Genomic DNA, 115,343 nt, shown 5'->3' with positions numbered 1-115,343 from the left:
ACCTCGCATGCGTCAGCACACACTGGGCCAGGGCGCGCTCGAACTCCGCGGCCGTCTGGAAGCGGAGCGCGGGGTCTCTGTCCAGAGCTCGCACCACGGCGGCATCCAGGTCCGCGGGCACGTCCGGATTCAGCCGGGCCGGAGGCGGAATGGTGCTCTGCTGCACCGCGCGCAGCACCGCCACCTCGGAGTCCCCGTCGAACAGGCGGCCTCCGGTGAGCATCTCCCACAGCACCACGCCCAACGCGAAGATGTCCGTGCGTGCATCCACTGCCTCGCCCCGGGCCTGCTCGGGCGACATGTAAGCGAACTTGCCCTTCAGCACGCCCGGCTGCGTCAGCTTGTTGCCCGCCTTGGCGATGCCAAAGTCCGTCAGCTTCACCGCGCCATCGAAGGACAGCAGCACGTTGTGCGGCGTGACGTCCCGGTGCACCAGGTCCAGCGGCTGGCCATTCACGCGGACGCGGTGCGCATAGTGCAGGCCCCGGGCGACCTCCGCGCCGATGTGCGCCACCAGCATGGGCGGCACCGGCTCCATCAGCTCCTTGCCGCGCTTGCGCAGCTCCCACAACGAGCAGCCGCGCACGTACTCCATGGCCAGGTAGTACGTGTCCTCATGCTTGTCGAAGTCGAATATCTGCACCACGTTCGCGTGGTTCAGCCGCGAGGCCAGCCGGGCCTCGGCGATGAACATCCCCACGAACTCCGGGTCGCTGGCGAGGAAGGCGCGCACCCGCTTGATGACGACTTCCTTCTCGAAGCCCTCCGCGCCGCGCGCCGTGCACAGGTAGATTTCCGCCATGCCGCCCTCGGCGAGCTTGCGGCGGACGACGTACTTGCCGATGTGAGTGCCGGCTTCGAGCGTCACGGGAGCATCCAAGGCATGTGCTATTCGAACTTCACGCTCACGACGTTGAGGTCGATGGGCTTCACCTCGATACGTCGACTGAGCGTCTTCTTGAGGTCGGGGTTGACGAAGCGGCAGTCATAGCTGCCCACGCGCAGCTCCACGGCCTCGAAGGGCGTTTCGCCCAGCCGCTTGCCACCGCACGTCACCTCCGCCCAAGGGTGCACGACGAAGCGCACCCGGGCCAGTCGCACCTCCTGCCGGGGCTCGGGCCGGGGCGGACGCTCGCGTACCACCGCCGCCACGGGAGCAGCAGCCACCGCGCGGGGCTCGGGCTCCAGCGTGAAGCGCGCCACCTGCTCCGCGTCCTCACCCACCGTCACCGTGCGCGTCTGCGCCTGGTGCCGGTCAGCCTCCACCCGCACGGCGACCTGCTGGCCTACCGCCGTTTCGAGCATCACCGGCCGCTCATCGTGGCGTTGACCATCCACCAGCACCACCGCGTCCGCGGGCTGCGTCTCGATGCGCAGCCGCACCGGAGCCGGCGCGGGCTCCACGGGAGGCTGGGGCACCACGGGCGGGGGCCGCAGCTCCGTCGGAGCCTGGACCGGCGCCTCGGCCTGCATGGGCACGGGCGCGGGCACCGCGGCCTCCGGGTCCAACGACACCGGCATGGGCTCCGGCGACCGCATCGACCAGAGCACCACGCCCACCGCCACGACGACCAGCAATACCAGCCCCACGTACAGCCACGTCTTGCTGCCCGCGGCAGCCACGGGGCGCTTCGCCGCGCGCGCCATGCCCAGCGACAGCGTGGGGGCGTCCTCCTCGAGCGACTCGCCGTCCCGCAGCGGAATCACCACCCGCGCGGGCCGGCCCGTCTCCATCATGGCGATGGTGGGCGCGTCCTCCTCCACGACGTACCCACCCCGCGCCTGCGAGCGCGCGCCAGCGCGGGCATCCACCGTGGGGGCGTCCTCGTCATCCACGGGGAGGACCGGCGCCCCCAGGTCGAAGCGGCCCGTGCCGCCGAAAGGCCGCGAAGCGCCGCGAGGCTCCGTCGGCGCGGCAGCAGCGGCCCCGCCCAGCTTCACGTCCGTCCGGGTCACCGACGCGGGCGCACGCGCATCCACCGTGGGCGCGTCCTCTTCCACGGGCGGCGGCAACGGAGGCGTCATGTTCATGCCAGAGCGAGAGGGCCGCTCGGGCTCCACCGCCCGGCGCTGTCCCGTCAGCCGCGGCGCGGGCTTCTCCGGCTCCAGTTCGAAGCGGCCCGTGCGGGACGCCGGTCGCGGACGCAGCGCCGCCGTCGCGTCGTCCTCCGGAGACATCGACGGTGGACGCGGCGGCAACGCGGGCCGCAGGCCCGTGCGGCGCGGCGGAGCCTCCTGCCTCGACGTCCCCGAATCCGAGTCCTCGCCCAGCACGTCGCCCGCCCGGGCCTCCTCGGCCAGCCGCTCCGCGAAGACCTCCTTCATGAAGGCGGACAGGTGCGCGGACGTGGCGGGCGCCTGGTGCGCGCGCAGCCACTCCTCCAGCGCGTGCTGGAGGTGCGCCGCTTCCTGGTACCGGTCCGGCAGCTCCTTCGCGAGCGCCTTGAGGACGATGGCGTCCAGATCCGCCGGCACGCGCGACGTCACGTGCGAGGGCGGCAACACCCGGCACTCCGACACCGCCGTCAGCGTCTGGATGTCGTTGGGGCGCTTGAACAGGCGCGTGCTGGTGAGCAGCTCGTACAGGACGATGCCCAGCGCGAAGATGTCCGCGCGGCAGTCCACCCGCATGCCCGCCGCCTGCTCCGGGGACATGTACGAATACTTCCCCTTCAGCACGCCGGAGCGGGTCACCGTGGCCTGGTCCGCCGCCTTGGCGATACCGAAGTCCACCACCTTCACCCCGCCCTCGAACGTCACCAGGATGTTCTGGGGGGACACGTCCCGGTGGACGATGCCCAGCGGACGGCCCGTCGTCGGGTCCGTGCGCTTGTGCGCGTAGTCCAGGCCGGCGCAGGCCTCGATGAGGATGCGGCACACCAGCGGCACCGGCAGCGGCTGGCCCATCAGCTCCGACTGCCGCCACAGCCGGCGCAGGTCGTCGCCGTGGATGTACTCCATGGCGATGAAGAAGGAGTCGTCCTGGGCGCCCAGGTCGAAAATCTGCACCACGTTGGGGTGGTTCAGCCGGGCGGCGATGCGCGCCTCGTCCAGGAACATCTTGACGAAGTCTTCGTTCTCCGCGAGGTGCGGAAGGATCCGCTTGACCACCACCCGCTTGTCAGGCTCCGCGCCCTGAGGCCGCGCAAGATAGATCTGCGCCATCCCGCCCGTGGCGAGACGACTCAGGAGCTGATACCTGCCATAGGTTTCGATGGACACGGCGACCTGACCGGCCCCTGGACAACCACCCTTGGAGTGGCCCCGAGTTCCGGGCGCGGGATGGCCCCGAGCGTAAGCGCACCGGGAAGGAGGGTCAAACCCCCAACTGCTCCGGAAACGGCCTTTGTGGCTACCTCCGGGCGGCCCTCACCTCGCGAGTCTCTCGCATCAGGGCCTCCAGCTCGTCCAGGTGCCGCTTCAGCACCGGCATCAGCACCGGCGCCACGTCCACCCGGTCGAACAGGTCCAGGACCCGGTCCACCTTCCGCTCAATCTCCCCCGCCCGCGCCGGGCTGATTCGCCGCAGCAGCAGGTCCGCCCCGGCCTCCATCAGCACCCGGGCCACGGCGTCCCGGGAGGCGAGCGGCTCCTCCCTCCGCTGCCCTTCTCCCTTGATGACGCGCAGTCCTGGAGCCCGTCCAGAGGGGCGGGCCGCGCTCGTCATCGTTCCTTCAAAGTCCTGGGAGTTCACCGGGTGCCTCCTCGGCAGCTGCAGGTACGACCTCAGGGTACACACCGCGAGGTGACCTCCAATTTTCTGGTCATCCGCACAGGCGGAAGCAGACCTGTAGCACCGGGGACTGACACCACTGTGGAGGGCCGGATGTCCGGCCCTCCGGGTGCGTTACATCGCGTCGCACGAACGGCGGTAGTTGATGGAGATGCGAGTGCCCGCCGGCGGCACGACGTCGAACACCACGCTGTTGGTGGCCGCGTCGTAGGTCCAGCCAGACGTGGACGGCGTGCCATTCACCGTCACCGTCACGGTGCCGGGCTCCGGCATGTCGCTCAGCGGGAAGCGCTCCTGCGCGGAGAAGGCCTTGTCACCCACCGCCTGCAACAGCGGCCGGTAGTCTTCCGCGCAGACGCTCACCACCTCGCCTCCTGTGCGGGAGGTGGCCTGCGCGTAGCGGGTACCGGCGCCGCCGGCCGTCGCGCAGCCTTCAGCCGGCGGAGCGATGGCGTAGAAGGTCGCGCGCTGAGGCTGGTTCTGCCCCTTGAGCTGCTGGGCCCAGTCCACGTAGGTGTCCACCGCGTCGGGCGAGTGGTCGTCCTCGTCGCTGACGAACAGCACCACCAGCGCGGCCTCCTCGCGCAGGAAGCCCACGTTGCCGTCGTTGGGCAGCGGCGTGCGCGGGTCATCCGCGCTGTTCACCAGCGGCCGGGACAGCGCGCGGCGCATCGCCTCGAAGCCCTGCTCCACCTCCGCGCACCGGCCCACCTGCACGCTCTGCTGGAGCTGCTGGGCCAGGTTCGGCGTCGCGCTCGTGAGGATGCGCGGCAGCGAGTGGTCCACCGGGAAGAAGCGGCCCGCCTCGCCCCCTCCGCGCCGCCCGGGCACGCGTTGGCCGGGTCCGTAGGCGTCACCGGATGGATGCCCGTCGTCGTCACCGCCACGTTGAGGCTCACGCCCCGGTCCAGCGCCGTCTGCACGAAGGTCGGAATGGCCTCCACCAGTCGCGGATGCTCCACCGCCATGGAGGCGGTGTTGTCCACCACCAGCAGCACGTCCACCTTGCTGACGTCCTGCTGGATGAAGTTGTCCGTCTTCTCCACTCGCATCGACGACTCGCCCACCAGCGGAACCATCAGCGGCGCCGGCAAGTCACTGGAGCCCACGTACAGCGGCGACAGGTTCATGCCCGACACCAGGCCGAAGTACTCCACGCCCACCGTGAAGGCTTCGTTGGGTGGCAGCACGAAGGGGATGGAGGCCGGCACCGCCGAAAACCCGAACTCCGAATCCGTGGTGCCCGGCCCAATCCACACGTCGTTCACCGTCACCGGCGCGGCGCAGGCATTGAGGAAGTTCACCTCCATGGGCTCTGCGGGGCAGTCCGGCCGGGCCACGCCCCAGTCCATGTAGCGGCGCGAGGCCACCAGGCACACCGCCTGCGTGTTGGCCACCAGCGGCACCAGCAGCACCGGGTTGGCCGGCTGCATCTGTTCAATCTGCACGGTGCCGGTGAAGTGGCCGCCCGCCACGGGCGCCATGAAGGCCACCTGGAAGCTAAACCAGTCGCCGGGGTACATGATGCCGCCGTAGATGTCGCCGCCCGGCAGCGTGAAGACGCCGCCGCCGTCATCTCGCAGGCGGAGGTTCTTCACCGGGCACAAGTCGGTGCCACGATTCTCCAGCTTGAGTCCCAGCACCGCGCCCTGCCCGGGCGGAATGGTGCCGAAATCCAGGGCCTGCGGCGTGAGCGTGAGCTCGCAGGGCGCGTGCGCCTCCGGGTTGCCGCGGAAGTCCATCTGGACCATGGCCGCGGAGAAGGCGTTGGTCGTCATCACCAGCGAGCCCTCCGCCGCGCGCAGCTCGGTGGGCTCGTAGAAGACCTCCAGGTTCACCTCGCCGCCGGGCGGCAGCGTCACCGGCAGCGCCAGCGGCGTGTGGTTGAACTGAGGCGCCCCACCCTGCTGCGGCAGCCAATCCAGCGTGTTGATGGTGAGCCCGCCCTCATTGGACGCGCCGCAGTTCTTCACGTTGATGATGACGCGCACCTTCGCGCCGAGCGGCTGCGTGCCGAAGTCGTAGAACGACGGGGACACACACAGCTCCGGCGCGCCGCCGTAGCCGCGCAGTTGCACGGGCGTCGTCGGATGGCGGCGGCTCTCCACGTGGTACAGCGCGGTGTCTTGCGCCGCGCCCTGGTGGTCCGGGCTGTAGCGGAACGTGAAGGTCCGCACCTCGCCCGGCTGGAGCACGAAGGGGAAGCCAGCGTTGTTCTGGGTGAAGGACGCGTCACGGCCCTCCAGCGTCAACTGCGTCACCGTCACCGGCTCGGTGCTGATGTTGCGGATGCTCGACTCGCGCACCGCGTCCCGGTCCACGGGCACCGCGCCGAAGTCCAGGACCTCCGGCTCGGCCACCACCGCGCGCTCCAGCGCCTCGGCGGCCACCTGCACTGTCACGTCAGCGCAGCCGCGGCAGGGCGACACCGCCAGCGCCACCTGCTTGCGGCCCACCCGCACCGGGTGGAACGTCACCATGAGCTCGCGGCGCTCACCGGGCGCCAGCGTCACCGGCGCCACGCTGAATTCGTCGCGGTCCGCGCCCACCAGCCGCGGCGTCACCTCCACGGATAATTCCGTGGGGTTCTCCAGCATCAGCGGCAGCGTCTTCGTGGCGTCCGCTTCAATGCGGCCGAAGTCCAGCCGACGCGGCGACACGCGAGCCCAGGCGTCCACGCCGGTGCCCGTCAGGGGGATGCGCAGCAGGGGCTCGATGCGCGTATCCGAGCGCACCACCAACACCCCCGGCTGGGAACCTTCGGCGGGCGGCGCGAAGCGCACGCGCAGCGAGCACGCGCTCCCGGGTTGCAAGCGGTGCGGCCCCTCATGGGTGAACTCGGCGCGGTAGGCCCCCTCGGGGCCCTCCACCCAGACCTCGTTCACGTCAACGGGTGCGCGGCCCACGTTGCGCAGCGAAATCTCCGCTTCGCGCGCATCGAAGATGGCCACCCGCGCGAAGTCGACGCCACCCGGCGTCGCCGTCAGCCGTCCGTCCGCCAGCGCCGAGCGCTCGCGATCCGCACAGCCGACCAGCAACCCCACCACCGCGAGGGCGACCCAGCCCAAGCGCCCTGTCATGGCCCACCCCTTCCCCACTACCGTCAACCTTGGCCGCCGCGCGCCCCACATGGAGGACGGCGGAAGGAACGGTGGCGAAGCTAGGCACCCACTTCAGGGTGGGCAACCGGCCATGCGTGGGGAACCCCGCGCCCAGGGGTGGGTGGGTGTCCGGTATCAAATCTTCGGAATGCGCAATGTCTTGCTGATCATCGCGCTTCCGCTGGCCACGTACATCAGCGCCAACGGGTGCAACACCAACGGTCCCAGGCGCCACTCCCCCCCCCACAGCTCCGGACCGATGCGCCCCGCCCACGTCGCCGCGGCCATCACCATCACCAGCGCCAGGCTGGTGGGAATGGGGGTGCCCTCGAAGTACTTCACCTTCCCTGACTCGTCCGACAGGTCCGCCGACGTGACGTTGAAGCGCGCCAGCCGGCTGATGCCACACGCCACGAAGTAGAGGAGCGCCGCCACGTCCAGGGAGCCGCGCATCCCCACCGCGAAGGCCAGCGCCGCCGGCGCCATGCCGAAGGAGATGACGTCCGCCAGTGAGTCCAGGTCCGCGCCCAGAGGCGACTTCTTGAAGCGCCAGCGCGCGATGCGTCCGTCCATGACGTCCATCACCAGCGCCACCGGCATCAGGCCGAAAGCCACCCACAGCCAGCTCACGTCCCCGGAAGCCAGGTACTGCATGGAGGAGAGGATGGCGCCCGCGCCCGCGAAGCCGTTGCCCAGCGTCACGAAGTCAGCGAGCACGAACGTGCGAATCATCGAAAAGTGACGGCGCGGGCGGCGGGCACGGGACGGCTCGGTCGACATATGCGCGATTTCCTACCACACCCCTCCCGCTCGGCCGGAAGCTCGTTCTTGCCACACTGCGTTGTGCCCGGCGGTGTGAGAAATCATTCCAGTTCCAGAAACATTTTGACGGTGTGATCAGCCACTCCCTACGCTCGACGACTGTCATGCACCCCAAACCTCCCTCGCCCCTCCGGCGCGGTGTGCTCCGGCGTACGCGGAGCACCCGCTGGCAGTTCTCCCTTCTCGCAGGCGTGAGCCTGCTGTTCAGCTCCGCCTGTGGTGACGACGACGAAGGCACGCCTCCGGCCCCGACGCCCACCTACGAAGTCACCATCCGCCGCACCGCCCACGGCGTCCCCCACATCACCGGAAAGGACATGGGCAGCGTGGCGTACGGCAATGGCTATGCCTTCGCTCAGGACCACGTCTGTATCCTCGCGGATCAGATCCTCAAGGTGCGCGGTGAGCGCGCCCGCTTCCTGGGCATGGGCCCCGGCAGCACCTACGCGGGCAGCGACTTCGCCTACCGCTCGCTGGGCCTCCACGCGCGCGCCACGGAGCGCATCAGCACGCAGCCCGCCACCCTCCAGGCCATGCTCAAGGGCTACGCGGCCGGCTTCAACCGCTACATCGAGGAGACGCCCAAGGATCAGCTCCCCGCGCCCTGCACCGGCGCCAAGTGGGTGCGCCCCATCTCCGATGTGGACCTGCTGGCCTACGCCTATAGCGTGGCGCTGACGGGCAGCAGCTATCAGGTCGCCCTCGCCCTCGCCGCGGCCACGCCGCCCGACGTGACGGCGACCACCCTGGGCACGCCGGACCGCGACCACGTCAAGGTCCAGCGGCCCGAGCTGCACCAGGTGGGCAGCAACGGCTGGGCCATTGGCCGCGACCGCTCCGCCACCGGCCACGGCATGGTGGTGGCCAACCCGCACTTCCCCTGGGAAGGCGAGCTCAAGCTGTGGGAGAGCCACCTCACCGTCCCCGGTGAGCTGGACATCTACGGCGTGGGCCTGCTGGGCGTGCCCGCGGTCCTCATCGGCTTCAACAACGACGTGGCCTGGACGCACACCTTCTCCTCCGGCCAGCGCATGACGCTGTACGGGCTGCGCCTGGTGCCGGGCAAGCCGACCTCGTACTACTACGACAACGAAGAGCGGGAGATGACCTGGAAGGACATCACCATCCTGGTCCGGCTCGACAACGGCACGCTCGTCAACGTCACCCGCCGCATGTACAGCAGCCACTACGGCCCCATCATCTCCATCCCCGGCACCGCGGAGTGGACCGAGCAGTCCGTGCTCACCTACCGCGACGCCAACCTGGAGAACGACACCCTGCTGGCGCAGTTCCTGGGCATGAACCAGGCCCGCAGCATGGATGAGTTCAAGGCCGTCTACGCGCGCGAGCAGGGCATCCCCTGGGTCAACACCATGGCGGCCGACCGCGCGGGCAACACCTGGTACACGGATGCCACGCCCACGCCGAACCTGTCGCAGGCGGCCCTGGCCACCTGGAACATCGCCCGCCAGGGCGCGGACCTGGCCACCACCGCCATCTGGCAGCAGATGGGCCTGGTGCTGCTCGACGGCAGCAACAGCCAGAACGAGTGGCAGGACGAGCCCGGCGCCCGCAGCCCGGGCCTGGTCCCCTTCAGCAAGGTGCCCAAGCTGGACCGCACCGACTTCGTCTTCAACGCCAATGACAGCTATTGGCTGACCAACCCCGCCGCGCCGCTCAAGGGCTTCTCGCCCCTGCACGGCCTGGAGGACGTGCCCCAGATGCCGCGCACGCGCCTCAACGCCGTCATGCTCACCGAGCAGGGCGAAGGTGGCGCGTCCGGCGCGGACGGCCTCTTCACCCGCACCGAGCTGCAGGACGCCATCCTCAGCAACCGCGGCATGATCGCCGAGCTGCTCATCGACGACGTGGTGGCCCGCTGCACCGGCCACACGACAGTGCCCTACGGCACGGACACCGTGGACATCAGCCAGGCGTGCTCGCTGATTGCCCAGTGGGACCGTCGCTATGACGTGGACAGCGTGGGCGCCATCGTGTGGCGCGAGTTCGCGGGCACGTTCACCATGGGCGAGCTGCAGGCGAGCCCGGCGCTGTACGCCACGCCCTTCGACCCGGCCGACCCCATCGCCACGCCCCACACGCTGGCGCCCGCGCCCGCCCAGGGCACCGACCCCGTCCTGACCAAGCTGGCCCAGGCCGTGACCACGCTGACGCGCGCGGGCCTGGCGCTGGACCTCCCGCTGGGCGAGGCGCAGTTCACCCCCGCGTGAGCGGCGAGCGCATCCCCATCCACGGCGGCGGCAACTACGATGGCGCGGCGAACATCGTCGGCTTCGGCACGCTGAAGTCCACCACGCCCAACGCCGAGGTGGGCAGCGCCACGCGCACCGTCGTCAACGGACGCACGGCCCTGGCCAACGGCGGCTACGTCATCAACAACGGCAGCAGCTTCATCATGGCCATGGAGTTCACGCCCACCGGCGTGCAGGCCAGCGCCCTGCTGACCTACAGCGAGTCCAGCAACCCGGCCTCGCCGTACTACGCGGACCAGACGCGGCTGTTCTCCCAGAAGCAGTGGCGGCCCATCCTCTTCACCGCCGAGGAAATCGCCGCCGCGCCGGCTGAGCAGATCACCCTCACCGGCGACTGACGCCCCCGCCGGCCCCCGATTCGTCGGGGGCCGGACACCTCGCGGCCCGGCGGGGCAACGTCGGGCCGCGGATGTCCGCCCTCCAGTCTGATTCCGTCTGCTTCAGGGACGCGCGCCAATGGGTGCGCAGACCGCCAGGCGCCGCCGTTCGTTCCTGGCGAAGGGGCACCGGGATTTCCCGGTGGAATCACCGCGGCAGCAGCAGGGGGACATCATGGCCACATCCGTCTACAAGACCGCCATCATCGGCAGAGTGTTCTTCCTCCGCTGGGAGGCACCACCCAGTCAGGAAGAAATCCACACCGTCTTCCAGCAGATGAAGGGCGCGCACGAGCAGCTTCAGCACCCGCTCGTCCTCGTCGCCAGCCTTTCACCGAAGTCCTCCGTGCCCAATTCGGAGCAGCGGCGCAACCTGTCCACCTTCCATTCGGACGCGCGCCCGCTCTTCACGGAGATTCACGCCATCGTCGAAGGCAATGACCTGCAATACAACCTGCAGCGGGTCATCATCTCCGGCATCAACCTGGTGACGCGCACCTTCGACGAGGCCTTCCACCGCGTGCACAAGCACGCCGACCTCGTCGCCCCCTACCTGGGCAAGAGCCTGGGCGTGGACGGCGTGAAGGTCATCGAGGAGGCCCGGGCGCGCGGCGTGGTGTGAGCGCGGCCCGTCCTTCCGTCCAGCGACGTCAGCTCGCGGCCGGGGCACCTCCGGCCCGCGACGCCGGGACCACCCGCCTCGCCAGGGCCGACGCGGCGGTGCCCCGGACGAAGCTGTGGTCGAAGAAGTCCACATAGAGGTACTCCGGCCACGACACCATGGACCGGGGGCCCCGCATCACCGCGCGCGTCAACTCCGTCACCATCATCCCCGCGGCGCTCGTCGCGCCCACCACGCAGGTGGGGGCGTGGCCCCGGCCCTGGAAGCACGCGTCCATGTACTCGCGGAGCATGTAGCTTCCCAGGTGGGGGATGATGGCCGGCAGGTCGATGCGCCCATCCGGCAGGATGTAGAGCGCTTCGTACAGCGGCGCGTCCGGCTGGAAGACGTGCAGCGCCGCGCCGAATCCCAACATCAGCCCCGTCATCACCGGCACGCCACGCTGGCGGCAGGCGCGGTGGAGCACCTGCTTCTCATGCGCCCCCGCGATGTCAATGACCTCCACCACGTAATCCACCGGCCCCAGCGCACCGCCCCCGCCCAGCACGTCCTCCACGTTGGCCTCGGTGATGCCCTCCGGCACTTCCCGCAGCCGCAGGGCCGGGTGGATGTCCCGGCACATCCGCCCCACCACCTCCACCTTGGAGCGGCCCAACGTGCTTTCGAAGCAGCCCACCTGCCGGTTCATGTTGTGGCGCTCGTAGACGTCGAAGTCCGCCAGCGTCACGCCGCCGAACCCCAGCCGCGCCAGGTCCACCGCGCACTGGCCACCCGCGCCGCCCACGCCCGCCACCAACACATGCGTGCGTGACAGTTTGTCCAGCGTCTCCGCATCCACCACGCCCAGATTGCGCTGGAACCGCTGCTCGAACATGGGCCGCCTCACGTTGAAGTCTGGCTTCCATGTGCCCCCCACCCAGGAGGGTGGCGAGAGCCCCACGGGCGCGTGTGTTCAGCACCCCTCCCACGTCACCTGGTGCCGTTCGGACCCCGTCAGTCCACCCGTACTGGAGAGCTAATCCGTTCTTGCCCGTTCTGGTCGCCTGTGGTCATTTGCGCGCGCTCGTCACCCACGCCTCTCAATCCCTGCCGGGTTCCTCGTGACGCCCCGGAAGCCGCACCGGTGATGCGCGGGCTTCAGCGATGAAGCACGCGCCGAAGTACCCCACCTGGCAGGGGATGTCAGAGGTTCGATCCACAGTGGCATTCACCCATGAAGTCCCTGTCTGGATAACACTCCAGGAGTTACAGGGGTTTAATGATTGGCGTGAATTCTGCTCGGGGGGGCGACACGTCAGGGGCGTCATGGGCCGGCGTAACTCGACTCCCCCGAACCTCTTCAGCCGATCCGAGGTCTGTATGCGTTCCGTGTTCTTCCTCTGCGTCTCGTTGGCATGTCTGTCGTTGGCTCGAACCGCCGAAGGGGCCCCTTCTGATGACATGCGACACGCTGTCTCACGGGCCGCGACGCTCCAGGGCGTGGCGCTGGCGGAGGGCGCGCCGGCCAGCGCCGCGCTCGCCGGTTCCAGCAATCGGGGAGGCAGTGAGCGGGTGGCGCTGTTCGGCGACGTGGCCCACTACCGCTACCGCCTGCAGGTGGGCCCATCGCAGCAGGACGTCATCACCCTGCACCGGGTGGTGCGGGAGGACGGGGCGTGGCGGCCGGCGCGTGCGACGCGCGCGGTGTTCATGGTGCACGGCGACGGGTGGGGCTTCGAGGCGGCGTTCCTCTCCAGCATCGGCTCCGCGTTCGTGCCGCCGGAGCAGTCCATCGCCGCGTATCTGGCGAAGGAGGGCGTGGACGTGTGGGGCATCGACCTGCGGTGGGCGGGCGTGCCGCAGAACACGCAGGATTTTCGCTTCATGAAGAACTGGACGCTGGAAACGCACGCGGCCGACGTGGGCGTGGCGCTGGGGGTGGCGAAACTGCTGCGGCTGGCGGGCGGCAACTTCATGGGCACCATGCACCTGCTGGGCTGGAGCCGGGGCGCGGTGGTGGGCTACGCGTACCTCAACCGCGAGGCCCGGCTGCCGCGCGCGCTGCGCCAGGTGGACGGCTTCATCCCCATGGACATGGCGGTGCGCTTCTCTCCGCAGGACGCGCAGCAGCAGGCGTGGGCGTGCGAGCGCCATGCGGCGCTGAGCAATGCCCGCCAGGAGGGCCAACTGGAGGGCGGCCTGCTCGGGCCGGCGCCGGGCATCATGCTGCAGGCCATTGGCCAGCTCGCCGCGGTGCAGCCGGCCGCGCCGTCGCCGCTGGTGCAGGACGACATCTTCGGGCCGGGCACGGGCCGGCCCTCGAACCGCAAGCTGGCCCTGGTCGCGGCGGGCGCAACGAGCGTGCTCTTCGCGCCGCTGCAGCCGGTTGTCCCGGCCTACCACCTGATGGGCAGCACGCCGGACACCATGGGCCTGCCGGAGCGGCTGTCCTTCACCCACGAGGGCTACCTCTTCGAGTTCGGCCAGCGCGCCGCCCCGTACCAGAGCATCAACGAGGTGGTGGAGACGGAGGCGTGGGCCTGCGGGAAGCCCGTACCCTACGGCGACCGCCTGCGTGACGTGAAGGTGCCGGTTCTGTACGTGGGCGCCGCGGGCGGCGTGGGCCGCTACGGCGAGCACAGCGTCACGCTGCTGGGCAGCCAAGACGTCACCCTGCTCAACATCAGCACGCTGCCGGAAACCGCGCGCGCCCTGGACTACGGGCACGCGGACCTGTTCCTGGCGGACGACGCGCGCGTGCGCGTCTGGAAGCCCATGCTCCAGTGGATTCGCGCCCACTGAGGCGCAAGGCCTAGCTGTCTCCCTTCCACAAGCCGTGGCGCCGGACCCGCCGGCCCAGCGTCACCGGGTCCATCCCCAGCGCCACGGCCGCGCGCCGCAGCACCCCGCCGTGGCGCTCCAGGGCCTCGCGGATGAACTCCCGCTCTACCCGATCCAGCCGCGCGCGCAGCGAGCCATCCCCACCCGGCTCGTTGCGCAGGGCCAGGGTGGAGCCCAGCACCGGTGGCAGCAGCCGCCGCGACACCACCTCGCCGGGGCGGGAGAGCAGCACCGAGCGCTCCATGACGTTGCGCAGCTCGCGCACGTTGCCCGGCCAGGCGTAGGCCCGCAGCGCGTCCACCGCGTCCGGCGCGATGCCGCTGGCGGAGCGGCGCAAGGTGCGGTTGAACAACTCCAGGAAGTAGAGCGCCAGCTCCGGAACGTCCTCCGGCCTGTCCCGCAGCGGGGGGATGTCCACGGTGAAGCTGTTGAGCCGGTAGAAGAGGTCCGCGCGGAAGCGGCCGGCGCGCACTTCCTCGCCCATGTCCTTGTTGCTGGCGGCCACCACGCGCACGTCCACGTGGCGCACCTGGGTGCCGCCCACCGGACGCACGTCCCCCGTCTCCAGCACGCGGAGGAGCTTGGCCTGGAGGTTGGCGGTGGTGTTCTCGATTTCGTCCAGGAAGATGGTGCCGCCGTTGGCGAGCACGAAGAGCCCGGGGTGGTCCGCCACCGCGCCCGTGAAGGAGCCCTTCACGTGGCCGAAGAGCTCGCTCTCCAGCAGCGTCTCCGACAGCGCGCCGCAGTCCTGCACCACGAGCGGCACGTCCCCCCGGCCACTGAGCCGGTGGAGGATGCGCGCCAGCACCTCCTTGCCCGTGCCCGTCTCGCCCTGGAGCAGCACGGCCACGCGGTGGGGCGCCACCAGGCGCACCAGCTCCATCACCCGCTGCATGGCGGCGCTGCGGAAGCCCACCTCATCTCCGCCGCGCCCACCGGGGCCGGCGGCAGCTTCTGCGACAGGGCGCGCTCGCGCAGCAAGCTGCGCTCCAGTTCCAGCGCCATGCGCCACTGCTCGGTGCGCACGCCGTGCTCGCGCCCCGCTTGAAGCACCGCCTGGTGCAGGGCCTCCCGCGTGGGTGAAGGCCCGAGCGCGCGGAAGATGCGCCCAGCGTTGAAGAGGGCCACCAGCCGCTCCGGCGCGGCCGGCGCGCAGTAGACGATTCGCGATGCCAGGTCACTGGGCGGCCCCGCGCCGGAAGGGTCCGCGTCCGCGCGGCGGGCGGCCAGGGACTCCACCAGGGCCAGGGCCTGCTCCTCGTCCTGGCCGCACACCACCAGGCACGCCGCGTCCCCGCGCGTCACCAGCGCGTGGGCGTCCGACGGGCTGGCGGCGAAGTGGAGCTTGGCCACCCCTTCCAGCGCGGCCGTCACCGCGCGCGCCTCCTGCTCGGTGGCGAAGGCCACCACCACCTGGAGGTGCGACGAGGCGAGATAGCGCGCCAGCTTCACGCCGTCCGCTTCCTCGAAGGCGCGGAAGCTCACGCCCATGGCCGCCACCGCGCCGGATGCGTCGTGACGCCAGCGCACCACGCCGCGCACGCGGATGTGCTCACCGGAGTCCGGAAGGGAGAACGACAGCTCCACGTCCTCGCCCTCACGCGGCCCTTCGGACGGCGTGTGCGGCGTGGCGATGAGCCCGATGCCCGTCTCACTGATGTTGACGGCCCAGCACCCATGGAGCGCGGGCTGCGTCACCACCTTCACGTACAACGGCTTGCGTTCGCTTCGAGGGGCGTAGGCGGACACAGGCCGCGTCATGACCACCACAGTCTACTTGAGGGATGAAGCGACGTTGACAATTTGCGACGCGAGAAGATTCGCCAGTCATCACTCGACCTGGATGTAGGCATAGGTCATGAACGACCGGGCGGCGGAAGGTATCAACAAGCAAACGAGCCCGTCTCGCGGCATGAGACACGTCCTCGCGCTCCCCCTGCGCCGCCGCTGCTGGCATGCTGGAGCCGTCTTCATGGCCATCGCCGCAGGCACCCCCAGCTCCGGCCCGACGCTCCGGATTGCCCAGCGAGTCCCCCGCACGGAAGCGGAGGGCCCCGGTGTGCGCTACGCCCTCTGGGTCCAGGGCTGCCCCCTGCGCTGCCCGGGGTGCTGCAACCCGGAAATGTTCGCGACCGAGCGCGGCACCGTGGAGACGGTGGAGGCGCTGGCCCAGGCAATCCTGGCCACCCCCGGTATCGAGGGACTCACCCTGCTGGGCGGCGAGCCCTTCTCCCAGCCCGGTCCCGCCGCGGCGCTGTGCGAGCGCGTCCGCGCCTCCGGGCTGAGCATCATGGTCTTCACCGGCCACACGCTCGCGGAGCTGCGGGCCCAGGCGCGGGACGACGTGGACCGGCTCCTCGCGACGGTGGACCTGCTGGTGGACGGCCGCTTCGAGAAGGACCAGCCGGAGACGGCGCGGCGGTGGATTGGCTCGCGCAACCAGGTGATGCACTTCCTCACCAGCCGCTACGCTCAGCACGACGCGTGCTTCACCGCCCCGAACACGGCGGAGGTGCACTTCGTCGGCGGCAAGCTCGTCATCAACGGCTGGCCCGCGCTCGCCGACCGGCTCCGTCCATGATTCGCGTCGCTCCGTCCGAGCTCGAGCTGCTCACGCTCGCCCGCGCCATCGTCGGCCTGGGGCAGTACGCCCCCGTGGAGTACCTGCTCCGCAACCGGCACGCCGTCCCAGCGAAGTTCAGTCCCGGCGCGATGGAGGTCCTGCGGGACACGCTCGCCAAGGGCAGTGTGATGGCGCTCGCCCGATGCGGCGGCTGGCGCCAGCAGCTCACGGTGCGCGACGGGCAGGCACGCACCGGCCGGCTCTGGGAGCGGCATGCTCCGCCCACCCTGCGCTTCTCCCCCTCACCTTCCACGTCCTGAAGTGGCTTCTGGAACAGCCCCTGACGAAACACGGGGCCATGCCGCTGGAGGTGGACGGCCCCCACGCTCGCCGACGAGCTCATCCTCTTTCTCTGCTGCCGTCTGGTGGCGGGCACCCCCTGCGCGCCGGCCCTGGGCGCACAGCACCTCTTCCGCCGCTCCGCCCTCTGCTGGCTGGGCTTCCCGGAGCAGTTCGGGACGCACCGTCCGGAGTTCGATGCCACCGCCTTCGCGCCACTGCTGGCGGACGGCGCGTGGCTGCTGGAGGCGCTGCGGCGGGAGCTCGTGCAGCGTTGGCGTGGGTTGGAGGAGTCCAAGCGCCACATCGCGTCACCCGAGGAGGCCCTGGCCCTGGGCACCGCGCAGGAGGCCGTGCTCGCCGCGTTCCTCGACGCGGTGGATGGCGCGGGCCGAAGGGACCTCGCGGGCTTCCTCCTCGAAGCGGCGCGCCCGTTGCTGGAGCAGCCCGCCACGCGCTGGGTGGAGGGGCTGTCTTCCTCTGCGACGTTGTCCTCCCGGGCCGCGGCGGCTCGTGCCGCCGCCGCCTTCCTGCGCGCGCTGGGGCGGCTGTCGCGCTGGGACGCGGAGCACCGCGCGGTGCGCTTCTTCGACGACGACTACGACGCCGCCCAGCACCTGCTGTCTGAATGGAGCGCCTTCGGTGAAGCAGGCTTCCGCCGCGCCGAGGACCACGCCCGGCAGCTGGCCACCGCCCTCACCAGCGCCAGCGGCGCCTCCGCCACACCTCCACCTTCCTCCGCCGGGAGCGCTTCATGAGCCGCGCCTACCGAGTCTCCGTCTCCGAGTCCCTCAACCGCGTGGTCCAGGCCGAGGACGGCCTCTGCTCCAAGCTGGAATTGCTCCCCCTCCTGTCGCGCGAGGAGCTGGCCGGGCTGCTCGCGGCCGAGCTGGCGAACCGGGGCTTCACGCAAGAGGGCGACGTGGCTCTGCGCACCGAGGCGGATGGTGTCCGCATCGCCATCGACGTCACCACCGGTGACGTCAGCGTCACCCTCAGCGGCGAGCAGGAGGTGGAGCTGAAGGCGCGCGGCGAGCTGGCCGTGGAGAGCCCTCACGAGGTGGAGCAGGCAAAGCTGCGGGCCCAGGACCTGGCGCGCGCGCGGCTGGAGGACGCGGCGGACGTCGCCACGGACAAGCTGCGACAGCAGGTCACCCAGAAGCTCGAAGGCCGGCTGAAAGACCTCAAGTCGGAGCTGGACTCCATCTCTAACAAGGTGACGGCGGAGGCGCTCAAGGTGCGCGCCGGGCAGCTCGGCACCATCGAGGAGGTCCACGAGGACGCGGCGACGGGCTCACTCACCATCAAGGTGCGCGTATGAGTCAGCGCATCCCCGAGGAGTCACTGCCCACGGAGCTGTCGCCCTTCGCCGCCGTCGAGGCCGCCTACCCCGCCGAGCTGAACCGCGTCTGCGAGGCGCTGCTGCGCGGGCTGCCCGTCATGGTGGAGGCGGACAAGGAACTGACGCCCTACTTCTACAAGTGCCTGCGAGACAGGCTGAAGAAGGACGGCAAGCAGTTCCTCTACCTGGACGGCCGCACCGCGCAGGAGCCTCCACCGGGCATGCCCGCGCCCAGCATGATGGCCACGCTCATCGCGCAGCTCCGGGACGCGGTGCGTGGCGCGGTGCGCGAGCGCATCGTCGTGCTGCCCCACCTGGACCTGCTCACCACCAGCAGCGGCGGGCTCACCAGCGAGGCACGCGAGGTCATCCCCCTGCTGTACGAGAACCCGGAGATGGTCTGGGTCGGGTTCAAGGACCCATCCTTCGCCGTGCCGCGCGTCATCGAGAACCTCTTCCCCCACAAGGAGAGCATCCTCGGCGTGGGGCGCGACCGGCTGCGCTACCTCATCACCCAGCGCGAGTGCCGCAAGTTCGGAAGGGGCCTGCAGCCCTACGCGCTCTACAAGCACGTCTCCGGCGTCAACGCCGTGCGGCTGCGTCGCCTGCTGGGCGCCATCACCGGTGAGGACTACCCCGCCAACCCGAAGCCCGCGTATGCGCAACTGCGCTCGGCCACGCTCACCGGTTCGCTCAGTGTGCCGGAGCTGGAGCTGCACGCGGACATCGGCGGCTACGCCAAGGTGAAGCAACGGCTCCAGCAGGAGATTCTGGACGTCCTGGCGCACAAGGACACGCTGAGCGACCCGGAGGCGGTGAAGCGCGTGGAGGCGCTGCTGCCGCGCGGAATGATTTTCTGGGGCCCTCCCGGCACCGGCAAGACGCTCTTCGCCAAGGCCATGGCCTCGTCGCTAGGTGCGGCGGTCCAGGTGGTGAGCGGCCCCGAGCTCAAGAGCCGCTGGGTGGGCGAGAGCGAGGAGAACCTCCGGCAGATCTTCGTCCGCGCGCGGCAGGCGGCGCCCAGCATCATCGTCTTCGACGAATTGGACTCCTTCGCGTCAGCGCGTGGCACGTACACGGGCTCGGGCGTGGAGCACTCCATGGTGAACCAGCTCCTCACGGAGATGGACGGCTTCCGCAAGGAGGAGCTGGTCTTCGTGGTGGGCACCACCAACTTCGTGGAGTCCCTGGACCCCGCGCTGCTGCGCCCGGGCCGCTTCGAGTTCCAGCTCTGCATCCCCTATCCCAACAGCTCGGACCGGCGCGCCATCCTGTCCATCTACAACCAGAAGCTGGGCCTGGAGATGACGGAGCGCGCGCTGGACTACGCGGTGAAGCGCACGGGCGACCGCGTGGAAGGCACTGGCACGCGCTTCTCCGGCGACCACATCCAGGCCCTGTGCCGGGCACTCGCACGTCGGCGGTTGCGCGACGGCGCCCAGGGCCCCACCGAGGCGGTGGACGTGGAGCGCGCCCTCACGGAGTTCCTGGACCGGCCGGAGCTCACGCCCATGGAGGAGCGCGTCGTGGCCACACACGAGGCGGGGCACGCGGTGTGCGCGCTCTTCTGTGAGCACGCGCCCGCCATCGACCGCATCAGCATCCGGGGTGACCTGGCGGGCTCGCTGGGGCACGTGCAGTACGCGGACCCGGCGCACCGGTACGTCGTCACGCGAGGCCAGCTGCTGGACAGCATCTGCATGCTCTTCGGCGGCCGGGAGGCGGAGGCGCTGCTCCTGGATGACCTCTCCCTGGGCAGCGCACATGACCTGGAGCGTGCCACGGAGATTGCGCGCGAGCTGGTGGAGGACCTGGGCATGGGCGGAGACCGCGTGCCCGTGCGGCGCTTTGATGCACCGGGACGGCAGGGGGACCGGCATGCCCTGTCCGACGCGACGCGAAGCACGCTGGAGGCCGCGATACAGGAAGTCCTGGCCGTCCAACGGGCCCGGGCCCGCGATATCCTCCAGCGCGAGAAGGAGCGGGTCGTGGCCCTGAGAGATTTGCTCATCGAACGCAAGGTGTTGGACCGCGAGGCCTTCACCCATCTGGTGCCCGCGCCCGTGGCGCCGAAGAAGGAGCCCGCGCTTGGCTAGCCTCATCCTCCGCCTCCAGGTGGACCCGGCGACGGGCCGCAAGGACGTCATCATCCAGTACGAAAGTGACGCGGACGCGCTGCCCATGGAGCACGAGGACGAGCACCGACGGCTCGTGGACTCGCTCATCCAGGGCGGCACGCTGAAAGCCTCCGAACTGGGCCGCGTCATCGTCCAGCGCGACACGCCGTCGGGCAAGGCCGCCGAGCCCACCTCCACCGCCGAGGACGCCTCCGAGAAGGTCCGCCAGAAGGCCTGATGTCCATGCTCGTCTTCACCAGTGAGGAGGCGCTCCACCTGGCGCTGACCTCCGGACTCGTCCCCGCCGAAGTCCAGGCCGCCCCCGCCCGCTATCATCGGACGTCCGACGGCGCGCTTCACGTCCTGCCGGAGGTGATGCCCGCGAAGGAGGTGCTCGCGCACCTCGCGTCCCTCGGCGTGCAGGTGACGCGGAGCCACTCGAAGGAGGCCACGCCGGTCCTCTGCTGGGCAGAGCTGGTGACGGCGCGGCGCGTGCCGCTGGAGAGCGCGCCGACCGGCCCGGTGCTGTTCCTGCCCCCGAGCGCCGATGCACTCCTCCCCTTGGCGGGCGAGATGCTGCGCCTGGGGTGCGACCGGCAGGAGGTGTGCTTCGCCCAAGCCTCGGGAGGAAGCGGACAGCGCGCCTTGCTGCGCGCGATGGCACCGCCCTACTTCACCGTCACCAGCGCGCTGGACGCCGCGGGCCCGCTGCGTGCCTTCGTTCCCGCAGTCCCAGGGCAACACGCCGTCTGGGTCGAGGTGGGCTACACGCATCCGCTCGCGCGCACGCTGCAAGCGCCCGCGGGGACGCTGCTGCTCGTCCGCGGCGAAGGCCCCTGGCTGACCGCGCCGGACGGCCCGTGGACGGACCTGTACCAACACACCGACCTGCGGCTCCCAACCCCGGGCGAGGACTGGATGCCCGCGCCCCCCCGGGCCGGCTGACGGTGCCGCTGCGCCTCACGCGAGCCGCACGTACGGAACACGCGAGCCTGTGGGTGCTGCGCGAGGATGCGCTCGCCCAGGTGGAGTCCCTGGTCCACACGGTGCCGGAGCCGCTGCTCGCGCAGCTTCGCTTCGCTGTCACGGGGCCACCGGAGGCGCCGTGCATCGTGCTCCGTGCCCGAGCGGGCCGGGAGCGCCCCCGGAGTTGGGCCTGTCGGGCATGGCGTACGCGCCGCTGCCTCAGCTCGCGGACCTCTTCCTGCCGTGTGACGGACTGCTGGAGCCCCCGTGCGAAGGGACCGCCTGCGCGCGCTGCTCGTGCCCCAGGCCGACACCGTGACGTGGCTCCACCCCACCGGGGGTGGAGGCTTCCGCGCGGAACGGCTGCCGGAATCCGCGTTCCAGCCGCTCGACACGTGGGTGGACTACGTCGTGGATGCCGACGCCGACGCACTCATGCCGTGGGTCCGGAGCGCCAGCTTCGACTTCGCCGCCTTCGAGGCCGCGGAGGGTGAGTGGCAGAGCGCGGCCCGCACGATGCAACCGGACGAAGACGACGACCGGAGCCCACGAGGCACGCGCCGTAGCCGCCGTGAAGTGCCGGCGCCACCCGTGACGCCCGCGAGCCCACCCCCATCGTCGCGGTCCGCGTCGCCCAACCTGTGCCCACCGGGGTCCGCCTGGCGCCGCTCACGCCCGCGCAATCCAGCGCGGTGGAAGAGGAGCTGAGTTCGCTGGAGAAGTCCTTCCTGGCGCTGGAGGTGCCCGCCGATTCGCCGCAGCGGCAGGAGCACTGGACGCGCATGGCGGAGCTGAACGGGCGGCTGGGCCGCAAGCGCGACGCGAGCCTGTGCTGGACACGCGCGCTGTGGTCCGCGTCCGACACCGAGGCCACCGAGCTTGCACGGCGCTGGTCCGATTCAGAAAACGAAGGAGGCGCCACCCCCGCCGAACGGATGGCGTCCCCCGCGCCCACGGGCGATGACGTGCGCGGCGTCGCCAGCAGCCTGGTGCGCGCGGTGTGCGTCCCAGGTGCGCCCGCGCCTGTCGACGTGGCGGCACTTCAGCGGTGGCTGGACCGGCATGACGCGGAGCTCGACGTCCGGGCGCTCTGGCTCACGCGGACGGCGCTCGACACGCTGGCGGGTGGCGATGCGCTCGGACTCGCGCGAGCGGGCGACCGGCTGCTGGAGATGCTTCAGCGAGGGCTTTCCTCGCGAGAGACGTTCCGCGCTTCCTGCGAGGTGGCACCGATTCGGCCCATGCGCCCCGGGTGCTGGCCCAGCTCGAAGCCCTGCTGGAGCGGTTCGAGCACACGCCCCGCCGCCGCTCGTCCATCGAAGCGGCGCCCGCCCTCACGCTGGCCTATGTCCGCTTTGTCTTCGCCGTGGGACTCGCGCGGCTCGGGCAGGCGGACCGTGCCCGCACCCTGGCGTCCGCGGCGGCGGAGGCGGTCGATGCGAAGGAAGCCATCCACGGCTTCCTTTCCCGAGCGTACGGCGCGCGCGTGGCCCAGGCCCTGGAAGGCCAGCCGCCCGAGACACCGCTGCCGTCCGACATCGCCGCCGAGCTGAATGCCCTGGGGACCTTCCAGCGGTACAAGGTGGATCGGCTGCGGCAGGCGTCGGCGCTGTTGGAGCCCAGCGAGCGGCTCGACCCCGCGAGGGCCTTCGGGCGCGGCGCGAGGGACTTGCGCGGAGAGGAGTTCGCCGCCCTTCGCGACTTGAAGGACCCGGCGCAGGTGGCGGCGCAGGTGGAGGCCCTGACGGGCCGGGCCACCGATGCGACGCTGCCCGCCGAGGAACGGCAGCGGCTCATCGGAGGACTGCTGGACACGCTGCCACGCGTCGCGCCGGCGCGTGCGCTTCCACTCCTGAACCGGCTCGTCTCATCGATGGAGGCGCTTCCCGGTGAAGCCCAGGCCGTGATGCTGGGCGATGCCCTGACGCTGGCGGCCCTCTTCGGCCGCGCGGACCACGCGATGACGTTGGCGGCGCGGCTGCGCAAGGTGCTCACGGCGCTGGCCCCCACGTCGCCTGCCTGGGGTCAGGGCATCCTGGGTGTGAGCCTGCGCGGCCTGCGCCGGGTCGGCCTGTCTCGCGAAGCCGCCGAGCTGGTGGACGCGGCGCAAGAACGCCTGACGGGGCCCAAGACACCGCTGACGGCGCGGCTCGGTGTGGCGGCGGGTCTGGCCATGCAGGGGCGCACGGCCGAGGCCGTCGACGTGTTCGACGCCGCCTTCGAGTCACTGGGCGCGGCGAAGGGCGGACTCCCTGAGCGGCTGGCGCTGATGCGCAGCCTCGCGAGCGCCCTGGCACATGCCCCCGTGGAGCTGGCGCTTCCGGGGCTGGCGCGCATCTCGGAAGGGCTGCCCATCATCACGGACAGCTACAACACCAACAGCCACTTCTGCCTCTCCGTGGTGGAGCTGGCGGACGCGCTGGTGCAGGGCCACGTGGAAGTGGCGCAAGGCACCGGAGCGCGTGCGCGAAGCTGGCTCGACGAAGACGAATTCCTGGTGCGACGGCGCATCCATCGGGAGCTGGAGGAGCGCACATGAGCAGTCTTCCCGCCATCTCCGAGCTGACGTTCGACGCGCTCTCGAGCGAGGCCCACGGCCTGCGCGAGCGCCTCAACCGCTTCCGCCTGGCGCTGGGCCGTCACTTCGTGGGCAAGCAGACGCTGGTGGACCTGATGACGGTGGCGGCGGTGGCGCAGGAGCCGCTGCTGCTGGTGGGCCCACCGGGCACGGCCAAGTCGGACCTCGTCCTCAAGTTCCGGGACGCGCTGCGCATCCCCAACGAGGATTACTTCGAGTACCTCCTGACGCGCTTCACCGAGCCGTCCGAAGTGCTGGGCCCCATCGACATCAACCTGCTGCGCCAGGGCCGCTACATCCGGCGCGAGGGCGGCAAGCTGCCCACGGCCCGGCTCGTCTTCCTCGACGAGGTCTTCAAGGCCAGCTCCGCCATCCTCAACGCGCTGCTCACCGTCATCAACGAGCGCAAGTTCTACCAGGACGGCGCGCCGCAGCCGGTGAAGCTGAAGGTGCTCTTCGCCGCCACCAACGAGTTGCCCGAGCACGCCGAGCTGGGCGCGCTCAAGGACCGCTTCTGTCTCAAGGCCGCGTGCCGTCCGGTCCAGGACCGCTACTTCCTGGAGCTGCTGGACTCCGGCCTGGATTCGCAGACGCACCGGGAGATGAACCAGAAGCCCTGGGCGGAAGGGCACGCCACGCTGGACGACGTGCTCAAGGCCCACCGTTACCTGACGCTGATGATGGGCAAGCGCGAGACGGGCCAGGATGGCCGCGAGCTGCGCGACCGCGACCTGTTCTTCCGCGATGACTTGCTGCGCGAGTTCCGCCGAGTGGTGCAGACGCTGACGCGCGAGGACGGCGTGTTCATCAGCGACCGCAAGCTGGTGAAGCTCTACCGCCTGCTCCGGACGCGGGCGTGGATCTTCCACGGCGGCGCGGTGGAGCGGCAGGACCTCCAGCTCCTCTCGTACCTGGGCGAGACGCGGGAAGAAATCGACCTGCTGGAGGAGAAGGTGCCCCGGCTGCTGGGCCTCTCGTGAGTCGCGGATGAGCACGGAGCTGAGAAGCCCTCAGGACACGGAGCGCTGGCTGTGCGCGGGGCTGTGCCTGATTCGGCACGAGGACCTCACGGCCGACGCGTTGACCTCGGCCGTGCCGTGGCTCCTCGCCACGCTCGCGGAGTCGCCTGCCCTGCCCCCACCCGCGTTCATCGCGGACCTCGGCCGGCTCGTCGCGGGGGTTCCGCTCGCGCCCTCCGCGCCCGTTCCCGATACCCAGCCTCGGCTGCGCGTGGCGGTGCGCGCGTATGACGACCACGTACTGGCACGCCTGGCCGCGGAGCCCCACCTGGAGGCGGTCTCCGCCGCCCTCGCACGGTTGCCCGAGACGCTCCGGCCGCGAGGCGTCGCCTTCCTCGTCGCGCGCGTCCTGACCCGCATGGGCTTCACCGCGGGAAGCCCGGTGAGCCCCGCCCTGGCCCGGCGCGTCCTGGAGCGTCCGCCCACGGAGTTGCTCCAGGCGGGCTACACGGCCCTGCGCGAATCAGGAAGCAGCGCCGCGTTAGACCGGCTCACGGAAGGCTATGAAGCCCTGGCGAGCGCGGCCCGGCGCGCCCATGTCCTGCTCGGCGACGCGGAGTCCTTCACGCTGGAGAACCTGGAGCACCTCCAGGGTAAGGCGCAGCGGATGGCTTTGGAGCAGGCCGTGGAGGCGGCGGAGGCCCTGTCGCGAACCCTGCCGCCCAAGCTCCGCGCCCGTCCGGTGAGCACCGCACCGCTCCCCATGGTGTTGGAGGACGAGGCCGCCTTCCCACAAGGCGGATTCTCCTCCGTGTCCAACGTGGGCAGCCTGGAGAACCTCGTCACCTCCGAGCTCGTCTACATGGAGGACGAGCCCAATCTCGACCTCTTCGACGTGCGCTATGTGGAGGGCGAACTCCTCTACTACACGCGCGACGAGAGCATCTCCGTTCGCCGCCGGCGCGTCATCACCTTCGTCCTGCCGCCGGACCTCGTGGATGCGCGCGTGAAGGACGCGGGGGTCCGCTGGCAGCGCGTCGTGGTGTCAATGGGCCTGCTGCTCTGCCTCGTACGGCGGCTCTCCCTCTGGCTGGGCAGCGAGGAGCTCCACTTCCGCGCCGTCTTCCTGCACGCCCATGACGGCTCGGCCCCCTGGAGGCTGAACGCGGCCTCTGCGAGCTGCTGCTGCGCGAGTGGCGCGCCCGTGGCACGGCGGAGGTCTTCACCGCCGCCACGCTCGACGAGGTCCTGACGGATGCGGAAGAGCGTGCGAAGCGCGCGCGGGTGGACCTGGTGCTCCTCGACGCAAGCAGTCAAGTCGAGAAGGTGTTTCATCCCGGCGCCTCCCGCGTCGAGCGGCACGTGCTCGACCTCAGCGGCCCCTCCCCTCGCATGCGGACCATCCGAGACAAGCGAGAAGACCTGGATTCTCGAAAGTCGGAAGCGCCGATGAGCGCCGCCCTCGGCAGCGCGCATTGGGAGGCATGGGTCGGCGTAACGCTTGAGCTTGCGCAAGGGCTTCTCTAGCGTCCGTCTCACAACGCGCCCCACCCGGCGCAACGGACGAAGGACGGGCCATGCCGCGGTACGAGTTCAAGGAAGGCAGCTCCAGCAAGTTCTGGGAAATCAACCTCTCCGGCAGCAGCTTCACCGCGCGGTGGGGCCGCATCGGCACCGACGGCCAGGAGAAGACCCAGACCTTCGGCTCTCCCGCTGAGGCCCAGAAGGAGCACGACAAGCTCGTCCGCGAGAAGGAGAAGAAGGGCTACGTCCTGGCCGACAAGAGCGACGATGACGATGCCGAAGGCGGTGGGGGTGAGGAGCCTGCATCCAATCCGGAGCTCGAGGCCGCCATCCTCAAGGACCCGGACAACGTGGACGCGTACCTCGTCTACAGCGACTGGCTCCAGGGCCAGGGCGACCCGCGCGGCGAGCTCATCGCCATCCAGCACGCGGCCTCCCAGGCCAGCGGCACGGAGGCCAGCGACCTGAAGCGCAAGGCCGCCGCGCACATCAAGAAGTACCAGACGCTGCTGCTCGGCGAGCTGGCGGCCGGGGTGAAGTCGGAGGAGCTGTCCCTGGAGTGGCACCTGGGATTCATCCGCTCCGCGCGCGTGGGCCAGAAGGAATACGACTCTGACTTCAACGTCCCGGAGACGGCCGGGGCGCTGCTCAAGCACCCCTCCGCGCGCTTCATCCGCAGCCTCACCATCGGCATGGCGAGCTTCGACGGTGAAAACGAGTACGGTGAGACCGTCCAGGCGCTCGTCGAGGCCGGGGGTTCGAAGACGATTCAGGAGCTCTTCATCGGTGACTTCGAGTACCCGGACGACACCGAGATTTCCTGGACGCACCTGACCGACATCTCCGCCCTGCTCAAGGTGCTGCCCGACCTGCGCAAGCTGCGGCTGCGCGGCGGTGAGTTGGAGCTGGGTGACGTCGACCTGCCCGAGCTGCGCGAGTTCACCGTGGAGACGGGCGGCCTGCCGCTGGCGGCCGTCAAGTCCATCGCCAACGCGAAGTGGCCGAAGCTGGAGCGCCTGGAGGTGTGGTTCGGCAGCGACAACTACGGCGCGGAGGGCGGCGTGGAGGACATCCAGCCCATCCTCGACGGCAAGGGCCTGCCGAACCTCAAGCAGCTGGGCCTGCGCAACTCCGAGTTCACGGACGCGCTCGCCCAGGCGCTGCCCACCGCGAAGGTGCTCCCGCAGTTGGAGACGCTGGACATCTCCATGGGCACCCTGTCCGACGAGGGCGCGCGCGCCTTGGCGGACAAGGCGGCGGCCTTCGCCCACCTCAAGCAGCTCGACGTCACGGAGAACACGCTGACGGACGAAGGCCAGTCGCTGCTGCCCAAGGCGATTCCCCACGCCAACGTGGGCAACCAGCGCGACTACGAAGAGGAGTACCGCTACTCCGCGGTGGGTGAGTAACCGGAGCCGCATTCAAAGCCTTGCCGGAAGGCGCGCCGTCACGCGGCGCGCCCATGGTGGCACCTTCGACCAGAGCCACGGGAATGACAGCCACGACCGCCTCGAACCCGGAGTTGGAGGCCGCCATCCTCGAGGCCCCGGACAACGTGGACGCGTACCTGGTCTACGGCGACTGGCTTCAGGTGCAGGGAGACCCACGCGGCGAGCTGATTGCCCTGCAGCACGCGGCCTCGCTGGCCACCGGCACCGAGGCCAGCGACCTCAAGCGCAAGGTCACCACGCTCATCAAGAAGAACAGACCCCTGCTGCTCGGCGCGCTGGCGGAAGCGGCGAAGGAGCAGGAGGTCACGGTGGAGTGGCACCTGGGATTCATCCGCTCGGCGCGCTTGGCCCGGAAGGACTTCCACTCCACCTGGGACGTCGCCGAGGCCGCATACGAGCTGCTCACGCACCCCTCCGCACGCTTCATTCGGGGTCTCACCATCGGCATGGTGGACTTCGAGGGCAACAACTCCTACGCCGACGTCGTCGACCAGATGGTGGAAGCCGGCGGTTCGAAGACACTCCAGGACCTGTTCATCGGAGACTTCGAGTACCCCGGCGAAACGGAGATGTCCTGGTCGAGGCTGTCGGACGTCTCGAAGGCGCTGAAGGTATTTCCCAACCTGCGCACGCTGCGTCTGCGCGGCGGCGAGCTGGAGCTGGGTGACATCGACCTGCCCGAGCTGCGTGCGTTCACCGCGGAGTCGGGCGGCCTGCCGCTGGCGGCCGTCAAGTCCATCGCCAACGCGAAGTGGCCGAAGCTGGAGCGGCTGGAAATCTGGTTCGGCAGCGACAACTACGGCGCGGGCGGCGGCGTGGAGGACCTTCAGCCCATCCTCGACGGCAAGGGCCTGCCGAACCTCCAGCGGCTCGGCCTGCGCAACTCCGAGTTCACGGACGAACTCTGCACGGCGCTCCCCACGGCGAAGGTGCTGCCGCGGTTGGAGACGCTGGACCTGTCCATGGGCGTCATGTCCGATGAAGGCGCCCGCGCACTGGCCGGCCATGCAGCGACCTTTTCCCACCTCAAGCGACTCGACGTCACCGACAACATGCTGACGGACGAAGGCCAGACGCTGCTGTCGAAGGCGCTGCCCAACGTGAGTGCAGGCCACCAGCGCGAGTTCGACGAGGACTACCGATATGCCTCGGTGTCCGAGTAGCGTCGCAGCGCACTCCAGGGGGTCACACCATGCCGCGCTTCGAGTACACGGAAGGCACTTCGAGCAAGTTCTGGGAAATCGAACGGAAGGACGCCGTCGTCACCACCCGCTGGGGCCGCATCGGCGCGGAGGGCCAGGAGAAGACCCAGAAGTTCAAGCAGGCGTATGAAGCGCTGCAGGCGTACCAGAAGCAGGTCCTGGAGAAGACGAAGAAGGGGTACACGCGCATCAAGCCGAAGGACACGGCGCCTGCGGCCAAGACGAACCCGGAGCTGGAGGCCGCCATCCTCCAGGCTCCGGAGTCTGACGACGGCTACCTCGTCTACGCCGATTGGCTCCAGGGCCAGGGCGACCCGCGCGGCGAGCTGATGGCCCTGCAGCACGCGCAGCGCCAGGCTCAGGGCGCGGAGGCCACCAGCCTCAAGCGGAAGGTCGCGGCCCTGTACAAGAAGCACCAGGAAGCACTGCTGGGCGTGGGCCTCACGTCGATGCTCGGCGAGAAAGCCCTGACGCTGGAGTGGCACCTGGGCTTCATCCGTGGCGCGCGCGTCGCGGCGCCGAGTTTCGACTCGGACGCCGACTTCGACGTCGTCGAAACCCTGACGATGCTCCTCCGCAGCCCCTCCGCACGGTTCCTCCAGGAGCTGACGCTCGGCCTGCCGGACAACGACGGTGACAACGAGTACGGCGACCTCATCAAGGTCGTCACCAGGCTGGCGCCGAAGACGCTTCAACGGCTGTTCATCGGTGACTTCGTCTTCCCGGACGAGTCGGAGATCTCCTGGGTCAAGCTGGGGAACCTCGCGCCCCTGCTCAAGGCCCTGCCCCACCTCACCACCTTGAGGCTGCGTGGCGGAGAGGTGCGCCTGGGGCCGGTAGAGCTGCCGGAGCTGCGGCGCTTCACGATGGAGTCAGGCGGCCTTCCTCGGCCCGCGGTGCAGTCCATCGCCAGTGCGAAGTGGCCGAAGCTGGAGCAGTTGGAAGTCTGGTTCGGCAGCGAGGAGTACGGCGGACGGTTCCGCCCGAGTGACATCCAGCCCATCCTCGACGCCACGGGGCTGCCGAACCTGAAGCACCTGGGACTGTGCAACGCGGCCTTCTCCGATGAGCTCGCGACCGTGCTGCCGAAGGCCAAGGTGCTGAAGCAGTTGGAGTCGCTGGACTTGTCGAAGGGCACGCTGATGGACACCGACGCCGAGGTCCTGGCGGCGAACGCGGCGGTGTTCAAGCACCTCAAGAAGCTGGATGTGTCGCAGAACCAGCTCACGCGCAAAGGCGTGAAGCTGCTGGCCTCGTTGTGCCCGGACGTGGCGGCGGGGAACCAGCGCGACATCTACGACGATGGCGAAGGCGGTCGCTACGTCGCCGTGAGTGAGTAGTCCGGCATCATGGGCGCGCCTCCGTTCATCCTCGTCGGCAACCCGGAGAACCGGCGCGTCACGCTGTTCCAGGACGCCCTCGCCAGGCAGGGGCTTCCCTCCGCGCACGTCGTGCCCTGGCGCGAGCTGCTGGCGGCGCCGGGCCTCCTGGCGGACCTGCCGGACTCGGAGGCGTTCGTCCGCATCGATTCCACGGGCGAGAACTGGGACGTGGAGAAGGCCCTGCTCAAGCGGGGCTACGCGGACGCCGTGGGCCAGGGCTGCTCCGTCCTGACGCCGGAGCAGGTGGACCGCTTGCCCGTGGACCGCGGCCGCATTCTCAGCCCCCGGCAGCATCACCTGGGCTTCCTTCGCGTCCTGGCGGAGCTGGAGTCCATCTTCGCGGCGCATCCCCGCTGGCGCATCCTCCAGAAGCCCTCCGCCATCGCGGACCTCTTCGACAAGCGCATCACCTCCCGCCGCTACGCCGCCCTGGGCGTGCCGGTTCCCGAGCCGCTGGACGGTGTCACGGACGTGGAATCACTCCGCGAACGGATGCGGGAGGAGGACTGCCGCGAGGTGTTCGTGAAGGTGTCGTGCGGCTCCTCCGCGTCGTGCCTCGCCATCTACCGACGGGGGCGCTCGGCGGACACGCTGACCACCACCATCGAAGTGGCGAAGACGGGCTGGTACAACTCGCTGAAGGTCCGCCGCGTCGAGAACCCCGAGCAGGTGGATGAAATCCTCACGTATCTGCTGGGCGAGGGCTCACAGGTGGAGCGCTCGATTCCCAAGGCCCGGCTGGGCGGCGATTACTTCGACTGCCGGGTGCTGATGGTCCGAGGCGAGCCAGCCTTCACGGTGGTGCGGCAGAGCATGCGGCCCATCACCAACCTGCACCTGGGCGGCTGGCGGGGCGACTTGGGCGACTTCCACGCGGCGGTGCCACGGAACGAGCTCGCGGATGCCATGGAGAGCTGCCGCACGGTGGCCCGCAGCCATGACTGCCTCCACGTGGGCATCGACCTCATGTACGAGGAGCACTTCACCGGGCACCGGGTGCTGGAGGCCAACGCCTTCGGCGATTTGCTCCCCAACCTCCGCCGCGATGGGCTCACTGTCTACGAGTGGGAGATTCAAGAAGCCCTGCGTCAGCTTCCGTGACGGACACACCCTACGGTGCCCCCCCCAAGACCGGCCTTCCACAGGGGCGTGGCCGGGACACGCTCCAGGATGCCGGAGCCGAAGACGCGGTCCAGCTCCAGGTACTCCAGGTGTACGTACCCGATATGACACCCACAGGTCTGCTTCGCGCAGGGCCGGGGTCTCAGCGCGGAGTCGAAGTCCGGCGCGTAGATGTTGCCAATCGGCTCGTCAATGAAGTGACACCGCCGCGCCGTGCCCTCGCCGTCCACGGAGATGACGGACTCCCCGCCCCGGCACGCGCGGCCCAGGCTCGGGTGCCGCGTGTTGTTCACCGGGAAGAGCGGGTCCAACCGCGTGAAGCGCGCCACGTCTTCCGCCGTGTACGGCTCCTCCTGCCCGTCCTTCACCGCGTTGATCCACAGGTAGGTGTCCGCGGGAAGCTCGGCACGCAGGGCCTCCGCCTCTTCCGTGAAGCGGAGAAACCCCACCACGCCCACGCTGTGCCGCACGCCCAGCTCGGTCAGCCTCGCGCACTGGGCCACGAAGCGGTGCCGCCTGGTCCACTCCGGGTGGTACGTGGCCCAGATGCCCAGCTTGTCCGCGCGCGCCCGGGCCACCCAGTCCAGCTTGCAGGACAGGTTCGTCTGGATGGCCAGTCGCTCCACATGCGGCAGATGCGACAGGCGGGCCAGCGCCTCTTGATACCAGGGCCAGATGAGCGCCTCGCCCCACGGCGTGAAGAACACCGACACCGTGTCCTGCGTACGCGCCTCCACCCACGCGACGAAGCGCTCCAGGTCCGCGCGGTCCTTGGCCAGCTCCTCGTCGGTGTGCTTCCACTTGCCGAAGGGGCAGTACTCGCAGCCGTAGTTGCAGCTCGACAGCGGGCCTCGATAGAGCACGGTGAGCTTCATCGCCAGGCGTACTCCTTCATCATCGCCTGCACCTGGTCGGAGTGCAGCCAGGGGCCAATCATGTCGGAGCGCTCCACGCCCGCCGCGGTGAGCTGCACCACCCCACCGTTCTTCCGCGCCAGTCCGTGCGCCTCCAGCTCCTCCAGCTCCGGGAAGTCCTCCAGCGCGTCGGTGCAGAAGCGCTGCCGGTACACGGCGAGGTCCACGCCATCCGCCAGCAGCGACAACAGCATGTAACGGCGCCGCCGCTCCGCGGAGTCCAGGCGGAAGCCGTAGCCCACCTCACCGAACGATGCCTCGGTCCGCTCGCTGTACGACGAGATGATGGAGCGCACCTCGCGAGAGCCCACCGCGTACTCAGACGAGTAATGCACCCGGCCCGTGTACGAGCGCGCCCCGCAGCCCAACCCCACCATGCCGTCCTCCTGGCAGCGATACACCGGACCGCCCGCTTCCGGCGCATGGCGCGCACGGAACATCCGCATGGAGACCTGCGTGTAGCCCTCCGACAGGAGGAAGTCGCGGCCCACGCGATACAGCGAGAGGCGCAGGTCGTCCCACGCCCGCGCCTTCTTGCCCAGGAAGGTCAGCGGCCGGACATAGAGCGGGTAGAGATAAATCTCCTCTGGCGAATAACGAAGCGCCGTGCGCAGCGAGTAGAGGAAGCTCTCCGCCGTCTGCCCCTCCATGCCGTAGATGAGGTCCAGGTTCAGCGTGGGGAAGCCCGTGGTGCGGATGAGGTCCAGCGCGGCCTCCACCTGCGCCGTCTTCTGGGGCCGCTTCACCGCGGCCACCTCCGCCTCGATGAAGCTCTGGATGCCCATGCTCACCCGGTCCGTGCCGCGCGAGCGCAGCACCTGGAGCTTCTGCGCGTCCACCGTCTCCGGAGACACCTCCACCGACACGGGGATGTTCTTCATGTCCGCGCCCATGACGCCCTCGGCCATGTCGAACACGGTGTTCAACCCCGCCACGTCCAACAGCGTCGGCGTGCCGCCGCCAATGGCGGCCCGGGCGAAGCTCGCCGTCCCCAGCGCCTCCTTCACCCGCTTCGTCTCACGCACCAGCGCGCCCAGGTACCCGTCCACCACGTCCTGCTTCGGCCCGGCGGCGGTGAAGAGGTTGCAGAAGCCGCAGCGCATCTCGCAGAAGGGCACGTGGATGTAGAGGAACAGCGCGTCGCGCCGCTCCTCCGCCCAGACGGACTCCAGCGGGAGCGCGGGCGTGAAGGGCCGGTAGGCCGTCTTGTGCGGGTAGCCGTAGAGGTACGCCACGTAGGGCGACCCTTCGAGCATCTGCTCCAGACGCGTCATGGTGCGGTTTCTCGAGGTAGCAGGAATTCAGCGTAGGGCACCGTCCACACCACGGGGTGGGCCAGGCGATGGCCGGTGAAGCCGTCCTCGCCGTAGGTAGTGCCATGGTCCGAACAGACGATGCAGAAGGCGGGGCCCCGGCGCCGCAAGGCGGCGAACAACGGAGGGAGCTGCGAGTCCACGTACGCCAATGCCGCGGCGTGCGACTCGCGTGAGTCCTGGATGGCGCCGGGCACATAGTGCCGGTTCGGCTGATGGAGCGCCGACACGTTGATGAAGAGGAAGACGCGCTGCTCACGCGGCAGCGCCTCCAGCCGCTGGACGGCCAGCGTCACCTGGTGCTCGGTGGACCGAGGGTCCGTCACGCCCAGCTCGGAGCTCCAGTGGCTCTCCTTGAAGAGTCCGGGGAGCACGTTGCCCAGCGGATTGCGCTTGTTGAAGAAGCCCACGCCGCCAATGCAGACGGTGTGGTACCCGCGGCCCGCCAGCCCGGTGACGAGGTCCGGCGCGTCCAGCACGCAGGTGTCCGAGGCCGTCGTCTCGCTGCCCTCGAAGCGCATCGAGAACAACCGGGGATGCAGCCCCGGCGTCGCGGGCGTGGGCAGGAAGCCCGCGAAGAAGGCGTGGTGCGCCGCGTACGTGAAGCTCGCGGGAGAGTGCCGCTGCTCCCACCGGCCTCCGGGCAGCAGCGCGGAGAGGTTCGGCGTGCGCCCCTGGGCCGCGAGCGCCTCGGCGACGTCGTAGCGCAGGGTGTCCAGGGTGATGAAGAGCAGGTCGTGCGTGCCGACCACCGCGTTCATGTCCATCGCGTGAGCACTCCGGCGATGTCGTCGATGCGCGATGGAATGCACTCCACCGTGAACATGGGCGGAGGCAGCGCGGAGGGCCACGGGCGGCCGTGAGACACCCAGCAAGTGGCCATTCCCAACCGCGCGGCGCCCACGACGTCCCGCTCCGGGTCGTCGCCCACGTGCAGCACCTCTTCCGGCGAACGTCCGACGTGGGCCAGCGCGGCCTCGAAGATGCGGGCATCCGGCTTCGAAGCGCCCACCTCGCCGGAGAGGAAGACATCCGGCAGCACCTTCGCGAGCCCCGCGCGGGCCAGCTTCGTGCGCTGCACTCGCGCCGAGCCATTGGACACCACCGCCACCGGCCGGCAGCGGGCCACGGAGGCCACCCAATCACAGACGCCCGCGTCCTCCTGGACGAGCAGAGGCAGGCGCGACGCCATGTCCTCCCAGAGCGCGTCTGGCGTGAGGCCCAGGCATGGGAACGCCTTCGTCACCTGCTGACAGAACGCACTCCGGGACGCGCCGCCACGCCCATCCACCTCGTGCATCCAGGCCACGGCTTCGGCACGCCGAGCCTCAGGGAGCAACGACAGGTAACGGGAGACAAGCGTGTCCACGTAGCGCGAGAAGGCGCCCGCGCGGTCAATCAGCGTGTCATCCAAGTCGAAGAAGACGGCCCGGGGCCGCATCCGAGCACTCCTTCCCGAGGCGAGGATACGCCGCCCCGGCTGCGTCGAACAGCGACAACGCAGTGGGGCGACCGCGTCCAGGCGGATTCGCCGGGCCCCTGCCCCCGTACCTGCCCGTTGGAAGGCGGGGGACTCGGAGATTCCCGGCGAAGCAGCGGGCGTTCAGGGGGACGGGTGCGCCTCGCGGTCGAACGCCTCCAACGCCCGGACGACCTCCTCCTGCGAATCCGTGAGCATGAGGTAGCGCGCGTAGTCGTAGCCCTGCGCGAGCTGGTGCACCAGCGGGTACACGGGCCGGGTGCGCGTCCAGAACTCGGTACCCAGGAAGATCATGGGGCTGATGACGCCCACCGAGTTGTAGTGGTTCTGGCACGCGTCCTGGAACACTTCCTGGATGGTGCCCGCGCTGCCGGGCGAGTAGATGATGCCGCCCTTGGCGACGGTCAGCAGGCCGTCTTCCCGCACGCTGTTGGCGAAGTACTTCGCGATGTGCGTGGCGAAGGGGTTGGGCGGTTCGTGCCCATAGTGCCACGTGGGGATGCCCAGGCTGGCGCAGTACGGCAGGTCGTCCTCGCCCAGGGGAAACGCCCGGCGAACGTCGAAGGCGCGCGAGAGCCACTCGCGGTCGGTGTAGCTGGGCGCCTGCGCGAGCAGGGCCAGTCCCGCGTCCAGCTCCGCCTCCGTGCGCCGCGCGAACCACACGCCCACGTGCGTGGCCTCCATGGCGCCCGGACCGCCGCCGCTGACCATGAAGAAGCCACGGCGCGCCAGCTCACGCGCCAGGGAAGCCACCGCGCGGTAGTCCGGCTGGCCGCGCTTCATGGAGTGGCCGCCCATGATGGCCACCACCTTGCGCACGCCCCCGGACCGGTACAGCAGCCCTTCCATGGCCGCCGTGACCGAGTGGTCGTGGAGCCGCTGCGCCAGCGTCTCCAGCAGCGTGGGAGGACTGCCGCGCCCGTTCGCCGCCCAGTGCGCGTAGATGCGCGCATCCGGCGTATCCGCGTAGGACTCCGGCTGAGCCGGGTCGAAGCCCGCGTACAGTTCCTCCGGCGTATACAGCGCGCCACGGTAGGGCTGATAGGGCACGCCGGAGATGGGCGGGAACACCATGGCCCCGTGCTCCACGGTAGCCTTCAGCGCATCCTTCTCCAGCTCACAACCCAGGAAGACGGCGCCCACGAGCTCAGCGGAGGCCAGCTCCTGGGTGTACCGCCGCAGGTCCAGCCCTTGGATGATGACGTTGGCGAACCCGACGCCCGCCGCGAGGTGCCGCTCGAATGCCTCGATGGTCTCGATTTCGATCACGCATGAACAATTTCATGCCTCGCGGCCCTATGGGTAGCGAGGAGTGCTGCTCATGGCGAATGTGCATCTTCACGGGCCCATCGGCCCCTGACGCTCAGCGCCGCGCCTCCAGCACCCGCAGGCACGCCTCCGCCTGAAGCAGCTCCAGGCGGGCTCCCGCGGCGGAGGCGTCTCTCGCCGCGAGCTGGAGCTGACGTCCGGCTTCATCCAACTCGCCCAGCTGCAACTGGGCCCGCCCCAGCACGCACCGGAGCAACGATTGGAGGCGCCGGTCCTCCAGCATGGACGCCAGCTGGAGCCCTCGCAGCGCGTCTTCCTTCGCCAGCTCGGGCGCGCCCGCGCGCGTGTGCAGCAACGCCAGGCCATGGTGCGTGTAGGCCATGCCCCGGCGGTCTCCCGTGCGGGAATCCAGCTCGAGCGCGAGCTGGAAGAAGTGCGCCGCGCGTTCCCTGTCTCCCGCCCGCGAATACGCATCGCCCAGGTTCAGCAGCGCGGTGGAGTGCTCCCACGTATCCCCCGCGCGCTCGCTCCAGCGCAGGACCTGGGCGTATTCGGACGCCGCGGCCTCCGGGAATCCCAGCCCGAGCTGCACGCTGCCCATGGCCCGGTGGAGCAGCGCCTCCACGCCCGCCCACGCGGGGCCGTCTTCCCGGACCGCCTGCTGCAACTGCTCGCGGGCCAGGACAATCCTCGCGCGCGCCTCCTCGAACCGCCCCAGCGCGGACAACGCCAACGCGGACAGCGCGTCCAGCGACACGGACAACAGCGGCGCCGCGGACAGGCAATCCCGGCGCCCCTCCCTGTCGAGCCCCAGCACCTCCTCATACCTGCCGAGCGCGAGCACCACCGACGCCCGCTTGAACAGACGCCGGGCCCGGTCCCCTGCGGGAGACGCCAACCCCTCATCATCCAGCTTCCGCGCCGTATGCCACGCGGCGTCCGCTTCCACGGGCTCGCCCGCCAGCCGGTGCGCGTCGCCCATGTATTCCCAGAGCCGGCGCTGCCACTCCCGCGCGGCGTCTGGTTTGAGCGCATCCGCCAGTCCCAACGCGAAGCGATACACAGCCATGGCGGGCCCCGGCTCCAATGCCGCCAGATTCCAGCCTGCCAGTGATACCAGATAAGGCAGTGCCCGGGAGGACTCCTCCGCTGACAGCCATTGCCGCGTCAACTCCATACAGGCGCGTTGACGCAGCGGCTCCGGAAGGGCCTCATAGGCTTCCGCGGCCCGCCGGTGTGCCGCGGGCAACTCCGCCTCCGGAAGCTCGTCGACGCCCGGGGCGGGCTCCACCGCCCACGTGTAACGGCCTCCCGCGACGGAGCGCAGCCAGCCCCCGTCTCCAGCAGCGCCAGAGGCCCTACCCCACCCGCCAACGCCACCAGTACCGCCCGGGGAAAAGACGGGCCCAGCACCGACGCCGCCCGCAGCACCTCCCGCTGTGCCGGGGGCAGCAAGGCCTGCCGCGCCGCATGTACCGCCTCGCCCGTGAGTGGTACCTCCCGCTCGGGCTGCTCCTCGTGCAGGGTCACCGCGTGCAGCAGGTGCAGCGGGTGTCCGGCACTGCCGCGCAGCAGCGCCACCCGGGCCGCGGGCGTCAGTGACCCCCGGTTCCGCAGCCGGCCCTCCAGCAGCGCCGCGGACTCGGCGGGCCCCAGCCGCCCCACCGTCAGGACTTCCGCCGTGAGAGGCGCTGGCGCCGTGCCGCTGGGGCGCTGAAGCGCCAGCAACAGCAGCGGCGTGTGCGACAGCCGCGACACCAACTCCTCCACCAGCGCATGGCTGAGCGCGTCCCCATGCTGCCAATCCTCCAGCACCAGCAGGCGCGGACGGCGGTGGGGCATCAGCGCGTGGCACAGGGAGTCGAAGAGGGCCGTGCGCTCGGAGGCGAGGCTCGCCGGAATGCCCTGGCGCTCGCGGCCTTCCAGGAAGCGCTGGATTCGCTCCGCGTCCGCGCTGGACACGCGGCCCGTCCCGGCGGGCGGGCTGAGCGTCCGCGTGGCGTCCAGCAACTCCCGGAAGATGCCCGCCGGTGCGCCCGGCAGCGCCAGGCCACTGCCTTCCCAGACTTCGAAGCCATCCGAGGCCAGGCGCTCCACGAAGGCGTCCTTGATGCGCGTCTTGCCCATCCCCGCCTCCCCCATCAACCACACCGCCCGTCCCAGCCCGCGCCGCACATCCTCCGCCAGCCCCATCAGCCGCTTCAGCACCGCGACGCGGCCCACCAGCGGCGGGTGGCACAACCCTGGCGCCCATCGGCGGACCGGCGCGTCCCGGGGACCCCCGCCGCGCTCCGCGGACACGCCAGTACGCCTCCCAGGAAACGCGCCCCACACGCAACGCACGAGCCCGAAGCCGGGTTCATGGTCACCTCCCTGAAGGATGACGCAGTGTGAGTCGAGCGCCGGTCCTTCGCGTCGCCGGTACGACCGGGGGTGTTGTAGCGCCGGCATGCACCTCGCGCCTCCGGCCGCCAGGGGTGTGGGACTGTTCGCTCCCCACCGCACACCCCCGACTCGCGTCGCAGTGCACTCCGGCGCCCGCCCAGGCCCGCAGTGCATCGAAAGCCTCACGCCCAGCGCGTTTCCAGTGCCCGCATCGCACAATGACAAACAATTCCAATCACGCCGAATGAAACAGAAACAAGGTACGCCCCGGCTGATGCCTGGAGGGCAAGCAGGCGCGAAATCGCGTGTTGAATACGAAATACTTTTGATGGATGCTCGTTGAGAGCTCGACACGGCAGCGACCCGCCGTGACCTTGGAGAAGCCCACCTAGCAAAGCCAAGCACCCTCCCCGCCCGTCCCCCCACGGCGCGGACTCCCCCTCGTCTGTCTTTAGCTCCCAGAGATCCCCCCACATGAAGAAGACCCTCCTGCTGGTTGGAACGCTGCTCGGTATGAGCAGCACGGGCTGCGGTGCCCCTGAAGATGATGTTTCATCTGAAGCCGGTGCGTCCCCCATCGAATTCGACGCCCTCGACAACTCCGCGGTCAGCGCCGCGGCGTTGACCACCCCCGGGTGCACCCCACTGACGGCCCGGTCGGTGATTTCCAACGGCGACGACGGGAACGTCGCAGCCAATACCATGGACGACAACCTGAGCACGCGCTGGAGCCGGAGCGGCCGGGGCTCTTGGGTTGACTATGACCTGGGCTCCATCCAGCAGGTCGCCGGTGTCTCCGTCGCGTGGCACCAGGGAAATACCCGCACGAATGAGTTCTTCGTCTCTGTTTCACCGGATGGCTATACCTATACACAGGTCTATTCGGGTAAGAGCAGCGGCACCACGGCCGCCGCGGAGACGTACAGCTTCAAGGCCGTCAACACCCGCCGGGTTCGCATCACCTTCCAGAGCAACAACGTCAATGAATGGGCCAGCATCGCCGAGGCGCGTGCCTGCTCGTCCACGACGTCGACTCCCACCGACCCCACCCCGGATCCGGATCCCACGCCGGAGCAGCCGCCCCCGGGCACCGGCGCCAGCGTGGTGTGGGTCGGTGACTTCGAGACCAACAGCCGCTCCCAGTGGAGCCACACGCAGATGGTGAGCGCGGACCGGCTGGCGCTGGTGAGCTCGCCCGCGCGGCAGGGCCGCTACGCCCTCAAGGCCACCGTGCGCAAGGGCGACGACCCCATCAACTCCAGCGGCAACCGCAACGAGCTGGTGCGCATGACGCGCGAGGCCACGGGCTCCGAGTACTACTACCGCTTCAGCACCATGTTCGACTCGAGCTTCCCCAGCGCGAAGACGTGGCAGCTCTTCACCCAGTGGCACCACGAGGGCAACTCCGGTTCGCCCCCGGTGGAGTTCTACGTCTACGGCGAGGAGATTCGCCTCAACATCGGCGGCAACCCGGGCACCATCGTCTGGCGCACGCCGCTGGTTCGCGGCCGCTGGCTGGACTTCATCTTCCACGTGAAGTGGTCGCCGGACTCCAAGGTGGGCTTCGTGGAGCTGTACCTGAACGGCAAGGTGGTGCTGCCCAAGCGCTACATCGCCACGCAGTACAAGGGTCAGCTCAACTACCTGAAGGTCGGCCTGTACCGGAATGACACCATCAGCCCCGTGGGCATCGTCTACCACGACGGGTGGACCATGGCCCGCAAGCTGGAAGACGTCATCAGCCCGACGGCGGTCCTCAAGGCCCCGTAGCGACTGACGGGCAGCCAACACCCCTGCCCCCACCCGGGCCGGAGGTCGCGTCCCCACGCGGCCCCGGCCCGGAGTAGTTTCCGGGGCATGTCCCACAGTCTCCTCGTCGTTCACGTCCAGGTCCACGTCAAGCAGGAGCACGTGGACGCCTTCCACCAGGCCACGCTCGCCAATGCGCGAGAAAGCGTGAGGGAGCCTGGCATTGCCCGCTTCGACGTCCTGCAGGACGCCGAGGACCCCACGCGCTTCGTGCTGGTGGAGGCGTACCGGACGCCGCAGGCCCCCGCCGCGCACAAGGAGACGGCGCACTACCTCACCTGGCGCGACACCGTGGCGCCGATGATGGCGGAGCCCCGCACCAGCCGGAAGTTCGTCAACCGCTTCCCTGAAGACGCCGGGTGGTGACGGACGTGAGCGCTTCTTCCTCGTTCGAGTTCGCCACCGCCACCCGCGTCGTCTTCGGCCCGGGCCGCTTGGCCGAAGCGCCGGAGGCCATCCGCGGCCTCGGGGGCTCCCGGGTGCTGCTCGTCACCGGCGCGAATCCCTCCCGCGCGCGGCCCCTCCACGACGCATTGGAGCGCCTGGGCCTGGGGGTGACTGTCTTCTCCGTGGACGGCGAGCCCACCGTGGAGCGTGCCCGTGAAGGCACTGCGCGCGTCGCGGAAGCGGGCTGTGATGTGGTGGTGGCCCTGGGCGGAGGCAGCGCGCTGGACGCGGGCAAGGCCATTGCCGCGCTCGCCGCCAACGGGGGCGACCCGCTGGACTACCTGGAAGTCATTGGCCGGGGCCAGCCACTCGCCCGCCCGTCCCTGCCCTTCATGGCCATCCCCACCACGGCCGGCACCGGCTCCGAGGTGACGCGCAACGCGGTGCTGAGCTCGAAGGACGCGAAGGCGAAGGCCAGCCTGCGCAGTCCACACATGCTGCCGCGCGTGGCGCTGGTGGACCCGGACCTGCTCACGGGGGCGCCCGCCGCCGTGCTCGCGTCCAGCGGGATGGATGCGCTGTCGCAGCTCATCGAGCCCTTCCTCTCCGCGCGCGCCAACCCGCTGACGGACGCGCTGGCACGCGAGGGCCTGCGAAGGTCGGCCCGCTCGCTGCGGCGCGCGGTGCTGGACGGTCCGGATGCGTCCGCCCGCGAGGACCTGGCCCTGGCCAGTCTCTTCGGCGGTCTGTGTCTGGCCAATGCTGGCCTGGGCGCGGTGCACGGCTTCGCCGCGCCCCTCGGAGGAATGTTCGATGCGCCCCACGGCGCGGTGTGCGCGGCATTGCTGCCCGCGGTGCTGGACGTCAACCTGCGCGCGCTGCGGGCCGTGCGCCAACGCACCCATCACTGCCCCGGGTGCAGGAGTTGGCGGCGCTGCTGACGGGGTGGGTGGATGCAAGGGCCGAGGACGCCGTCACGTGGGTGGACGAACTTCGCGCGGCGCTGGGCGTGCCGGGGCTGGGACGCTACGGGCTGACGGAGGCCCAGGTACCCGCGCTGGTGGCGAAGGCCAAGGAGGCCAGCAGCATGAAGGCCAACCCTCTGGTGCTGACGGACGCGGAGCTGGCGGAAATCGCCAGCCGGGCGCTCTAGAGGCTGTCCCTGATCGCGTGTTCGAGAGTCGACCCGGCGTGCCAGCTATCTGGCACGTCGGGGCAGGTCTTCAATCGGAGTTGCTGCCTGGCGCTACGCATGATCAACGCGGGCTGTGCGCCGACATGAACTGAGCGATGCCAAGTGGAGCCGCATCGAGCCCCTATTGGGCTCCAGGAGCGGCCCTCGCTCGAAGCGAGGGGACCGTGACTTCATCAACGCCGTGGTGTGGCGCGTGAAAACCGGGGTGCAGTGGCGGGACTTGCCCGCGCGGTTAGGTCACTGGAAGACGGTCTACAATCGGTTCCATCGCTAGACGAAGTCTGGGCGCTGGGAAGCCATCTTCAAGGCGCTGCGGCTCGATGTGGATGAGCTTTGCTCCCTTGCTGACGCATCGGTCGTCCGGGCGCATCAGGACGCCGCGGGCGGAAAAGGGGGATCCGAAGCAATGCTTTGGGGCGTTCTCGAGGAGGCTTTCAACGAAAGTTCACGCCGTCACTACAACGGGAGGTAAGCCGCTCCACGTCGCGCTGACGCCCGGCCAGCAGCACGAGTCCACAATGGCCGAAGAACTTATGGTGCACGCCGAGGGCGCCGCTTTCATTGCGGATACCGGCTATGACTCCGACCGCATCCGCGCCAACGTTCGAAAGCTCGGGATGAAGCCTGTCATCCATTCAAACCCGAGCCGTAAGCGGGCGTTGCCGTTAGACCGCACCCTGTACCGGCTGCGCTACCGGGTAGAGTGCTTCTTCCACGATCTCAAGCGCTTTCGGGCCGTCGCCACCCGCTATGACAAGACGGCGACGAGCTACCTCGCCGTCCTGCACGTCGCATCCATGCTTCTTTGGCTGCGCTAATCAGGGACAGCCCCTAGGCAGCTCTGCGATGCGTTCGGGCTGCCGCGCAATAGACCTCTGAGGTCTATATAGTCTCCCGGGACTATGGAGATTGCCAGACTCGGCTGGTATGTGGCCCCTTGCTTGCCGATGTGCTGGCGGCTGACCCGGGGGCTACATGAGAGCTTTAAGAATTGCTGCGCTGTTGCTGCTTGCGAGCGGGTGCGCGTCGACTCGTGTCGTGCATCTACACACTGGGCGCGGAGAGACAATCGCCTTCATCCCAGTCGAGTCCGCCCCTGTCGAGATAGGCAAAGACGAGTTCGAGCGTGCTGTCGCGCACCTTGTGCTCGACATGAGGCTCGACGTCGCATTCAGGGAAGTTGAAGATGATGGTCACCGCTCATTGCTTGCGTCGTCTGGGGGACTCGTTGATGGTGCGCAAGGTAGGCCAGCCCCCTCTGCCTACGAGCGCATCTGCCAGCGCCAGGACGAGCCCCATAGCTGCCTGAGTATGCTTGCCGGTGGGTTCTCGCTGGGCCCCTCTGAACGGCGAATGCTCGCGCTCTACTTCGCACTCGACACGGTGTGGAGCGGTGTCGAGGACGCGATTCGGGACATGGTGAACCCTGCCGCCCTGCGGGCGATGGTCACGACGATAATCGGAACGGCGCTCGTGATGCTGGTAGCGCCCGAGCCCATTACGAAGGTCATCGCGATTGCCCTGACGGCCTCGCTGATTGCCTATCTTGGGACGGGGCCGGTGTGGAATCTCGGGCAGGGGTTCCTGCGCTTGCTCGACGAGTCCCGGGACGCGGCGGGCTTCGCGGACATCGAGAGGGCCGGGCACCGTTTCGGAAAGGTACTGGGAGACAACGGGACCCGCGTCCTGGTGCTCGTCGCGATGGCGGCGCTGGGCGGGAATAGCGCGATGGCGGCACAGGGGCCGAAGTTGCCGGGCTTTGCCCAGGCGGCGTCCCGGGCGCAGCTAGAGCGTCGAACAGTTTGGGTCACGCCGCGCGCAGGTAGCGCGCGGCGACCTCAAGGTTTTGGACGGCCGCGAGGCGCCTGAGATCAAAGAGGTTGCGGCGCGTGCCTCGATAACGGGCCTTCGGCCCCTGGCGGTTGGCGAGATGCGCCAGGCGATGCTCGACACCGACACGCTCGCGGAGTTGTGCGCGGCCCGCGCGCGACTGCAGACGTGAGCGAAGGCGCTTCTGGAGCCGCTCGTCGTCGCCCATCGTGACGCTGCGCCCTCTGCCGGACGCCGCCTGGGTACAACTCGCGCGCAGCTTGCACGGCCCGCAGGCTTCCGGGTCGAATTGCACGACGGCGCCGGGCTCGAAGGGCTCCACCTCGCCAGCAGGGCACGTGAGGGTGCCGTCGCGGATGTTCACTTTGAAGTCACGCTTGCCGAAGAGTCCGGGCTTCGCGCTGACTCCTCGCCACGGACGGCAGACGACGTCGCCACCGCTGGTCAGCACGTCTTCGGTCATTGAGCTGTTGAGGTACGCCCTGTCGATGAGGAGGACGTCGGGGAAGAGCTCTTGGTGGGCCATGTCTTCCTGCAGTGCGCCCGTCGCCTCCTCTTCGGGGCGGTTGGCTGGCGTCACGGCGCAGGCAACCACGAGCTCAGTGTCGAGGTCGGTGCCGATGTGCTGCTTGTAGCCATTGAAGCGTTTGCTCTTGCTCTTGCGCCCGTGGCGCATGTCCGGGTCCTCGATGGAGATGCGCCTGTCGGCCGCCACACCCTGTCGAATCCGCACGCCGCCCTCGGGGCGCGGCTCGAGGTCCTGTGCCTTCACCTGCGCGAGCGCTTCGATGTAGCGCGTCAGCGGAGCAGCGGCGCACGACTTCGACTGCTGGCCACCCAGGCCATGAGGCGGTCGAGCTGTCGGCAGAGCCGATTGAGTGCGTCGACCTTCGCGTCGGGCGCGCTCCAGTCGATGTCGAGGCCGGCCTTGATGCTGCTGGCCATCAGCAATGGCGCAGCGGCCTGCTGACACACCTCCTCAACGTCGGTGCCGAGCACGAGCGCCATGCTCTCGGCCACCTTGCGGCCTGCGTGGCCGAGCAGGTTGATGGTGTCCTCAACCCGCCCGGCCCCTTCCAGAGGGCGGCTGTCGACCCCCACTCGCAGCGTCTTCGGCGTCTTCTTCGGGTCGAAGCCCTTGGTTCGCTTCGCCACCTCGACGGTGCGCTCCAGCAGCCGACGGTCCATCTCGGTCGCGATGAGTCGCTCCCTGAATTGCTGCAGCCCGCCCTGGGAGAAGGCGGGCTCGTCCTCATCCGCGCCGAGTCGGTCCAACACCATCCGCCACCGGCTGTCCGTGCCCGACAGGCACACGGCTTCGGCGTCCGAGGCCTGCGTGTAGGCCTGCACCAGCAGCGCCATGCACATCATCGCGGGCGGCTGCGGCTCTTGGCCCTGGCCCGTCTGTCGGTACATCGCTTCGAGCTCGTCCTGAAAGGCCTCGTCGAACAACTCGTGCCGATGCTCGCGCAGGAAGACGAAAAGCTTCCTGCTCTTCCCCGCCAGCCTCAGCAGGCGCTGCTCCCGTGCGCTCTGCTCCACAGCCGGCTTCCAGCGTTCCATGCGCCACCTCCAAAGGTGGCGACCTGACCACGCGACGACAGCCCGCGTCGATCTCCTGCCGCTTGCCTGCTCCCTCGCCGTAACCTGATCGGCGCTCTAGAAGGGGGCTTCCAGCTATCAGGCGCATTGGTTGGGGAGGTTCAGGCGATCTCGATTTCGTCGGCTGGGGTGCTGAACGTGACGCTCGCACCGACGGCGGTCGCCGCAGTCGCGATGGGCGCAGGTGAGAGCCCTGGGGCTGCGGCAGGAGCTGTTGGGGGTATCCAGGGTGACCCCGAGGGCGAAATTCACCACATCTGCACTAACAAAAATGACAAATCCGACAGGACAGGTGGTCCGTGGACGCCGCGATTCGAAAGGTTCTTCATGCAAGCCGGGATGAAGCTGAGTGATCCTGCGAATCTGGTTCGGATTCGAGGTCATAAGGGGTCTCATCCTGCCGAGTATCATCAGGAGGTCTTCCGCAGATTGGACCTCGCGACGAAACGATGCCGAGGTGAGACACGGTGCAGGGCCTTGCTGGTGGATGAACTTGCCAAAATCGCTCGGGAGCTCGTAAGAGAGGGCTCCGAGCTGCGTGGGCTGATTACAAAAGGAACCCGGGAGTAGGTACGGTGCGGCGCTATTTCGAATTGGCCACGGACGAATATGTAAAGGGGCGATGGTATCTCGATGACCCGGTGGACGCGGGCGGTCGGACCATTGATGACGTTTGGATGTTCCGTGATGGACGAGCCGTTGAGCTTCACGAGCGGCTACGATTGCCGATTTATCGGCCAGGGGAGCCGCTCGACATTGAATTCGCTGGAACGGGGTTGATTCCCGTTGTCAGTGAACGTGTCGCGTCCATCTTTCGAGAGATGGCGCCTAACGATGTGCAGCTCCTTCCAGTTGACGTCGAAGGTCAACGGGCTTCCTATTTCATTCTCAATGTTGCTCGAACAGTACGCTGCATTGACGATGCAGCATGTCGAGAGGTGCAGCATTTCGACGCCGATGAAGAGCTGCACGCAGACCGGGCTGGTGAGTATCGCTCGGTAATTGGCTTGCGAATCGACAAGTCAAAAGTTGGCGACGCGCGGGTGTTCCGTCTTTGGGGCTATGACATCCCCATCATTGTCGACGAAGAGATCAGGGATGCGCTCGAAGCGAACGGCATCTTTGGAGGCAAGTTCGAAGAGGTCTGAACCGCCCTACCAGCTTCCCTGAACTCGCCCCCGCGCCGCTCATGGTAGCGCCGGGGCGAACTGCTTTGCGCGGGGGGGCGTTCCGTTGAGCGCCAGGGGGCCGTCCGACTGAATCCCGATGGCTTCGCCCAGGAGCAATGGGCGCAGGTCTCGCGGCTGCGCCCAGCTTCCGTTTCCCACCCCTCCCAGCCCGTCTCCGACTTCGCTCAGACCTTGTAGAGCAGGTCCATGTACTTCTTGAGCAGGTCGCTCACCAACCCACGGAAGGGCACGGAGGCGGCCATGCCGTACACGGGCGCCATCGTCCCCTTCGCGCTGGGGTGGGACTTCACGTAGTCCACGGCGTCGCGCAGGTCGACCAGGAACTGGTCCGCGACGCCCGGCTGCGTGTGGCGCAGCGTGACGCACAGGTGGACGGCGGACGGCTTGTGCAGGCCGTTGAGGTTCCACCCGTGCTCGCTCATCCGCTCCATCACCTGGAAGATGTCCACGGACTCCGAACCGAAGGCGATGACGAACAGCGGGTCGCCCAGCACGTGCAGCTCCGGGATGTCGCGGATGCCCTTCTTGATGGCCGCCGCCGTCTCCAGGATGCTCCGGGTGGCGTCCAGGTAGCCCTGCTCCCCCATGCTCACCAGCGCGGCCCACGCCGAGGCGATGAGCGCCCCGGGCCGGCTGCCGGAGAAGGTGGGCGAGAAGTAGATGCCACCCGGCCAGTCCGTCGCCGTGAAGTACTGGTGCGACCGCAGCTCCGTGCCCCGGTACAACACCACCGAGGAGCCCTTGGCCGCATAGCCGAACTTGTGCGTGTCCACGGACATGGACGTCACGCCCGGCAGCCGGAAGTCGAAGGGCGGCACGTCGTAGCCCAGCTTCATGGCGAAGGGCAGCACGAAGCCGCCCAGGCACGCGTCGGTGTGGAAGCCGATGCGCTTCTTGCGCGCAATCTCGGACAGCGCCTCGATGGGGTCGATGACCCCGTGCGGAAAGCCCGGCGCGGAGCCGATGATGACGATGGTGTTGCGGTTCACCGCCTTGCGCATGGCGGCCACGTCCGCGCGGTAGTCCGGGCCCACCGGCACCCGCACCATCTTGATGCCGAAGTAGTGCGCCGCCTTGTCGAAGGCCGGGTGCGCGCTGGCGGGCGCCACCATCTCCGGCCTGGTGATGCCCTGGGTCTCCCGGGCCCAGTCCCGGTACGTCTTCATCGCCAGCATGATGCTCTCGGTGCCACCGGACGACATGGCCCCGCAGATGCGCGCCTCCTCCGGCTGGCCGGCGTTCGCCACGTCCGCGCCGAGCATGCTGGCCGTCATCGCCACCACCTCCGCCTCGAACTTGGTGGCGCTGGGCCACAGGTCGGCGTGCAGCGGGTTGCTCTGCGAATGCAGCGCGTAGACACGGTTGAGGAACGCGATGTGCTCCGCGTCACCGTTGTACACGCCTCCGGACACGCGGCCCTCCCGCCAGCGGTACTCCTCCTGCGACTCCAGGGCCTGGAGCTCACGCAGCACGTCCTCGCGCGAGCGCCCCGTCGGCGGCAGGTGGTCGAACGACTGCATCTTCCCGCGGTAGGGCTTGAGGCCGCTCTCCAGTTCGGACAGCAGCGAGCCCGTCTCCCGGTTGAGCAGGCCCTTCACCCCCGGAACAGCCTTGAGGTAGCGCTCCGCCGCGGAAAGCAGCCTCGGCGGGACGTGGTTGAGCAGGCTCAGCGCCTTCAGGTCTGGAAGTGCCATGGCGAACTCCTGGGGGTTCAGGCGCTTCGCGCGCGATTGAGCCGCGCGAAGATGGCCTTGTTGTGTTTGTAGATGTTGACGAACTCGCGAAACAGCTCGTCGTAGAGCGCCGCGTTCTTCGAATCCGGATGAAAGGTGCGGGCGACCGGCACGAGCGAGGGAATCTCCTCCACCGTCAGCTGCCCCAGCGCCACCGCGGCCTGGAACGCGGCGCCTCGTGCGTTGGCGAGCACCGGCTCATCCACCTGCTGCACCGCGCGGCCCAGCACGTCCGCGTGAATCTGACACCACAGCGCGGAGCGTGCCCCGCCGCCGATGATTCGCAGCGAGTCCAACCGCCGGCCCACGAACTGCTCCACATAGGTGAAGAGCCAGCGCGAGTTGTAGGCCACGCCCTCCATCACCGCCCGGACCATGTGCGCCCGCGTCGTCTTCAGGGACTGGTTGAAGAAGCCGCCGCGCAGTGACTTGTCATCCACCGGGCTGCGCTCGCCGTTGAGCCAGGGCAGGAAGATGAGCTGGTCGCTGCCTGCGGGGACGTTGCCTGCCTGAGCCTCCATCACCCGGTAGAGGTCCGGCGCGTCCCCGTCCGTGCCCGCCCCCGCATCCCGGCCATACAGGATGTTGTCCTTGAGAAACGTGAGGCAGATGCCGGCGGACTCCTGCTCGTTGGCCAGCAGGTAGCGCCCGGGCAGGGCGGACGGCAGGGACGCCATCTGGTGGAAGAGGTCCGTCTTCTTGTAGGGCACATGGCAGCACAGCCACGACGAGGTCCCCACACACAGGTGGGGCTCGAAGTCTCCCACCGCGCCAGACCCCACGGCGGCGGCGAGGATGTCCGGCGCGCCCGTCACCACCTGAACGTCCTCGCGCAGGCCCAGCTCGCTCGCGGCCTGCGCCTGGAGCGGCCCCAGCACCGTGGAGGCGGGGACCAGGTCCGGGAGCTTCTCCCGCTCAAGCCCCGCCATCTTCAGCAGCCGGTCGTCATAGGCGATGCGGCCCAGCGCGCGGTTGTCCGTCACCCAGTGCAGGGTGATGGAGTCATACGAGGCGACGCAGCGGCCACTCAGCTTCAGGTTGAGCCAGTCCTTCGGCTCCAGGAACTTGTACGTCCGGCGGTACACGTCCGGGCGCTCGCGCCGCAGGTAGAGGATGTGGCCCACCGGGTCCTTGCCCGACAGGCTGGGCACTCCGCCCGACAGGCGAATCCACGTCATCAGGCGGCGGACGTCGTAGCCCTCCACGGAGAGGAAGCCGCCCACCGCGCGCTTCACGTCCGGCGCGCCGCGCGAGTCCATCCAGATGAGCGCGGGGCACACAGGCGTTCCGGACGCGTCCACCGCGACGGTGCCGGACCACTGCGAGCTGCAGTTGACGCCGATGACGTCCTCCGCGCGCACAGCCCCGGAGGCCAGCAGGCGCCGCGTCGCCAGGACGATGGCACGCCACCACGCCTCCGGCTGCTGCTCGGCGCCCCCATCCGGAAGCAGGGACAGCTCCAGCGGCTCCACGTCACCGCCCAGAATCCGTCCCCTCAGCGTGACGGCCGCCACCTTGACGGCGGACGTCCCGAGGTCAATGGCCAGGATGGCCTGCTCACCTGCGTGGGACACACTTCCCTCCATGCCGGGCGTCAAGACAGACCGGGCGGGCGCCTGCCGCGGCGGCCGAGTCTAGGAAACGAATGCGTGCAGCCTGCCACCGACGCGTGGAAGTTCGTCGTTTTTCTGAAAGCTCGGAAGAAGTCCCCGCGCCCTCGTCCGCTCCCGGGGCGTGGTGGCGGACTGTTCCTCCCGTGGGTGGCTTCCACGCGCCCCGCCCTTCCTACCTTTGCGCGAGGCCCAGAACAGGGGGACCACCATGGCCGAAGTCCAGCAGCCCTTCCTCACGGATATCACCGAGATTCGCCGCCGAGCCCGGGAGCACCTGGAGGAAGGCGCCATCACCGAAGACTACGAGGGCGACGTCAACGCCACCATCAAGCTGCTCAACGACGCGCTGGCGACGGAAATCGTCTGCGTGCTGCGCTACACCTACCACTATATCGCCGCAGTGGGCATCCAGAGCGAGTCCGTCAAGGACGAGTTTGGAGAGCACGCCCGCGAGGAGCAGCAGCACGCGCTTCGCATCGCCGAGCGCATCAACCAGCTCGGCGGCAAGGCGGACTTCAACCCCGAAGGACTGCTGTCCCGCAGCGCCAGCCAGTACGCCGAAGGGCAGAACCTGGTGGACATGATCAAGGAGAACCTCATCGCCGAGCGCATCGCCATCCAGACGTACCAGGAGATGGTGCGCTACTTCGCCAACCATGACCCGACGACGCGCCGGATGATGGAGGACATCCTCGCCAAGGAGGAGGAGCACGCCAACGACATGCATGACCTGCTGGTGGCGCACCAGGGCAAGCCGCCCCTGCAGAGCTGAGCGCCGCCTGGCCGCCGCGCTCGCGCCTGGCTAAGGTGGCGGGCAACGCGTCCGGGGGTGGCATGCGCAGGCGCTTCACCGCTGTGAGCGAGCTGTGTCGGCGGCACCCGGTGGCCCTGGGCGCCGCCGCGACCTTCAGCCTCAGCCTGCTGCTGCGCTGGCTCTACCTGCAGGCGTCGCCCGACCGGACCGGCCCTTCTCCATCTTCTTCTACGGCGACGCGCGCTTCTTCCACGCCTACGCCGCCGACCTCGCGCGGGGGCACACCGGGCCCGCCACCCTGCCCTACCACCCGCCTCTGTTCCCCTGGCTCCTGGGGCTGCTCTACCGCGTCCTGGGCCCGCCGCAGGGCAGCGCCTACCCGTACAAGCTCGCGCTGGCGCTGCTGAACGCGGGCACGGTCGCCTTCACGGGGTGGTGGTGGCGCAAGGTGCTGGGCACCGGCTGGAGCCTGCTGGGCGCCGCCCTCTTCGCGTGCAGCTTCGGCTGGCTGGTGCTGTCCACCACGTACAGCAACGAAGTGCTCTACGTCCTCTTCCTCTCGGCCACCTGCGCGCTGATGCTCCAGCACCGCGCGGGCCCCACGTGGACGGGCGCCGTGCTGCTGGGCGCCGTCATGGGCCTGGGCTCGCTCACCCGCGCCGAGCACCTGTACCTCTGGCCCTTCCTCCTCGCCTGGGCCTGGCTCTATCGAGGCGCCACGCCCCCGCGGACACTGGCATTGCGTTGGGGCGCGGCCCTGCTCGTCACCGCCGTCGTGCTGGCCCCCTGGGCAATCCACAACGCGCGCGTGCTGCGCGAACTCAACGCCCGGACGCCGTACCTGGAGCCGCTGCCCGTGCTGGCCCCCGTCACCGTGTACGGCCCCATCAACTTCGCCATGGCGAACCACGCCGCGGCCACCGGGGGCTTCACGCCCGACAGCGTCAACCAGATGGGCCAGGAGGGCTTCCTGGACGTGGCCAACCCCGCCCAGCGCCACCTGTTGCTGCACGGGTACGCGGAGGGCTCGCGTGGATGCGGGATTACCCGGCGGATGCGGCGCGTCTGTGGCTGGCCAAGCTGGACCGCTGGCTGGACGGCTTCCGGCTGGGTTTGGGGGCCTCCAACCTGCCCGCGGGACTGCACGGCGCCCGGGCCCCCGTGGACGTCTTCGTGCCGGAGCGCGCGTGGATGAAGTGGCCGCTCACCCTGCTGCTGCTCACGGGCGCCGCGCTGTCCTTGCGGCCCGCGTGGCGCGGCTTCGCGCTCTTCACCGCGGTGCTGCTGCACCGGGCCCTCATCACCGTCGCCTTCTTCGGCTACACGCGCGGCCTGCTCGCCGTCTTTCCCGCGCTCATCCCGTTGCTGTTGCTGCCGCTCGTGGTGCTCGCCACACGCGCCTCCGCTCAGCGGTGGTCCACCCGGCTGCCCGCCGTCGCCGCCGCCGCGTTGCTCTTCTTCTGGGTGGAGGCCGGCGTGCTCGCGATGACCGCGCCCCGGCGCTTCATGGCCAGCGGGAGCACCGACCGCGCCAGCGGCAAGCTCATCCAGGATGACTGGGTGCGCATCTGGCCAGACTGAAGGCGATTCGCGCCCTCATGGGAAAACTTCAATCCCGCGGGATGGCAGCCCGGTTCGTGCACGGCAGTTCGAATGCCAGGCACACCGTCAGTGAACACTTCTAAGTCCCGTTATTCTTGCAAAACTTTCTTCGGGAATAGCGAACGGAATCCCACGTATTCAGATTTAATTTCACACCCGGTATGGGCGTTGACGTGCTCCGTGCAGGAGCCACCGCGAGGGCATGTGCCTCCGCGGGTCCGCAGAGGAGAAACGCATGCGCCACACACGGGTGTCAGCAGCATGTCTCGTCCTGCTCCTATCCACCTCCGCCTGGGCCTTCAAGCCACCTGACAAGGGACAGAGCGCCGTCGCCGACAAGGCTTTCTTCAAACCAGAGCTGTACCTGCCCATCCAGAACATGCCGTTGCAGCAGGCCCGCCAGCAGATGAACTCGCTCGGCGCCGACGCGTGGGACGACTTCTTCAAGCGCAATGGGCGTGAGTTCAACGTCTACGTCGACCCGCGCACGGGAACGCCCACCGCGGTGCAAGGCACCATTCCCCTCATCCCGGGCGATGGCTTCAACAACAAAGTCACCATGGACCAGGTCCGTGAGTCCATTGGCCGCTCCATCGCGAACGTGGACGAGGCCGCCGTCGGTGACCTCATCTTCAAGTTCATCGCGGACAACCAGGCCGCGTTCAACGTGGACCTGATGCAGATGGGCAGCCCCCGGGTGACGTACGTCAACGACGACCTCATCCAGGTCCACATCTCCCAGCAGGTCAACGGCGTCCCCGTGCGCCACGGGCGCATCGCGGCCACCATCAGCCACGGCAACCTCATCCTCATCGGCACCGAGGCCTGGGCCAATGTGCGCATCGACACCCGCCCCCGGCTGGCCCCGCAGGACGCGCTGGTGTCCGGCAACGGCTTCGTGGGGCTGAACACCAGTCCCCAGTCGCTGTGGCAGCAGCCCACGCTGGAGATTGCCCCCGTGGCGCTCAACGGCGAGTCCTTCAACGGCGCCGTCGGCACCGGCTACGAGCACCGGCTCGTGTACACCTACGGCTTCTCCGAGGCCGGCGGCAACGAGCGCTGGAAGACGACGGTGGACGCCCACACCGGCGAGGTGCTCGCCGTGGAGGACGACAACCACTACTTCGACGCGCAGATGAAGGGCGGCATCTATCCGTCCACCAACATCGGCACCTGCACCTCCAACGAGACGTGCGGCACCATGCAGCCCAACTCGCCCATGCCCTGGGCCAACACCGGACTGGCGGCGCCCAACAACTTCACGGACGGGGCGGGCATCGTCAACTACAGCTCCGGCACCGTCACCACCACGCTGGCGGGCAAGTACGTGCGCATCAGCGACTCGTGCGGCGCCATCAACATCAGCTCCTCCACGGGCAACCTCAACCTGGGCGGCGTGAACAACGACCACGACTGCACGGTGCCTCCGGGCACGTCGCCGGGCAACACCGCCGCGTCCCGCTCCAGCTTCTACGAGCTGAACAAGCTGGCCGAGCAGGCCCGCGGGTGGCTGCCCACCAACACCTGGCTCCAGGGCCAGCTGCTCTCCAACGTCAACATCAACAGCACCTGCAACGCCTTCTGGAACGGCAGCTCGGTGAACTTCTACCGGAGCGGCGGCGGCTGCCGGAACACCGGTGAGATTGGCGCAGTGTTCGACCACGAGTGGGGCCACGGCATCGACGACTTCGACGCCAACGGCTCGCTCAGCAACTCGTCGGAGGGCTACGCGGACATCGCGGCCATCTACCGCCTGCAGACGTCCTGCGTGGGCTACGGCTTCTTCCAGACGGTCAACACCGGCTGCGGCCTGACGCCGGACGGCACGGGCTACAACCAGCAGGAGGCGCAGGTCTCCGGCCAGTCGTGGTGCAACACCAAGTGCTCCGGCGTGCGTGACGCGGACTGGGCCGCCAGCGTGCCCAACATCCCCGCCACGCCGCAGAACTTCGTATGCCCCATGTGCAGCTCCGGCTCCGGCCCGTGCAGCCGCCAGGTCCACTGCGCGGCCTCGCCCGTGCGTCAGGCGGCCTGGGACTTCGTCACGCGCGACTTGACGGCGCCGCCGTTCAACTACGACTCCAACACCGCCTTCATCGTGGGCAACAAGACGTTCTACCAGGGCAGCGGCAACGTGGGCACGTGGCACGCCTGTAACTGCACGGCGGGCACGTCCGACGGCTGCGGCGCCACCAACGGCTACATGCAGTGGCTGGCGGCGGACGACGACGACGGCAACCGGCCAACGGCACGCCGCACATGTCCGCCATCTACGCGGCGTACAACCGGCACCGCATCGCGTGCTCCACCCCGACGGTGACGAACAGCGGCTGCGCCTCCGGCCCCACCGCGGCGCCCGCCAACACCACCGCCACCCCGGGTGACGGGCAAGTCAGCCTGAGCTGGAACGCGTCCGCGGGCGCCACCCAGTACTGGGTGATGAAGACGGAGGGCTTCGCGGGCTGCGACTTCGGCAAGGCGAAGGTCGCCACCGTCACCGGCACCACCTACACGGACGGCGAGGTCGCCAACGGCCGGCAGTACTGCTACTCCATCGTCCCGGCGTCCTCCAACGCGTGCTACGGCGCCGCCAGCGCGTGCACGTGCGCCACGCCCGTCTGTGCCGCGCCCGGCACGGCCGTGCTCGCCGCGCCCTCCGGCGGCGCCACCGGCGTGGAGCTGTCCGCGGTGCTGGATTGGAACGACGTCTCCGGCGCCTCCACATACGAGGTGCAGGTCGCCACCGACGCGGCCTTCACCAACGTGGTGGCCAGCGCCACCGCGCTGACGGCCAGCACCTGGACGGTGTCGCCAGCCCTGGCCACCAGCACCTCGTTCTACTGGCGCGTGCGCGCGAGCAACTCGTGCGGTGGCGTGGGCGCCTGGACCGCGGCGTCCACCTTCACCACGCGCGGCTGCGTCGCCCTGGCGGCGCCCACGCTGAGCAGCCCCGCCGACGGCGCCACCGGTGTCGGGACGTCCGCGGCGCTCGACTGGAGCGACGTGACCAGCGCCGCCACCTACGAGGTCCAGGTGGCCACGGACTCGGCCTTCACCAACGTGGTCCGCTCGGCCACCGCCCTGACGGCCAGCGCGTGGACGGTGACGCCCGCGCTGAGCAGCAGCACCCCGTACTACTGGCGCGCACGGGCGGCCGACTCCTGCGGCACCAGCGCCTACAGCACCGCGAGAAGCTTCACCACCACCAACATCTGCACGCCGGTGGCCGCCACCTACAACGCCACGCTGCGGACACCGTCCTGCGGCAACGTGTGCGGGTGTGACACCGGGACGGTGCTCGTCAACGGCCGCGGCACCCTGTCCGGCGGCGCCGAGCCCAACCAGCCCAACACCCTCAACGCCTCCTGCGCGGACGGAAGCTCCGGCACCTACCACAGCGATGAGAGCATCGACCGTGTCGTCCTCCGCACGGTGGACCACAGCGCCTTCTCCGTCGGCAAGCAGGTGACGGCCGAGGTGACGGTGTGGTGCTGGGGCAGCACGGACCGCTTCGACCTGTACTACACGACCAACACCTCCGCGCCGTCGTGGACGGCGCTGACCACGGACGTGGCCTGTACGGGCAGCGGTGCGCGGACCTTCACGCACACCTTCAACCTGGGCACCACCGCGGGCAACCACGCCATCCGTGCGCAATTCCGATACGGCGGCACCGCGAGTTCGTGCACCTCCGGCAGCTACAATGACCGCGACGACCTCGTCTTCGGCGTGGCGGCCGCGGTGGCCTCCGCGGCGCCGGAGAAGACGCGCAGCGTGCAGGGACGCTCGACGCAGGCGGCCCGTTGATGAACGAACCCCGTCACCCGGCGTGACGGCGGAATGAACGCGAAGGGCCTCCGGGTCGACGTCCGGAGGCCCTTCTGCTTTCGCGCTCAGTGCGCCGAGGGCGTGTCCGGCGGCGGTGGCTCTCGGCTCGGCGGCGCTGACGGACGTGGCCCCGCCATGGGGCCCGCGAAGAGCAACCCTTCCTCCACCGCGCCTCGGCCGGGCTCCCGCTTCGAGTCCTCCATTCGATGGCTGCGCCGCCACGCTTCCTGGCGAAGCCCCAGCACTTCCTGCACCAGCACCTGCGCCGCCGCGGCCAGCGGCACCGCCAGGACGACGCCAGGCAGCCCCGCCAGCGCGCCGCCGCAGAGCACCACGATGGAGATGAGCAGCGGGTTCATCTTGATGGCCCGCCGCTGTATCATGGGGCCCAGCACGTTGGACTCAATCTGCTGGTACACGATGAACACGGCCACCGCGATGAGCGCATCCTTGAGGCCCACCGCGGCCAGGGTGATGACGCCCACCAGCACCGCGCTGATGATGCTGCCCAGATAGGGAATGACGCCCATCATCATCACCATCAACCCCAGCGGCAGGAAGTACGGCACGCCCTGGATGAGCGCCATGGTGGCGGCGACCGTTCCGCCAATGGTCATCACCAGCAGGGTCCCCGCCAGGTAGTTGGCCACGGCCTTTCGCATCCGGGACATGAGCAATCGCACGCGTGGCCGGCGGCGCGGCGACACCCACTGGATGGTGCTCTCGTAGAGGTCTTCACCGAACAGCAGGCTGAACACCGTGAGGACCACCACGGTGATGCCGCCCGCCACCAGGCCCAGCGTCGACGACAGGACGTTGATGAGGCGGCCCGCGACGTCCGTCGGCTCGAAGCGGATGAGGTCCTCCGCCTGGACCTCTACGCCATAACGCGTGCTCAGCTCCTCCACCCAGCGGGACTGCGCGAGCCGTTCGAGCATGGCGGGCATCGACTGGGCCAGGCCCTGGAGCTGGTGGATGAGCATGGGCACCAGCGAGCCCACCAGGACGCCCATCATCCCCAGGAGCGCCAGCGCCACGATGGCCACACCCGCGCCGCGAGGAAGCCCCCACTGCGTCAGCCGGCGCACCAGGGGGCTCAGCGCGATGGAGAGCAGCAGCACGACCGCCAGCAGCGTGAGCACGGGGTACACCGCCCGGAGCGCGGCCCAGCACAGGATGAGCAGCAGGACCTGCAATCCGACGATCCAGACCGTCCGCGGCGGCACATAGACGGGGAGCTGCCGACGAGATGCCTTCATGCCTCACAAGGTAGGATGTGGTTGCACGGACGGTAGGCGGCCCGGAGCACGCCACCGCGTCACCTGACAGGCGCTCCTGCAACTTCAGGCAGTTGGCGTAGCGCACAGCCAGCAGGCGAGCAGGCGTGCGCCCACTGTTGCGCCTGAAGTACGAGCGAGCCCCAAGCCCCGAAGCAGGCAACGCATGCCATGGGGGCGAGCGTGCCCCACCCTTGAGTGCGAGCCGAAGGGGGCGCAACCTGCACGCGCCATGTCCGATAATTCCCAGACCCACCCGAGGACCGGGAGTGTGGAGGGTGACGCGATGTGGATTGAAGCCATCGTCATGCCCCGGCAGAGCGCCACGCCGTACCGGCCTTCGCCGCGCAAGAAGCGTGGAGCCGATGCCATCCCGGCATCGGCCCCGGACCGCCGGCCCGCCTACCAGGCCGCGCTCGACGAGGGGCGCCGCTTCTGGGACGCCGTGCTCGCGTTCCTGAAATCCCACCACTTGATGGACGCAGTCCGGTGGATCAGCGAACCGGGAACGATTCCCCTCGTCACGCTCCACTGCACCCGCATCGTCCTGGAGCGACTCCGACAAGCGCCCGAGTTCGAAGCGGGTCTGTCGATGAACCTCGAAGTCCCCGTGTGACGGTGGGCCGTGCAGGCTCAAGGCACGGGGACGAAGCGGTAGAGCGCGCTCTCGATGTCGGACGTCACATAGAGGGTGCCCGACGCGCCCACTGCCACGCCCGTGGGGATGTAGCCCGGAGGCAGTCCCTCGCTCTCAGGCAGACCGATGCGCAAGCCACTGGCAAGCACCGTCACCCGGCCCGTGGCCGCGTCGATGCGCACCAACCGCTTGCGGCCCACCTCCGCGACAATCAACCCACCATCGGGATGCAGCGCGATGCCTTCGGGCGCCTTGAGGCCCGTGGCCACTGTGCGCCGCGCCCCATCCGACAGGCGCACGCGAGTCACCTTCCCCGAACGCACCTCCGTCACGTACACCCCAGGCTCCTTCGCCTTCGTGTCGGCCGCGAGTCCCACGGGCCCACCCAGCCTCTCCGCCAGCACCGTGGTGACGGCGGGCTCGGAGGTATCCACACGAACGAGCCGGCCCGTGGCGGCCTCGGCGACGAGCAGCGTGCCGTCCTCCAGCTCCACCACGCCCTGCGCGCCATTCGGACTGGGAATGGTCCGCAGGAGCGCTCCCGTACCGCGGTCCAACACCTGGAGGGTGCTGTGGCTGCCCAGATAGGCCGTGCTCAGCACGACATGCCGGGCGGTCACGCTCACGTTCATGGGGAAGTTCAGCTGCGACGAGAGGACCCGCGTCGTCTGGTTCACCAGGCCCTCACGCCCGCCCACCCGGCGCAGGGCGTACACATCCGCCACGTACAGCGTCTCCTCGGGGTCATCTGGCACGACGGCGATACCGGAGGGCACGGACAAGCGAGATTCGACCAGGAGGCGAACGGAGCCATCCGCGGGATTCACCACGCGGATGTCGTTGTCGACCATGTTGGACACGTACACCTGGTCATCCGGGCCCACGGCCAGATTGTCGAGCCCGGTGGGCAGCTTCGCGACGACCTCCTTGGCACCCGACGGCAAACGAACCCGCACCAGTTCCCCCGTCGCCGCGTCGACGACGTAGAGGTTCTCCCGGCGCGCGTCGAAGTTGACGGCGACCGGCACCGTGAAGCCTTCCGCCACCTTCTCGATGAGGCCCGTGTCCACGTCCACGCGGGCAATCTGCCCCTTGAGGATGAGCGGGCCATACAGCCGGTCATCGGGGCCGAACTCGAAGCCATTGAGATAACCGGGCGCGTCGATGACCTTCCGGGGCGGCTTGCGCCCGGTCGGGTCTACCTCCCACAGCGCGTCGCCGCGCCCGAGCTGCGTCACGTAGAACCGGCCATCGCCGCGGAAGGCCAGCGAGTTGAGGCCCGGCAGGTTCCTGGCGATGACGCGCGTCTTCCCGTCCGGCGTGCGCCGCATCAACTGGCCGGAGAAGTAACCCGTCCAGTAGATGGAGCCGTCAGGCCCCAGCGCGACGTCATCCGCGCCACCCAGCGGAGGCCCCACGAGCGTACTCACCGCGCCCGTGCTCAGGTTGACGGCGTGGACCGACTGGCCCAGCAGGTTGCTGGCCAGCAGGTTTCCCCTTCCATCCACGGCGAGCCCGTGGACACCCTGGAAGTGGGAGCCAGCCACCACCGTCTCCTGACGGTAGGACTTGGGAGGGGCCGCCAGGGCCGGGCTCGCCATCAACAGCAGACCGGCGGCCAGGGACTTGGAGACGCATCGGAACATGGAGGCACTCATGGCTTCGAAGCCGCGTTGCCCTGCGTGAGCTCCAGGCCCACGAGTCCATCGCCCTGACGCCAGGCACGCAGGACATCGATGAACGCGAGCGTGTCGCCTCCGAAGGTCGCGTAGCGGATGGCGTTTGGCCCCGGGCTGACACCCTCGTTGTTGTAGTAGCCGGGCGTGCAATCCGCCCCGCCGAAGGAAATCCCCGTCCTGAGGCGGGAGAGAATCACGTCCCACCACTGCTGCTGTGCCTGCGCAGAGGGCTCGATGACTTCCACGCCCTGCTTCAGGCACCGCCCGATGATGTAGGCGGCGTGCTGGGACTGCTCGTCGAGGATGTGCACGAAGTTGATGGCCCAGCCGCTCTGGGTCGTGGTGAACATCAACAGATTCGGGAAGCCGCGGCTGTGCATGCCGTGCAGCGTCGCCGGACCGTCGGCCCAGCTTTCCCGGAGCGATGTGCCATCGCGGCCCCGGATGTCGAAGCCCAGCATCCGGGTGTAGTCACCCGAGACTTCGAAGCCCGAAGCGTAGATGAGGCAGTCGACCGGGTATTCCTTCCCCTTCACCACCACACCCGTCGGCGTAATCCTCTCCACGCCCTTGCCGTCCGTGTCCACGAGCTGGACGTTGGGCCGGTTGAACGTCTCCAGGTATTCGTCGTGGAAGCAGGGCCGCTTGCACATCGGGTTGTAATAAGGCTTGAGCGCCTCGGCCGTCGCCGCATCCGAGACAATGGCATCCACCCGCGCGCGGATCTCCTCCATCTTCCGGTAGTCAGCCAGTTGGCGGAGTTCAGCGGCTTCCTCGGGGGTCCGGGCCTGCTGGATCGCGCCGTCCTGGAAGATGTACGTCCAGCCGTCCTGGACCATGTCGACCGGCAGCGGGCGGCCAGAGACAATCGCGGAGAAGTTGCGGATGCGGTCTTGCTGCCAGCCGGCCTGGAGTGACTTCGCCCAGGTCTCATCCGTGGGCCGGTTGCCGCGCACGCCAACACTCGAGGGGGTGCGCTGAAAGACATACAGCCGCTGGGCCACGGCACCCAGTTGGGGAATGGCCTGAACCGCCGTGGCGCCCGTGCCGATGATGCCCACACGCTTGTCACCCAGTCGGCTCATGCGGCTGGTGGGGCTGCCACCGGTATAGGCGTAGTCCCAGCGGCTGGTATGAAAGCAATGCCCCTTGAACGTCTCGATGCCTGGAATGCCGGGCAGCTTGGCCTTGTGGAGGATGCCTCCCGCGATGATGACGAACCGCGCCGCCAGCCGGTCCCCTCGGTCCGTCGTGACGTTCCAGCGCCGGGCGTCGTCGTCCCAGTCCATGGACTGGACCAAGGTCTGGAACAGCGCCTTCTCGTAGAGCTGGAAGTGCCTGCCGATGCGCTGGCAATGGGCGAAGATTTCGGGCGCCCGCGCATACTTCTCGGTGGGCATGTAGCCAGTCTCTTCGAGCAGCGGCAGATAGATGTAGGACTCCACATCGCAAGCGGCGCCTGGATAGCGGTTCCAGTACCAGGTGCCGCCGAAGTCGCCGCCCTTCTCCACAATGCGGATGGAGTCCACGCCCGCCTGACGCAGCCGCGCGGCCGACAACATGCCGCCAAACCCACCTCCGACAATCAAGACGTCTAGCTTTTCCGCCAGCGCCGGGCGTGTGAAGCCAGGCTCGACATAAGGGTCCTTGTCGAAGTCCGCGAAGACGCCCTTCAAAGGGATGTACTGCGTATTGCCGTCGGGCCGCAGCCGCTTCTCACGCTCGAGGCGGTACTTCTCCTTCAAGGCTTCCGGAGAAAAAGCGCGCCCCTCCTGCTTTGTCGCAGTCATCCGCACATATCCTTTCGAGTTGGAAGCCACGCACGACGTACACAGCCGTTTACTTACATAGACATAGCTCAGTCGGAATTATAAGTAAACCCAGATGCCCTTGACCCGACCGCCCACTGCAAAGCCAGCCGTCCGGCAAAGAGACTCCGAACGCACACGCACCGCCCTGATGACCGCCGCGCGGGCCCTCTTCTCCACACAGGGCTTCGCCAACACGGGGGTGCGGGACATCGCGGCGCTGGCCGGAGTCAACTCCTCGCTCGTGGGCCGCTACTTCGGCTCCAAGCAGGGGCTGTACCGGGAGACGCTGGCGCAGGTGCTCGATATCGGCCCGTTGCTCCAGATAGACAGGCGCCAGTTTGGAGAGACGGTGGTGTCCCTCTTCCTGGGCGCACACGACGCCTCGGGTCCGTTGGCGATGCTCATCCTGTCGGCGTCCGACCCCGAAGCCCATGCGACCAGCGTCGAATTGCTCCAGAAGCAGGTCATCGCCCCCCTGTCCCGCTGGCTGGGCGCTCCGGATGGCGAGGGGCGCGCGGCCCGGCTCAACATCCTCTGGAATGGCCTGCTCGTCAGCGGGCGGCTGCTGCCCATCCAACGGCTCTCAGAGGGACTCGACACGTCCACCCAGCGTTGGCTGGCGGCCGCAATCCAGTCAGTCATTGACGAAGGCGCGACCTGAGGACGCGGCGGTCCTGTCGTAGCAGAGGGCGCATGTCCGCCCCATCGGCTACCGTCGCTGTCCTTCGAGCTTCGTTCCACGCCATGGAGTCGTTCATGTCGCCACCCCGCATACTCGCGCCTCTTCTCGTCCTGCTCCTATTGACCGCCTGTGGGGACGACCCCACGCCCACGCCCGCGGACAGTGGCGTCGTCGTCGACGCCGGAAACAATCCCGACGCTGGGACAGACTCCGATGCGGGCACCGATTCCGATGCGGGGGCGGACGCCGGACAGGATGCGCCGCCCGGCATCACCACCGAGACCCTTCCGGAAGGCACCGTGGGCCGGGCGTACACGACGACGCTGGCCGCCGCGGGTGGCACCGCACCCCTGTCCTGGAGCATCACGGCGGGGACGGCGCCCGCGGGCCTCACGCTGTCCGCCACGGGCACGCTCAGCGGCACGCCCGCCCAGGTGGCCGGAAGCACCTTCACCGTCACGGTGGAGGATGCGAATGGCCAGACGGACACCCGGGAACTGGCGCTCTCCGTGAGCGCGCCGGGCGCCCCCGTGTTCACCGCGGGCCAGTGGAACCTCACCTACTTCGGCTCGGATTCGCGCGGCCCGTCGAACTCCTCGTCGGATGGCGGCACGTCCGATGACCTGCAGATTGCCGGTGCGCGCGACATCATGCTCGCGGCGGGCGCCAACCTGTGGGCCATGGTGGAGATGGTGGATGCCGCCGACTTCGACCTGCTCAAGGCCCAGCTCCCCGGCTTCGACGGCTTCCTCTCCAACGACGCGGCCTTCGTCTCTGGCGGAACGTCTCCCTACGGCACGAGCAGCCAGAAGCTGGGCGTGCTCTACGACAGCTCCCTCACCTTCCAGAGCGCGACCCTGGTCCGGATTGGGAACATCTCCGACTTCGCGGACCGCCCGCCGCTCCGCGTGGACTTCACCACCGAAATCAACGGCGTGGAGACGCCGCTCACCGTCATCGTCGTCCACATGCGCGCCAACAGCGCCGACCCGACGGGGCCGCGCGAAGCCCGGGAGCGCGCGTCCGCGGCGCTCAAGGCGTACCTCGACGAACAGTTGCCCACGCAGCACGTCTTCGTGATTGGCGACTGGAATGACGACGTGGACGAGTCCATCTCGCTCGACCCCACCTCCGGCGCGCCGCTGGCCACGCCCTACCAGAACTTCGTCTCCGACTCGGCTCGCTTCACCTTCATCACCCGGGAGCTGTCGCTGGCGGGGGATGACACCTCCATTGGCTTCGAGAACGTCGTCGACCACACCCTGGCCACCAACGAGGCGGCGGACCGCTACGTCGCGGAATCGGCCCGCGTGCTCTACGTGGACGAGTGGTTCCCCGATTTCCTCAACGTGGTCAGCGACCATCGCCCCGTCGTCAGCAGCTACTCCTTCAGCGCGGCAACCGGCCCCTTCCTCCGCCTGAAGTCACCCCACGGCGGGACGTACCAGGGCGGGAGCACGCTGCCCATCACCTGGACGTCCTGGGGCGTGGGCGAGGTCCGCGTCGAGGTCTCCACCAATGGCGGCACGGACTGGAGCGTCCTGGCCGCGTCCGTCCCGGCAGCCCTGGGCCGCTTCGCCTGGAGCGTTCCGGACGAGGCGGCCTCGAACGTGTGGGTGCGCGTGGTGGATGTCTACGAACCGGCGCACACGGACATGAGTGACGCGGCGCTGACCATCGCCAGCGGCGCCGCGCGCGTGTTCATCAACGAGGTGTTGGCCAATGAAGGCACCCAGACCTCCGCGCACGAGTTCGTGGAGCTGGTCAACGCCAGTCCCTTCCCCGTGGACATCTCCGGCTGGACGCTGTGGGACGCCACCAACGGTTCCGCGCGGCATGTCTTCGCGCAGGGGACGCAGCTGGGGGGTGGCAAGGCGGTGGTCGTCTTCGGTGGCGCCGCGGCGGTGCCTGCGGGACAGGCGAATGCGCTGGCCGCATCCAGTGGCCTGCTGGGCCTGGGGAACAGCAGTGACTCCGTGCGCGTCCGGCGGCACGACTCCACCCTGGTGGACCAGTACGACTACACGTCCACCGTGCCCGGGGTTTCCGCCAACCGCTCGCCGGACGTCACGCCGGATGCGAGCTTCGTCGCGCATGACACGCTGACGCCGGGCGTCGCCAGCTCTCCAGGGCTGCGCGCGGACGGCGCGGCGTTCTGACGAGACACGCGTGACACGGCCCTCAGGGAACGAAGAGGAGCCGTGACGCCTGCTGCACCCAGGCGCGCCGCGTGTCGAGCGTGCCGAAGTCGAGCAGGATGAACTGGTCGAACAGCCGGGGCATCATCGTCAGCAGGCTCAGGGAGGCCCAGACCTGGGTGAGCGCCATCCTCAGCCGGTTCTCCGGCAGATGTGGCGCCCCCGGTGCCAGCCTCCCGGCCAGCTCGGCCAGGAACGCATTGAGGCGCTGGATGGCGGAGCTGTCGTAGCGCTGATGGGCCAGCGCGTCGTGGAAGTGCGCGTGCGCGATGTACGGGTAGCGCAGCGAGTTGCTCATCAAATCCTCGAGCAGCGTCTCGAACGCCTCGCGAATGCCCAGGCCCTCCAACCGGAGCCGATCGAAGTCCTCCAGGACGTTCCCGAAGGCCTGGTCCAGCGTCTGCTCCAGCGCCAGGGCAACCAGCTTCTCCTTGCTCCGGAAGTAGTAGCTGATGGCCGCGCTGTTCACCTGCGCCTCGCGGGCAATCTCCCGGATGCCCGTCGCATCCAGTCCATCCCGGCCGATGCACACGATGGTCGCCCGGAGAATGCGCTCCCGGGCCTCCTGCTCCTTGGTCCCCATCCCTGCAAACCCCTGAAACGACGTGACTCCGCGCCGACGCTTGACAGGCGCGGGCAACTTTAAATCTATTGATTCAATCAAACGATTAACCCAGGAGATTGAATCCCATGGTCAAGCCCGAAGGCGAACCTACCGCAGGAAGACCCTCTCGACGAGACGTGCTGATGGGAGCGGGGCTGTTTGCTGGCGGCGCGGCGGCGGCGCTGGGGCTGCGGAGCGCGCTGGCACCGGTGTCCAAGGACGTGCAGGGCATCAACCCCCGAAGCGACGCCTGGTACGACATCCGCCTCACGGGGGACGGGCTGATGGACAACCAGGTGCTCTGGTTCCTCAGCCATGCCACCCACGGCCAGAGCGACGTGGGGGACGTGCTGGAGACGGCCAGCCGCATCCAGCCCGGGGACGAGCGCAGCTGGTTCGAGGCGTGGACCCAGACGGCGCGGCGGGTCCACGGCCACGCCCAGAACGCCGAGTCCAGGGGTCACCTGCTGAGCGCCGGCCAGGCCTACGCGCGCGCGGCGAACTACTACCGCGCGGCGACGATGCACTACACGGACCTGGAGGACCCGCGGACGCTCGAGGTGACGCGGCAGGCGGCCACCACCTTCGAGAAGTCGAACGGGCTGCTCGGCTACGACGTGCAGCCGCTGGCCATCCCCTACGAGGGCACCACGCTGGCGGCGTACTTCGTGCGCTCGCCGCACGCGAAGCCCAGCGCGCCCGTCATCCTCCTCCACCAGGGGCTGCATGCCTGGCCGGAGGAGACGAAGTGGGTCTGGGAAGGCGCGGCCCGGCGCGGCTACCACGTGCTCATGTTCCACGGCCCGGGCCAGGGCCGCTCGCTGCGGGAACACCGGCTGAGCTTCCGGCCGGATTGGGAGAAGGCCGTCAGCCCCGTGGTGGACGCGGCCGAGCGCATCAGCGGGGTGGACCCTCGCCGCATCTTCCTCATGGGCCTGTCATTCGGCGGCGCACTTGCGCCTCGGGCTGCGGCGTTCGAGCCTCGCATCGCCCTGTGCATCGCCAACCCCGGCGTCCTCAGTTGGTGGGAGTCCACCAGCTCGCACTTCAACCGCTTCCTCCCGGGCTCGCTGGCACTGCTGAAGTCACACCCGGAGCAGTTCGACCAGGCGATTACCGCGCTCGCGGACCGGTGGCCCACCGCCCAGTACTGGCTGCGTGACGTGTATTGGAAGCATGGCGCACGGTCGCCGTCGGAGCTCTTCCGCAAGCTGGAAGAGTTCACCAACGAGGCCATCGTCGACCGCATCCGCTGCCCGGTGCTCATCATGGAGGGCGAGGCGGAGGATGCCTCGCCGGGCCAATCCCAGAAGCTCTACGACGCGCTCCGGGGCCCCAAGCACCTGATGATGTTCACCCACGAAGAGGCCGCGCCCCTGCACTGCCAGGCGGCGTCCACGGCGCTGGCCGAAGCGCGCCTGTTCGACTGGCTCGACGAAAACGTCTGAGGCCCCGCCATGACACCGCTCCTCACGGCCGTCCTCGGCGTCCTGCTCGTGGCCACTCCCGAGGAAGCACCGGAGGGGCGCTTCAGCGTCGTCCCCTTCGTGCTGCCCGCCTACCAGCCGGAGACGAGCTTCCTCCTGGGCGGCGCGGCATCGCTCATCTATCAGCCCCCGGCGTCGCGAGGCGGCAGGGAGTCCCAGGTGATGCTGGCCGCCGCCGCGAGCACCCGTGGCCAGTTCACCCTCCTCCTCCAGCCAGACGTGAATCTGCTCGACGACCGGCTGAACCTCACGGCCACCGCCAGTGCGGCGCGCTTCCCGGACCGCTTCTTCGGCATGGGCGCACGCACGCGGGCAGAGGACGAGGAGGACTTCACCCCCATCTTCTTCGAGCTTGAACTGAGTCCGAAGTGGCGCATCGCCCCCCGCCTCTATTTCGGCCCCACCGTGCGCTATCAACACGCTCGCTTCACCTATGTCGCGGAGGACGGGGCGGTGCGGCGCATGACGGGGGCCGAGGGCGGTTCGACGGTTCAATTCGGGCTCACCGCCCTTTATGACTCACGGGACAACACGCTCAATCCGGTGACAGGCCTGGTGGCGCGGCTCAACCTGCGCCGGGCCCGGGACGCGTGGAGCTCCGACTACGCTTTCGATGTGCTGCGGCTGGATGTCCGGCGCTACCTCACACTTCCGTGGGGACAGCGGCACGTTCTCGCGATGCAGGGACTCGTCGACCTGCGCGACGGTGAACCGCCCTTCTATGACACGGGACGGTTGGGAGGGATGGAGTTGAGCCGAGGCTACCTGGAGGGGCGCTTCCGCGAGCGCCAGCACCTGGGCGCGCAGGTTGAGTACCGCGCGCCCCTCTTCTGGCGACTGGGCGGCGTGGCCTTCGTCTCCGCGGCGACGGTGGCACGCAGCCCACGCGACTTCGACATGCGTGACATCAAACCCGCGGCTGGCGCAGGGCTGCGCTTCGCGCCCATGACAGACGTTCCCGTCAATATCCGGCTCGATATCGCCTACGGAAGCGAACCCAGCTTCTATTTGAACGTGGGCGAGGCTTTCTAGACTGGGAAAGCAGCCAACCTTCACCGTCCCGTGAGTTAGAAGTCGGCCATGCGCGCGCCCCTGTTGTCCCTCCTTGCCCTGCTCACCCTCGTGCGCTGCTCTGACGCCCCCTCCGACGGTCCGGGGGAGGATGCGCCCGTGGAGCGGGCCCCCAAAGCCATCCCACTGGACGGCGACCCCAACGGGCTGTTCTGGGACGCCGAGAGCGAAACGCTCTACATCGCCGACGACCAGCACCACCGCCTCCTCAAATACCGGGACGGTGAAGGCGTGTCCCTGGCTGTCGCGCCGCCGGACGCGCCGCCCAACAGCACCCACCTGGGTGAGGACCCGGGCCGGCGCAGCTCCTGGCTCGCCCTGGCCCGAGCCACCGTGAGCGTGCCCTGAGCATTTCGACTTCGCCCTGGGCCCAGGGGGCGTGCCCAGGGCCTGCCGATGCACCTCCCTCCGCCCTCGGAGCACACCATGGTCCGCACCGAACGCGTCGCTCGTCGTGTCTTCTCCAGGCTGAACCTGGCCCTGCTGCTCACAGGCGCCCTCGCGGGCTGCGGGGGCCCCCTGGAGCCGGCCCCGTCCGCGCTCGAACCCGAGGGCGCGCTGGACACCCAGGCCCAGGCGCTGACGTATCCCAGCGGCAGCAGCCAGACGGTGGTGTCCCGCCGTGTCGTCTACAGGAACGGCTCGGGGGCCTATCAAGCGGCGGCGGGGTTCGAGCACTTCCGCGCGGCGGGCGCTCTGGACATCGCGCTCCACAACATCCGCATCGCGGAGGTGGACGCGCCTGCCATTCGCGAGGCCCTGGTCCTCATGTCCGCGGGCCAGAAGATTTCGAGCAGCGGCCACTCCAGCGGCGTCACCGGGCAGGCCTCCAACTGGGATGCGTCCTGTGACAGCGTCTCCTGTCCCAACGTGAGCCTGGACGGCCGTTCGCTGGCCATGAAGCTGCGCGCCCTGGGTTGGTTTCCCAGCGGGAAGACGTACCTGTCCGTCGTCAACGACGCCAACTTCGACCACCTGTTCGACAGCGACACGAAGCAGCGCATCGTGAATGGCTTCTCGAACTGGCTCCAGGCGCAGGTCCGTCCGGAGACGCGCGCCATCTACCTGGCGGGCAGCTCTCGCGGTGGCTGCTTGATGATGCGCATGGCGCAAGCGCTCCGCGCGAACACGGCGCTCGACGGCATCGACATCTACGTGTCGTCATTCGACGGCGTGTGCCGCAACAGCCAGGGTGAGCTGGGGACCTTCGACAGCAAGATCAACAACCCCGTGCGGCCCTGGGGCACCTTCTATGGCGCGTGGGCCACGAACCTGACGGCCCAGTTCCCCCGCCGCGACAGGCTCCACATCTTCCACGTGGTGGGAGGCCAGGAGGTCGCGCCCGCCACGGGCATCCGCGCCTTCTCCGGCTACGCGGGCAGCACCCCGCCTTCGACGGGCACGAACCTCGACTGGGGTTGGTACAAGCAGACCTGGGTGAAGTGGCAGCACAAGGAGATTGGCAATCCCTACACGGACCCCAGCGCGTCGGACCAGGCGCAGGCGGTGGCGGAGACGGTCGACGCGCACCTGACGTGGCTCGACGCGCGCCTGCCCTGACGCGGCTCAAGGAAACCCGGGCGGCCGACCTTCCTCGGCCGCCCGCAGTCGCGCGCCGGGGTTGAGTTCAAAGGCGAGCCCGAACTGCCACAGTGCCACGGGCTCCAGGAACAGGATGTTGTAGTAGTCCTGTCCCTTCACGTACCGCGCGAAGGCGCCGAAGCCCGCGCCCCACCGGGGGTAGACGCCGAACTCAGCCTGCCACGTGGCCCGCTGCGAGGGCGACTCCCCGAAGGGCTGCGACACGGACACTTCCAACGGGAAGCGGTGGTTGCTCCACGTGCGCTGGCCCATGACGCCGGCCGCCCAGTGTCCGTCACCGTAGACGACCCGCTGGGCGTGGGTGATGCGGCCAGGGCCAATGGATGTATTCAGCTCGAAGGCGGCGAACCCGCCCACCAACCACGCGTTGCGCAGGTCCGGCTCCACGTCGAAAGCCAGCCGGCTGTGGAACTCCATGCGGAAGAGGTTCGTCGTGAAGCTGCCGGACACCTCGTTCAGCGGCAGCTGCCCTTCCGACGGCGTGCACCTGGATTCGCCGCGCGTCTGGTTGCTGTAGAAGCACCCGGACTCCCCATTCGAGTAGTGCGCCACGATGACGTTGAGCCCGAGCGCCAATCCCCGCACCGCCGCGCCCTCTGCCCGAGGCTTCGCCAGCGGTCGCAAGTGCGCCACCTGGAGTGTCGCCTTCGCGATGAAGGACGGCGGGATGGCGGGGTCGCTCGCCGTGTCCACGATGCGCAACTGCACCGCCGGGGTGATGATGAGCGACAGGAAATACTCACCGCCGGGCCGCGTGAAGTCTCCGTGATGGAGCTGTGGCAGAAAGAGGTTGGGCGCCACCTGCGCCTCGAAGATGAGCTTCTCCGGGGAGTTCGGCGCCCCCTGGCGGCGGATGCGGTTGGGGGAGTCGAGGATGTAGCTGCGGTCCAGGAAGAGTGGGACCGGCGCGTCGTATTCCACGTGCCACCCGTCCGCGCGGACGACGCCCGCCAGCAGGACACACGCCCCCCACAGCAGGGCGGCCCACCACCGCTGGACTCCGCCCCCTGCCCTCCACGCCATGGACGCCCCCATGATTCACGGGGCCGGACCTCAGGCCTGTGGCCAACGGGTTGTCACCTGCCCCCGTGGACCGCACGCGCGCTCGGGGGCATTCACATGCGTCAGCGTCAGGCGCGCACACACTTCCCGGCCCGGCGGGCTCACGGCCACTGCACACCCGCGGACAGCCGGACGCGTGAAGTCAGGGCGAGCCGGGGATGCGCCAGCCGTCCGCGCGCAGCGCCTTGCGCAGCCGTGGCGTGTCCGTCACGGGGTCCCAGGCTCCACAGGCCCAGGGCAGCACCTCGTCCACGATGGCACGATGGACCTCGCGTGCCGACGCATGCGGGCTGAGCGGCTCCGGAGACTCCTCGCTGGCGCCCAGCGCGAAGGTGATGACCGACCGGCGGCTCAGCGCCCGGCACGCGGCATGGACGCACGCGCCCAGGGGGTCCTCTTCAGATGGGCGCGGGGCGACGGGCGCGGACGGCCGGGGGACACACCCGCAGGCGTAGTTCACCGCCCAGGCGGCGGAGAAGGCATCCGGCGCGCAGAACTGGCTGGGGGTGAAATTTCCCACCTCGGCCACCTGCGCCGCGTGCTCCTCCGAGGGCTCGCAGAGCCAACGGTCCAAGGCCATGACGGCGCGGCGTGACCAGTCGTTGTTCGGGTCCTGGGACTCCCACAGCCACAGCACACGCCTCGCGGCGGCGAGCGCCACGCGCACCTCCACCTCCGTTCCGAAGGCGGCCAGGGACTCGAGCCACGGGCGCAGCGCCAGGGACGGCTCCTCGGCGCGCTCGACGGGCCACGCCACGTCCGTCAAGAGCGCGGCGCAGAGCGGCTCCTGGAAACGGTCCGTCCTCAAGGGCGGCGCTTGCTGTCGCAGCACCGCGCGCGTGATGTCGTCCATGACGGCGTCCACATAGGGTGCCAGGACCTCGACGGACCGGAGCGCGTCGAGCGGCGCCAGCGCCTCCGCGCCCCGGACGCCCAGCCGGGCGATGAACAACAGGGCTCGCTTCCCATCTTCGAGCCGTCGGGTCTCACCGAGCGGGCCCCGCCAGGAAGGCGGAGGCGGCCCGTCTTCTTGCCGGCGCGACCTCGCGCTACTCGCCACTTCGAGCAGTCTTGGAATCGCTCGGGCCGGCGCCAGCAGCGACAGCACGCGCAGGGCCTCGTTCCGATTCTCATCGTCCACGATGGCCTGCTCCTCCAGCGCGGTGAGGACCTCTTCGTCGCGCGGAAAGCGAGCGAGGACATGGAGCCCCTCCCGGCGCACCGCGCGGTGGGCATCCCCGAGCAGCGAGAGCGCGGCGACGCGAACCTCCTCCGGCAACGGGTCCTGCATCGCCGCCAGCACCTGCGCCGCGTGCTGCCGCGTCGGCGCGTCACCCCGCTCCCTGAGACACGGCAGGACGGCGCGCAGGGCCATGGGGGTGGCGCGTGGGCGCATGCGCGTCAGCACCGCCAACGCCATTCGCCGGACCCGCGCCACGGGCTGGCGGAGCACGTCGAGGAGCGCCGGAATCGCACAGGTGGGGAGCGGGTCGATGGTGCCCAGCGCCGCGACGCACTGCCCGAGCATGTTGCGCGTGGCTTGCCAGGAAGCCTCCTGGTCCGCTCGCGCCAGGGCCTCCATGAGCGCGGGCACCGCCGCGAGCCCCGCCTGGCACACGCGGTCATGTGCATCCCTGCCGTCGAACCAGCGGATGCGGTCTCCGGCGAGCGCGGCAATCCACTCGCGCACCGTCTTTCCTTCCACCTGGTAGCCAGAACGAACCAGCGCGGCATCCAGCCGCCGCAGCGAGGCGAGGTCATCCGGCCGCGCCTTGCGCCACAACGCATCAAGGTCTTCGTGTTCGGCCATGTGCAGCCCGACAGCCTCCCGACGGTGAGGGGACTCAGGGAGATACTGGCAGGGAGACAACGGTCATGGCCAGACAGGACGACCCGTTGGGGGCCCGAAGCGGTCGCGATATGACGCCACGCCATGAACCCATTCCGTCTCCCTTTGCGCCTGGGCGTCGTGTCCTGTCTGTTGCTGGGGTCCCTTCCAGCGGAAGCGCAGTCCACCCAGACGAGGCCCCGCGCCCGCGACCTGGGCATCACCTTCGGCGGCCAATCCGGCCCGAACAACGCCATCACCGACGTGTCCGGCGTGGAGGTGGGCCACACGACGCTGATTTCGGGTGACACCCGCGGCCCGCGCGGCAAGGGCGCGGTGCGCACCGGCGTCACCGCCGTGCTGCCTCGCGGCAAGAACGGTGTGTCCGAGGACGTCTTCGCCGCCATCTACGCCCTCAACGGCAATGGCGAGATGACGGGCTCCCACTGGCTCACCGAGTCCGGCCAGCTCGCCGGTCCCGTCATGCTCACCAACACCAATGACGTGGGCACCGTGCGCGACTCCGTCATCTCCTGGGCGATGAAGCGAGGGCTGGAGTGGGAGCTGGGGCTGCCCATCGTCGCGGAGACGTGGGATGGCCTGCTGAATGACATCTACGGCTTCCACGTGAAGGCCACGCACGCCCACCGCGCGCTCGACAGCGCCAGGAGCGGTCCCGTCGCGGAGGGCTCGGTGGGCGGCGGCACGGGGATGGTGTGCCACAGCTTCAAGGCCGGCATCGGCACGGCATCGCGCAAGCTGCCCGAGTCGGAGGGCGGCTACACCGTGGGCGTGCTGTTGCAGTGCAACTACGGCGCGCGCCACCTCTTCACCGTGGAGGGCGTGCCGGTGGGCGAGGAGATCAACGACCTGCGCCCCTGCTACACCGGGCCCAAGAAGCCGAGCCCCGGCATGTTCAAGGACGTGCCGCCCTGCTCGGCGTCGCGCGGCGATACCCAGCCTCGAACGCCCGAGGGCGCCGGCTCCATCATCGTGGTGGTGGCGACAGACGCACCGCTGCTGCCGCATCAACTGGAGCGACTGGCGAAGCGCGTGCCGCTGGGCATCGGGAAGATGGGCGGCCTGGGGGCCAACTCCTCCGGCGACATCTTCGTGGCCTTCTCCACGCAGCGCCTGAAGCCGCCCGCGGGGACGGCCGTGGCCAGCGTGTCAGCGCTCGACAACGAGCGGATGACGCCGCTCTTCGAGGCCACCATCCAGGCCACGCAGGAGGCCATCCTCAACTCGATGCTGGCCTCCGACACGATGACGGGCGCGGAGGGCAGCCGCGTCTTCGGACTGCCCCAGGAACGGCTCATCCAGGTGATGAAGAAGTACGGCCGGCTGGCCCCTCCCGCGCCGTGACGCCGCGCCGCCTCAGTCCGCGCGCTGAGGCGTGGGCGCGGCGGCCCCACGCTGCCGCGCCTGGACCCAGGCCTGCACCCGCGCCTCGAGGATGTCCAGCGGCAGGGAGCCGTCGAGCAGCACGACGTCGTGGAACTCGCGCACGTCGAAGCCCGGGCCCAGGGCCTGCTCCGCGCGTGTGCGCATCTCGCGAATCTTGAGCTGCCCGACCTTGTACGCCAGCGCCTGCCCCGGCCAGGCGATGTAACGGTCAATCTCGTTGGTGGTGTCCAGCTCCTGGCGCGGCGAGTTCTCCATGAAGAAGTCGAGCGCCTGCTGCCGCGTCCACTTCTTCACGTGCATGCCGGTGTCGACGACGAGCCGCACCGCGCGCCACATGTCGTAGGCCAGCTGGCCGAACTTGTCGTACGGGCTGGTGTACAGGCCCAGCTCGTCGCCCAGCGTCTCGCAGTAGAGCGCCCAGCCTTCGCCATAGGCCACGTAGTAGCCGTAGCGGCGGAACTCGGGCAGGCCGGGTTGCTCGGCGGCCAGGGCCGTCTGCAGATGGTGACCGGGCACGGCTTCATGCAGCGTGAGCGGCACCATCTCCCACAGGGGGCGCGTCTCTGGCCGGTACAGGTTCACCAGGTACGTGCCCGGCCGCGAGCCATCCGACGCCCCTGGGTAATAGAAGCCGGTGGTCGCGTCCGGAGCCATGGCCTCCGGCGTCGGCTCCACGCCATAGGGCTGCCGGGGCAGCGTCTTGAACAGCCGCACCAGCGACGGGTCGATGCGCTTGGACAAGGCCCGGTAGCGCATCAGCAGCTCGTCCCCGTCCCGCGCATAGAAGCGCGCATCCGTCCGCAGGAAGCGGAAGAACTCCGCCAGCGTGCCCTTGAAGCCCGTCTGCGCCTTCACCGCCTCCATCTCCGCGCGCAGGCGCTGGACCTCGGCCAGGCCGAGCGCGTGAATCTCCTCCGCGCCCAGGCCGGTGGTGGTGAACTTGCGCGCGAGGAAGGCATACAGCTCCGCGCCGTCGGGCAGTTGCCAGATGCCCACCGCCTCCGTGCCCTTCGGGACGTACTCCTCGGTGAGGAACTGGTGGAAGCGCTTCAGCGCGGGGAGCACGCCCTGCGAAATCGCCGCGCGGCCCGCCGCGGACAGGCGTTGCTGCTCCGCGGAGGCAATGCCCTTGGGGAAGCGGCGGAACGGCGCGAAGAAGCCGCTGTCCGCCGGGTCCGCCACGAGCTGCTTCGCCACCTGCGGCGGAATCCGCTGGAGGACGACCTGGGGGTGGATGCGCTTCTCACGCAGCCCCTCGCGCAGCAGCGCCAGCACCTGGTCCACGTAGGTGCCGAAGCCCTGGAGCCGGGCCACCCAGTCCTCGTAGTCCTTCACCGTCTCGAAGCGCAGGTTGTCCGCGAGCTGGTAGGCCGTCTGCACACCCGGCGGCTGTTTGATGCCCTCCGGGATGCCGCCCATGTGGTTCACCGGCATCAGGTACGTCTTGAAGCGGTGCTCCTCCACCCACGTCTCGTAGTCGCGGCGGAACAGGTCGTAGTTGAGCTGGTCCGCCGCGGAGAGCGCCTTGCGGTCCACCGTCTTCAGCTTCGCGAGCACCTGGAGGTTGTGCTGGTGGTCCGCCTCGATGGCCTCGAGGCTCAGGTCATCCCAGCGGCCGTTCCAGCGCCGGTCGCCCTGCACCGACGCGTACGTCGGGCTGTGCTCCAACTGGTACTGCCACTCCTGCTGGATGAGCGCATGCAGCGTGGCGGCGGCCTGGGGCCGGGCGTCGGCGGATTCGGGAAGCATCGTGAGGAACCCCACTGCGAAAAGAAGGACTGCGCGCGTCATGAGAAGAGTTCGAGCAGGTCTTCCCGGGTGATGGCCGTCGCGGCGGCGGCTTCGCTCAGGGCCGCCTCGAAGATGGCCCGCTTCTTCTCCTGGAGCCCCAGGATGCGCTCCTCCACGGTGCCCTGGGACACGAGCCGGTACACCATCACCGTGCGCTCCTGGCCAATGCGGTGGGCGCGGTCCGCGGCCTGCGCCTCCGCCGCCGGGTTCCACCACGGGTCCACCAGGAAGACGTGGTCCGCCGCCGTGAGGTTGAGGCCCGTGCCGCCCGCCTTGAGGGACATGAGCAGCACCGGCTCGCCCTCCTGGGACTGGAAGCGCTCGGTGACTTCGCCGCGGTTGGCCGTGGTTCCATCCAGCCGGCCGAAGCCGATGCCCGCCGCCTTCAGGCGCGGCTCGATGAGGTCCAGCAGCGACGTCCACTGCGAGAAGACGAGCGCCTTGTGGCCTTCCGAGACGGCCGTCTCCAGCGCGTCCACCAGCGTCTCCACCTTGGATGACGTGTTCGCCCGCTGGCCCGGAACGAGCGCGGGGTGACACGCGGCCTGACGCAGCCGCAGCAGGGCCTCCAGCGCCTTGAGCACGCTGCCGCCCTCGTTCAGCAGCGCCACCACTTCCTTGCGCGTGGCCGCCATCACCGCGTCGTAGACGGAGCGCTCACGCTCATCCATCTGCACGTGCATGACGGACTCGATGCGCGGCGGCAGCTCGGGCGCGACGTCCCGCTTCAGCCGCCGGAGCACGAAGGGGCGGATGCGGCGCCGCAGCCCCTCGGCCGCGTCCTGCCGGCCCTCGGAGATGGGCCGCGAAATCTTCTCCTCGAAGTGCTTGCGCCCCCCGAGCAGGCCCGGGTTGGTGAAGTGCATGAGGCTCCACAGCTCCTCCAGCCGGTTCTCCAGCGGCGTGCCGCTGAGCGCGAGCCGGAAGTTCGCCTTGAGCCCGAAGGCCGCGCGCGCCACCTGGCTGTCCGGATTCTTGATGGCCTGCGCCTCGTCCAGCACCAGCGAGTCCCACGTCTTCGCGCCGAGCACCGCCGCGTCCAGGCGCATGATGGCGTAGGTGGTGAGCGTCACTTCGGCGGACGGCTCCAGCGCGCGGCCGGGCCCGTGGTACACGCACACCTTGAGCGACGGGCGGAAGCGCTTCAGCTCCGCGGCCCAGTTGGGCAGCACGCTGGTGGGGCACACCACGAGCGACCCGGGCCCCAGGGCGCAAATCGTCTGGAGCGTCTTCCCCAGACCCATGTCGTCCGCCAGGATGCCGCCCAGCCCCGCGCCGCGCAGGAAGCCCAGCCAGCTGACGCCCTGGAGCTGGTACTGGCGCAGCGTGGCGTTGAGCTCCGCGGGCAGCTCGGGCGGGGGCAGCTTCTCGAAGCCGGAGATGAGCGGCGCCAGCCGGTCCAGGCCCGGCGGAGGCGGCTGCTCCAGCGTCTCGCACAGCGCGGTGAGCTCCGGCAGCGCGTGGTTGGAGACCTTCCCATCCTCCTGCCGCGCGTTGAGCAGGTCCGCCACGCGCTGACCGTGCTTGTCCAGCCAGGCCCGGGGCAGCGGCGCCCAGCCACCACCGTCCAGCGGCACCAGCCCCAGCCCCTCCGTCCACGCCCGGATGACGGCGGCGGCGTCCACGTCCTTGACCTCGCCCTTGGCTCCCTCGACCTGAAAGGAGAGCTGGAAGCGCACGTCGGGGACGCCCTGCCCCGTGACGCTGGACTCCAGGTGGAGCGACGGGCGCAGCTTGACGTCGGGGCTCACCAGCCCCGCCGCGTCACCGGCGAGGTCGCCACGCCAACGCCGCAGCTTGTCCGCCCAGCGCACCATCTCCGAGCCCTGCACCGTCAGCCGGCGGCCGGGCACCAGGTTCAGCTCGTCGCGCAGCTGGTGGATGAGGCGCTGCTCGGCGGCCTCGTCGCGCAGCGGCACCGCGCCGCGCAGGTACACCATGCGCCCGTTGTCGATGCGCACCACCGGCGGCGCGCCGTAGACGAGCGTGGGCAGCACGGACAGGCCGGCGTCGAGCTGGTTCAGCTCCAGCAGGATGCGCGGCTTCAGCTCGCGGTCCAGGCGCGGCAGCCGCTTGCTGCGGACCTCCACCGGCAGGCGGCGGCCCAGCTCGGGCATGATTTTGGAGGTCAGGTCCCCCAGGTGGTCCGCCGAGTACGTGCGGACGATGGGCAGGTGCTGCAACCAGGGGCCGGACATGGACGTCTCGCCCAGGCGGACCAGCGTATCGCTCGCGAGCGCCACCCCGGGGCTGACCACCTCCTGGACGCGCGGGTCCTTGCTCACCGTCACCACAATCTGGCCGCTGCGGTCCTCCACCACCGCGCGTGGCAGCACCTGCTCGTCGGACACCGCCACCGGGCGCCCGTCGAGCAGCACGTTGCGCGCCGACTCCAGCACCTTGAGCACCGCCTCCAGCGTCTCCGGCGCCAGGGTGCCACGGGTGCGCCGCTGCTCCAGGATGCGGTCGGCCAGCAGGTCCGCGTTCTCCACCTGGAGCTTCGCGGCCTCCGCGGGCCGGGCCATCAACGACGTCAGGCTGCCCTCCAGCGGCGTCTCCGTGCCGTCCACCTGGACGATGGAGCGGCGCAGCTCCAGGCCGCCGTCCACGCGGGTGAAGTGGTAGACGACGCGGGCCCACCGGGTGGCCGCCGTCTCCATGGGCGCGTCCTGCTTCTCCGCCTGCTGGATGGAGATGGCCGCCGCCACCACGTGCTCGCAGGGGTCCACCTGACTGGGGCAGTCGCACTCCCAGGCGTCGTCGTTCGGGTACAGGACCACCGTGAGGGCGACCGGGCGCCCCTTGGCGCGGACCCTCAGCTCCAGCTCGCCCCCTTTCTGGGACTGGAGCACCACGGCTCCGGAGCGGGCGAGGTTCACGCCGTTGGACCAGATTCCCGGCTTGGCTTCCTTCCGGACGGTTTCGAGCAGTTGGGCGGTGGCGGACATGGGGCGTTGCTTCCCTACGCCCCGAGAATGCATCGCGCAACGGCCATGAGCGCGCACCGTCGCGTGGCAGGCGGCCTCCCCCTGCCCCGGCTCAGGCGAAATCCCCCGCCTGGACGCGGCGGATGATGGGCCCGCGCTCCGGAAGCTGTGGGCCAGCACGTGGAGCCCTGCCTGGGAAAACTTCAACGCCAGCGGCCCACCGCCCGCGCCACTGCCGATGATGAGCGCGTCGTACAAATCACTCCCACCGTCCCGCTTGGATTGCATGCCAGCCGAACACGGGCGCCCAGCATTGACAGGCAAAGATGAAATGACTTACCTGTATCACAGTCATCTCCCTGCTACTCCAACGAAGCCAGCTCACCGGGTTTTGCCCAGGAAACGAGAGGACGCGTGGAAATCACGCAGAGGCAGGACGAGGCGATGCCGGGAGCCAACACTCCGTCCCGGTTCGCACGCTGGGCACGGGCCACCACACTCACCGAGCGGGCCGAATTCACTCTCAAATCCAATACGACGCAACAAGACACATCCGCTGCGGCGCGCAAGCGATTGGATGCATGGCGTCAGCAGGAGCCCTTCGGACAGGCGGACTGGTGGCAGCGCAGACTGCAATCGTCGGGGCTGACCGAGGCGGAGCTGCTCACGCTGCTGGAGGTACCCACCGAGGCGCCTTGGACCCCGCCTGCTGAAGTCCCCGGCTGGGTGCAGGTGCTGGAGCACACCTACGCGGAGCCCTCGCACGCGCCCGTCCCCTGGCCCGAGCGCACGGAGGGCCCGGACCGCTCGGCCTTCCTGCCGCTGGTGGAGCCGCTGGTGTCGCGCGCCGTGACGCAGCTCACCGCCGCGCTGAAGCCCATGAAGCACGCCGCGCCTGGAATCGACCTGGAGCCGAGCGTCGTCGTCTCCACGATGCTGGACCACCTGCCCCAGGTGCTGGCACCGGTCCTGGGCCGTGCCATGGTGGTGGAGCTGCATGCCGCCCAGTTGGAGGGCCTGCTCGAGGGAGACACCCCGGAGGCGCGCTTCCAGGACTTCACGAGACGGCTGCGCCACCCGCAGGTCGCCCTGGACATCCTGGAGCGATACCCGGTGCTGGCCCGCTGCGTCGTCCTGCGCATCGCGGAGTGGGAGTCCAACTGTCTGGGGCTGATGAAGCGGTTGACGCGGGACGCGCCCCTGCTCTGGCAGCGGTTCAACGCGGGCCAGTCTCCCGGCGCGCTGGTGGAGGCCCGCGGCGGCTTCTCCGACCCGCACCGGGGCGGCCAGGGCGTCTTCATCCTCCGCTTCGAGTCCGGGCTGCGGATTGTCTACAAGCCGCGCTCACTGGGAGCAGAGGCCGGGCTCCAGCAGCTCCTCACGTGGCTCAACGCGCGCGGCGCCACGCCCACGATGAAGGGCGCGGAGGCGCTGGACCGAGGTGAGTACGGGTGGATGGAGTACGTGGACCCCGCGCCGTGCGCATCAGCGGAGGAGGTCCGGCGCTTCTACGAACGCCAGGGCGCCTACGTCGCGCTGATGCACGCGCTGGACGGCACGGACCTGCACTTCGAGAACCTCATCGCCGCCGGTGAGCACCCGGTGCTGGTGGACGTGGAGACGCTCTTCCACCCGCTGTCGGGCACGCGCACGCTTCGAGACTCCGAGCACGCGGTGGAGGCGCCACCGGTGTCGGTGCTCCGCAGCGGGCTGCTGCCGCAGCAGTTCTGGGGCACGCGCAAGAAGGCCGGTGTGGACCTGAGCGGGCTGAGCGCTCGGGCAGGTCAGCTCACGCCGCAGGCCTACTTGATGACGACGGAGCGAGGAACGGACCGGATGCGCTTCGAGCGGCGGCCGGTGGAGCTGCCCGGGTCCAACAACCTGCCGCGCCTGGAGGGCGAAACCGCGCCCGTGCTGGACTACCGCGACGCGCTGGCCGACGGCTTCACCCGCATGTACGGCCTGCTGCTGGAGCACCGCGAGGCGCTGCTCGCCGAGGACGGGCCGCTGGCCGCCTTCGCGCACGTGCCCATGCGCGTCCTCTTCCGCAACACGGCGGTGTACGGCGCGCTCCTCTTCGAGAGCTACCACCCGCACGCGCTGACCGATGGGCTCGAGCGCCAACGCTTCTTCGACCACCTGTGGCGCGTCGTGGTGCCTGCCCCGGACTTCGCGGCGCTCGTGCCCCTGGAGACGGAGCAGCTGGAGCGGGGAGACCTGCCGTACTTCACCGCGCGCGCCGACTCGAAGGACCTGGAGGCGGGCTCGGGCCAGCGCCTGCCTGACTTCTTCCAGGAGACGGGCATGGCGCGCGTGCGCCGCCGGCTGGAGGGCCTGTCGCCAGAGGACCAGACGCGGCAGCGCTGGGTGCTGGAGCGCTCGCTGGATGTCCTGCTGCTGAGCTCGCAGACGGTGGCGCGTCCGACGTATCCCTTCCGGGAGCACACCCAGCCCGGCCTCCGCGATGCGTTGCTCGCGGAAGCACGCCGCGCGGGCGAACGGCTGCTGCCATTGGCCTTCGAGCGCCGCGACGAAGCGCATTGGCTTGGCCTGGATGCGGGAGACGGCGGCTGGCGGCTCGGTTCTCCGGGGCCGGACGTGTTCCAGGGGCGCGCGGGCATCGCGCTCGCGCTGGGCTACCTGGGGGACGTCACGCAAGACGCGCGCTTCACGCGGCTGGCGCGGGCCACGCTGCGCACCCAGGCGCGCCTCCTGGCGGAGGAGCCCGCCAGCGTGGTGGGGCTGGGCATCCTCAATGGCTGGGGCGGCATCCTCTACGCGCTGACGCACCTGGGCGTGCTGTGGAAGGACGATGCGCTCCTGGACGAGGCCGCGGGTTACGTACGGCGGCTGCGGCCCCTGGTGGAGAAGGACACGGTGCTGGACGTGGGCGCGGGCGCCGCGGGCTGCCTCCTGGCGCTGCTGGTGCTCGGTGAGCACCGCCCGTCAGACACGTTATGGGCCACGGTGGACGCCTGCGGCCGGCGGCTGCTGGAGACGTCCACGCCCCAGGCCCGAGGCGCGGCCTGGCTCTGCGAAGCCGCCGGAAACCGTTACCTCGCGGGCATGGCGCACGGAGCCGCCGGCATCAGCCTGGCGCTGCTGCGGCTGTTCGCGCGGACGGGCGATACGCGCCTGCGTGACGCCGCGGTGGCGGGCATGGAGTACGAGCGCGGGCTCTACACGCCCGAGGAGCGCAACTGGCCCGACCTGCGCGCGGGCGCGAAGGAGCTGGCGGCGGCGGCCGAGGGGACGGAACACTTCCTCTGGGCATGGTGCACCGGCGCCCCCGGTATCGGCCTGGCGCGACTGTCTGGGCTGCCCTTCGTGGACGACGCAGCGGTGCGCGAGGAGATTGCCATCGCGCTGGACTCCACGTTGGCGAGGGGCTTCGGCCGCAACCACGGTCTGTGCCACGGAGACCTGGGCAACGCGGACTTCCTGTTGGAAGCGGCGGCCACGCTCGGGGACTCGAAGCTCCAGGAGCGCACGAACGCGGTGGCGGGCGGCATCCTGCGCGGAATCTCCGAGCACGGCTACCTCTTCGGCCTGCAAGGCAGCACGGAGACGCCGGGCATGATGGTGGGCCTGGCGGGCATCGCCTACGGACTGGCGCGGCTGGCCATGCCGGAGCGGTTGCCCTCGCTCCTGACGGTCGCGCCTCCACGAATCGTCCGAGGTGAAGGGCTGGGCACCCCGGATGGCCGTCCCTCCAGCCGCAACCAGGAGCTGTCATGAGCCAGAAGAAGGACCACATCCTCCGTGCGTGGCGTGACCCCGAGTACTTCAACAGCCTGTCGTCGGAGGAGCGCGCGGCCCTGCCCGCCAACCCCGCCGCCGAGCTGGAGTTGGGGGACGACCTCCTGGAGGTCATCACCGGCGGCGACTTCTGCCTGCCCGGCCAGTCCAGCGCCCAGTGCACGCCGTGCCCGCCGCGGCACTGTCTCTGATTCGTCCCCCTTTCCTGTCCAGGAGCAGTCATGAGCAAGAAGCAACACATCCTCCGTGCGTGGCGTGACCCCGAGTACTTCAACAGCCTGTCGTCAGAGGAGCGCGCGGCCCTGCCCGCCAACCCCGCCGCCGAGCTGGAATTGAGCGACGAGGTCCTGGAGAGCATCTCGGGTGCGGACAGCTGCGAGCAGTTCGGCAGCTACTACTGCACGCCGTGCCCGCCCTACGTGTGCATGTAGCGAAGGCCCAGGGGGGCTGGTTCAGTCCCGGGCCAGTCCCCCACTCCATGCGCTAACGTCCCCCCGCGATGCAGCCACCCACCGACGGCCGCCCCTCCATCTTCCGCAAGGAAGCCCTGGCGCACTACCAGCGCGTCGTGCAGGACGAAGGTGACCTGCTGCGCATCGGTGGACAGTGGACGCGGTGGACGTTCGCGCTCCTGTTCGTCTTCGGCCTCGCGCTGGCGATGGGTGTCCTGGCGTGGCCGGCGCTCATTGCGCCAGAAGGAAACGTGCCGCCATGACGGCCGAGGCGCCGCAGCAGCCCCAGCGCCGGTGGAGGCTCGGCCTGCGCAAGCGCGTGCCCGAAGTGCGGCAGATGACGATGACGGACTGTGGCGCCGCCTGTCTGGCCATGGTGCTGGCCTACCACGGCCGCCACATGGGCCTGGACGCGGTGCGCGACGTGACAGGCCCCGGACGTGACGGCGCCAGTGCGAAGGCGCTGAAGGCCGCCGCCCAGAAGCTGGGCCTGCGCGTGCGCGCCATCTCCGTGGACCTGGACCGGCTGCCCTTCCTGCCTCCGGCCACCATCCTCCACTGGCGCTTCACGCACTACGTCGTCTTCGAGCGCCTGGGCCGCGGCTGGGTCGAGGTGGTGGACCCCGACCAGGGCCGCCGCCGCGTCTCCATGGAGCAGTTCAGCCAGTGCTTCACCGGCGTGGCCCTGCTGCTGGAGCCGTCCGAGAACTTCCAGCCGGGCCACACGCGGCGCGGGCCCTACCGCTACCTGGTGCCCCTGGTGAAGCGGCAGGCCGGCACGCTGGTGAAGGTGCTCGCGCTGTCCGCCGTGCTCCAGGTGCTGACGCTGGCGGTGCCGCTGCTCACTGGCATGGTGGTGGACCGCGTGGTTCCGCGGCAGGACTACTCGCTGATGGGCGTGCTGTCCGCGGCGCTCGCGGGCGTGTTGCTCTTCGAACTGCTCACCTCGGTGGTGCGAGGCCAGCTCCTGGTGGAGCTGCGCACGCGCCTGGACTCGCAGATGACGCAGGGGCTGCTGGACCACCTGGTGAGCCTGGCCTACCCGTTCTTCCAGCTCCGGCCCGCGGGCGACCTGCTGACGCGGCTGGGCTCGCAGCAGGCCATCCGCGAGCTGCTCTCCACCGGCCTGCTGTCCAGCGCGCTCGACGGTGCGCTGGTGCTCCTCTACCTGGGCCTGCTGCTGGTGGCGGATGCGTCGCTGGGGCTGCTGGTGGTGGGGCTGGGCCTGTTGCAGGTGCTGGTGTTCGCGCTGCCCCGGGCCCGACAACGCAGCCACCTGTCGCGCAGCCTGGACATGGGCGTGCGCAGCCAGAGCTACCTGATGGCCATGCTGTCCGGCATGCAGACGCTCAAGGCCTTCGGAGTGGAGGACCGCATGGTAGGCAGCTACGCCAACCTCTACGTGGACCTGCTCAACGTGGAGTTGGAGCGAGGCCGCCTCTCCGCGTGGCTGGACGCGCTGACGGGCACGCTGCGCCGCGTGTCCCCCCTGGTGTTGCTGTGCGTGGGCGCGTGGCGCGTGCTGGACGGCGCGATGTCCCTGGGACAGATGCTGAGCATCAACGCGCTGGCCACCGCGCTGCTGGTGCCCCTGTCCAACCTGCTGGGCACCGGCGGGCAGCTCCAGTTCCTGAGCACGTACCTGGAGCGCATCAACGACGTGCTGGACACGCCCCCGAACGCGACGCGGCGCACCGGGGCCGCGCGCCCACGCTGCGCGGCGCCGTCACCCTGGAGGACGTGCGCTTCCGCTACAACCCCCACTCCGCCTGGGTGGTGCAAGGCGTGTCGGTCAGCGTGGAGCCGGGGCAGATGGTGGCGCTCGTCGGCCGTTCGGGCGCGGGTAAGAGCACCCTGGCGCACCTGCTGCTGGGGCTCTACCTGCCCACCTCCGGACACGTCCGGTACGACGGCGCGGAGCTGGGCGAGCTGGACCTGCGCGCGGTGCGCAGCCAACTGGGCGTGGTGTTGCAGGATGCCTCGTTCTTCAACGCGTCGCTGCGGGAGAACATCACCCTGAGCGACCCGGACCTGGACATGGACCGTGTCGTGGAGGCCGCGAAGCTGGCCCACATCCACGACGACATCATGGCCATGCCCATGCAGTACGACACGCCGCTGACGGACCGGGGCCTCTCCATGTCCGGTGGCCAGCGGCAGAGACTGGCCCTGGCGCGCGCCCTGGTGCGCAGGCCCGCCATCCTCCTGCTCGATGAAGCCACCAGCGCCCTGGACGCCACCACCGAGGCGCACGTGCAGCAGGCGCTGGCGTCCCTGAAGTGCACTCGCGTCGTCATCGCCCACCGGCTCAGCACGGTGCGCAACGCCGACACCATCCTCGTCATGGAGGCCGGCCAGGTGGTGGAGGTCGGCCGGCACCAGGAGCTGCTGGAGCGCCAGGGCACCTACGCGTCGCTGGTGAATGCACAGCGGGAGGAGCGCACCCAGGCGACGGGCTGAGGCGCCTGTGAGGGATTCAGGTACGCCGGAAGGAAGTCACGCCCGAGGAGCTGCTCCGGGTGGCGGTGGAGGCCATCCACCGCGTCATCCCGGCGCTGAACGCCGTCATCGACACGCTCACGCCAGCCGGCCCGCGTAGCCACTGTGAAACGCGCGGTGGGCCCTCGAAGCGCGAAGGCCCACCGCGAAACAGCCGGCTCAGTCGTAGCGGCTGGTGAGCTTCAGCGTCCACGAGCGCAGCGTGCCGCTGCCCACGCCGGACGGGTTGGCGACGTGCAGCTTCCACTGGCCGTTGATGCTGCCGTCGCGCGGAATGCCCCGCGTCACGACGATGCGCGAGGGCGGCGTGCCCTCGTTCGGGCCGTCCCACAGCAGGGCCGTCTCACCACCCGGGTCCTCCAGCGTCAGCACCAGCCGGTGCGGCGCGGTGTGGACGATGTCCAGCTCCACGTTGATGTCCATGGGCACCGTGGCCAGCCCCACCACGACGAGCGGCGCCGTCAACAGCGGGCTCGTCGACTGGAGCCGCAGGTCCGAGTACTCGGTGAAGGAGGCGCCCATCCACGCCGGAGCGCAGTAGCCCTCCACCCAGCCGGACGCCAGACCGATGCAGATGAGCTCCGCCGACGGGCACGCCACGAAGCGGGAGCACACGTCCCCATTGCCCGCGAGGGGCGAGGTGTCCACGCAGCGGCCATAGGGGCTGGAGCCATCACCGGGCCGGCCCTCACAGACGAGCCCGGGCTGACAGATGCCAGGGCCCGTGCACGGGTCACCTTCGGCCGCCTGCTGCGTGTGGGCCTTGAGCTGCCCCATCGTGACGGCGTCCACGTTCGCCAGCCGCGACAGCTGCACCATGTGGAGGATGGGACGCGCCGCGACCAGGCTCTGCACCGCCGCCGCGGGGATGCCGAAGACAGTCTCCAGGTTCGACGCGCTCTCCGTGTTCGCGGCGAGGATGGCGCGGCGGGCCTCCGCCACGTTGAAGGCCACACCGTGGAAGGTCCCCACGTGCCCGTCGACCGGCAGCTCCACGCGGCCCGTGCCCTTGGCGTACGCCTCCAGCGCCGCGAGCGCCGCGGGGCCCACGTACGGCACCGCGTCCACCTGCTCGATGCTCACGAAGCGGCGGTCATCGCCCGTGTGGAGCACGCCATCCGGCCCCTCGCGGAAGTCAATCAGCGCCTGCGCCGCCGGGGCGTCCAGCGGCACCTCCAGGTCCAGCACGGTGTAGGAGATGGAGGAGTCGTTGAGGAAGGACAGCACACCCTCGGCGGCGGGCGTACCGGTGGCCAGCGCCTGGGCCTGCGTTCCGAGCACGACGGCCTCGTGCGCGGTGTCCGTGGACGTCGGGGCTCCGCAGCTGATCAGCGCCGGGAGAACCGTGGATAGCGAAAGAAACAAGGGAAGTTTGAGTTTCATGCACACCATGTAGCGCAAGACTTGCCCGGCGCACAGGACGTCACCCATGCGTGACGCAATCCAACCGAACCCGTGGGGAATACGCCCACCTCCGTGGCAGTCTTGCGCGTCATGCGAATCCCCCACGCGCTGTCCCTGGGCGCCGCCGCCCTCCTGGCGCTGTCGGCACAGGCTGCCGCCCCCAGCCGTCCTTCCCCCACCCTGCCTCCGGGCTACTGGCCAGAGGAGAAGGTGGCCGAAGTGCTCGCCAAGACGCAGGAGGTCCGCCTGTCGCCGGACCTCTCCCGCCTCACGCCCGACGAGCAGGCGGCGGTGAAGGACCTGCTGGAGGTGGGCGCCATCTTCCAGGGGCTCTACGAGTCCTCGCGCCACCATCAGGCGCTCCCGGCTCGCGCGAAGCTGGAGGCGCTGGACAAGAAGCTGGGCAGCCCCAAGCGCACGCAGGACCTGCTCACGTTGTATCGCCTGTACCAGGGCCCCATCGCCAGCACCCTGAGCAACGCACGGGAGGCGTTCCTCCCGGTGGACGCGCAGGTGTCCGCGCGCAACGTGTACCCGGTGGACGTCACACGGGCGGAGGTGGACGCCTTCCTGGCCGCGAACCCCGGCGAGCGCCAGTCCCTGCTGAGCGAGAAGACGGTGGTTCGCCGCGCCACGGCCGCCAACCTGCGCCAGGACGTGAAGGTCCTCCAGACGCACCCGGTGCTGGACACGCTGCATCCGGGCCTGCGCCAGGCCCTGCAAGCGAAGGCGAAGCGGCCCGACGCCAAGGCGCTCTACGCGGTGCCCTATGCCGTGGCCTATGGGCCGGAGCTGGTGAAGGCCTACGGGCTGGTGATGCGCGCGGCGCAGCGGCTGGAGGCCAGCGACGTGGAGCTGGCGCGCTACCTGCGCAACCGCGCGCGCGACCTGCTCACCAACGACTACGAGAGCGGCGACGCGGCCTGGGTGACGGGCCGCTTCCAGAAGCTCAACGTGCAGTTGGGCGCGTATGAGACGTATGACGACGCGCTCTTCGGCGTGAAGGCGTTCCACAGCCTGTCGGTGCTGCTGAGCAACGAGGCGGCCACGCAGGAGCTGCGCAAGCGCCTGGGCGGGCTCCAGGCGGTGGAGGACGCGCTGCCCTACGCCGCGAAGAAGCGCGTGCGCGAGGACATCCCCGTGGGCGTCTACGACGTCATCGCCGACTTCGGCCAGTCGCGCGGCACCAACACCGCGAGCATCCTCCCCAACGACGCGCTGGCCGCGCGCCGCTATGGCCGCACCATCCTCCTGCGGGAGAACATCATGCGGAACCCGGACCTCTTCGCGTCCGACGAGCGCATCTGGCGCGCCGCGGTGGTGGACGCCCACGCCAAGGAGCTGGTCTCCGAAGGCAACTTCCAGCGCACCCTCTGGCACGAGGTGGGCCACTACCTGGGGCCGGACCGAGACCAGAAGGGGCGCACGCTGGACGACGCGCTGGAGGACTACGCGGGCGCCGTGGAGGAGATGAAGGCGGACATGGTGAGCCTCTTCTCGCTGCATGACTTCCACAAGAAGGGCACGCTCGACGCCGCCGGGCTGCGCGCGGTGCAGGCCTCCGGCATCCGCCGCACGCTCCAGAACGTGCGCCCGCGCGAGGACCAGCCCTACCAGCGCATGCAGTTGGTGCAGTTCAACTGGTTCCTGGAGCACGGCCTCCTCCAGGCGGACCCGCAGACGGCGCGCCTGAGCATCCACTACGACAAGTACCCGGCCGTCGTGACGTCGCTGCTGGAGAAGGTGCTCGCGCTCCAGCACGGCGGTGACAAGGCGGCCACCGCGGCCTTCTTCCAGCGGTGGAGCGCCTGGACGCCGGAGCTGCACGAGAAGCTGGCGGCCCGCATCCGCGAGGCGCAGGGCGCCCGCTTCCGGCTGGTCCGGTACGACGCGCTGGGGGACTGAGCGTCCCGCATCCGGTCCCCGCGAAATCCGCGCGGGGACCGTGTCAGGGTTGGCGCGCACACGCGTCGGAGGTGCCCCCACACACCGCCACCCTTGATGCGAGGCTTCTGGATGCCAGGCTCCCGACGTCCGTCTCACGCGCGCGCCATCCTCTTCGGCCGGAATCCCACCCAGGACGACCCCTTCGACGTGGAGGCCGACGCGGCCGAAGCGCTCGGGGTCGACACCTACCAGGCAGACCTGGGCGCGCACGCTCTTCGAAGCCCTGCTCGCCCCCGCTAGCGCGGCGTCCGACGTGCGCGCGCGGCCCCTGCCCTTTGAGCAGGGGCGTGTGGCGCGCTGAGCGGTGCGCCGCTGCTTTCACCCTCCCTCTGGATGCGCACAGTTTCGGACAGGACCCTATGACCGGGAGGAAGGCATGGCGCAGCCAGGCAGGCGTCGCATGTACCTGGGGATGGCCGGCACGGCCGTGATGCTGTTGGGAGGCTGTGCCTCCCATCGCTCCAGCGCGAAGGTGGACAAGCAATGGGTGGCGCGCGTCCCACCCGGCGAGCTGGGAAACGTGCGCGAGGCGCAGCTCACGGAGGACCATGCCCGGGAGCAGATCACCCGCACCCAGGTGGCCAGACAGGACGCCGAGGCGGAGCGCGAAGTCGCCCAACGCAACGAGGACGCCGCGAAGTCCCGCCACGAAGCAAGTGAGGCAGCGCTCGAGGCCGCGCAGGCAACGGGTGACGTCGCGGCCATCGAGCGGGCCCAGCACGCCGCCTGCACGGCCCAGCACGCCCTCACCCTGGCCGAGGCGGAGACGGCCTGGCGCGACGACGCGGTGACGACGTTGAAGTCGCTGGAGGTCATGCGCCAGCGGGAGCTGGACGTGGCCGACGCCCAGCTCGAACAGGCGAAGTACGAAGCCGTCAACGCCAACGCGGACGTCCGGGCGAAAGAGTTGTCCCCAGGGGACTTCTCCAGCGCCGTCGCCGACGCCCGGCGAAAGGCGGCGGATCAGCAGCGCCAGGTGGACGCCAACCTCCAGCGCGAAGATCAGGCCAAGGCGCACTGGCAGCAGTTGCAGGACCAGGGCTACGGAGGCAGTGGCACGCAGCAGCCCTGAGACGAGCCTTCACCTCGTAGCGCCCCACGTGACAGCGCGGGCCGGAGCACCGTGCTCCGGCCCGCGCCGCCCTGCCCGCATCCCGCTCACTGCGCCTCAGGCCCGCGAGGCGCCTTCCACGGGGGCAGGCCGCCCTGCGGACACACGGGCGTCATGTCGAGCCGGCCATAGAGTCCCTGATCCTCGTCCGCGGGCCCCGCCGTGAAGAAGAGCGTCTCGGCGGGCAGGCCCTGCGCGCCAGCGCCGAAGTGCAAGGACCAGAGTCCGTCGACCTTGACAGGCTGTCCGTCCGGCCGAGTGAGCGCGCCTGCCCAGGCGCCGGAGGCAGGGTCATACGCGTTGATGGCGCCATCCCCGAAGTTGCCCACCAGCAGGTGGTTGCTGAACTGCCCGAAGCCCGCCGGCGCCAGGGCCATTCCCCACGGCGCATTGAGCGTGCCCTGAGAAGCGAACCGCCGCAGCAACTGCCCGTTCATGTCGAAGGCGTTGATGTAGCCCGCGCCCACGCCGGGGACATCATCCGAACGCTCCTTGTCCTGCTGCGCATACGAGACATAGAGGGTGCCCTCGATGTTCTCGATGTTGAAGGGCGCGTAGCCGGCGGGCAGTGTCGGGTCCGCGAAGGCGCCCGGCATCGGCATGGGCGTGAAGCTGGAGTTGAAGACGTCGATTCGACCGTTCCGGAAGTCCGCCGCGTACAGCCTGGCGTCCGCTCCGGTGCCGGCCATCGCCAGCCCCTTGTACACAGAGCCCATCGCGGAGTTGTCCGCCACGATCTTGGCCGAGGCCTCGTCCACCGCGGGTGCCCAGGCGGCCAGGACGCCCTCCTCCGTGGCGAAGATGAAGCGAGCGGGACCCGAGACACCTGTCCCTGTCACGACGAATGCGTCCGAGCCATTGAACACCACGCCGGTGGGCTCTCCCGACTCGGTCTCTCCTGGCGGCGCGGGGATGCCCACGATGAGGGGCTGCTGAACCCCATTGCCGTCATACAGCGTTGAGGTGCCCGTGCCCTCGTTCGCCACCCACGCGATGCCCGTCGGATTGAAGGCAAGCCCCCAGGCGTTGACGAGGTGCGGATCGACATGCTCGGCGCCAAGCGCCGGACTGTTGGCCACGAGGTTGCGTTGTGTGTAGCCGCCCGCCACCGAGCAGTCAGCCGGAGGCGCGGGTGGCATTGCCGCCCTGGCGACCGGGACCACGAGGACCGCGACCGCCGCGGACAACACACCTTGCGTCAACGTGGACCTGCAAGTGTTCATCATGATTCCCCCTCTGAGACGGCGAACCGCCGCGTGCTCATTGAGCAACAAGTTGGGAGGGCGTCTCGGGATGAACAACCGGCACTGCTGCCCAGGCGCATTGCACACCGGACGGCAGAGCCCGGCCCGCGGGGGCTGCCTGCACTACTCGCCTCGGGACGCCTTGTCCTCGCGCCACCAGTGGCTCATGCGCTCATGAATCTCCGCCTCGTAGCCTTCCTTGCTCGGGCGATAGAAGACGGAACGCTCCAGCGGGGCGGGCAGGTACGTCTGCCCGGGCACATAGTGGTCCTTGAAGTTCCAGGGCGTCTGGTAGCCCTTGCCGTGCCCCAGCTCCTTCATCAGCTCGGTGGGCGCGTTGCGGATATGAAGCGGAGGCTCCGCGTTGGGATGCTCCTGGAGCGCCGCCATCGCCGCGTCCAGCGCCGCATAGGCACGGTTGCTCTTCTTCGCCGTGGCCAGCAGGACGACAGCGTGCGCCACGCAGATGCGCCCCTCCGGCATGCCCATGGCGTGGAAGGCCTCCTCGCAGTCACGCACGATGCTGATGGCCTCCGGCATCGCCATGCCCACGTCCTCCACGGCAATCACCTTGAGCCGTCGCCACAGTGACGCCACGTCGCCCGTCTGGAGCAGCTTCGCCGCCCAGAAGACGGCGCCCTGGACGTTGGAGCCCCTGCACGACTTCTGCAGCGCGCTCAGCAAGTCGTAGTGCTGGTCGCCGTCCTTGTCGTGGCGGGACAGGCTGGTGCCCACCGCCTCGCGCGCCGTCTCGGGCGTAATCTCCGCGCCGTCCGCGGTGAGGCTGGCCGCCAGCTCCAGCGCGCCAAGCGCCTTGCGCACGTCGCCCACGCCGCCCTTCGCCAGCAGCGTCAGCGCCTCCTCCCCCACCGTCAGGTTGCGCGCGCCCAAGCCCCGCTTCGAGTCACCGAGCGCCCGCGTCAGCGCCGACTGGATGTCCGCGACGGTGAGCTCCTTGAGCTGGAACACGCGGCACCGGCTGACGAGCGCGGGGCGGACCTCGAAGCTGACGTTCTCCGTGGTGGCGCCCAGGAGGACGAAGAGGCCGCTCTCCACGTGGGGCAGCGCCTGCTCCTGCACGTTCTTCGCCCAGCGGTGGATTTCGTCGACGAAGAGGACGGTGCGGCGGCTGTACTGGTTGCGCAGGCGCTCGGCCTCGGCCACCACCTCGCGGATGCGGGGGATGCCATCCGACACGGCGGAGAGAATGACGAACTCCGCGTCCACACCGGTGGCCATCATCCGCGCGAGCGTCGTCTTGCCCACGCCTGGGGGCCCCCAGAAGAGGGAGGACACGATGGCCTTGCGCTCGATGAGCTGGCGCAGCGGACGGCCCGGGCCCAGCAGGTGGGACTGGCCGATGAACTCGTCAGGCGTGCGAGGCCGCATCCGCTCCGCCAGGGGCGCGAAGCGATTCACGTCGACAGAGGCGGAGAAGAGGTCGGGTCCAGCGCTCATCGGGCCGCAGGCTCTCCCCTCCGTGGCCCAGGGTCAATCGTCCGAATCGAGCGGCTCGACGAGCACCTGCCCCAATGTCAGGTCGTTCAACGCGGTCCGCAGGGCCTCCACCTGGGTGACGGGCAGCTCCAGCCGGTACCCCACGGTGGCCGAATACTCCTCCGCCAGCACCTGCACCTCGTAGGACGGCAGCAGGCGGCGCAGCCCATCGACGTGGGTGTACTCCACCTCGACGGCCAGTCGCGTCTTGCGCACACGCTCCGTCGTGGGGAGGCTTTCGAGCGCCTGCTGGACGCCAGCGGTATAGGCGCGCACCAGCCCGCCCTTCCCGAGCAGCGTCCCGCCGAAGTACCGGGTGACGACCATGGCCACGTCGCCCACGCCCCCGTGGAGGAGGGCGGTGAGCATGGGCCGGCCGGCCGTTCCATGGGGCTCGCCGTCGTCGCTCATGCCCACCTGGGCGGTGGAGCCCGGAGGCCCGACGACGAAGGCCCAGCAGTTGTGGGTGGCGTCGGCGAACTCCTCGCGGACGCGGGCGATGAAGGCCTTCGCCTCTTCCACGGTGGGCGCATGGGCGGCCGTGGTGATGAAGCGGCTCTTCTGGATGTCCTGCTCCACCCGGTGGAGCCCGGCCGGGATGGGGTAGCGCTTCTCGTCCATGGGTGCGGTGGCTTGCGCAGTGTCTCATATCGCCAGCAGCCGTCCCGCCGCCACAGGCCGACGCGAAGGAAGAATCTGGAGGCGGCGCCGCGTTCCGGCCCAACGCCGATGTCCGGCCCCTGACGCCCCATGCTCAACGCCCTCTCCCGCCGCCTGGCCGCCCTGCTCTCGCTGAGCCTCCTCTCCCTCGCGGGCATGCCCGCGGAAGCCGCTCGGAACACCGCCCCGCCTGAAGCGCGTGCCGAGGCCCGAACCTGTGGCCCCGTACAGGACCCGGATTGGATTCGAGGCGCCGTCGTGTACGGCGTCGTCCCGCCCCTCTTCGGCGAGCAGCCCTTCAAGGCCGTCACCGCGAAGCTGGACTACCTGCGAGACCTGGGCATCGACGTGCTCTGGCTGTCACCGGTGAACACGACGACGGACCCGGGGGACTTCGGCTACGCGGTCACCGACTACTTCGACGTCCGCCCCGACTACGGCACGAAGGCCGACTTCAAGGAACTCATCGACCAGGCGCACGCGCGCGGCATGAAGGTGATGATGGACTTCGTGCCCAACCACACGTCGAACGCGCACCCGTACTTCCGGGACGTGCTCGCGAAGGGCAAGCAGTCGCCGTACTACGGCTACTACGACCGCGACGCCCAGGGGCAGCCGACGCACTACTTCGACTGGAAGCACCTGCCGAACCTCAACTACGACAACCCGAAGGTCACCGCGATGGTGCACCGGGCCTTCCAGTATTGGGTCCGCGAGTTCGACGTGGATGGCTTCCGCGTGGACGTGGCCTGGGGCGTGAAGGAGCGGCGCCCTGGCTTCTGGTGCGACCTGTCCACGGCGCTGCGGAAGGAGAAGTCAGACGTGTACCTGCTCGCGGAGGCGAGCGCGCATGACCCGTACTTCGTGCGCAACGGCTTCAATGCGGCGTATGACTGGAGCGCCTCGCTGGGCCACTGGGCCTGGGAGGGCGTCTTCGAGGACCGCCAGCAGGTGGCTCCGAAGCTGTACGCGGCCCTGAGGGGCGGGCAGACGCCCGAGGACCGCGTGGCCCGCTTCCTCAACAACAACGACACGGCGAAGCGCTTCATCGGCCGCCATGGCCCCGGCTCGACGCGGGTGGCCGCCGCGCTGCTGCTCACCCTGCCCGGCATCCCCATCGTCTACACGGGCGATGAGGTGGGCGCCGAGTACGAGCCCTACCAGGAGCCGCCGCCCCTCTCCTGGGACGAGGACCCGCACGGCCTGCGGGAGCACTACCGGAAGCTCATCGACCTGCGGGACACGCACCCCGCGCTCGCTGGTGGCGCCTGGGTGCCGGTCCCCGTGAAGGACAACCCCTCCGCGATGGCCTACCTGCGCCATCAGGACGGGGCGAGCGAGCCCGTGCTCGTCGTGCTGAACTTCGGGCCCGCCAGGACGCTGCGCCTGTCCCTTCCCCAGGCCTACGCAAGCCTGTCCAGGCATCCGTTCCTGAAGGACCTGCTGGGCGAACGAGATGTCCCCATCCGCGCCGAGGGGACGCGGCTCGAGGTGGCAATGCCTGCTTCGGGCGCGGTGCTGCTCACGCCCCGAAGCTGAGCGCGCGCGGGGAAGACGTTCCCCCCGTGGGTGGTTTCAACTTCACGAAGCAGCGCTCCGAAGAAGGCTGCACGTAAGGTCGTCACCGAGTCTGAAACTCGACGTGGCGCCCGTGGCCCCACGGTCTCCGTGGGGTCCTTGGCCCGTCGACTCATCTCACTGAAGTGGGTGCATGCCCCTTCGCACGCGACTGCTTCGTCCCCTTTCGAAGGGAGCGTCTCCGAGCGCTCACGCCTGACGCAGCACCAGCAGCCGAAGCTCCGTCATGTCCTCGATGGCGTACTTCACGCCCTCGCGGCCGATGCCCGAGCCCTTCACGCCCCCGTAGGGCATGGTGTCGACGCGGAAGCTCGGCACGTCGCCCACGACGACTCCGCCCACCTCCAGTTCGTCCCAGGCCTTCATCGCCCGCGACAGGTCCTGCGTGAAGAGGCCCGCCTGGAGCCCGAAGCGCCCGCTGTTCACCTGGGCCAGTGCTTCGTCAAAGCGGTCAAAGGACTGGAGCAGGACGACCGGGCCGAAGGCCTCCTCTGTACTCAGCGCCGCATCGGCGGGCACCGCCTCCAGCACCGTGGCATCGAGCACCGAGCCCCGCCGTCCGCCCCCCGTGAGGACCCGCGCTCCACGCTGTACGGCCTGCTGAATCCAGCCCTCCAGGCGCCGCGCCGCGGGCTCATCAATCATGGGCCCCAGCGTCGTGGCCTCGTCCAACGGATTGCCCAGCCGCAGCGCCTTCGCTCGTTCAACGAGCTTCTCGCGAAGCGCGTCGTACAGCGACGCATGGACCAGCACGCGCTGCACCGAGATGCAGCTCTGCCCCGCCTGGAAGAAGGCCCCCTGCGCCACCCGGTCCGCGATGAAGTCCAGCGGCGCGCCCGGCGCCTCGTCCACCACGCACGCCGCGTTGCCGCCCAGCTCCAGCACCACCTTCTTCCGGCCCGCCCGCGCCTTCAGCTCCCAGCCCACCTTCTCCGAGCCCGTGAACGAGAGCAGCTTCAGCCGGTCGTCCTCGATGAGCGGCCCGATGTCCTCCAGCCGCACGGGCAGCACGGAGAATGCCCCCTCGGGCAGCTCCGTCTCCGCCAGGACCTCCGCCATGATGAGCGCGCTCACCGGCGTGCGGTCCGAAGGCTTGAGGATGAACGGGCAGCCCGCGGCGATGGCTGGCGCCACCTTGTGCGCCACCAGGTTGAGCGGGAAGTTGAACGGGGTGATGAACGAGCACGGCCCCACCGGCACGCGCTGGGTGAAGCCCCGGTAGCCCGCGGCGCGCTTCGACACCTCCAGGTTCAGCACCTCACCCCCGCCGCGCACGGCCTCCTCGGCGGCGGCCTTGAAGGTGTCGATGAGCCGGTCCACCTCTCCCCGCGCGTCGCGCAGCGGCTTGCCTGCTTCGATGCAGAGCGCCAGGGCCAGCTCCTCCGCGCGTTCGCGGAAGCGGCGCACGCAGTGTTCGAGCACCGCCTGCCGCGCGTACGGCGCCAGCTTTCGCATGGGCTCGGCGGCGCGCACGGCGGCGGCGATGGCTTCCTCGACAGCCGCGGCGTCCGCGACCGCGACGTGCGTCACGACCTCACCCGAGTACTTGTGGGTGACGGCCAGCGCCGCGTTGGGCTGCCGGGGCCGGTTGGCGGGTAGTACGGATAACGTTCAGCCAGCATGGTGTTCCTCCAGTGTTCGCGAACCACCGTCCCCCTCAGAGCGCGGCGAGTTCCTCCGCGCCCGCGCCGAGCGCCCGTGCGTTGTCCGAGTAGTCGATGGGCACGTCGATGACGTGGACGCCGCTCGACGCCGGCAGCGAGCCAGCGTCGCGCCGAACTCCGTCGCGCTGGTCGGCCGGTGGCCATGGGCCCCATACGCCTCCGCGTAGCGAACGAAGTCCGGGTTCCCCAGCGCCATGCCGAAGTCCGGCAGGCCCATCTCCCCCTGCTTCCAGCGAATCATCCCGTAGCCGTCGTCGCGCACGACGACCACCGTCAGGTCCAGGCCCAGCCGAACGGCCGTCTCCAGCTCCTGCGAGTTCATCAGGAAGCCGCCGTCTCCGCAGACCGCCACCACCTTGCGGCGGGGATGCACCAGCTTCGCCGCGATGGCCGAAGGCAGCCCCGCGCCCATCGTCGCCAGCGCGTTGTCGAGCAGCAGCGTGTTGGGCCGGCGCGTGCGGTAGTAGCGAGCGAACCACAGCTTGTACATGCCGTTGTCCAGGCACACGATGCCGTCGTCCGGCAGCGCGCGCCGCAGCTCGGCGACGAGCCGCGCGGGGTAGATGGGGAAGCGGTCGTCATCCCCACCGTGCGCGAGCTGCGCCTCGAGTCCCGCGCGGAACTTCTCGAAGGGCCCGAAGTCCCAGTGCGCGCGAGGCCCCAGCCCTTCACCGATGCGCCACACCGCGTTCGCGATGTCGCCCGTCACCTCCAGCTGCGGGAAGTACACGGGGTCCACCGCCGCCGAAGAGAAGTTGAGATGCACCACCGTGCGGCGACTGTCGCGCATGAAGAACGGCGGCTTCTCGATGACGTCGTGGCCCACGTTGATGATGCAGTCCGAGACCTCGATGGCGCGGTGGACGAAGTCCCCCTCCGACAGCGCCGCCGTGCCCAGCCACAGGGGATGCGACTCGTCCACGACGCCCTTGCCCATCTGCGTGCTGAAGAAGGGAATGCCCGTCTTGTCCACGAAGACGCGCAACATCTCCGACGTGAGCTTGCGGTTGGCGCCCGCGCCAATCATGAGCAAGGGCCGGCGAGCGGAAGCAATCGCCTCCACGGCCAGCGCGATGGACGCCTCATCCGCCACGGGCCGGCGATGAGCGCTGGGCGCCAGCAGCACGGCGTCGGTCGACTCCCGGGCCACGTCCTCCGGCAGCTCCAGGTGCGTCGCGCCGGGGCGCTCCTCCTCGGCGCGGCGGAACGCCTCACGCACGGCCGAAGGGACATGCTCCGCCGACACGAGCGTGCGCGTCAGCTTCGTCAGGGGGCGCATCATCCCCACCACGTCGACAATCTGGAAGTGGCCCTGCTTGCCAGCCCGGATGGGCTTCTGCCCGGTGACCATCACCATGGGCATGGCGCCGAGCTGCGCGTAGGCGGCGGCCGTGACGAGGTTGGTCGCCCCGGGCCCCAGCGTCGACAGGACGACGCCCGCGCGGCCGGTGAGCCGCCCATACGTGGCCGCCATGAAGCCCGCGGCCTGCTCATGGCGGGTGAGCACCAGCCGCATTCCCGCGGCCCGCATGGCCTCGATGACGTCCAGGTTCTCCTCTCCCGGAAGCCCGAAGACGCTGCGCACGCCCTCCGCTTCCAACGCTTTGACGAACAGGTCTGCCGCCTTCATCGGGTGCCTCCTTCACGACCTCGCGATGGGAGAACATTTACGCGCGGGCCATGATTGGTACATTCGTTTGTTCCCATTGACTCGATAGGCAATGCCTATGATGGCGCCATGGAACTGCGCCACCTCCGCTACTTCTCCGCCGTCGCGGACACCCTGCACTTCGGGCGGGCCGCCAGGCGCGTCCACGTCTCGCAGCCCACGCTGTCTCAGCAGATTCGCCAGCTCGAGGAGGAGCTCGGCGCGCCCCTCTTCGAACGCGCCCGGAGCGGCGTGCGCCTGACGCAGGCGGGCGAGCTGTTCCGCACCTACGCCTCGCGAGCGCTGGAGGACGTGGACGCGGGCAGGGTCGCCGTGGGCGCGCTGCGAGGCCTCACCACCGGCGCCCTGCGCGTGGGCTACCCGCCCAGCATGCGAGGCGTCGTGCTGCCCGCGCTCGCCGCCGTGCTGCGCAGGCACCCGGGCCTGGTGCTGAGCGCGGAGGAAGCCGTGGTGCGGCGGGTGGAGCGGCGGCTGGCGGATGGCCGTCTCGACGTGGGGTTGGGCTACGCCCCGCGCGCTCACCAGACCTGGAGGCGGAGCCCGTCTTCGACAGCAAGCTGGCGCTGGTGGTCGCCAAGGGACATCCCCTGGCGAAGCTGGAGACCGTGGGCGCGAAGCCCCTGACCCAGGAGCCCTTCGCGCTGCTCTCCCGAGGGTTGCGCGTACGAGCCCGCGTGGATGCCTGGTTCGCCGCCATCCGGATTGCGCCGCATGTCGCGTTGGAGTCGAACGCCGTGGCCACGGTGCTGGCCACCGTTCGCGCGGGGCTCGCGGTGACGGTGCTCCCGGAGCCTCAACTCGCGGACGCCGCGGGGCTGGTGGTGAAGCGGCTCTCCCCTGCGCCCCGGGCCGAACTTGCGGCGCTCCTGTGGCGAAAAGGCGCGCCGCGCACGCCCGCCGCGGAACTGTTCGCGGCCGAGGTGCGCGGCGCCAGACGCCCGAGCAGACGATGAGCCCGCTTCAGCGCGTGTCGGGGAGCTGCGTGTAGTCGTGGAAGTTGCCGTGCAGCCGCTCGCCGGGTTCGCCCTCGGTGACGGCCTGGACCAGGTACTTGCCGCCCACGAAGCACCCCTTCCACGAACCACCGATGCCGCCGAAGACCTCCTCCCGGTCTCCGCGCGAGCGCGGCCCGTTGTGGCCGACCTTGAAGGCCCGCAGCTCGGTGGAGACGCGCTTGCACGTGTCGGGCTCGTCGCAGGCGATGGAGGCGACCAGCGAGCCGTTGGACACGTTCATCTCCGCGATGAGCTCCTCCTCGCTGTCCACGACGACCAGCGTGTCCACCGGGCCGAAGGGCTCGCCGTGGTAGAGCTTGCAGTTGCGCGGCACGTGCAGCAGCGCGTGCGGGGCCAGGTACGCGGAGACGTCCTGGTCCGGCAGGAAGCGCTCCGAATCCAGCCGGCCGGCGAAGAGGGGCACGGCGCCGCGGCCCTCCGCCTCGCTCATATGGCCGTGAAGCTCCTCGACCTTCTGGCTGTTGATGAGCGGGCCGAAGTCGAGCGCGGGTGGCTCACCATCCGGAGTCTCCGCCAACAGCGGGTGGCCCACCTTCAGGGCGGCGACGACGGGCAGGTACGTCTCCAGGAAGCGCGGCATCAGGCTCCGCTCCACGACGAAGCGCGGGTATGCGGTGCAGCGCTGCTTGCCGTACTCGAAGCCCTTCTTGAGCTGCTTCGCCAGCCCGTCCCAGTCGCTGAAGTGCCAGATGCCGTAGGCATTCACGCCTTCCATCTCCAGCATGTAGCGCTTGTTGCGGTCATAGAGGCTGGCCGCGATGTCCCGCCCGTTCGCCTTGCCGCCCACGAAGGACAGGCAGGCGATCTCCGGATTGCGCACCAGCGCGTCGCTGAGCTGTCCGCCCGAGCCACTGATGAGCGACACAGGCAGCCCGCAGCGGCGCGCGAGCGCCATGCAGAGCGTCAGCGAGAAGAGCCCACCATCCGTGGGCGTCTTGGCGATGGCGCTGTTGCCCGCGAGCACCTGGACCAGCACCGCGTGGACCAGCACCGACAGCGGGTAGTTCCATGAAGCGATGTTGGAGATGAGCCCCAGCGGACGGCGGCCCTCCACCATGGGCTCGATTTGGGAGACGTACCACTCCACGCCAGTGATACAGCGGTCCACGCTGACGCGGGCCTGTGGCACCGGCTTGCCAATCTCCCAGGCCAGGATGAGGGCCAGCAGCTCGCGCTGCTCACGCAGCAGGGACAGGCACTGGGTGACGCGCTCCTTGCGCGCATCGAGGTCCTGGTGGGCCCAGGTCCGCGCCTCCGCGGCGGCGGCGCTCGCGGCGACGCGCGCGGTGTTCGCATCAATCATGGGCAGGCGGCCCAGGACGGTGCCGTCCACCGGGGACAGGTAGGGCTTCCCCTTTCCAGGATGCCCCCATTCACCCGCGATGAGGTTGAGCACTCGGCCAGACGGGTCGAACGCCTCGGGAACGAGCGCCCGGATTCGGCGCTCCAGATTGGACCACTCCGCGTAAGCAGGCACCACACTCGCCATGAACACGCCCTCCCCCGGAAGGAGACCAGGCCGACACTCCACCCGGCATCGGCACATTGCGTCAAGGTGATGGCAAGTGAGGCGCGCGGCAACCGCCGCCCCGCGGCCACGGGTTGCGTCGCTTTTCGCGCGCTGCGCCTTCTTGGCTTCTTCCCAGTGAGCCGCATTGACCTGACAGATTCCGGTGCAAACTGACTACTCAGGAAGTAGCCTCTGCCTGCATGGGGCTCCCTTTCCTGAATCCGGCCCGACTTCCACCCGGAACCCGGGTGGGCCCGTGGCGCCTCATGGACCTGCGAGGCCGAGGCACCTACGGCGCCGTCTACCGGGCCCGGCACATCACGGGCACGCACACCGTGGCCCTCAAGCTGGCCCTGCATGCCCGGGACGAACGCTTCGCGCGCGAGGCCGAGCTGCTGTCCCGTATCCACCACCCCGCCGTTCCCCGGTTGCGAGCGAGCGGGCATTGGCAACCCGCCAAGGGACCGCCCCACCCCTACCTCGCGATGGACTGGGTGGAGGGCACGCCGCTCTACGATTGGGTCAGCGAGCACCGCCCCACGTCGCGGCAGGTGATGGCCCTGCTCGCGAGGCTGGCGCGGGCGATTGAAGCCACCCACACGGCCGGGGGTCTGCACCGGGACGTCAAAGGGTACAACGTGCTGGTGCGCGAGGCCGACGGACAGGCGTTCCTCATGGACTTCGGCTCCAGTCACTACGTGGGCGCCGCGACGCAGACGAGCTCGCCGTTTCCACCAGGGACGCCGGCCTATCGGTCCCCAGAAGCATGGCGCTTCGCGGCGAGTGACTCCGCGCCACCGTATGCGCCGGGGCAAGCGGATGACGTCTTCGCGCTGGGCGTCACCGCGTTCCGGATGATCACGGGGCGGTATCCGCCGTCGACGCATCCTGACGTGGCGGAGTCGAGGTTCTGGCACACGGAGCGAGCCCAGGCCCCATCCCCGCGAGACGTGAATGGGCGCTGCTGCCCGGAGTTGAGCGCGTTGGTGTCGCGGATGCTCGCCCCCAGCCTCCATGCGCGAGGCAGCGCACGCGAGCTGGCGGAGTCTCTGGATTCCGCGGTGGTACGGGCGGGCTCGGACTCGGATGTGCCCCTCATGGTGGGAGGTGCCCTTCACTCCCGTGCATCGGCGCAGTGGAAGGAACGTTCCGTCCTCCATCGGGCCCGACGCCCCCGGTGGCCATGGCTGGCCATCATCGGAGTTGGAGGCCCCCTGGTACTGAGTCTCGGCTGGCGGCCTCGCGCGGGAGCTTCGGTCACCGTGGCGCCCGAGCCTGCTGCGATGTCCGTCGACGCAACGGACGGAGGCACGGTCGCTGTCGGAGACAGTGTGTTCGCGGCGCCGGTATCTCCCATCCAGGCCCCCGTTGCATGGTCGACCATCGCCCTGGAGATGCCACCCCGGCCCTTTCCCGGGCAGACCCGGCCAGACGCATCAGGACGGTGCCCACGCAAGCTCCAAGTCCCCATCAACGGTGGCTGCTGGGTGAAGCTGGCCGTCGATAACCTGAAGGACTGTGACGAGGATGGGTATGTCCACAAGGGCGCCTGCTATGGCCCCGCCTTTCCTCCCACGCGGCCCGCCACGTCGAGCCCCGCCCACTGTCCTACGCGCCACTGAAGCGCAGACCCTGTCGCCCGCCTGCCCGCACCCGACGTCGCTTCGGCAAGGCGCGCCGCTGCGGCATATCCTGCTGTCGATGAAACCGACCTACACAGTCACCGCCGTGCGGAACCGGAACGAGTTGGAGCACATCCTGGCGCTGCAACAGAAGAACCTGAAGCAGGCGCTGTCCGCGGACGAGATGCGCTCACAGGGCTTCGTCACGGTTCAGCACGACCTGCCGGCACTGGAACAGATGCACGCCATGGCGCCCAGCATCGTCGCCCGCCACGATGGAGTGCTGGTGGCCTACGCCCTGACGATGCCGCGCGAGGCCCGCGCGCTGGCCCCCGTCCTGGAGCCCATGTTCGCGCTCCTCGACTCGATCGAGTTCCGAAGCAAGTCGCTGCGCGACTATCGCTTCTACGTGATGGGGCAGATCTGCATCGACAAGGCACACCGGGGACAGGGCTTGTTCGACCGGCTCTACCACCAGCACCGGGACCACTTCCGAGATCTGTTCGACCTCATCGTCACCGAGATTTCCGTGCGGAACCTCCGCTCCCTGCGCGCGCACGAGCGGGTCGGCTTCGAGACGATCCACACCTACCGGGACGCGACGGACGAATGGGCCGTGGTCGCCTGGGACTGGGCGCCGCCACGTCCCCCGGACGTCATCCCCGAGGGGAACACGCGCTGAGCGTTGAGCCAGCCCCTCATCAAGGGAGCTGACGTTGCACACGCGCGCTGAGCCCGATGAGGGCCGCACGGTCCTCCGCGCTGAACATGGCCCCAAGGGCCCGAGCCTCAGCGGAAGGATCGCGCTGGAAGAACTCCGTCTCGCGCCGAGCGAACTCCGCGATGTTGGCCTCGGTCGCGGGCTGGCTGAGCAACTCTCGCTGCTGCGCGTAGAAGTCCCCCACCTGGCCTGCGCCGAACTCGCGAGCATAGGCCTCCGCGGCAGGCCCCAATCGCGTCAGCGGGCGCGTCACGCCAGACGATTGAAGCACGGGGCCCACGAGGGGCAGGGCGTGAACCACGGCGCCCGGCAAGGCCCCCGCGGCATGCCCCGCCGTGCCCAGCATCCCCACAGCCCCCGACAGCAAGGGCCGGATGGCCGCCCCGACCGACCCCGGGGGACACTGCCGCGTGACCTCCAGGGCCCGCTGGCGCTGTCCGCCGGATGGAGCGGCACCTTGACCGGAGAGATTCACCAGAGGGGCTGAACGCGGTGGCTCGAAGCGGTCCCGCGAAGGCGGAGGCTGCCGAGCAGCATTCCCAGGCGCCGATGGCGGCATGGCCACGGAATCCCGAACGCGGGACGCGGATGGCGCCACGGCGGGGCGAGGCGCGACTCCAGGACGAATCGGACGGGTGTTCTCCATGGCGGAGAACATACCACAGGCTATTCACGAAAAACAGACCTCGTACCCGCCTCATTCGTTCGCCCCCCGGCAGCGCACGCAATGACTCATCCGCTGTAGCCCCAAGCGACGTGTCACGTTGAAAACAGACACCAGACACATCCAATCCCTCATCATCCATCCACGCCTTGGGAGGCCGAAAAACCACGGCATCGGGCAAGGGACGCCCAGGGTCGTCTCAGAGGGAGACGGGCACCCTATCGCGACGGAAAGAGGGCCATTTCCATACCTGGAGTGCACAATCCCGGAAACAAATTTTTGACACGGAACAAACACGAATCCGGATTGCCAGGAGCATTCGAGTCTGATGTATTAAATACGTCTCACTTCGTTGTCCCCCCTAGCAGGAGTTCCCCCGATGCGTCGTTATGTTGGATCTGCCTTCCTCGCCGCCGGTCTGCTCGTTGGCTGTGGTCCGAGCGAAACCGAAACGTCCACGCAGCAACCCCAGGAGCAGCAGCAGGGGCTGCTGACGGAGGCTGACGTGGACGTTGCAACCGAGTGCCAGGGCATTCTCCAGTTCGTCAATGAAGCGACGTTCAACACGCTGGACGCCTATCTGCCCAGCAACGTCGTCCACAACCTGGTCAACCGGCGCGCGGCTTCGCAGTTCGTCTCCCTGGCGGACATCTCCTCCGTGGCGCTGGTCGGTCCGGCGCGTCTGCAGCAGATCGAGCAGGGCGCCCGGAGCCAGGACTACATCGACGCGGACTGCTACGGCATCGCGGATGGGCTGGCCCTGTCGCGGGATGACGCGTCCGCCATCGTGTCGCTGGTGAACAGCGTCAGCTCCACCGAGCTGCACGACATCCTCCCCTACGCGTGGAATGGCGCGCTGAACCTGCGCAACCAGCGCCCGTTCACGAACGCGGACGCCATCGCGAACACGACGGGTATCGCCGACGTGAGCTTCCGCAACCTCCGCAACGCGGCCACGCTGAGCCGTCCGTTCGAGGCGCTCATCAACGCGGTGAACAACCTGCCGCGGCCTCACGGTGGTGTGTTCATGGCGCGCCACTTCGACTGGTGGGCGAACATGAACGGCGATTTCCATATCTTCCAGGTCCAGGAGTGCTTCGGCGAAAGGACGGAGCGGGTGTCCGATCCGCAAGACCACCGCGGGACGAATGCTGACGCCGCCGAGGTCCGCGCCCATGTCGAGGCGTTCGTCAACGCTGCCGCGAGCTTCGGCACGTTGGATCCGGCAGTGAAGGCCGCCGGTCTGGCCAACCTGAACACCCTGATCGAGGGCCGCTCGTTCTTCGGCTGCTCCTACGGCTACGCGCGTGACCCCTGGAGCGACCACAGCGCGACGTTCTTCGTCGACACCGAGTCCGGCTTCAGCGTGTACACGGACAGCTACTATTCAGAGTGATTCACCGGCGCTCCGGACGGGGCTGAACGGCCCGCCCGGGGCGCAGCAGGCTTGAAGCAAGCCCCAGGCTCGTTCGGGCCTGGGGACTCATCCCTCGGATCGAAACTGGCTCCAATATCCCTCGCTGAGGAGCCACGCTGCCCCCGGCGGGAGCGGTACAGTTCCACTCCGGATTGCCGCTGCGAGGTTTACGTGCCCTTCGGCGGAGTCACCACACGAAGCCGAATCGTCCTGACGTAGCCTGGGAAGCAGGCGACTTCAGACACATCGGCGACGCATGCCTTCCCCCTGCCAACGCGCATCCGCCGCTCGATTTCTTCAATCTCCATATCGACTCCCAGTATTAGAGAGGGGCCGCGGACGAGTCGCACACTTGTGACAGACCGGGCCCGAACTCCACACTTGCGTAGCGGTCCACGGCGAGAAAGAGCAGCAAGTCATCCAGGGTCGAGTTCGGCGTCAACCGCAACCGAGTGCAGTGACTGTGCGACAGGCAAGACTCAGGCTGCGGCACACCTGTCTGAGATATCGCCTTCTGGCCCAATTCGACAGTCAGCACGTGCGCGGACTCGGAGCCGCGACAATCGTCGAGGAACAACGGCAAGACCGACACCCTTTGGGAAAACGCCTGGCCGAGCCATGGCGAAATCTGGCTCAAGGCCCTACGCGTTTCCGCAGGGATTTCATGCTCCGGTCCGACGGCCAATGCGAGTTGTGCCACCCCGACACGTCGCGCAGCAGCCCCCAGGCAAGCCACGGCGCGAAGCGTTGCTGAATTCTCCACGCCTACGTCCAAAGAAGCGGGGAGCACGGGCTCGCCCAGAATCCCCACGGCCCGCTGTTGTCGGTAGTCGGCCAGCGCCCGCTCGACATGCGCTTCCCCAGCGTCCCAGCGAGCAGCAAAGCTGCCCGACACCAGGACTCCCTCCGACGTCACGCTGAGCACCGGCTTGAGAGAACGCAGGAGGCCGGTGTCATCGACGCCGCGCAACGCAGCGGACGAAGCCCCCCTGTCTGTCACCCCAACAAGACGCGCGAAATTCGAGGCCACGGCACGCGTCCCCAGCAGATGGGCACCGCTTGAAATAGCCAGGAGTGCTCCAACAAGCCACGGAGTCATGCGCTCAGCCTTCGAGAAGGCAGAAGCGCGTCGATGCCGAGCGCCTGCGGCCAGGCCCAGGAGCGCTGCGATGGCGGCGACGCACTGGGCCGCTTGCAGCACCGCCCAACGGCTCGCAAACGCGTCTTGCTCCGCCGACCATTCGTTCAGGCTGGTCATCGCGATCTGATTGAAGAAACTCGCTCCTGCATGGGATGCGAATCCCGCGCACGCAGTGCTAACGATTGAGAAAGCACACACAGCGGATCCCGCCAACAGTGCGCCTCGGGACCAAGACGCGTCGCGTGGGCACGCTTGCTCCCGGAGCCCCACTCCACTGGAATCTAGCGCCAGGACCGCCCCCAAAGAAGCCAGGAGGAGCGCAGCGCCGAACGCGGCGCTGGCCTGCTCCGTCAGGAGCTCTCCAAGTCCCGCGGCCAGCGTCACGGCGCCCCCCATCCCAGCGTCATGATGCAACTCCAGGACGCGATAGCGCCACAGCAACAACAGATGCGCGGTACCGAGGAGCCATGGGAGCGCGGCAAGCACCAGGGAGCGTTTGACAGCGAGCCGCTGGTGGGCACCCCAACGGAAAAAGAGCACCGCGAGCACCACCGCGGTGGCGAATGGAAGCAGGGAAACGAAATATGTGGCAAGGGGGACGGGGGGATAGCTCCCAGTGAGAGTGAACCGCATTCCCGATTCACGAAGCCGGACGGCCTCCTGGTAGGCCTGCCACAACCATTGAATCCCCAGAGGGCAATACAGGAGCACCAAGGGGACGCTCGCGAAGAGCCACCCACGCCATACCCGCGTCTGCGTTACTGGCTGCATGGCACGGGAGGATAGCCGAACAAACGGGCTGACTCGCAGTCATCAAGGGCGGGATTCGCCCTTGATGACTGCGACAATCTCCCAAGCCGAGCGCCGTGCCATGCACCACTTCCGGTAAGGTCACTGGGAGCAATCCGCGGTGCTCCGAGGGGCCTGTGTTGATGGTCACCAGGAAGCGCGGACTTCTGGTCATGGACATGCACATCCCAGGGGCGGAACTTCTTGCTCATGCACGGCGTTGAGCCCCTCAGCCCCAGCCGGGCAAGCCTCCGCTGCGATTACCGCGACAGGCTCCTCGGCGCCCCATCAGGCGAAGCGCGAGTCCAGCTTCGTGAGCTGGCTCGTGAAGCCTTCCTGCTGCATCTTCGTGAACTCCTCGCTGTGCATCGCGTCCAGCCTCACCACCATCCGAACGCCATCGTCGCTCGGGAGGAAGTCCACGGCGATCTTGCTCTCGTAGGTAGCGACCCCCGGGAGGAAGTCGATGACGTTCGTGAGGACGAGCCGCGAATGTGGCGCCACCTCGGTGAAGCGGGAACGGGTCGCGTGAGAGGTCGGCTGGCCCATCTGCTTCATCGCGGCAATCATCTCCGGTGAGTCGGCAATCATGTCATACCGAAGGGCGCCGCCTACGCGTGCATCGAGTTCGTGCACCGCGGCACGGAAGCCCTGTGGTCCCCACCACGACTCGAAGCCCTCTTTCGTGGTCCAGAGCGCCCAGATGTCCTCGATTCCTGCCCGGTAGGTGCGCTCGATGACGACCTTCGCCTTCTCGTTGCTCATTTCCGCTGCCCCTTCTCTTCGACCCGGCGAGTCTGTTGTTGTTGTTGCTGCTGCTTCTTCTCGAGTGCGGCTCCGAAGCGATCGAGTCGCGCATCCCACAGCTGCCGGTACCCGGTGAGCCACCCATCGAGTTCCTGAAACGGCTCCGGCTTCAAGGCGTAGAGGCGACGCTGCCCATCCGGCCGCATCGAGACAAAGCCCGATTCCGACAGGATGCGCAGATGCCTCGAAACACCTGACTGGTGGATTCCGGCTTTCTCGACGACGTCACTGACCTGCTGCTCTCCGTACCGAAGGGCCTCGACGATGCGGCGGCGCGTCGGGTCGGCGAGAACCTGGAAGACATCAAGTTGCATGAACATGCATATACACATCGATGCATATTTTCGTCAAGGCCGGGCCCGACGCAAGCGCTCAGGCCAGGCGAGGCGCCGTCGTCTCGGCATCTTGAGCCCTCTGGCAGCGCCCAAGTCGGAAGAGCTCCGTGGCGGTAGCCTCGATTCGAGCTGCCTGCTCCCTCACTCAGCGGCCGTCAAAATCGGCCGAGTACGCGCACGCGAGGGACTGAGCCCTGAGGATTGCGACTGACTCCGCGCTCGCCTCCCGAGGGCTGGACGGTTAGAAACACTCCATCCATGGCGCCTCCTGGCCTCCATCCCCTCTCTCCCATGGCCCCCATTTCCGGAAGTGGGGGCGTTCGTGTGAAGGTCGAGGGCCTGCGCCGCACCTTCCCAGGCAACGTCGCCGTGCTGTCGGGGCTGGATCTGGACGTGGCGCCCGGTTCGTTCGTGGCGCTGCTCGGTCCCTCCGGGTGCGGCAAGTCCACGCTGCTGCGGCTGGTGGCCGGGCTGGACCGCGCCGAGGCCGGGCACATCTCCTTCACCCCGACGCTGGAGCGCACCCAGGGCGAGCGCGCCCCCATCGCCTACGTCTTCCAGGACGCGCACCTGCTGCCCTGGCGCTCGGTGCTGGACAACGCGGCGCTGCCGCTGGAGCTGACCGGCGTGTCGAAGCCGGAGCGGCAGGCTGCCGCGCGCGCCGTGCTCGATCAGGTGGGGCTCGGCGATGCCACCGACCGCTTTCCAGCGGAGCTGTCTGGCGGCATGCGCATGCGCGTGTCCCTGGCACGCGCGCTCGTCACCCACCCCAGGCTGCTGCTGCTGGACGAGCCCTTCGCCGCCCTGGACGAGCTGACGCGCGGCCGGCTGGATGATCAACTCCGCGCGTTGTGGCGCAAGCTGGGGATGACCGTGCTCTTCGTCACCCACTCCATCTCCGAAGCCGCCTACCTGGCCGAGCGAGCCGTGGTCCTGTCGCGACGGCCCGCGCGCGTGGTGCTGGACCGGACGCTGGAGCTGCCAGTTGAGCGCAGCGCGTCCCTGCGCACCGAGGCCTCCTTCGCCCGCGAGGCCCGCCTGCTCAACGAGGCCCTGGAACAAGGAGAGCGCTGGTGAACCGCTCAGCCCTTCGCGCGGCGGTCCCTCCGCTGGTGGCGCTCGTCGTCCTGCTGACCCTCTGGGAAGGCACGGTGCGCCTGCTGGAGGTTCCGCGCTGGCTGGTGCCTCCGCCCTCGGCCATCGGTGCCGTGGGAGCCCAGGAGGCGTCCTCGCTCCTCGGCGCGGCGATCACTACGGGCCGCTCCGCCCTGGTCGGCTTCGGGTTGAGCGCGGTCCTGGGGGTGCTCGTGGCCGTCCTCCTCGCCTCCTCGCGGATGGTGGAGCGCGCCCTCTACCCCTACACCCTCTTCCTGCAGACAGTGCCCATCGTGGCCATCGCCCCGCTGCTGGTGCTGTGGTTCGGCCCGGGCCCGCGCGCCGTCGCGGTGTCGTCCTTCATCGTCTCGCTCTTCCCGGTCATCGCCAACACGCTCACCGGGCTGCGCTCGGTGGAGCCCTCGCTCCGGGACATGTTCCGCCTCTATGGCGCGCGGCGGCTCGCCACACTGTGGAAGCTGGAGTTGCCCGCGGCGATGCCACACCTGTTCACGGGGCTGCGCATCGCCTCGGGACTGGCCGTCATCGGCGCCATCGTCGGCGAGTTCGTCGCCGGCTTCTCCGAGGGCTCCGCGGGGCTGGGAATCCTTGTTCTGTCCGCGTACCGTCAACTCCGCACGGATCTGCTGTTCGCCGCAGTGCTGGCGGCCTCGGGGTTGGGCCTGGTGTTGTTCGGTGTGGTGAGCCTCACCGGCGCCCGGCTGCTGCGGCGCTGGCACCCGTCGGCGCAGGGAACATGACTCACCTGGCAAGGAGCTGAACGTGAGCGGACGCCTCTTGAAACTGTTGGGCTGCGCGGTGCTTCTCGTGGCCGCGGGCGCCTGCTCGCGCCAGAAGGAGGAGCCCAAGCAGGGCTCCCAGTCCGCCACGGGAGCCAGCACCGCCCCGCCGAAGGCGGACGCCCCGGCCAAGGTGCGGCTCGCGCTCAACTGGGTGCCGGAGCCCGAATTCGGCGGCTTCTATGCGGCGCGGGAGTCGGGGGCCTTCTCCCGCCATGGGCTCGAGGCGGAGATCCTCGGCGGCGGGGCCGGCGCCCCCGTGCCGCAGATGGTGGCCACCGGCAAGGTGGAGTTCGGCATCAGCGGCGCCGACGAGATCCTCGTCGCGCGAGCCCGAGGCCTGGACGTGATTCCGCTGTTCGCGGTGTACCAGACCTCTCCGCACGCCATCATGGCCCACGCCTCTCGCGGGGCGAAGAACATCGAAGACGTGCTGTCCTCGGGCACGGTGGCGCTGGAGCCGGGCCTCTCCTACGTGGCCTTCCTCAAGAAGAAGTACAGCTTCGACAAGGTGAAGGTGGTGCCCTACGACGGGGGCGTCGCGCGCTTCCTGGCGGACAAGGACTTCGCCCAGCAGTGCTTCGTCACCGCCGAGCCCATCGCCGCGAAACGGCAGGGCGCCACGCCAACGGTGTTTCTGGTGGCCGAGGAGGGCTTCAACCCGTACCTCGCCGTGGTCATCACCCGGCGCCAGTACTGGAAGGAACAGCCCGAGCGGGTGAAGTCCTTCGTGGCGGCGGTGCGCGAGGGGTGGCGGACCTACCTGGACAACGCGGGGCCCACCAACGCGGTGATGGGAAAGCTGAACACGACGATGGATGCGGAGACGTTCGCGGAGGGGGCCGAGGCGCAGAAGCCGCTCATCGAGACGGAGGAGACGCGGGCCCGAGGACTGGGCACGATGAACCGCCAGCGGTGGGAGCAGTTGGCCCAGCAGCTCGTGGAGCTGGACCTCATCGAGAAGGCGCCCGCCGCGGACGAGTTCCTGCTGCCGGAGTTCACAGGCTCACGCGATTGAAGCAGCGCGGAGCCGTATCCGCCAAGAGCCGCTCATCCCTCTCGAATATCCTCCGGCCCGGTGACCCTCGAGGCGAAGATGGCGACGCTGGAGCGCCACGTCTTTGGCCGCAGGGCAGAGAAGCTGCCGACGGCGGCCGCCGAGCTGCGAGGGGCCGCGTCCGAGGATGAGTCGAAGGCGGCGCGGGACGAGGCAGCGAAGAAGAAGCGCCAGCAGAGGGCGGCCCGGAAGGCCGAGGAGGCCCCGGCGCGGGAGGTTCGCCACGCCGTCCCAGTCGAGGAGCGCCACTGCCCTGCGTGCGACATCGAGGACTTGAGGCCGCTGTGCCGGGGCCGCACCAGCGAGGTGTACGAGTCCATTCTTCCGCGCTTCGAGCGGCAGGTACACGTGCAGGAAGTCCTGGTGGTGTAGCCCCCTGAAGAGTCGGACAGGCTCGTTCGGCTAGAAAGCGAGTCTGACGATGGAGAAGAAGACCCAAGAAGGAGCCCCGGAGGGGGCGGAGAAGGGCAAGCGCCGTCGGCGGTACTCAGCGGCGGAGAAGCTGCGCCTGGTGACCGAGAGTGAGGCGCCTGGCAGCAGCGTGTCCCTGGTGGCACGGAAGTACGGCATCAGCCCCAGCCAGTTGTTCCGCTGGCGGCATCTGAAGGAGGCGGGCGGCGTATCCGGGCTGCAGGCCGGGGAGGCCGTGGTGCCCGAGTCCGAGGTGCAGGCGCTCAAGGCGCAGGTGCGTGAGCTCCAGCGGCTTTTGGGCAAGAAGACGCAGGAGGCGGAAGTGCTCCGGGACGCGGTGGAGTTGGCCCGCGAAAAAAACTACTGTCGCCCGCGGCCTTGTCCAAGCTGGGAGGCATTCTGTGAGCGCGGTGGCCCGGGCCCTCGGCGTGGCCCGCTCCACCCTGCACCGGCCCCTGGGCCCTCGGGAGCCCCGCAACCCAGACGCCCATGTTGACGCCGAGGTGCTGGAGGGACTCAAGGCCGTCGCTCAGGAGCGCGCCACGTACGGCTACCGCAGAGCCTGTGCCCTCCTCAACCGGCAGCGCCGGGCGGCGGGGAAATCGCCCGTCAACCACAAGCGGGCCTACCGCCTCATGCGCGACGCCCAGCTCCTCCTGCAGAGGCACACGGGGAAGCCGACACGCACCCATGAGGGCACCATCATCACGTTGAAGTCCAACCTGCGTTGGTGCAGCGATGGCTTCGAAATCCGCTGTTGGAACGGCGAGCGCGTCCAGGTGGCATTCAGCCTCGACTGCTGCGACCGGGAGCTCATCGCGTACCGTGCGTCCGCCGAGCACCCCACCGGCCTCACCATCCAGGATTTGATGGCCGAGACGGTGGAGGCCCGCTTCGGCCCGGGCACCTCGAGGGTGCCACACCCGGTGGAGTGGCTGTCGGACAACGGGCCCGTCTACACGGCCACGGACACCCGCGATTTCGGCCGGAGCCTCGGCCTGCTGGTATGCACCACGCCCGCCTACTCCCCGGAAAGCAACGGCATGGCCGAGGCTTTCGTGAAGACGTTCAAGCGTGACTACGTGTACGTCAATGAGTTGCCCTCGGCTCCCCACGTCCTCGCCCAGCTGCCCGCCTGGTTCGACGACTACAACCGCTGCCACCCTCATCGAGGATTGAAGATGATGTCACCCCGCGAGTTCCGTACTGCTAATTCCCAAGCCTGAGCTGTCCGATTTGACGGGGGCAACTCCACCGGCGTGCGCGTGCGGCCGGGGCGTCGTCACCGCCCCGCCTCCGGCGAGGGTGGTGGACCGGGGCGAGTACGGCCCCGGCTTCCTGGCGCACGTGGTGACGTCGGAGTGCGCCGATGCCACGTCCTTGCACCGGCTCGGTCAACGAGTCGAACGCGGCGGCGAAAGGGGCGGCGCGAGCCGAGCACCTGCTGGTGCTGGCCACCATGGCGGCCCTGCTGGCCGTGGGGGCCGTGCGCCGGCTGCGCACGCGGCGCCTGGCCCAGCGCCCGCGGTGACGCGCGGAAACCCCACACGCCCAAAACGGAAAACCCCCGGTGTCCACGAGGGACACCGGGGGTTTCTCAAAAGAATCCGGCAGCGACCTACTCTCCCGCGCGGTTTCCCGCGAAGTACCATCGGCTCTGGAGGGCTTAACTTCCGTGTTCGGGATGGGAACGGGTGGGACCCCTCCGACATAGCCACCGGAAAACAAGCGACAGTGCATACAAAGGGTAAGTTTCAATTCATTGCTGAGCGAAGTCTCGCTGTGCGCAGTGTGAGTCTTCCAGGCGAGTGCCAAAAGCACTCGAGCCTCGGCCTTGGCCCCGAGTCCCTTACTCCCCTTGAGGGGGCATGCAAGAGAATGGGGAAAGTAAGCCTCACGACCAATTAGTACCGGTTAGCTGAACGTGTTACCACGCTTACACACCCGGCCTATCAACGTCGTAGTCTTCGACGGGTCTTCAGGGGCTTGCGCCCGGGATACCTGGTCTTGAGGTCGGTTTCCCGCTTAGATGCTTTCAGCGGTTATCCAATCGGCACATGGCTACCCAGCGATGCCTCTGGCGAGACAACTGGTACACCAGCGGTGCCTCCAACCCGGTCCTCTCGTACTAAGGTCAGAGCCTCTCAAGTATCCTACGCCCACAGCAGATAGGGACCAAACTGTCTCACGACGTTTTGAACCCAGCTCGCGTACCGCTTTAATTGGCGAACAGCCAAACCCTTGGGACCTGCTCCAGCCCCAGGATGCGATGAGCCGACATCGAGGTGCCAAACCTCCCCGTCGATGTGAACTCTTGGGGGAGATAAGCCTGTTATCCCCGGAGTACCTTTTATCCGTTGAGCGATGGCCCTTCCATTCAGGACCACCGGATCACTATGACCTGCTTTCGCACCTGCTCGACGTGTCCGTCTCGCAGTCAAGCTCCCTTATGCCATTGCACTCGACGCCCGGTTTCCAATCGGGCTGAGGGAACCATCGCGCGCCTCCGTTACTTTTTGGGAGGCGACCGCCCCAGTCAAACTACCCACCAGACAGTGTCCCAATCCCGGCTGACGGGACATGGTTAGACACCAGAAATCAACAGGGTGGTATTTCACCGTTGCCTCCACCGAACCTAGCGGCCCGGCTTCAAAGGCTCCCACCTATCCTACACAGTCAATCCCTAGTGTCACTGTCAAGTTATAGTAAAGGTTCACGGGGTCTTTCCGTCTTGCTGCGGGTAAACTGCATCGGCACAGCTATTTCAATTTCGCTGAGTCCCTCTCCGAGACAGCGCGGAAGTCGTTACTCCATTCGTGCAGGTCGGAACTTACCCGACAAGGAATTTCGCTACCTTAGGACCGTTATAGTTACGGCCGCCGTTTACTGGGGCTTCGGATCATCGCTTCACCTTGCGGCTGACGAATCCCCTTAACCTTCCAGCACCGGGCAGGAGTCAGACCCTATACGTCGGCTTGTCGCCTTCGCAGAGTCCTGTGTTTTTGGTAAACAGTCGCTACCGCCATTTCTCTGCAACCTCTCTCAGCTCCGGCTGTACGCCTTCACCTACCAGAGGCCCACCTTCTTCCGAAGTTACGGTGGAAATTTGCCTAGTTCCTTGGAGGAGAGTTCTCTCAAGCGCCTTAGGATTTTCTCCTCGCCCACCTGTGTCGGTTTACGGTACGGACACCCTGTAAGCTCCCTACGGGACTTTTCTTGGAAGCAGAGCATCAGCGACTTACCCCTTACGGGGCGCCATCGAGTCTCGGGGATAGCTGCCGCGCCTTTATTCGTACGCGACACCCCTACGCCTTTAGACTGACACAACCACCGGTCAGCTCGCCTAGCTTTCTCCGTCCTCCCTTAGTTCAACGCTCACAAGATGGTGCAGGAATATTAACCCGCTTTCCATCACCTACGCCTTTCGGCCTCGGCTTAGGTTCCGACTAACCCTGGGAAGATTAACTTGACCCAGGAAACCTTGGGCTTACGGCGAGGGGGTTTCTCACCCCCTTTAACGCTACTCATTTCGGCATCAGCACTCCCAGCCGCTCCAGCCGCCTTTTCAGTCGACCTTCGCTGCAACTGGGACGCTCCCCTACCGCCACACGCTTTACGTGTGACCCGAAGCTTCGGCACTAGTCTTGAGCCCCGTTACATTTTCGGCGCGGCCTGTCTTGACCAGTGAGCTATTACGCTTTCTTTAAAGGATGGCTGCTTCTAAGCCAACCTCCTGGTTGTCAATGACCTGCCACATCCTTTCTAGTGTTCACTTAGACTAGATTTGGGGGCCTTAGCTGTCGGTCTGGGTTATTCCCCTCTTGCCAATGGACGTTATCACCCACTGACTGCGTCCCGGGATAACAATTGCCGGCATTCGGAGTTTGGTACGGTTTGGTAATCTGGTGAGACCCCTAGCCGTTCCAGTGCTCTACCTCCGGCATTGAATTGCCCGAGCCGATACCTAAATATCTTTCGGGGAGAACCAGCTATCACGGAGTTTGATTGGCCTTTCACCCCTACACACAGCTCATCTCAGAAATTTTCAACTTTCACGAGTTCGGTCCTCCATGCGGTGTTACCCGCACTTCAACCTGGCCATGTGTAGATCACCCCGCTTCGGGTTATAATACACGCAACTATACGCCCTATTCGGACTCGCTTTCGCTCCGGCTCCACCTAACGGCTTAGCCTCGCTACGTATATTAAGTCGC

The 115,343-nt window shown here is 68.9% G+C and carries 84 protein-coding genes, 2 rRNA genes and 12 pseudogenes (2 of these 98 running past the window's edge); 58 read left to right on the top strand and 40 right to left on the bottom strand.

Annotated elements, in window-relative coordinates; all coding sequences use genetic code 11:
• From QEG98_RS15325 to QEG98_RS15305, 5 genes and pseudogenes are all read right to left on the bottom strand, one after another.
• Window positions 1–868 carry the start of a serine/threonine-protein kinase gene (locus QEG98_RS15325; protein ID WP_316567217.1) on the bottom strand. 1,082 nt of this gene lie to the left of the window's left edge, so 868 of the gene's 1,950 nt are visible here — the first part of the coding sequence; it begins with the start codon at window positions 866–868; its stop codon lies beyond the left edge, outside the window.
• A gap of 20 nt (window positions 869–888) precedes the next feature.
• On the bottom strand, window positions 889–3,222 hold the full coding sequence (locus tag QEG98_RS15320) for a serine/threonine protein kinase (protein WP_316567216.1): 2,334 nt from the start codon (window positions 3,220–3,222) through the stop codon (window positions 889–891).
• A 130-nt stretch (window positions 3,223–3,352) separates the two neighbouring features.
• Window positions 3,353–3,739: a hypothetical protein gene (locus tag QEG98_RS15315; protein ID WP_090492734.1), complete on the bottom strand. Its 387-nt coding sequence runs from the start codon at window positions 3,737–3,739 to the stop codon at window positions 3,353–3,355.
• A 108-nt stretch (window positions 3,740–3,847) separates the two neighbouring features.
• A pseudogene (locus QEG98_RS15310) lies at window positions 3,848–6,813 on the bottom strand (choice-of-anchor D domain-containing protein).
• Window positions 6,814–6,969: 156 nt separating this feature from the next.
• Window positions 6,970–7,614 carry a CDP-alcohol phosphatidyltransferase family protein gene (locus QEG98_RS15305; RefSeq protein WP_316567215.1) on the bottom strand — a complete coding sequence of 215 codons (645 nt, stop codon included), beginning with the start codon at window positions 7,612–7,614 and terminating at the stop codon, window positions 6,970–6,972.
• A gap of 146 nt (window positions 7,615–7,760) precedes the next feature.
• Here QEG98_RS15305 and QEG98_RS15300 point away from each other — a divergent pair.
• Together QEG98_RS15300 and QEG98_RS15290 are read left to right on the top strand one after the other, a co-directional pair.
• Window positions 7,761–10,267: pseudogene (locus tag QEG98_RS15300) on the top strand (penicillin acylase family protein).
• A 214-nt stretch (window positions 10,268–10,481) separates the two neighbouring features.
• Window positions 10,482–10,928 (top strand): hypothetical protein, encoded by a 447-nt coding sequence (locus QEG98_RS15290; protein WP_011552966.1) that lies wholly within the window; start codon window positions 10,482–10,484, stop codon window positions 10,926–10,928.
• A 28-nt stretch (window positions 10,929–10,956) separates the two neighbouring features.
• On the opposite strand, the gene QEG98_RS15285 is transcribed toward QEG98_RS15290, so the two are convergent.
• Window positions 10,957–11,802: a ThiF family adenylyltransferase gene (locus QEG98_RS15285; RefSeq protein ID WP_244172072.1), complete on the bottom strand. Its 846-nt coding sequence runs from the start codon at window positions 11,800–11,802 to the stop codon at window positions 10,957–10,959.
• A 566-nt stretch (window positions 11,803–12,368) separates the two neighbouring features.
• On the opposite strand from QEG98_RS15285, the gene QEG98_RS15280 reads away from it, so the two are divergent.
• Window positions 12,369–13,709 carry a hypothetical protein gene (locus tag QEG98_RS15280; protein WP_316567212.1) on the top strand — a complete coding sequence of 447 codons (1,341 nt, stop codon included), beginning with the start codon at window positions 12,369–12,371 and terminating at the stop codon, window positions 13,707–13,709.
• A gap of 10 nt (window positions 13,710–13,719) precedes the next feature.
• Here the strand turns inward: QEG98_RS15280 and QEG98_RS41910 are convergent, their stop codons facing one another.
• Together QEG98_RS41910 and QEG98_RS41905 are read right to left on the bottom strand one after the other, a co-directional pair.
• Entirely contained in the window at window positions 13,720–14,664 is a 945-nt protein-coding gene (locus tag QEG98_RS41910) for a sigma-54 interaction domain-containing protein (protein ID WP_410478021.1), read from the bottom strand.
• Complete coding sequence (locus QEG98_RS41905; protein WP_410478020.1) at window positions 14,631–15,509, bottom strand: PilZ domain-containing protein; 879 nt, start codon at window positions 15,507–15,509, stop codon at window positions 14,631–14,633. Before QEG98_RS41905 ends, QEG98_RS41910 begins: the two co-directional genes overlap by 34 nt.
• Window positions 15,510–15,720: 211 nt before the next feature.
• Between QEG98_RS41905 and QEG98_RS15270 the strand changes: the two genes are divergently transcribed.
• The 15 genes and pseudogenes from QEG98_RS15270 to QEG98_RS15200 all read left to right on the top strand — a co-directional run bounded on the left by QEG98_RS15270 (window position 15,721) and on the right by QEG98_RS15200 (window position 31,272).
• Window positions 15,721–16,329: a 4Fe-4S single cluster domain-containing protein gene (locus tag QEG98_RS15270; protein WP_316567211.1), complete on the top strand. Its 609-nt coding sequence runs from the start codon at window positions 15,721–15,723 to the stop codon at window positions 16,327–16,329.
• A pseudogene (locus QEG98_RS15265) lies at window positions 16,326–17,408 on the top strand (hypothetical protein). The gene QEG98_RS15270 and the pseudogene QEG98_RS15265 overlap by 4 nt, the downstream one beginning before the upstream one ends.
• Window positions 17,405–17,971 (top strand): hypothetical protein, encoded by a 567-nt coding sequence (locus QEG98_RS15260; protein ID WP_011552960.1) that lies wholly within the window; start codon window positions 17,405–17,407, stop codon window positions 17,969–17,971. Before QEG98_RS15265 ends, QEG98_RS15260 begins: the two are co-directional and overlap by 4 nt.
• Window positions 17,968–20,088 (top strand): AAA family ATPase, encoded by a 2,121-nt coding sequence (locus tag QEG98_RS15255; protein WP_316567210.1) that lies wholly within the window; start codon window positions 17,968–17,970, stop codon window positions 20,086–20,088. Before QEG98_RS15260 ends, QEG98_RS15255 begins: the two co-directional genes overlap by 4 nt.
• The gene (locus tag QEG98_RS15250) at window positions 20,081–20,347 is read left to right on the top strand and encodes a hypothetical protein (protein ID WP_316567209.1); all 267 of its coding nucleotides are present in this window, start codon (window positions 20,081–20,083) and stop codon (window positions 20,345–20,347) included. The genes QEG98_RS15255 and QEG98_RS15250 overlap by 8 nt, the downstream gene beginning before the upstream one ends.
• Window positions 20,347–21,194 (top strand): annotated as a pseudogene (locus QEG98_RS15245) (hypothetical protein); the annotation flags it as partial. The gene QEG98_RS15250 and the pseudogene QEG98_RS15245, both read left to right, overlap by 1 nt.
• Before the next feature lie 148 nt (window positions 21,195–21,342).
• The gene (locus tag QEG98_RS15240; RefSeq protein WP_316567207.1) at window positions 21,343–21,783 is read left to right on the top strand and encodes a hypothetical protein; all 441 of its coding nucleotides are present in this window, start codon (window positions 21,343–21,345) and stop codon (window positions 21,781–21,783) included.
• Window positions 21,784–22,327: 544 nt separating this feature from the next.
• Window positions 22,328–23,614, top strand: coding sequence for a hypothetical protein (locus QEG98_RS15235; protein ID WP_316567206.1), 1,287 nt, complete (start codon window positions 22,328–22,330; stop codon window positions 23,612–23,614).
• Entirely contained in the window at window positions 23,611–24,633 is a 1,023-nt protein-coding gene (locus QEG98_RS15230; protein WP_316567205.1) for an AAA family ATPase, read from the top strand. The genes QEG98_RS15235 and QEG98_RS15230 overlap by 4 nt, the downstream gene beginning before the upstream one ends.
• A gap of 7 nt (window positions 24,634–24,640) precedes the next feature.
• Window positions 24,641–25,864, top strand: coding sequence for a hypothetical protein (locus tag QEG98_RS15225; protein ID WP_316567204.1), 1,224 nt, complete (start codon window positions 24,641–24,643; stop codon window positions 25,862–25,864).
• A 32-nt stretch (window positions 25,865–25,896) separates the two neighbouring features.
• A complete protein-coding gene (locus tag QEG98_RS15220) occupies window positions 25,897–26,139 on the top strand; it encodes a hypothetical protein (protein ID WP_316567203.1) in 243 nt (80 codons plus the stop codon).
• A gap of 50 nt (window positions 26,140–26,189) precedes the next feature.
• Window positions 26,190–27,545, top strand: coding sequence for a WGR domain-containing protein (locus QEG98_RS15215; RefSeq protein WP_316567202.1), 1,356 nt, complete (start codon window positions 26,190–26,192; stop codon window positions 27,543–27,545).
• Between the two features lie 83 nt (window positions 27,546–27,628).
• The gene (locus QEG98_RS15210) at window positions 27,629–28,750 is read left to right on the top strand and encodes a TIGR02996 domain-containing protein (RefSeq protein ID WP_316567201.1); all 1,122 of its coding nucleotides are present in this window, start codon (window positions 27,629–27,631) and stop codon (window positions 28,748–28,750) included.
• 29 nt (window positions 28,751–28,779) lie between these two features.
• A complete protein-coding gene (locus tag QEG98_RS15205; RefSeq protein ID WP_316567200.1) occupies window positions 28,780–30,129 on the top strand; it encodes a WGR domain-containing protein in 1,350 nt (449 codons plus the stop codon).
• 9 nt (window positions 30,130–30,138) lie between these two features.
• Window positions 30,139–31,272 carry an STM4014 family protein gene (locus tag QEG98_RS15200; RefSeq protein ID WP_316567199.1) on the top strand — a complete coding sequence of 378 codons (1,134 nt, stop codon included), beginning with the start codon at window positions 30,139–30,141 and terminating at the stop codon, window positions 31,270–31,272.
• Here QEG98_RS15200 and QEG98_RS15195 read toward each other — a convergent pair.
• From QEG98_RS15195 to QEG98_RS15165, 7 genes are all read right to left on the bottom strand, one after another.
• Window positions 31,260–32,168 (bottom strand): STM4011 family radical SAM protein, encoded by a 909-nt coding sequence (locus tag QEG98_RS15195; RefSeq protein ID WP_316567198.1) that lies wholly within the window; start codon window positions 32,166–32,168, stop codon window positions 31,260–31,262. The genes QEG98_RS15200 and QEG98_RS15195 overlap by 13 nt on opposite strands.
• Window positions 32,165–33,481: an STM4012 family radical SAM protein gene (locus QEG98_RS15190; protein WP_316567197.1), complete on the bottom strand. Its 1,317-nt coding sequence runs from the start codon at window positions 33,479–33,481 to the stop codon at window positions 32,165–32,167. Before QEG98_RS15190 ends, QEG98_RS15195 begins: the two co-directional genes overlap by 4 nt.
• Complete coding sequence (locus tag QEG98_RS15185; RefSeq protein WP_316567196.1) at window positions 33,478–34,287, bottom strand: STM4013/SEN3800 family hydrolase; 810 nt, start codon at window positions 34,285–34,287, stop codon at window positions 33,478–33,480. Before QEG98_RS15185 ends, QEG98_RS15190 begins: the two co-directional genes overlap by 4 nt.
• Window positions 34,278–34,961: an HAD family hydrolase gene (locus tag QEG98_RS15180; protein ID WP_316567195.1), complete on the bottom strand. Its 684-nt coding sequence runs from the start codon at window positions 34,959–34,961 to the stop codon at window positions 34,278–34,280. The genes QEG98_RS15185 and QEG98_RS15180 overlap by 10 nt, the downstream gene beginning before the upstream one ends.
• 162 nt (window positions 34,962–35,123) lie before the next feature.
• A complete protein-coding gene (locus QEG98_RS15175; protein ID WP_316567194.1) occupies window positions 35,124–36,269 on the bottom strand; it encodes a hypothetical protein in 1,146 nt (381 codons plus the stop codon).
• 94 nt (window positions 36,270–36,363) lie between these two features.
• A complete protein-coding gene (locus QEG98_RS15170; protein ID WP_316567193.1) occupies window positions 36,364–37,338 on the bottom strand; it encodes a tetratricopeptide repeat protein in 975 nt (324 codons plus the stop codon).
• 98 nt (window positions 37,339–37,436) lie between these two features.
• Complete coding sequence (locus QEG98_RS15165) at window positions 37,437–38,570, bottom strand: AAA family ATPase (protein ID WP_316567192.1); 1,134 nt, start codon at window positions 38,568–38,570, stop codon at window positions 37,437–37,439.
• 558 nt (window positions 38,571–39,128) lie between these two features.
• Between QEG98_RS15165 and QEG98_RS15160 the strand changes: the two genes are divergently transcribed.
• The 5 genes and pseudogenes from QEG98_RS15160 to QEG98_RS15145 all read left to right on the top strand — a co-directional run bounded on the left by QEG98_RS15160 (window position 39,129) and on the right by QEG98_RS15145 (window position 42,863).
• The gene (locus QEG98_RS15160; RefSeq protein ID WP_316567191.1) at window positions 39,129–40,424 is read left to right on the top strand and encodes a heparin lyase I family protein; all 1,296 of its coding nucleotides are present in this window, start codon (window positions 39,129–39,131) and stop codon (window positions 40,422–40,424) included.
• 87 nt (window positions 40,425–40,511) lie between these two features.
• Window positions 40,512–40,829: an antibiotic biosynthesis monooxygenase gene (locus tag QEG98_RS15155; RefSeq protein ID WP_316567190.1), complete on the top strand. Its 318-nt coding sequence runs from the start codon at window positions 40,512–40,514 to the stop codon at window positions 40,827–40,829.
• A pseudogene (locus QEG98_RS15150) lies at window positions 40,823–42,003 on the top strand (iron-containing alcohol dehydrogenase). The gene QEG98_RS15155 and the pseudogene QEG98_RS15150 overlap by 7 nt, the downstream one beginning before the upstream one ends.
• A gap of 115 nt (window positions 42,004–42,118) precedes the next feature.
• Entirely contained in the window at window positions 42,119–42,319 is a 201-nt protein-coding gene (locus tag QEG98_RS41900) for a transposase (RefSeq protein WP_410478019.1), read from the top strand.
• A gap of 46 nt (window positions 42,320–42,365) precedes the next feature.
• Window positions 42,366–42,863 carry an IS5 family transposase gene (locus QEG98_RS15145; RefSeq protein WP_316567189.1) on the top strand — a complete coding sequence of 166 codons (498 nt, stop codon included), beginning with the start codon at window positions 42,366–42,368 and terminating at the stop codon, window positions 42,861–42,863.
• A 226-nt stretch (window positions 42,864–43,089) separates the two neighbouring features.
• On the opposite strand, the gene QEG98_RS15140 is transcribed toward QEG98_RS15145, so the two are convergent.
• Window positions 43,090–43,242, bottom strand: a complete 153-nt coding sequence (locus QEG98_RS15140) for a hypothetical protein (protein ID WP_316567188.1) — start codon at window positions 43,240–43,242, stop codon at window positions 43,090–43,092.
• Between the two features lie 156 nt (window positions 43,243–43,398).
• Between QEG98_RS15140 and QEG98_RS15135 the strand changes: the two genes are divergently transcribed.
• On the top strand, window positions 43,399–43,914 hold the full coding sequence (locus tag QEG98_RS15135) for a hypothetical protein (RefSeq protein WP_316567187.1): 516 nt from the start codon (window positions 43,399–43,401) through the stop codon (window positions 43,912–43,914).
• Here the strand turns inward: QEG98_RS15135 and QEG98_RS15130 are convergent.
• Window positions 43,853–45,438, bottom strand: a pseudogene (locus tag QEG98_RS15130) (IS1182 family transposase). The gene QEG98_RS15135 and the pseudogene QEG98_RS15130 sit on opposite strands and share 62 nt — an antisense overlap.
• A 213-nt stretch (window positions 45,439–45,651) precedes the next feature.
• Here QEG98_RS15130 and QEG98_RS15125 point away from each other — a divergent pair.
• On the top strand, window positions 45,652–46,047 hold the full coding sequence (locus QEG98_RS15125; protein ID WP_316567898.1) for an AHH domain-containing protein: 396 nt from the start codon (window positions 45,652–45,654) through the stop codon (window positions 46,045–46,047).
• Window positions 46,048–46,052: 5 nt separating this feature from the next.
• Window positions 46,053–46,625 carry an imm11 family protein gene (locus QEG98_RS15120; RefSeq protein ID WP_316567186.1) on the top strand — a complete coding sequence of 191 codons (573 nt, stop codon included), beginning with the start codon at window positions 46,053–46,055 and terminating at the stop codon, window positions 46,623–46,625.
• 206 nt (window positions 46,626–46,831) lie between these two features.
• Here the strand turns inward: QEG98_RS15120 and QEG98_RS15115 are convergent, their stop codons facing one another.
• Together QEG98_RS15115 and QEG98_RS15110 are read right to left on the bottom strand one after the other, a co-directional pair.
• Window positions 46,832–48,361 (bottom strand): pyridoxal phosphate-dependent decarboxylase family protein, encoded by a 1,530-nt coding sequence (locus QEG98_RS15115; RefSeq protein WP_316567185.1) that lies wholly within the window; start codon window positions 48,359–48,361, stop codon window positions 46,832–46,834.
• 17 nt (window positions 48,362–48,378) lie between these two features.
• Window positions 48,379–49,986 carry an FGGY-family carbohydrate kinase gene (locus QEG98_RS15110; protein ID WP_316567184.1) on the bottom strand — a complete coding sequence of 536 codons (1,608 nt, stop codon included), beginning with the start codon at window positions 49,984–49,986 and terminating at the stop codon, window positions 48,379–48,381.
• Window positions 49,987–50,221: 235 nt separating this feature from the next.
• On the opposite strand from QEG98_RS15110, the gene QEG98_RS15105 reads away from it, so the two are divergent.
• The 4 genes and pseudogenes from QEG98_RS15105 (at window position 50,222) to QEG98_RS41890 (ending at window position 56,176) form a co-directional block, all read left to right on the top strand.
• Window positions 50,222–50,785, top strand: coding sequence for a ferritin-like domain-containing protein (locus tag QEG98_RS15105; RefSeq protein ID WP_316567183.1), 564 nt, complete (start codon window positions 50,222–50,224; stop codon window positions 50,783–50,785).
• A 62-nt stretch (window positions 50,786–50,847) separates the two neighbouring features.
• Window positions 50,848–52,348: pseudogene (locus QEG98_RS15100) on the top strand (ArnT family glycosyltransferase).
• Between the two features lie 256 nt (window positions 52,349–52,604).
• The gene (locus QEG98_RS41895) at window positions 52,605–54,689 is read left to right on the top strand and encodes a hypothetical protein (protein ID WP_410478018.1); all 2,085 of its coding nucleotides are present in this window, start codon (window positions 52,605–52,607) and stop codon (window positions 54,687–54,689) included.
• Complete coding sequence (locus QEG98_RS41890; protein ID WP_410478017.1) at window positions 54,629–56,176, top strand: hypothetical protein; 1,548 nt, start codon at window positions 54,629–54,631, stop codon at window positions 56,174–56,176. Before QEG98_RS41895 ends, QEG98_RS41890 begins: the two co-directional genes overlap by 61 nt.
• 86 nt (window positions 56,177–56,262) lie before the next feature.
• On the opposite strand, the gene QEG98_RS15090 is transcribed toward QEG98_RS41890, so the two are convergent.
• Window positions 56,263–57,456 carry an AI-2E family transporter gene (locus QEG98_RS15090; RefSeq protein ID WP_316567182.1) on the bottom strand — a complete coding sequence of 398 codons (1,194 nt, stop codon included), beginning with the start codon at window positions 57,454–57,456 and terminating at the stop codon, window positions 56,263–56,265.
• 250 nt (window positions 57,457–57,706) lie between these two features.
• Here QEG98_RS15090 and QEG98_RS15085 point away from each other — a divergent pair, with 250 nt between their 5' ends.
• A complete protein-coding gene (locus QEG98_RS15085) occupies window positions 57,707–58,090 on the top strand; it encodes a hypothetical protein (protein WP_316567181.1) in 384 nt (127 codons plus the stop codon).
• A 17-nt stretch (window positions 58,091–58,107) separates the two neighbouring features.
• Here the strand turns inward: QEG98_RS15085 and QEG98_RS15080 are convergent, their stop codons facing one another.
• Both QEG98_RS15080 and QEG98_RS15075 read right to left on the bottom strand, forming a co-directional pair.
• The gene (locus QEG98_RS15080) at window positions 58,108–59,757 is read right to left on the bottom strand and encodes a gluconolaconase (protein WP_316567180.1); all 1,650 of its coding nucleotides are present in this window, start codon (window positions 59,755–59,757) and stop codon (window positions 58,108–58,110) included.
• A gap of 8 nt (window positions 59,758–59,765) precedes the next feature.
• A complete protein-coding gene (locus QEG98_RS15075) occupies window positions 59,766–61,580 on the bottom strand; it encodes an NAD(P)/FAD-dependent oxidoreductase (RefSeq protein ID WP_316567179.1) in 1,815 nt (604 codons plus the stop codon).
• Between the two features lie 169 nt (window positions 61,581–61,749).
• On the opposite strand from QEG98_RS15075, the gene QEG98_RS15070 reads away from it, so the two are divergent.
• Window positions 61,750–62,262, top strand: coding sequence for a TetR family transcriptional regulator (locus QEG98_RS15070; RefSeq protein WP_316567178.1), 513 nt, complete (start codon window positions 61,750–61,752; stop codon window positions 62,260–62,262).
• Between the two features lie 95 nt (window positions 62,263–62,357).
• Entirely contained in the window at window positions 62,358–64,442 is a 2,085-nt protein-coding gene (locus tag QEG98_RS15065) for a lamin tail domain-containing protein (RefSeq protein ID WP_316567177.1), read from the top strand.
• A 22-nt stretch (window positions 64,443–64,464) separates the two neighbouring features.
• On the opposite strand, the gene QEG98_RS15060 is transcribed toward QEG98_RS15065, so the two are convergent.
• Entirely contained in the window at window positions 64,465–65,064 is a 600-nt protein-coding gene (locus QEG98_RS15060) for a TetR/AcrR family transcriptional regulator (RefSeq protein WP_090495569.1), read from the bottom strand.
• Between the two features lie 164 nt (window positions 65,065–65,228).
• Here QEG98_RS15060 and QEG98_RS15055 point away from each other — a divergent pair, with 164 nt between their 5' ends.
• The 4 genes from QEG98_RS15055 to QEG98_RS15040 all read left to right on the top strand — a co-directional run bounded on the left by QEG98_RS15055 (window position 65,229) and on the right by QEG98_RS15040 (window position 69,203).
• Window positions 65,229–66,533: an alpha/beta hydrolase family protein gene (locus QEG98_RS15055; protein ID WP_316567176.1), complete on the top strand. Its 1,305-nt coding sequence runs from the start codon at window positions 65,229–65,231 to the stop codon at window positions 66,531–66,533.
• Between the two features lie 9 nt (window positions 66,534–66,542).
• Window positions 66,543–67,604: a BamA/TamA family outer membrane protein gene (locus QEG98_RS15050; protein WP_316567175.1), complete on the top strand. Its 1,062-nt coding sequence runs from the start codon at window positions 66,543–66,545 to the stop codon at window positions 67,602–67,604.
• Between the two features lie 48 nt (window positions 67,605–67,652).
• A complete protein-coding gene (locus tag QEG98_RS15045) occupies window positions 67,653–67,991 on the top strand; it encodes a hypothetical protein (protein ID WP_316567174.1) in 339 nt (112 codons plus the stop codon).
• Between the two features lie 78 nt (window positions 67,992–68,069).
• Window positions 68,070–69,203, top strand: a complete 1,134-nt coding sequence (locus tag QEG98_RS15040; protein WP_316567173.1) for a hypothetical protein — start codon at window positions 68,070–68,072, stop codon at window positions 69,201–69,203.
• A 6-nt stretch (window positions 69,204–69,209) separates the two neighbouring features.
• Here the strand turns inward: QEG98_RS15040 and QEG98_RS15035 are convergent, their stop codons facing one another.
• Window positions 69,210–70,268: a hypothetical protein gene (locus QEG98_RS15035; RefSeq protein ID WP_316567172.1), complete on the bottom strand. Its 1,059-nt coding sequence runs from the start codon at window positions 70,266–70,268 to the stop codon at window positions 69,210–69,212.
• 181 nt (window positions 70,269–70,449) lie between these two features.
• The gene (locus tag QEG98_RS15030) at window positions 70,450–72,117 is read right to left on the bottom strand and encodes a HEAT repeat domain-containing protein (RefSeq protein ID WP_316567171.1); all 1,668 of its coding nucleotides are present in this window, start codon (window positions 72,115–72,117) and stop codon (window positions 70,450–70,452) included.
• Between the two features lie 123 nt (window positions 72,118–72,240).
• Here QEG98_RS15030 and QEG98_RS15025 point away from each other — a divergent pair, with 123 nt between their 5' ends.
• Window positions 72,241–73,500 (top strand): P1 family peptidase, encoded by a 1,260-nt coding sequence (locus QEG98_RS15025; RefSeq protein ID WP_316567170.1) that lies wholly within the window; start codon window positions 72,241–72,243, stop codon window positions 73,498–73,500.
• Between the two features lie 12 nt (window positions 73,501–73,512).
• Here QEG98_RS15025 and QEG98_RS15020 read toward each other — a convergent pair whose 3' ends face one another.
• Both QEG98_RS15020 and QEG98_RS15015 read right to left on the bottom strand, forming a co-directional pair.
• On the bottom strand, window positions 73,513–75,333 hold the full coding sequence (locus tag QEG98_RS15020; RefSeq protein ID WP_316567169.1) for a DUF885 domain-containing protein: 1,821 nt from the start codon (window positions 75,331–75,333) through the stop codon (window positions 73,513–73,515).
• Window positions 75,330–78,281, bottom strand: a complete 2,952-nt coding sequence (locus QEG98_RS15015) for a DEAD/DEAH box helicase (RefSeq protein ID WP_316567168.1) — start codon at window positions 78,279–78,281, stop codon at window positions 75,330–75,332. Before QEG98_RS15015 ends, QEG98_RS15020 begins: the two co-directional genes overlap by 4 nt.
• 393 nt (window positions 78,282–78,674) lie before the next feature.
• On the opposite strand from QEG98_RS15015, the gene QEG98_RS15010 reads away from it, so the two are divergent.
• The 6 genes and pseudogenes from QEG98_RS15010 (at window position 78,675) to QEG98_RS14985 (ending at window position 84,931) form a co-directional block, all read left to right on the top strand.
• Window positions 78,675–81,998: a type 2 lanthipeptide synthetase LanM family protein gene (locus QEG98_RS15010; protein ID WP_316567167.1), complete on the top strand. Its 3,324-nt coding sequence runs from the start codon at window positions 78,675–78,677 to the stop codon at window positions 81,996–81,998.
• The gene (locus QEG98_RS15005) at window positions 81,995–82,210 is read left to right on the top strand and encodes a mersacidin/lichenicidin family type 2 lantibiotic (RefSeq protein ID WP_011552917.1); all 216 of its coding nucleotides are present in this window, start codon (window positions 81,995–81,997) and stop codon (window positions 82,208–82,210) included. The genes QEG98_RS15010 and QEG98_RS15005 overlap by 4 nt, the downstream gene beginning before the upstream one ends.
• A 30-nt stretch (window positions 82,211–82,240) precedes the next feature.
• Entirely contained in the window at window positions 82,241–82,450 is a 210-nt protein-coding gene (locus QEG98_RS15000) for a mersacidin/lichenicidin family type 2 lantibiotic (RefSeq protein WP_090495580.1), read from the top strand.
• A gap of 68 nt (window positions 82,451–82,518) precedes the next feature.
• A complete protein-coding gene (locus QEG98_RS14995) occupies window positions 82,519–82,734 on the top strand; it encodes a hypothetical protein (RefSeq protein WP_011552915.1) in 216 nt (71 codons plus the stop codon).
• A pseudogene (locus QEG98_RS14990) lies at window positions 82,731–84,002 on the top strand (cysteine peptidase family C39 domain-containing protein); the annotation flags it as partial. The gene QEG98_RS14995 and the pseudogene QEG98_RS14990, both read left to right, overlap by 4 nt.
• Window positions 84,003–84,283: 281 nt before the next feature.
• Window positions 84,284–84,931, top strand: coding sequence for an ATP-binding cassette domain-containing protein (locus tag QEG98_RS14985; RefSeq protein ID WP_316567166.1), 648 nt, complete (start codon window positions 84,284–84,286; stop codon window positions 84,929–84,931).
• Window positions 84,932–85,129: 198 nt separating this feature from the next.
• Here QEG98_RS14985 and QEG98_RS14980 read toward each other — a convergent pair whose 3' ends face one another.
• Window positions 85,130–86,401 carry a proprotein convertase P-domain-containing protein gene (locus tag QEG98_RS14980; RefSeq protein WP_090495582.1) on the bottom strand — a complete coding sequence of 424 codons (1,272 nt, stop codon included), beginning with the start codon at window positions 86,399–86,401 and terminating at the stop codon, window positions 85,130–85,132.
• A gap of 63 nt (window positions 86,402–86,464) precedes the next feature.
• On the opposite strand from QEG98_RS14980, the gene QEG98_RS14975 reads away from it, so the two are divergent.
• The 3 genes from QEG98_RS14975 (at window position 86,465) to QEG98_RS14965 (ending at window position 89,393) form a co-directional block, all read left to right on the top strand.
• Complete coding sequence (locus QEG98_RS14975; protein ID WP_316567165.1) at window positions 86,465–88,279, top strand: NUDIX hydrolase; 1,815 nt, start codon at window positions 86,465–86,467, stop codon at window positions 88,277–88,279.
• 111 nt (window positions 88,280–88,390) lie between these two features.
• Window positions 88,391–88,561, top strand: a complete 171-nt coding sequence (locus QEG98_RS14970; RefSeq protein WP_316567164.1) for a hypothetical protein — start codon at window positions 88,391–88,393, stop codon at window positions 88,559–88,561.
• A 136-nt stretch (window positions 88,562–88,697) separates the two neighbouring features.
• Window positions 88,698–89,393, top strand: a complete 696-nt coding sequence (locus tag QEG98_RS14965; protein ID WP_316567163.1) for a hypothetical protein — start codon at window positions 88,698–88,700, stop codon at window positions 89,391–89,393.
• 86 nt (window positions 89,394–89,479) lie between these two features.
• On the opposite strand, the gene QEG98_RS14960 is transcribed toward QEG98_RS14965, so the two are convergent.
• The 3 genes from QEG98_RS14960 to QEG98_RS14950 all read right to left on the bottom strand — a co-directional run bounded on the left by QEG98_RS14960 (window position 89,480) and on the right by QEG98_RS14950 (window position 92,794).
• Window positions 89,480–90,658: a TIGR03118 family protein gene (locus tag QEG98_RS14960; RefSeq protein ID WP_316567162.1), complete on the bottom strand. Its 1,179-nt coding sequence runs from the start codon at window positions 90,656–90,658 to the stop codon at window positions 89,480–89,482.
• A 141-nt stretch (window positions 90,659–90,799) separates the two neighbouring features.
• Window positions 90,800–92,134, bottom strand: coding sequence for a replication-associated recombination protein A (locus tag QEG98_RS14955; RefSeq protein ID WP_090495587.1), 1,335 nt, complete (start codon window positions 92,132–92,134; stop codon window positions 90,800–90,802).
• Window positions 92,135–92,167: 33 nt separating this feature from the next.
• Window positions 92,168–92,794 carry a YigZ family protein gene (locus QEG98_RS14950; protein ID WP_011552906.1) on the bottom strand — a complete coding sequence of 209 codons (627 nt, stop codon included), beginning with the start codon at window positions 92,792–92,794 and terminating at the stop codon, window positions 92,168–92,170.
• 129 nt (window positions 92,795–92,923) lie between these two features.
• Between QEG98_RS14950 and QEG98_RS14945 the strand changes: the two genes are divergently transcribed.
• Entirely contained in the window at window positions 92,924–94,372 is a 1,449-nt protein-coding gene (locus QEG98_RS14945) for an alpha-amylase family glycosyl hydrolase (protein WP_316567161.1), read from the top strand.
• Between the two features lie 228 nt (window positions 94,373–94,600).
• Here QEG98_RS14945 and QEG98_RS14940 read toward each other — a convergent pair.
• A pseudogene (locus QEG98_RS14940) lies at window positions 94,601–96,033 on the bottom strand (aldehyde dehydrogenase family protein).
• 35 nt (window positions 96,034–96,068) lie between these two features.
• Window positions 96,069–97,705 (bottom strand): annotated as a pseudogene (locus tag QEG98_RS14935) (acetolactate synthase large subunit).
• A gap of 108 nt (window positions 97,706–97,813) precedes the next feature.
• On the opposite strand from QEG98_RS14935, the pseudogene QEG98_RS41885 reads away from it, so the two are divergent.
• Window positions 97,814–98,697: pseudogene (locus tag QEG98_RS41885) on the top strand (LysR substrate-binding domain-containing protein).
• Window positions 98,698–98,704: 7 nt separating this feature from the next.
• Here QEG98_RS41885 and QEG98_RS14920 read toward each other — a convergent pair.
• Window positions 98,705–100,249 (bottom strand): aldehyde dehydrogenase family protein, encoded by a 1,545-nt coding sequence (locus QEG98_RS14920; protein WP_090495601.1) that lies wholly within the window; start codon window positions 100,247–100,249, stop codon window positions 98,705–98,707.
• A 287-nt stretch (window positions 100,250–100,536) separates the two neighbouring features.
• On the opposite strand from QEG98_RS14920, the gene QEG98_RS14915 reads away from it, so the two are divergent.
• The gene (locus QEG98_RS14915) at window positions 100,537–101,892 is read left to right on the top strand and encodes a serine/threonine-protein kinase (protein ID WP_316567159.1); all 1,356 of its coding nucleotides are present in this window, start codon (window positions 100,537–100,539) and stop codon (window positions 101,890–101,892) included.
• A gap of 79 nt (window positions 101,893–101,971) precedes the next feature.
• Window positions 101,972–102,574, top strand: coding sequence for a GNAT family N-acetyltransferase (locus QEG98_RS14910; RefSeq protein WP_316567158.1), 603 nt, complete (start codon window positions 101,972–101,974; stop codon window positions 102,572–102,574).
• Between the two features lie 19 nt (window positions 102,575–102,593).
• On the opposite strand, the gene QEG98_RS14905 is transcribed toward QEG98_RS14910, so the two are convergent.
• Window positions 102,594–102,980, bottom strand: a complete 387-nt coding sequence (locus QEG98_RS14905; RefSeq protein WP_316567157.1) for a hypothetical protein — start codon at window positions 102,978–102,980, stop codon at window positions 102,594–102,596.
• Window positions 102,981–103,656: 676 nt separating this feature from the next.
• On the opposite strand from QEG98_RS14905, the gene QEG98_RS14900 reads away from it, so the two are divergent.
• Window positions 103,657–104,673, top strand: a complete 1,017-nt coding sequence (locus tag QEG98_RS14900; RefSeq protein WP_316567156.1) for a hypothetical protein — start codon at window positions 103,657–103,659, stop codon at window positions 104,671–104,673.
• Window positions 104,674–105,016: 343 nt separating this feature from the next.
• Here QEG98_RS14900 and QEG98_RS14895 read toward each other — a convergent pair whose 3' ends face one another.
• From QEG98_RS14895 to QEG98_RS14885, 3 genes are all read right to left on the bottom strand, one after another.
• Complete coding sequence (locus QEG98_RS14895; RefSeq protein ID WP_316567155.1) at window positions 105,017–106,549, bottom strand: hypothetical protein; 1,533 nt, start codon at window positions 106,547–106,549, stop codon at window positions 105,017–105,019.
• 363 nt (window positions 106,550–106,912) lie between these two features.
• Window positions 106,913–107,389 carry an SRPBCC domain-containing protein gene (locus tag QEG98_RS14890; RefSeq protein WP_316567154.1) on the bottom strand — a complete coding sequence of 159 codons (477 nt, stop codon included), beginning with the start codon at window positions 107,387–107,389 and terminating at the stop codon, window positions 106,913–106,915.
• Window positions 107,386–107,763 carry a metalloregulator ArsR/SmtB family transcription factor gene (locus QEG98_RS14885; RefSeq protein ID WP_316567153.1) on the bottom strand — a complete coding sequence of 126 codons (378 nt, stop codon included), beginning with the start codon at window positions 107,761–107,763 and terminating at the stop codon, window positions 107,386–107,388. Before QEG98_RS14885 ends, QEG98_RS14890 begins: the two co-directional genes overlap by 4 nt.
• Window positions 107,764–108,057: 294 nt before the next feature.
• Between QEG98_RS14885 and QEG98_RS14880 the strand changes: the two genes are divergently transcribed.
• The 6 genes and pseudogenes from QEG98_RS14880 to QEG98_RS14855 all read left to right on the top strand — a co-directional run bounded on the left by QEG98_RS14880 (window position 108,058) and on the right by QEG98_RS14855 (window position 112,660).
• On the top strand, window positions 108,058–108,843 hold the full coding sequence (locus QEG98_RS14880) for an ABC transporter ATP-binding protein (RefSeq protein ID WP_316567152.1): 786 nt from the start codon (window positions 108,058–108,060) through the stop codon (window positions 108,841–108,843).
• Entirely contained in the window at window positions 108,840–109,622 is a 783-nt protein-coding gene (locus QEG98_RS14875) for an ABC transporter permease (protein WP_316567151.1), read from the top strand. The genes QEG98_RS14880 and QEG98_RS14875 overlap by 4 nt, the downstream gene beginning before the upstream one ends.
• Before the next feature lie 22 nt (window positions 109,623–109,644).
• A complete protein-coding gene (locus tag QEG98_RS14870; RefSeq protein WP_316567150.1) occupies window positions 109,645–110,679 on the top strand; it encodes an ABC transporter substrate-binding protein in 1,035 nt (344 codons plus the stop codon).
• 60 nt (window positions 110,680–110,739) lie between these two features.
• On the top strand, window positions 110,740–111,090 hold the full coding sequence (locus QEG98_RS14865; RefSeq protein WP_316567149.1) for a transposase: 351 nt from the start codon (window positions 110,740–110,742) through the stop codon (window positions 111,088–111,090).
• A 49-nt stretch (window positions 111,091–111,139) separates the two neighbouring features.
• A pseudogene (locus QEG98_RS14860) lies at window positions 111,140–112,369 on the top strand (IS3 family transposase).
• 129 nt (window positions 112,370–112,498) lie between these two features.
• A complete protein-coding gene (locus QEG98_RS14855; protein ID WP_316567148.1) occupies window positions 112,499–112,660 on the top strand; it encodes an alkaline phosphatase in 162 nt (53 codons plus the stop codon).
• A 74-nt stretch (window positions 112,661–112,734) separates the two neighbouring features.
• On the opposite strand, the gene rrf is transcribed toward QEG98_RS14855, so the two are convergent.
• Window positions 112,735–112,851, bottom strand: a 5S ribosomal RNA gene (gene rrf / locus QEG98_RS14850).
• Window positions 112,852–113,012: 161 nt separating this feature from the next.
• A 23S ribosomal RNA gene (locus QEG98_RS14845) occupies window positions 113,013–115,343 on the bottom strand (it continues 632 nt past the right edge of the window).

The organism is Myxococcus sp. MxC21-1, assembly GCF_032612255.1.
Classification (GTDB): domain Bacteria; phylum Myxococcota; class Myxococcia; order Myxococcales; family Myxococcaceae; genus Myxococcus; species Myxococcus virescens.
This window is presented reverse-complemented; position numbering and strand designations above follow the sequence as displayed.

What these genes read in the sequence shown, in the direction of transcription:
- QEG98_RS15280 (WP_316567212.1), top strand. Translation starts at nt 12,369, where the DNA reads ATGCGACACGCTGTCTCACGGGCCGCGACGCTCCAGGGCGTGGCGCTG.
- QEG98_RS15135 (WP_316567187.1), top strand. Translation starts at nt 43,399, where the DNA reads ATGCTCGCGCTCTACTTCGCACTCGACACGGTGTGGAGCGGTGTCGAG.
- QEG98_RS15145 (WP_316567189.1), top strand. Translation starts at nt 42,366, where the DNA reads ATGTGGATGAGCTTTGCTCCCTTGCTGACGCATCGGTCGTCCGGGCGC.
- QEG98_RS14910 (WP_316567158.1), top strand. Translation starts at nt 101,972, where the DNA reads ATGAAACCGACCTACACAGTCACCGCCGTGCGGAACCGGAACGAGTTG.
- QEG98_RS15090 (WP_316567182.1), bottom strand. Translation starts at nt 57,456, where the DNA reads ATGAAGGCATCTCGTCGGCAGCTCCCCGTCTATGTGCCGCCGCGGACG.
- QEG98_RS41890 (WP_410478017.1), top strand. Translation starts at nt 54,629, where the DNA reads ATGTCCGCCATCTACGCGGCGTACAACCGGCACCGCATCGCGTGCTCC.
- QEG98_RS15255 (WP_316567210.1), top strand. Translation starts at nt 17,968, where the DNA reads ATGAGTCAGCGCATCCCCGAGGAGTCACTGCCCACGGAGCTGTCGCCC.
- QEG98_RS15085 (WP_316567181.1), top strand. Translation starts at nt 57,707, where the DNA reads ATGTCCGATAATTCCCAGACCCACCCGAGGACCGGGAGTGTGGAGGGT.
- QEG98_RS15200 (WP_316567199.1), top strand. Translation starts at nt 30,139, where the DNA reads ATGGGCGCGCCTCCGTTCATCCTCGTCGGCAACCCGGAGAACCGGCGC.
- QEG98_RS15290 (WP_011552966.1), top strand. Translation starts at nt 10,482, where the DNA reads ATGGCCACATCCGTCTACAAGACCGCCATCATCGGCAGAGTGTTCTTC.
- QEG98_RS15210 (WP_316567201.1), top strand. Translation starts at nt 27,629, where the DNA reads ATGACAGCCACGACCGCCTCGAACCCGGAGTTGGAGGCCGCCATCCTC.
- QEG98_RS15005 (WP_011552917.1), top strand. Translation starts at nt 81,995, where the DNA reads ATGAGCCAGAAGAAGGACCACATCCTCCGTGCGTGGCGTGACCCCGAG.
- QEG98_RS15035 (WP_316567172.1), bottom strand. Translation starts at nt 70,268, where the DNA reads ATGGCGTGGAGGGCAGGGGGCGGAGTCCAGCGGTGGTGGGCCGCCCTG.
- QEG98_RS41895 (WP_410478018.1), top strand. Translation starts at nt 52,605, where the DNA reads ATGCGCCACACACGGGTGTCAGCAGCATGTCTCGTCCTGCTCCTATCC.
- QEG98_RS15000 (WP_090495580.1), top strand. Translation starts at nt 82,241, where the DNA reads ATGAGCAAGAAGCAACACATCCTCCGTGCGTGGCGTGACCCCGAGTAC.
- QEG98_RS14950 (WP_011552906.1), bottom strand. Translation starts at nt 92,794, where the DNA reads ATGGACGAGAAGCGCTACCCCATCCCGGCCGGGCTCCACCGGGTGGAG.
- QEG98_RS15270 (WP_316567211.1), top strand. Translation starts at nt 15,721, where the DNA reads ATGGCCATCGCCGCAGGCACCCCCAGCTCCGGCCCGACGCTCCGGATT.
- QEG98_RS15070 (WP_316567178.1), top strand. Translation starts at nt 61,750, where the DNA reads ATGACCGCCGCGCGGGCCCTCTTCTCCACACAGGGCTTCGCCAACACG.
- QEG98_RS14920 (WP_090495601.1), bottom strand. Translation starts at nt 100,249, where the DNA reads ATGGCGAGTGTGGTGCCTGCTTACGCGGAGTGGTCCAATCTGGAGCGC.
- QEG98_RS14880 (WP_316567152.1), top strand. Translation starts at nt 108,058, where the DNA reads ATGGCCCCCATTTCCGGAAGTGGGGGCGTTCGTGTGAAGGTCGAGGGC.
- QEG98_RS15020 (WP_316567169.1), bottom strand. Translation starts at nt 75,333, where the DNA reads ATGACGCGCGCAGTCCTTCTTTTCGCAGTGGGGTTCCTCACGATGCTT.
- QEG98_RS15065 (WP_316567177.1), top strand. Translation starts at nt 62,358, where the DNA reads ATGTCGCCACCCCGCATACTCGCGCCTCTTCTCGTCCTGCTCCTATTG.
- QEG98_RS14945 (WP_316567161.1), top strand. Translation starts at nt 92,924, where the DNA reads ATGCTCAACGCCCTCTCCCGCCGCCTGGCCGCCCTGCTCTCGCTGAGC.
- QEG98_RS15045 (WP_316567174.1), top strand. Translation starts at nt 67,653, where the DNA reads ATGCGCGCGCCCCTGTTGTCCCTCCTTGCCCTGCTCACCCTCGTGCGC.
- QEG98_RS14885 (WP_316567153.1), bottom strand. Translation starts at nt 107,763, where the DNA reads ATGTGTATATGCATGTTCATGCAACTTGATGTCTTCCAGGTTCTCGCC.
- QEG98_RS15110 (WP_316567184.1), bottom strand. Translation starts at nt 49,986, where the DNA reads ATGGAGGGAAGTGTGTCCCACGCAGGTGAGCAGGCCATCCTGGCCATT.
- QEG98_RS15040 (WP_316567173.1), top strand. Translation starts at nt 68,070, where the DNA reads ATGGTCCGCACCGAACGCGTCGCTCGTCGTGTCTTCTCCAGGCTGAAC.
- QEG98_RS15205 (WP_316567200.1), top strand. Translation starts at nt 28,780, where the DNA reads ATGCCGCGCTTCGAGTACACGGAAGGCACTTCGAGCAAGTTCTGGGAA.
- QEG98_RS15125 (WP_316567898.1), top strand. Translation starts at nt 45,652, where the DNA reads ATGGGCGCAGGTGAGAGCCCTGGGGCTGCGGCAGGAGCTGTTGGGGGT.
- QEG98_RS15170 (WP_316567193.1), bottom strand. Translation starts at nt 37,338, where the DNA reads ATGGCTGTGTATCGCTTCGCGTTGGGACTGGCGGATGCGCTCAAACCA.
- QEG98_RS15285 (WP_244172072.1), bottom strand. Translation starts at nt 11,802, where the DNA reads ATGTTCGAGCAGCGGTTCCAGCGCAATCTGGGCGTGGTGGATGCGGAG.
- QEG98_RS14960 (WP_316567162.1), bottom strand. Translation starts at nt 90,658, where the DNA reads ATGATGAACACTTGCAGGTCCACGTTGACGCAAGGTGTGTTGTCCGCG.
- QEG98_RS14900 (WP_316567156.1), top strand. Translation starts at nt 103,657, where the DNA reads ATGCGTCGTTATGTTGGATCTGCCTTCCTCGCCGCCGGTCTGCTCGTT.
- QEG98_RS41905 (WP_410478020.1), bottom strand. Translation starts at nt 15,509, where the DNA reads ATGACGCGGCCTGTGTCCGCCTACGCCCCTCGAAGCGAACGCAAGCCG.
- QEG98_RS15260 (WP_011552960.1), top strand. Translation starts at nt 17,405, where the DNA reads ATGAGCCGCGCCTACCGAGTCTCCGTCTCCGAGTCCCTCAACCGCGTG.
- QEG98_RS14970 (WP_316567164.1), top strand. Translation starts at nt 88,391, where the DNA reads ATGCCAGGCTCCCGACGTCCGTCTCACGCGCGCGCCATCCTCTTCGGC.
- QEG98_RS15155 (WP_316567190.1), top strand. Translation starts at nt 40,512, where the DNA reads ATGTCCCACAGTCTCCTCGTCGTTCACGTCCAGGTCCACGTCAAGCAG.
- QEG98_RS14890 (WP_316567154.1), bottom strand. Translation starts at nt 107,389, where the DNA reads ATGAGCAACGAGAAGGCGAAGGTCGTCATCGAGCGCACCTACCGGGCA.
- QEG98_RS15230 (WP_316567205.1), top strand. Translation starts at nt 23,611, where the DNA reads ATGAGCAGTCTTCCCGCCATCTCCGAGCTGACGTTCGACGCGCTCTCG.
- QEG98_RS15030 (WP_316567171.1), bottom strand. Translation starts at nt 72,117, where the DNA reads ATGGCCGAACACGAAGACCTTGATGCGTTGTGGCGCAAGGCGCGGCCG.
- QEG98_RS15305 (WP_316567215.1), bottom strand. Translation starts at nt 7,614, where the DNA reads ATGTCGACCGAGCCGTCCCGTGCCCGCCGCCCGCGCCGTCACTTTTCG.
- QEG98_RS15225 (WP_316567204.1), top strand. Translation starts at nt 24,641, where the DNA reads ATGAGCACGGAGCTGAGAAGCCCTCAGGACACGGAGCGCTGGCTGTGC.
- QEG98_RS14985 (WP_316567166.1), top strand. Translation starts at nt 84,284, where the DNA reads ATGGTGGCGCTCGTCGGCCGTTCGGGCGCGGGTAAGAGCACCCTGGCG.
- QEG98_RS14955 (WP_090495587.1), bottom strand. Translation starts at nt 92,134, where the DNA reads ATGAGCGCTGGACCCGACCTCTTCTCCGCCTCTGTCGACGTGAATCGC.
- QEG98_RS15055 (WP_316567176.1), top strand. Translation starts at nt 65,229, where the DNA reads ATGGGAGCGGGGCTGTTTGCTGGCGGCGCGGCGGCGGCGCTGGGGCTG.
- QEG98_RS14995 (WP_011552915.1), top strand. Translation starts at nt 82,519, where the DNA reads ATGCAGCCACCCACCGACGGCCGCCCCTCCATCTTCCGCAAGGAAGCC.
- QEG98_RS14855 (WP_316567148.1), top strand. Translation starts at nt 112,499, where the DNA reads ATGCCACGTCCTTGCACCGGCTCGGTCAACGAGTCGAACGCGGCGGCG.
- QEG98_RS15080 (WP_316567180.1), bottom strand. Translation starts at nt 59,757, where the DNA reads ATGTTCCGATGCGTCTCCAAGTCCCTGGCCGCCGGTCTGCTGTTGATG.
- QEG98_RS15190 (WP_316567197.1), bottom strand. Translation starts at nt 33,481, where the DNA reads ATGACGCGTCTGGAGCAGATGCTCGAAGGGTCGCCCTACGTGGCGTAC.
- QEG98_RS15060 (WP_090495569.1), bottom strand. Translation starts at nt 65,064, where the DNA reads ATGGGGACCAAGGAGCAGGAGGCCCGGGAGCGCATTCTCCGGGCGACC.
- QEG98_RS15180 (WP_316567195.1), bottom strand. Translation starts at nt 34,961, where the DNA reads ATGCGGCCCCGGGCCGTCTTCTTCGACTTGGATGACACGCTGATTGAC.
- QEG98_RS15015 (WP_316567168.1), bottom strand. Translation starts at nt 78,281, where the DNA reads ATGTCCGCCACCGCCCAACTGCTCGAAACCGTCCGGAAGGAAGCCAAG.
- QEG98_RS14965 (WP_316567163.1), top strand. Translation starts at nt 88,698, where the DNA reads ATGGCGCAGCCAGGCAGGCGTCGCATGTACCTGGGGATGGCCGGCACG.
- QEG98_RS15050 (WP_316567175.1), top strand. Translation starts at nt 66,543, where the DNA reads ATGACACCGCTCCTCACGGCCGTCCTCGGCGTCCTGCTCGTGGCCACT.
- QEG98_RS15195 (WP_316567198.1), bottom strand. Translation starts at nt 32,168, where the DNA reads ATGAAGCTCACCGTGCTCTATCGAGGCCCGCTGTCGAGCTGCAACTAC.
- QEG98_RS14980 (WP_090495582.1), bottom strand. Translation starts at nt 86,401, where the DNA reads ATGGGTGACGTCCTGTGCGCCGGGCAAGTCTTGCGCTACATGGTGTGC.
- QEG98_RS15075 (WP_316567179.1), bottom strand. Translation starts at nt 61,580, where the DNA reads ATGACTGCGACAAAGCAGGAGGGGCGCGCTTTTTCTCCGGAAGCCTTG.
- QEG98_RS15215 (WP_316567202.1), top strand. Translation starts at nt 26,190, where the DNA reads ATGCCGCGGTACGAGTTCAAGGAAGGCAGCTCCAGCAAGTTCTGGGAA.
- QEG98_RS15105 (WP_316567183.1), top strand. Translation starts at nt 50,222, where the DNA reads ATGGCCGAAGTCCAGCAGCCCTTCCTCACGGATATCACCGAGATTCGC.
- QEG98_RS15185 (WP_316567196.1), bottom strand. Translation starts at nt 34,287, where the DNA reads ATGGACATGAACGCGGTGGTCGGCACGCACGACCTGCTCTTCATCACC.
- QEG98_RS15115 (WP_316567185.1), bottom strand. Translation starts at nt 48,361, where the DNA reads ATGGCACTTCCAGACCTGAAGGCGCTGAGCCTGCTCAACCACGTCCCG.
- QEG98_RS15160 (WP_316567191.1), top strand. Translation starts at nt 39,129, where the DNA reads ATGAAGAAGACCCTCCTGCTGGTTGGAACGCTGCTCGGTATGAGCAGC.
- QEG98_RS15025 (WP_316567170.1), top strand. Translation starts at nt 72,241, where the DNA reads ATGAACCCATTCCGTCTCCCTTTGCGCCTGGGCGTCGTGTCCTGTCTG.
- QEG98_RS14915 (WP_316567159.1), top strand. Translation starts at nt 100,537, where the DNA reads ATGGACCTGCGAGGCCGAGGCACCTACGGCGCCGTCTACCGGGCCCGG.
- QEG98_RS14975 (WP_316567165.1), top strand. Translation starts at nt 86,465, where the DNA reads ATGCGAATCCCCCACGCGCTGTCCCTGGGCGCCGCCGCCCTCCTGGCG.